The organism is Phocaeicola faecium (assembly GCF_014837055.1).
In the GTDB taxonomy this organism is placed as follows: domain Bacteria; phylum Bacteroidota; class Bacteroidia; order Bacteroidales; family Bacteroidaceae; genus Phocaeicola; species Phocaeicola gallinarum.
The window spans coordinates 1-115,343 of record NZ_JACSPQ010000053.1; the positions used below are offsets into that span (position 1 = coordinate 1).

The 115,343-nt window shown below is 45.5% G+C and carries 94 protein-coding genes, 5 tRNA genes and 2 pseudogenes (1 of these 101 running past the window's edge); 40 read left to right on the forward strand and 61 right to left on the reverse strand.

The window, feature by feature from the left end:
* Window positions 1-553: IS66 family transposase (locus H9626_RS13720; protein WP_191710840.1), on the forward strand; the 553-nt coding region annotated here is incomplete at its 5' end.
* 395 nt (window positions 554-948) lie between these two features.
* On the opposite strand, the gene H9626_RS13725 is transcribed toward H9626_RS13720, so the two are convergent.
* Both H9626_RS13725 and H9626_RS13730 read right to left on the reverse strand, forming a co-directional pair.
* The gene (locus tag H9626_RS13725; RefSeq protein WP_191710841.1) at window positions 949-2,016 is read right to left on the reverse strand and encodes a hypothetical protein; all 1,068 of its coding nucleotides are present in this window, start codon (window positions 2,014-2,016) and stop codon (window positions 949-951) included.
* A 180-nt stretch (window positions 2,017-2,196) separates the two neighbouring features.
* Window positions 2,197-3,687 (reverse strand): butyryl-CoA:acetate CoA transferase, encoded by a 1,491-nt coding sequence (locus tag H9626_RS13730; RefSeq protein WP_178256690.1) that lies wholly within the window; start codon window positions 3,685-3,687, stop codon window positions 2,197-2,199.
* A 148-nt stretch (window positions 3,688-3,835) separates the two neighbouring features.
* Here H9626_RS13730 and miaB point away from each other — a divergent pair, with 148 nt between their 5' ends.
* Window positions 3,836-5,209, forward strand: coding sequence for a tRNA (N6-isopentenyl adenosine(37)-C2)-methylthiotransferase MiaB (gene miaB / locus H9626_RS13735; protein WP_178256691.1), 1,374 nt, complete (start codon window positions 3,836-3,838; stop codon window positions 5,207-5,209).
* A gap of 91 nt (window positions 5,210-5,300) precedes the next feature.
* Here miaB and H9626_RS13740 read toward each other — a convergent pair whose 3' ends face one another.
* Window positions 5,301-5,501, reverse strand: a complete 201-nt coding sequence (locus tag H9626_RS13740) for a PspC domain-containing protein (protein ID WP_178256692.1) — start codon at window positions 5,499-5,501, stop codon at window positions 5,301-5,303.
* Window positions 5,502-5,895: 394 nt separating this feature from the next.
* Between H9626_RS13740 and H9626_RS13745 the strand changes: the two genes are divergently transcribed.
* A tRNA-Phe gene (locus tag H9626_RS13745) sits at window positions 5,896-5,968 on the forward strand.
* A gap of 86 nt (window positions 5,969-6,054) precedes the next feature.
* On the opposite strand, the pseudogene H9626_RS13750 reads toward H9626_RS13745, so the two are convergent.
* Window positions 6,055-6,288: pseudogene (locus H9626_RS13750) on the reverse strand (transposase); the annotation flags it as partial.
* A gap of 208 nt (window positions 6,289-6,496) precedes the next feature.
* Here H9626_RS13750 and H9626_RS13755 point away from each other — a divergent pair.
* From H9626_RS13755 to H9626_RS13780, 6 genes are all read left to right on the forward strand, one after another.
* Window positions 6,497-6,715, forward strand: coding sequence for a helix-turn-helix transcriptional regulator (locus H9626_RS13755; RefSeq protein WP_191710843.1), 219 nt, complete (start codon window positions 6,497-6,499; stop codon window positions 6,713-6,715).
* The gene (locus tag H9626_RS13760) at window positions 6,715-11,640 is read left to right on the forward strand and encodes a DEAD/DEAH box helicase (RefSeq protein ID WP_438616950.1); all 4,926 of its coding nucleotides are present in this window, start codon (window positions 6,715-6,717) and stop codon (window positions 11,638-11,640) included. Before H9626_RS13755 ends, H9626_RS13760 begins: the two co-directional genes overlap by 1 nt.
* 16 nt (window positions 11,641-11,656) lie before the next feature.
* Complete coding sequence (locus tag H9626_RS13765; protein WP_191710845.1) at window positions 11,657-12,664, forward strand: DUF2971 domain-containing protein; 1,008 nt, start codon at window positions 11,657-11,659, stop codon at window positions 12,662-12,664.
* A 21-nt stretch (window positions 12,665-12,685) separates the two neighbouring features.
* Window positions 12,686-14,062, forward strand: coding sequence for an ATP-binding protein (locus H9626_RS13770; RefSeq protein WP_191710846.1), 1,377 nt, complete (start codon window positions 12,686-12,688; stop codon window positions 14,060-14,062).
* A gap of 3 nt (window positions 14,063-14,065) precedes the next feature.
* A complete protein-coding gene (locus tag H9626_RS13775; RefSeq protein ID WP_178257190.1) occupies window positions 14,066-14,233 on the forward strand; it encodes a hypothetical protein in 168 nt (55 codons plus the stop codon).
* A 163-nt stretch (window positions 14,234-14,396) separates the two neighbouring features.
* Window positions 14,397-14,957, forward strand: coding sequence for an NAD(P)H-dependent oxidoreductase (locus H9626_RS13780; RefSeq protein WP_178257192.1), 561 nt, complete (start codon window positions 14,397-14,399; stop codon window positions 14,955-14,957).
* A gap of 71 nt (window positions 14,958-15,028) precedes the next feature.
* On the opposite strand, the gene H9626_RS13785 is transcribed toward H9626_RS13780, so the two are convergent.
* A tRNA-Gln gene (locus H9626_RS13785) sits at window positions 15,029-15,099 on the reverse strand.
* Between the two features lie 135 nt (window positions 15,100-15,234).
* On the opposite strand from H9626_RS13785, the gene H9626_RS13790 reads away from it, so the two are divergent.
* The 3 genes from H9626_RS13790 to H9626_RS13800 all read left to right on the forward strand — a co-directional run bounded on the left by H9626_RS13790 (window position 15,235) and on the right by H9626_RS13800 (window position 21,527).
* Window positions 15,235-18,492 carry a S41 family peptidase gene (locus tag H9626_RS13790; RefSeq protein ID WP_191710847.1) on the forward strand — a complete coding sequence of 1,086 codons (3,258 nt, stop codon included), beginning with the start codon at window positions 15,235-15,237 and terminating at the stop codon, window positions 18,490-18,492.
* Between the two features lie 590 nt (window positions 18,493-19,082).
* The gene (locus H9626_RS13795) at window positions 19,083-20,282 is read left to right on the forward strand and encodes a multidrug effflux MFS transporter (protein ID WP_178257194.1); all 1,200 of its coding nucleotides are present in this window, start codon (window positions 19,083-19,085) and stop codon (window positions 20,280-20,282) included.
* Between the two features lie 72 nt (window positions 20,283-20,354).
* On the forward strand, window positions 20,355-21,527 hold the full coding sequence (locus tag H9626_RS13800) for an iron-containing alcohol dehydrogenase (protein WP_191710848.1): 1,173 nt from the start codon (window positions 20,355-20,357) through the stop codon (window positions 21,525-21,527).
* Window positions 21,528-21,629: 102 nt separating this feature from the next.
* Here H9626_RS13800 and H9626_RS13805 read toward each other — a convergent pair whose 3' ends face one another.
* Window positions 21,630-22,079, reverse strand: a complete 450-nt coding sequence (locus H9626_RS13805) for an acyl-CoA thioesterase (RefSeq protein WP_191710849.1) — start codon at window positions 22,077-22,079, stop codon at window positions 21,630-21,632.
* 127 nt (window positions 22,080-22,206) lie between these two features.
* On the opposite strand from H9626_RS13805, the gene H9626_RS13810 reads away from it, so the two are divergent.
* Window positions 22,207-23,490: an O-acetylhomoserine aminocarboxypropyltransferase/cysteine synthase family protein gene (locus H9626_RS13810; protein ID WP_178257197.1), complete on the forward strand. Its 1,284-nt coding sequence runs from the start codon at window positions 22,207-22,209 to the stop codon at window positions 23,488-23,490.
* 74 nt (window positions 23,491-23,564) lie between these two features.
* On the forward strand, window positions 23,565-25,367 hold the full coding sequence (locus H9626_RS13815) for a MutS family DNA mismatch repair protein (RefSeq protein ID WP_191710850.1): 1,803 nt from the start codon (window positions 23,565-23,567) through the stop codon (window positions 25,365-25,367).
* Between the two features lie 108 nt (window positions 25,368-25,475).
* Here the strand turns inward: H9626_RS13815 and H9626_RS13820 are convergent, their stop codons facing one another.
* The 3 genes from H9626_RS13820 to H9626_RS13830 form a co-directional block, all read right to left on the reverse strand.
* Window positions 25,476-29,648, reverse strand: a complete 4,173-nt coding sequence (locus H9626_RS13820) for a hybrid sensor histidine kinase/response regulator transcription factor (RefSeq protein ID WP_191710851.1) — start codon at window positions 29,646-29,648, stop codon at window positions 25,476-25,478.
* 121 nt (window positions 29,649-29,769) lie between these two features.
* Window positions 29,770-30,927, reverse strand: a complete 1,158-nt coding sequence (gene araJ / locus H9626_RS13825) for an MFS transporter AraJ (protein WP_178257200.1) — start codon at window positions 30,925-30,927, stop codon at window positions 29,770-29,772.
* 156 nt (window positions 30,928-31,083) lie between these two features.
* Window positions 31,084-31,743 (reverse strand): hypothetical protein, encoded by a 660-nt coding sequence (locus tag H9626_RS13830; RefSeq protein ID WP_191710852.1) that lies wholly within the window; start codon window positions 31,741-31,743, stop codon window positions 31,084-31,086.
* A gap of 379 nt (window positions 31,744-32,122) precedes the next feature.
* Between H9626_RS13830 and H9626_RS13835 the strand changes: the two genes are divergently transcribed.
* Both H9626_RS13835 and H9626_RS13840 read left to right on the forward strand, forming a co-directional pair.
* Window positions 32,123-33,352 carry a site-specific integrase gene (locus tag H9626_RS13835; RefSeq protein ID WP_191710853.1) on the forward strand — a complete coding sequence of 410 codons (1,230 nt, stop codon included), beginning with the start codon at window positions 32,123-32,125 and terminating at the stop codon, window positions 33,350-33,352.
* 25 nt (window positions 33,353-33,377) lie between these two features.
* Window positions 33,378-34,499, forward strand: a complete 1,122-nt coding sequence (locus H9626_RS13840; protein ID WP_191710854.1) for a PDDEXK nuclease domain-containing protein — start codon at window positions 33,378-33,380, stop codon at window positions 34,497-34,499.
* A gap of 158 nt (window positions 34,500-34,657) precedes the next feature.
* On the opposite strand, the gene H9626_RS13845 is transcribed toward H9626_RS13840, so the two are convergent.
* The 9 genes from H9626_RS13845 to H9626_RS13885 form a co-directional block, all read right to left on the reverse strand.
* A complete protein-coding gene (locus tag H9626_RS13845) occupies window positions 34,658-36,673 on the reverse strand; it encodes a KUP/HAK/KT family potassium transporter (protein ID WP_191710855.1) in 2,016 nt (671 codons plus the stop codon).
* A gap of 230 nt (window positions 36,674-36,903) precedes the next feature.
* On the reverse strand, window positions 36,904-37,635 hold the full coding sequence (locus tag H9626_RS13850; RefSeq protein ID WP_071148004.1) for a hypothetical protein: 732 nt from the start codon (window positions 37,633-37,635) through the stop codon (window positions 36,904-36,906).
* Window positions 37,636-37,641: 6 nt separating this feature from the next.
* On the reverse strand, window positions 37,642-38,568 hold the full coding sequence (locus tag H9626_RS13855) for a relaxase/mobilization nuclease domain-containing protein (RefSeq protein ID WP_071148005.1): 927 nt from the start codon (window positions 38,566-38,568) through the stop codon (window positions 37,642-37,644).
* Window positions 38,534-38,917 carry a MobC family plasmid mobilization relaxosome protein gene (locus H9626_RS13860; protein WP_022456182.1) on the reverse strand — a complete coding sequence of 128 codons (384 nt, stop codon included), beginning with the start codon at window positions 38,915-38,917 and terminating at the stop codon, window positions 38,534-38,536. The genes H9626_RS13855 and H9626_RS13860 overlap by 35 nt, the downstream gene beginning before the upstream one ends.
* A gap of 156 nt (window positions 38,918-39,073) precedes the next feature.
* On the reverse strand, window positions 39,074-40,003 hold the full coding sequence (locus tag H9626_RS13865) for a toprim domain-containing protein (protein ID WP_191710856.1): 930 nt from the start codon (window positions 40,001-40,003) through the stop codon (window positions 39,074-39,076).
* Between the two features lie 162 nt (window positions 40,004-40,165).
* Complete coding sequence (locus tag H9626_RS13870) at window positions 40,166-41,239, reverse strand: AAA family ATPase (RefSeq protein WP_191710857.1); 1,074 nt, start codon at window positions 41,237-41,239, stop codon at window positions 40,166-40,168.
* 5 nt (window positions 41,240-41,244) lie between these two features.
* The gene (locus H9626_RS13875; RefSeq protein WP_191710858.1) at window positions 41,245-41,532 is read right to left on the reverse strand and encodes a helix-turn-helix domain-containing protein; all 288 of its coding nucleotides are present in this window, start codon (window positions 41,530-41,532) and stop codon (window positions 41,245-41,247) included.
* Window positions 41,533-41,764: 232 nt separating this feature from the next.
* Window positions 41,765-42,673: a hypothetical protein gene (locus H9626_RS13880; protein ID WP_191710859.1), complete on the reverse strand. Its 909-nt coding sequence runs from the start codon at window positions 42,671-42,673 to the stop codon at window positions 41,765-41,767.
* Between the two features lie 240 nt (window positions 42,674-42,913).
* Window positions 42,914-42,997, reverse strand: a tRNA-Leu gene (locus H9626_RS13885).
* Window positions 42,998-43,320: 323 nt separating this feature from the next.
* Here H9626_RS13885 and topA point away from each other — a divergent pair.
* From topA to H9626_RS13915, 6 genes are all read left to right on the forward strand, one after another.
* A complete protein-coding gene (gene topA, locus H9626_RS13890; protein WP_178256243.1) occupies window positions 43,321-45,672 on the forward strand; it encodes a type I DNA topoisomerase in 2,352 nt (783 codons plus the stop codon).
* Window positions 45,669-46,193 (forward strand): shikimate kinase, encoded by a 525-nt coding sequence (locus H9626_RS13895; RefSeq protein ID WP_178256244.1) that lies wholly within the window; start codon window positions 45,669-45,671, stop codon window positions 46,191-46,193. Before topA ends, H9626_RS13895 begins: the two co-directional genes overlap by 4 nt.
* Before the next feature lie 34 nt (window positions 46,194-46,227).
* Window positions 46,228-48,120 carry a biosynthetic arginine decarboxylase gene (gene speA / locus H9626_RS13900; RefSeq protein ID WP_178256245.1) on the forward strand — a complete coding sequence of 631 codons (1,893 nt, stop codon included), beginning with the start codon at window positions 46,228-46,230 and terminating at the stop codon, window positions 48,118-48,120.
* 18 nt (window positions 48,121-48,138) lie between these two features.
* Window positions 48,139-48,909, forward strand: coding sequence for an acetylglutamate kinase (argB, locus tag H9626_RS13905; RefSeq protein ID WP_191710860.1), 771 nt, complete (start codon window positions 48,139-48,141; stop codon window positions 48,907-48,909).
* Window positions 48,910-48,974: 65 nt separating this feature from the next.
* Window positions 48,975-49,484, forward strand: a complete 510-nt coding sequence (locus H9626_RS13910; RefSeq protein WP_178256247.1) for a GFO_1088 family ECF-type sigma factor — start codon at window positions 48,975-48,977, stop codon at window positions 49,482-49,484.
* On the forward strand, window positions 49,474-49,956 hold the full coding sequence (locus H9626_RS13915) for a PG0215 family putative anti-sigma factor (protein ID WP_191710861.1): 483 nt from the start codon (window positions 49,474-49,476) through the stop codon (window positions 49,954-49,956). Before H9626_RS13910 ends, H9626_RS13915 begins: the two co-directional genes overlap by 11 nt.
* 157 nt (window positions 49,957-50,113) lie before the next feature.
* On the opposite strand, the gene H9626_RS13920 is transcribed toward H9626_RS13915, so the two are convergent.
* The 5 genes from H9626_RS13920 to H9626_RS13940 all read right to left on the reverse strand — a co-directional run bounded on the left by H9626_RS13920 (window position 50,114) and on the right by H9626_RS13940 (window position 52,328).
* Complete coding sequence (locus H9626_RS13920; RefSeq protein WP_178256249.1) at window positions 50,114-50,437, reverse strand: DUF4491 family protein; 324 nt, start codon at window positions 50,435-50,437, stop codon at window positions 50,114-50,116.
* Window positions 50,434-50,904, reverse strand: a complete 471-nt coding sequence (locus H9626_RS13925) for an Lrp/AsnC family transcriptional regulator (protein WP_178256250.1) — start codon at window positions 50,902-50,904, stop codon at window positions 50,434-50,436. The genes H9626_RS13920 and H9626_RS13925 overlap by 4 nt, the downstream gene beginning before the upstream one ends.
* Window positions 50,905-51,023: 119 nt before the next feature.
* Window positions 51,024-51,431 carry a hypothetical protein gene (locus H9626_RS13930; RefSeq protein ID WP_191710862.1) on the reverse strand — a complete coding sequence of 136 codons (408 nt, stop codon included), beginning with the start codon at window positions 51,429-51,431 and terminating at the stop codon, window positions 51,024-51,026.
* Window positions 51,432-51,438: 7 nt separating this feature from the next.
* Window positions 51,439-52,023 carry a non-canonical purine NTP diphosphatase gene (locus H9626_RS13935; protein ID WP_191710909.1) on the reverse strand — a complete coding sequence of 195 codons (585 nt, stop codon included), beginning with the start codon at window positions 52,021-52,023 and terminating at the stop codon, window positions 51,439-51,441.
* Between the two features lie 62 nt (window positions 52,024-52,085).
* Window positions 52,086-52,328: a helix-turn-helix domain-containing protein gene (locus H9626_RS13940; RefSeq protein ID WP_178256252.1), complete on the reverse strand. Its 243-nt coding sequence runs from the start codon at window positions 52,326-52,328 to the stop codon at window positions 52,086-52,088.
* Window positions 52,329-52,817: 489 nt separating this feature from the next.
* Here H9626_RS13940 and H9626_RS13945 point away from each other — a divergent pair, with 489 nt between their 5' ends.
* Together H9626_RS13945 and H9626_RS13950 are read left to right on the forward strand one after the other, a co-directional pair.
* Window positions 52,818-54,116 (forward strand): TonB-dependent receptor, encoded by a 1,299-nt coding sequence (locus H9626_RS13945; RefSeq protein ID WP_191710863.1) that lies wholly within the window; start codon window positions 52,818-52,820, stop codon window positions 54,114-54,116.
* On the forward strand, window positions 54,083-55,105 hold the full coding sequence (locus tag H9626_RS13950) for an outer membrane beta-barrel family protein (RefSeq protein WP_191710864.1): 1,023 nt from the start codon (window positions 54,083-54,085) through the stop codon (window positions 55,103-55,105). The genes H9626_RS13945 and H9626_RS13950 overlap by 34 nt, the downstream gene beginning before the upstream one ends.
* A gap of 101 nt (window positions 55,106-55,206) precedes the next feature.
* Here the strand turns inward: H9626_RS13950 and H9626_RS13955 are convergent, their stop codons facing one another.
* The 8 genes from H9626_RS13955 to H9626_RS13990 form a co-directional block, all read right to left on the reverse strand.
* Window positions 55,207-55,656, reverse strand: a complete 450-nt coding sequence (locus H9626_RS13955; RefSeq protein ID WP_191710865.1) for a GatB/YqeY domain-containing protein — start codon at window positions 55,654-55,656, stop codon at window positions 55,207-55,209.
* A gap of 27 nt (window positions 55,657-55,683) precedes the next feature.
* Window positions 55,684-56,985 (reverse strand): cell division protein FtsZ, encoded by a 1,302-nt coding sequence (gene ftsZ / locus H9626_RS13960; RefSeq protein ID WP_178257305.1) that lies wholly within the window; start codon window positions 56,983-56,985, stop codon window positions 55,684-55,686.
* 36 nt (window positions 56,986-57,021) lie between these two features.
* The gene (gene ftsA / locus H9626_RS13965) at window positions 57,022-58,593 is read right to left on the reverse strand and encodes a cell division protein FtsA (protein WP_191710866.1); all 1,572 of its coding nucleotides are present in this window, start codon (window positions 58,591-58,593) and stop codon (window positions 57,022-57,024) included.
* Window positions 58,594-58,602: 9 nt separating this feature from the next.
* Window positions 58,603-59,334 (reverse strand): cell division protein FtsQ/DivIB, encoded by a 732-nt coding sequence (locus tag H9626_RS13970; RefSeq protein WP_191710867.1) that lies wholly within the window; start codon window positions 59,332-59,334, stop codon window positions 58,603-58,605.
* On the reverse strand, window positions 59,331-60,707 hold the full coding sequence (gene murC, locus H9626_RS13975; RefSeq protein ID WP_191710868.1) for a UDP-N-acetylmuramate--L-alanine ligase: 1,377 nt from the start codon (window positions 60,705-60,707) through the stop codon (window positions 59,331-59,333). Before murC ends, H9626_RS13970 begins: the two co-directional genes overlap by 4 nt.
* Window positions 60,697-61,827 carry an undecaprenyldiphospho-muramoylpentapeptide beta-N-acetylglucosaminyltransferase gene (gene murG, locus H9626_RS13980; RefSeq protein ID WP_178257309.1) on the reverse strand — a complete coding sequence of 377 codons (1,131 nt, stop codon included), beginning with the start codon at window positions 61,825-61,827 and terminating at the stop codon, window positions 60,697-60,699. The genes murC and murG overlap by 11 nt, the downstream gene beginning before the upstream one ends.
* Window positions 61,828-62,287: 460 nt before the next feature.
* The gene (gene ybeY, locus H9626_RS13985) at window positions 62,288-62,707 is read right to left on the reverse strand and encodes an rRNA maturation RNase YbeY (protein WP_178257310.1); all 420 of its coding nucleotides are present in this window, start codon (window positions 62,705-62,707) and stop codon (window positions 62,288-62,290) included.
* A gap of 9 nt (window positions 62,708-62,716) precedes the next feature.
* On the reverse strand, window positions 62,717-63,949 hold the full coding sequence (locus H9626_RS13990; protein ID WP_178257311.1) for a nucleoside recognition domain-containing protein: 1,233 nt from the start codon (window positions 63,947-63,949) through the stop codon (window positions 62,717-62,719).
* Window positions 63,950-64,032: 83 nt separating this feature from the next.
* Between H9626_RS13990 and H9626_RS13995 the strand changes: the two genes are divergently transcribed.
* The 6 genes from H9626_RS13995 (at window position 64,033) to H9626_RS14020 (ending at window position 73,231) form a co-directional block, all read left to right on the forward strand.
* Complete coding sequence (locus H9626_RS13995) at window positions 64,033-65,073, forward strand: DUF3810 domain-containing protein (RefSeq protein WP_191710869.1); 1,041 nt, start codon at window positions 64,033-64,035, stop codon at window positions 65,071-65,073.
* 97 nt (window positions 65,074-65,170) lie between these two features.
* Window positions 65,171-66,301, forward strand: a complete 1,131-nt coding sequence (locus H9626_RS14000) for an N-acetyltransferase (RefSeq protein ID WP_178257313.1) — start codon at window positions 65,171-65,173, stop codon at window positions 66,299-66,301.
* 36 nt (window positions 66,302-66,337) lie between these two features.
* Window positions 66,338-68,269: a DNA topoisomerase IV subunit B gene (locus H9626_RS14005; RefSeq protein WP_191710870.1), complete on the forward strand. Its 1,932-nt coding sequence runs from the start codon at window positions 66,338-66,340 to the stop codon at window positions 68,267-68,269.
* Between the two features lie 13 nt (window positions 68,270-68,282).
* A complete protein-coding gene (gene coaD, locus H9626_RS14010; protein WP_178257224.1) occupies window positions 68,283-68,735 on the forward strand; it encodes a pantetheine-phosphate adenylyltransferase in 453 nt (150 codons plus the stop codon).
* A gap of 247 nt (window positions 68,736-68,982) precedes the next feature.
* Window positions 68,983-71,490, forward strand: a complete 2,508-nt coding sequence (locus H9626_RS14015; protein WP_191710871.1) for a glutaminase domain-containing protein — start codon at window positions 68,983-68,985, stop codon at window positions 71,488-71,490.
* Window positions 71,491-71,647: 157 nt separating this feature from the next.
* Window positions 71,648-73,231: a S41 family peptidase gene (locus H9626_RS14020; protein ID WP_191710872.1), complete on the forward strand. Its 1,584-nt coding sequence runs from the start codon at window positions 71,648-71,650 to the stop codon at window positions 73,229-73,231.
* A 58-nt stretch (window positions 73,232-73,289) separates the two neighbouring features.
* Here the strand turns inward: H9626_RS14020 and H9626_RS14025 are convergent, their stop codons facing one another.
* From H9626_RS14025 to rsmH, 10 genes are all read right to left on the reverse strand, one after another.
* Window positions 73,290-74,252 (reverse strand): DUF5106 domain-containing protein, encoded by a 963-nt coding sequence (locus H9626_RS14025; protein WP_225231028.1) that lies wholly within the window; start codon window positions 74,250-74,252, stop codon window positions 73,290-73,292.
* A 17-nt stretch (window positions 74,253-74,269) separates the two neighbouring features.
* Window positions 74,270-75,382 (reverse strand): DNA-processing protein DprA, encoded by a 1,113-nt coding sequence (gene dprA / locus H9626_RS14030; RefSeq protein ID WP_191710873.1) that lies wholly within the window; start codon window positions 75,380-75,382, stop codon window positions 74,270-74,272.
* Window positions 75,379-75,786, reverse strand: coding sequence for an acyl-CoA thioesterase (locus H9626_RS14035; RefSeq protein ID WP_178257220.1), 408 nt, complete (start codon window positions 75,784-75,786; stop codon window positions 75,379-75,381). Before H9626_RS14035 ends, dprA begins: the two co-directional genes overlap by 4 nt.
* A gap of 377 nt (window positions 75,787-76,163) precedes the next feature.
* Window positions 76,164-77,471 (reverse strand): FtsW/RodA/SpoVE family cell cycle protein, encoded by a 1,308-nt coding sequence (locus tag H9626_RS14040; RefSeq protein WP_178257219.1) that lies wholly within the window; start codon window positions 77,469-77,471, stop codon window positions 76,164-76,166.
* 23 nt (window positions 77,472-77,494) lie between these two features.
* Complete coding sequence (gene murD / locus H9626_RS14045; RefSeq protein ID WP_178257218.1) at window positions 77,495-78,829, reverse strand: UDP-N-acetylmuramoyl-L-alanine--D-glutamate ligase; 1,335 nt, start codon at window positions 78,827-78,829, stop codon at window positions 77,495-77,497.
* Between the two features lie 6 nt (window positions 78,830-78,835).
* Window positions 78,836-80,104 carry a phospho-N-acetylmuramoyl-pentapeptide-transferase gene (locus tag H9626_RS14050; RefSeq protein WP_191710874.1) on the reverse strand — a complete coding sequence of 423 codons (1,269 nt, stop codon included), beginning with the start codon at window positions 80,102-80,104 and terminating at the stop codon, window positions 78,836-78,838.
* 5 nt (window positions 80,105-80,109) lie between these two features.
* Window positions 80,110-81,567: a UDP-N-acetylmuramoyl-L-alanyl-D-glutamate--2,6-diaminopimelate ligase gene (locus H9626_RS14055; protein WP_191710875.1), complete on the reverse strand. Its 1,458-nt coding sequence runs from the start codon at window positions 81,565-81,567 to the stop codon at window positions 80,110-80,112.
* A gap of 9 nt (window positions 81,568-81,576) precedes the next feature.
* On the reverse strand, window positions 81,577-83,709 hold the full coding sequence (locus tag H9626_RS14060) for a penicillin-binding protein (RefSeq protein WP_178257215.1): 2,133 nt from the start codon (window positions 83,707-83,709) through the stop codon (window positions 81,577-81,579).
* A gap of 1 nt (window position 83,710) precedes the next feature.
* Window positions 83,711-84,067 (reverse strand): FtsL-like putative cell division protein, encoded by a 357-nt coding sequence (locus H9626_RS14065; protein ID WP_178257214.1) that lies wholly within the window; start codon window positions 84,065-84,067, stop codon window positions 83,711-83,713.
* A 12-nt stretch (window positions 84,068-84,079) separates the two neighbouring features.
* On the reverse strand, window positions 84,080-84,994 hold the full coding sequence (gene rsmH / locus H9626_RS14070) for a 16S rRNA (cytosine(1402)-N(4))-methyltransferase RsmH (RefSeq protein WP_191710876.1): 915 nt from the start codon (window positions 84,992-84,994) through the stop codon (window positions 84,080-84,082).
* 557 nt (window positions 84,995-85,551) lie between these two features.
* On the opposite strand from rsmH, the gene glsA reads away from it, so the two are divergent.
* Both glsA and glsB read left to right on the forward strand, forming a co-directional pair.
* Complete coding sequence (gene glsA, locus H9626_RS14075) at window positions 85,552-86,370, forward strand: lyso-glycine lipid O-acyltransferase GlsA (protein WP_191710877.1); 819 nt, start codon at window positions 85,552-85,554, stop codon at window positions 86,368-86,370.
* A 22-nt stretch (window positions 86,371-86,392) separates the two neighbouring features.
* Entirely contained in the window at window positions 86,393-87,373 is a 981-nt protein-coding gene (gene glsB / locus H9626_RS14080; protein ID WP_178257211.1) for a glycine N(alpha)-acyltransferase GlsB, read from the forward strand.
* A gap of 90 nt (window positions 87,374-87,463) precedes the next feature.
* Here glsB and H9626_RS14085 read toward each other — a convergent pair whose 3' ends face one another.
* From H9626_RS14085 to frr, 5 genes are all read right to left on the reverse strand, one after another.
* Window positions 87,464-88,786, reverse strand: coding sequence for a TolC family protein (locus H9626_RS14085; protein WP_191710878.1), 1,323 nt, complete (start codon window positions 88,784-88,786; stop codon window positions 87,464-87,466).
* A complete protein-coding gene (locus tag H9626_RS14090; protein WP_178257209.1) occupies window positions 88,783-91,818 on the reverse strand; it encodes an efflux RND transporter permease subunit in 3,036 nt (1,011 codons plus the stop codon). The genes H9626_RS14085 and H9626_RS14090 overlap by 4 nt, the downstream gene beginning before the upstream one ends.
* A 12-nt stretch (window positions 91,819-91,830) precedes the next feature.
* Window positions 91,831-92,913, reverse strand: coding sequence for an efflux RND transporter periplasmic adaptor subunit (locus H9626_RS14095; protein WP_191710879.1), 1,083 nt, complete (start codon window positions 92,911-92,913; stop codon window positions 91,831-91,833).
* Between the two features lie 27 nt (window positions 92,914-92,940).
* Window positions 92,941-93,876 carry a ribosome small subunit-dependent GTPase A gene (gene rsgA, locus H9626_RS14100; RefSeq protein ID WP_178257207.1) on the reverse strand — a complete coding sequence of 312 codons (936 nt, stop codon included), beginning with the start codon at window positions 93,874-93,876 and terminating at the stop codon, window positions 92,941-92,943.
* Between the two features lie 98 nt (window positions 93,877-93,974).
* A complete protein-coding gene (frr, locus tag H9626_RS14105) occupies window positions 93,975-94,535 on the reverse strand; it encodes a ribosome recycling factor (protein ID WP_178257206.1) in 561 nt (186 codons plus the stop codon).
* Between the two features lie 530 nt (window positions 94,536-95,065).
* Between frr and H9626_RS14110 the strand changes: the two genes are divergently transcribed.
* Complete coding sequence (locus tag H9626_RS14110) at window positions 95,066-95,584, forward strand: histidine phosphatase family protein (RefSeq protein ID WP_191710880.1); 519 nt, start codon at window positions 95,066-95,068, stop codon at window positions 95,582-95,584.
* Window positions 95,585-95,606: 22 nt separating this feature from the next.
* Here H9626_RS14110 and rnc read toward each other — a convergent pair whose 3' ends face one another.
* From rnc to H9626_RS14125, 3 genes are read right to left on the reverse strand one after another with little or no spacing between them, the layout of a single operon-like run.
* Window positions 95,607-96,572 (reverse strand): ribonuclease III, encoded by a 966-nt coding sequence (gene rnc, locus H9626_RS14115; protein ID WP_191710881.1) that lies wholly within the window; start codon window positions 96,570-96,572, stop codon window positions 95,607-95,609.
* Between the two features lie 2 nt (window positions 96,573-96,574).
* Complete coding sequence (fabF, locus tag H9626_RS14120) at window positions 96,575-97,840, reverse strand: beta-ketoacyl-ACP synthase II (protein WP_191710882.1); 1,266 nt, start codon at window positions 97,838-97,840, stop codon at window positions 96,575-96,577.
* Between the two features lie 13 nt (window positions 97,841-97,853).
* On the reverse strand, window positions 97,854-98,090 hold the full coding sequence (locus tag H9626_RS14125) for an acyl carrier protein (RefSeq protein ID WP_022353800.1): 237 nt from the start codon (window positions 98,088-98,090) through the stop codon (window positions 97,854-97,856).
* A 611-nt stretch (window positions 98,091-98,701) separates the two neighbouring features.
* Here H9626_RS14125 and H9626_RS14130 point away from each other — a divergent pair.
* Window positions 98,702-98,785, forward strand: a tRNA-Leu gene (locus H9626_RS14130).
* Between the two features lie 257 nt (window positions 98,786-99,042).
* On the opposite strand, the gene H9626_RS14135 is transcribed toward H9626_RS14130, so the two are convergent.
* A complete protein-coding gene (locus tag H9626_RS14135; RefSeq protein ID WP_178256872.1) occupies window positions 99,043-100,758 on the reverse strand; it encodes a SulP family inorganic anion transporter in 1,716 nt (571 codons plus the stop codon).
* A 219-nt stretch (window positions 100,759-100,977) separates the two neighbouring features.
* Between H9626_RS14135 and rbr the strand changes: the two genes are divergently transcribed.
* The 3 genes from rbr to H9626_RS14150 all read left to right on the forward strand — a co-directional run bounded on the left by rbr (window position 100,978) and on the right by H9626_RS14150 (window position 103,491).
* The gene (rbr, locus tag H9626_RS14140) at window positions 100,978-101,556 is read left to right on the forward strand and encodes a rubrerythrin (RefSeq protein ID WP_191710883.1); all 579 of its coding nucleotides are present in this window, start codon (window positions 100,978-100,980) and stop codon (window positions 101,554-101,556) included.
* A 374-nt stretch (window positions 101,557-101,930) separates the two neighbouring features.
* The gene (eno, locus tag H9626_RS14145; protein ID WP_191710884.1) at window positions 101,931-103,211 is read left to right on the forward strand and encodes a phosphopyruvate hydratase; all 1,281 of its coding nucleotides are present in this window, start codon (window positions 101,931-101,933) and stop codon (window positions 103,209-103,211) included.
* Window positions 103,212-103,417: 206 nt separating this feature from the next.
* A tRNA-Asp gene (locus H9626_RS14150) sits at window positions 103,418-103,491 on the forward strand.
* Window positions 103,492-103,566: 75 nt separating this feature from the next.
* On the opposite strand, the gene H9626_RS14155 is transcribed toward H9626_RS14150, so the two are convergent.
* From H9626_RS14155 to H9626_RS14175, 5 genes and pseudogenes are all read right to left on the reverse strand, one after another.
* Window positions 103,567-104,085: a GNAT family N-acetyltransferase gene (locus tag H9626_RS14155; RefSeq protein WP_191710885.1), complete on the reverse strand. Its 519-nt coding sequence runs from the start codon at window positions 104,083-104,085 to the stop codon at window positions 103,567-103,569.
* Window positions 104,086-104,216: 131 nt separating this feature from the next.
* Complete coding sequence (locus H9626_RS14160) at window positions 104,217-104,906, reverse strand: DUF4304 domain-containing protein (protein ID WP_191710886.1); 690 nt, start codon at window positions 104,904-104,906, stop codon at window positions 104,217-104,219.
* A gap of 138 nt (window positions 104,907-105,044) precedes the next feature.
* Window positions 105,045-105,434 (reverse strand): annotated as a pseudogene (locus H9626_RS14165) (mobilization protein); the annotation flags it as partial.
* A 209-nt stretch (window positions 105,435-105,643) separates the two neighbouring features.
* Window positions 105,644-106,093 (reverse strand): GNAT family N-acetyltransferase, encoded by a 450-nt coding sequence (locus H9626_RS14170; RefSeq protein WP_191710887.1) that lies wholly within the window; start codon window positions 106,091-106,093, stop codon window positions 105,644-105,646.
* 68 nt (window positions 106,094-106,161) lie between these two features.
* Window positions 106,162-106,971: a helix-turn-helix domain-containing protein gene (locus tag H9626_RS14175; protein ID WP_191710888.1), complete on the reverse strand. Its 810-nt coding sequence runs from the start codon at window positions 106,969-106,971 to the stop codon at window positions 106,162-106,164.
* 112 nt (window positions 106,972-107,083) lie between these two features.
* On the opposite strand from H9626_RS14175, the gene H9626_RS14180 reads away from it, so the two are divergent.
* The gene (locus H9626_RS14180; protein WP_178256044.1) at window positions 107,084-107,221 is read left to right on the forward strand and encodes a hypothetical protein; all 138 of its coding nucleotides are present in this window, start codon (window positions 107,084-107,086) and stop codon (window positions 107,219-107,221) included.
* A gap of 109 nt (window positions 107,222-107,330) precedes the next feature.
* On the opposite strand, the gene H9626_RS14185 is transcribed toward H9626_RS14180, so the two are convergent.
* The 4 genes from H9626_RS14185 to H9626_RS14200 are packed head-to-tail and all read right to left on the reverse strand — an operon-like array spanning window position 107,331 to window position 111,590.
* Window positions 107,331-108,416 (reverse strand): glycosyltransferase family 4 protein, encoded by a 1,086-nt coding sequence (locus H9626_RS14185; protein ID WP_191710889.1) that lies wholly within the window; start codon window positions 108,414-108,416, stop codon window positions 107,331-107,333.
* Entirely contained in the window at window positions 108,389-109,405 is a 1,017-nt protein-coding gene (locus H9626_RS14190) for a hemolysin activation protein (RefSeq protein ID WP_191710890.1), read from the reverse strand. Before H9626_RS14190 ends, H9626_RS14185 begins: the two co-directional genes overlap by 28 nt.
* Window positions 109,406-109,410: 5 nt before the next feature.
* Window positions 109,411-110,226 carry a LicD family protein gene (locus H9626_RS14195; protein ID WP_191710891.1) on the reverse strand — a complete coding sequence of 272 codons (816 nt, stop codon included), beginning with the start codon at window positions 110,224-110,226 and terminating at the stop codon, window positions 109,411-109,413.
* Window positions 110,223-111,590 carry a bifunctional cytidylyltransferase/SDR family oxidoreductase gene (locus H9626_RS14200; protein WP_178256058.1) on the reverse strand — a complete coding sequence of 456 codons (1,368 nt, stop codon included), beginning with the start codon at window positions 111,588-111,590 and terminating at the stop codon, window positions 110,223-110,225. The genes H9626_RS14195 and H9626_RS14200 overlap by 4 nt, the downstream gene beginning before the upstream one ends.
* A gap of 273 nt (window positions 111,591-111,863) precedes the next feature.
* Between H9626_RS14200 and H9626_RS14205 the strand changes: the two genes are divergently transcribed.
* Entirely contained in the window at window positions 111,864-112,463 is a 600-nt protein-coding gene (locus tag H9626_RS14205) for a hypothetical protein (protein WP_178256048.1), read from the forward strand.
* Between the two features lie 4 nt (window positions 112,464-112,467).
* Window positions 112,468-112,755: a winged helix-turn-helix domain-containing protein gene (locus tag H9626_RS14210; RefSeq protein ID WP_178256049.1), complete on the forward strand. Its 288-nt coding sequence runs from the start codon at window positions 112,468-112,470 to the stop codon at window positions 112,753-112,755.
* A gap of 369 nt (window positions 112,756-113,124) precedes the next feature.
* Here the strand turns inward: H9626_RS14210 and H9626_RS14215 are convergent, their stop codons facing one another.
* Entirely contained in the window at window positions 113,125-114,357 is a 1,233-nt protein-coding gene (locus H9626_RS14215; protein WP_191710892.1) for a BT3233 family polysaccharide utilization protein, read from the reverse strand.
* A gap of 46 nt (window positions 114,358-114,403) precedes the next feature.
* A protein-coding gene (gene dacB, locus H9626_RS14220; protein ID WP_191710893.1) for a D-alanyl-D-alanine carboxypeptidase/D-alanyl-D-alanine endopeptidase crosses the window boundary here: on the reverse strand, window positions 114,404-115,343 show its 3' portion. 473 nt of this gene lie beyond the right edge of the window; only the last 940 of its 1,413 coding nucleotides appear in the window; its start codon lies beyond the right edge, outside the window; the stop codon is at window positions 114,404-114,406.

Below are 115,343 nucleotides of genomic sequence, written 5' to 3' on the forward strand. Positions count from 1 at the left end.
GAAGTACGTGGATGCCCTGGAAGAGAACAGGACGCTGGCCACACAGGCAATACACTACATCGGCAAGTTGTACAAGATAGAATCTCAAGCCAATGAAGCCGGACTCACAGCTGAAGAGCGTAAGGAAAAACGTATCAGTGAGGCCTATCCGCTGATACTTGAATTTGAAAAGTGGCTGCAGGATGCTTATCTCAGAGTGCTTCCTAAAAGCCGTATGGGTAAAGCCATCGAATATACGTACACGCTCCTTCCAAGACTTTCCAGGTACGTAAACGACGGAAGAATCGAAATTGATGACAACCGCATAGAAAATGCCATAAGACCTTTGGCTTTGGGAAGAAAAAACTATCTGTTCTGCGGTAACGACGCATCCGCATACAGGGCTGCCATCGTGTACTCACTGATAGCCACCTGCAAGTCTGCAGAAGTAGACCCTAGAATTTGGATGGAAGATGTCCTGAGCAAAATTCCATATTATGAGAGGGATGATAAAAATATGGAAGAACTTCTACCACGTAATTGGGCTAAATCCCATCAAACTTGTTCCGAATAAACACTATTAGTTCCGAATCGACTACAAATAACACCGATTCGGAACTAATTCACAAAATTTGCAACGTGGTTTACCGAATGCTTACAAATCATTCGTATTAAAACAATTTACGTCCTATTTATTGGAAGATTTGGGAGGAATTAGTATGATGTAGAAAACGTATCGTTTTGGGGTATCCTTTAGAAGTAAAAGAAAATGTACTTGTTGGAAAAGAATAATCTATTTCATCTGTTTTCTAAACCTTTCTTAAAGTAATAAGAATATATTCTGTATGCCATTCTACAAAAGTGTATTATTTGAGAAAACAGAAGGCTGTATAGATTGATGTCTTTTATAAAAGGTAAGTGTTATTACATAGTACCCAAATTTAGAAAATACTGTTGTAAGAATAATTATTATTCTATGGATATGGCTTTTTTGTTTGCCTCTATATGGCAACTATGACAAAGCGTAATTAGATCCTCGTCTTTAACATCCCAAGGTAGATGTGAACGTGAATATTTTTTATGATGAACTTCTAATGTTTCAGAACTATTTAGTTTGTACAATGGAAATATAATTGCAAAATCATTTTTGGTTAACATAACAAGTCGTTTATTGTAATCAATGCCAGTGATGTAATTATAGCAAAAGGTAAGATAAATATTATCATTTGTGGTATTACCTTTTGTATATTGTACGAAAATAGTATCACAATCATAATATTTCTTGGTCTCAAAAGGTTCACATTTGATGCTTTTAAACTGGACTGTACTTACATCATTGTTAGATAATTCTTTACTCGAAATAATAAGAATATTACCTGCCAAAGCTATTGTTTTCCAGTCTGACCAACAAAAACTAAACATACCCAAGTGATACTTGTTTAGGTAAATATTATATTTTGGAATATAATTAGCTTCATTTAAATTATAGAGTTTGTAAGTATCATAGGAAGATTGATTCTTTAAATTTTCAGAATTATATTGAAGTGATGCGCTCTCTTTATTAAACACTGATATTATTATATCCGCAACTTTGGGGAAATCTACATATTTAAGTAATTCATTAATGTCATTTAATTTGATTGTATTATAGCAATTCTGGCAAATGTAATTATCCATCCTTTTTCTTCTTTCTCGTTTTTGTATCCATCTATCATCTTGAAGTAGTCCTTTATAATATTCATTCTCTCCTGTTGTTATTATAGATGATTGGAGAGGGAATAGGGTGGTGGAAGATTCTGTTTTTATTTTTTCAATATCTATTTCAACTTCTTTCGGAATGGTAATATTGCTGGAATGTTCTGCAATCTCTTTAGGAGGTATTGAAGAACTTGTTTCCGTATTAATTTCCAAAGTATTTGTAGTAGTTATACTATTATTCTTTCTTTTCTTTAAAAGTGAAAAGGTAGTATATGTAAACAGGACTGTCAGTAATGAGATAGATAGTAAGATAAGTAAAATGGTTATTGTCATATCCATATCAATATAAAATTAAGATATTGTTTTATACATGAGCAAATTTAGAAAAATATTTCTATTTATACGAGTATAATAAAAATTAGGTTTGGCGGAGAGAGCGGATGGGATAAAAAACACCCGCACTTGAACAGCAATGCGGAGTTCAAACGCGGGTGGAGTATAACAGATAAGGATATTCGGTTAGAATGCGCCCCAATCAGTCAGACGCATGTCGCCTTTCTGCATGAATACTTGGTGCATACCCAGCGCGGCGGCAAGGCTGTGGCTGGTCTGCCCTTTGGTGGCTATCTTCAGATAATCCCATAACAGTTGCTTGTAGTCGGGGTGAGCGCAGTTCTCTATGACGGCTTTCGCACGTTCTGCCGGACTCTTACCACGCAGGTCGGCAACGCCCTGTTCGGTAATAATCACGTTGACGGAATGTTCGCTATGGTCTTGGTGCGACACCATCGGTACGATGGAACTGATGCATCCGCCCTTTGCCGTAGACGGGCAGGTGAAGATAGAAATGTATGCGCTGCGGGTAAAGTCGCCCGAACCGCCAATGCCGTTCATCATCTTCGTGCCGCAGATGTGTGTAGAGTTGACATTACCGTAAATGTCGGCTTCGATGGCAGTGTTCATTGATATAACACCGATACGGCGCACCACTTCCGGACAGTTGGATATCTCCGACGGACGCAACACTAACTTGTGGCGGAAAAAGTCCATGTTATCATAAATATCTTGCAGGCAGTCGTTTGTAACACTGAGCGAACAGGTGCTGCCAAACTTGATACGCCCTTCCTTTATCAATTTAATCACAGAGTTCTGAATGACCTCGGTGTACATCTCGAACGGCGGAATGCTTTGGTCTTTACCCAATGCGCTAAGCACTGCGTTGGCAATGTTTCCCACGCCCGACTGCAAGGGCAGGAAGGTAGAAGGGATGATGCCTTTCCGGAGGTCGGCAGCAAGAAATTCGGCAACGTTCTGCCCGATTTTGTCTGTAACGGGGTCGGGGTCATGGAAACCACGTGCCTCATCGGGGATATTCGTCTCTACTATTCCGACAATCTTTTCCGGATCTACTTGGATGTACGGCAACCCGATGCGGTCGCTCGGTTTCACGATGGGAATCGGGCGGCGGAAAGGAGGACGCTCCATTTCATACAAGTCGTGCATACCGATGATGGACTTGCTGTGGGCAGCATTCAGTTCAACGATTATTTTGTCTGCGAGCCGGGCAATGGTAGGCGTAATGCCCACTCCGGCAGTAAGGTAAATACGCCCGTCGCCGGTAATTTCACACGCCTCGATGATAGCCGTGCTCACATGTCCCAAAAAGCCGGAGCGCAGACGCTGAGCCACTTGCGAAAGGTGAATGTCTGTATAGTTAATCTCTCCGTTGTTCACTGCCTTGCGGAAATCTGTGTTCGTGGTATAAGGAGCACGAAACTTAATCGCCTTCGCGCGGGTTAAAGCCCCGTCACATGAGTCGCCCGTAGAAGCTCCCGTAATAATGCCTATCTGGAAAGATTCTCCCTTAGCATGTTTCTCCTCGGCTATCTTTGCCAGTTCTAAGGTTACAGCCTTCGGGCTTCCAGCCGGCGTAAACCCGCTCAGCCCGATGATATCGCCGTCTTTAATCAAGTTAGCAGCTTCGGTTGCCGAAATAAATCTAAAGTTCATGGTATCAGTGTTTTTATATTCAGTATTATAGTTTCAACCAATGGTTGTCCCAAATATACAAATAAATCTGATATATTCAGCTTAATTTATGGAAGTTAACCAAGAAACCGATATCTTTGCATCCTCATTTCTAAAAATAACAAGCATTATGACAAAAGAAACTACAGGAGCAGACTTTAAATCTGCAACTGAACAAGGAAACAAAAAACTGTTTATTGAGACCTACGGCTGTCAGATGAACGTGGCAGACAGCGAGGTGGTGGCATCAATCATGCAAATGGCGGGCTACTCACCCTGCGAGAGCTTAGACGAAGCCGACGCGGTGTTTATGAACACCTGCTCCATCCGCGACAATGCCGAACAAAAGATTCTGAACAGGCTGGAGTTCTTCCATTCATTACGTAAAAAGCGCAAACACCTGATTGTAGGTGTGCTGGGCTGTATGGCAGAGCGCGTGAAAAGTGATTTGATAGAACATCATCACGTAGACTTGGTGGCTGGTCCGGATGCTTATCTGACACTACCCGACCTGATAGCCTCGGTAGAAGCGGGCGAAAAAGCCATTAACGTAGACCTCTCGGTAACGGAGACATACCGCGACGTAATTCCCTCTCGCATCTGCGGCAACCGCATTTCAGGCTTTGTCTCTATCATGCGCGGCTGTAACAACTTCTGCCATTACTGCATCGTGCCCTATACCCGCGGACGCGAACGGAGCCGCGATGTAGAAAGCATACTGAACGAGGTGCGCGACCTGCAACAGAAGGGTTACAAGGAAGTAACGCTGTTAGGGCAGAACGTAAACTCATACCGGTTTGAACGCGGCGACGAAGTGGTGACCTTCCCCATGCTGTTACGCCTTGTGGCAGAAACCGTTCCCACGATGCGGGTGCGTTTCACTACCTCCCATCCGAAAGACATGAGCGATGAAACGCTCCGGGTAATCGCCGAAGTGCCTAACGTATGCAAACACATCCATCTGCCCGTACAGAGCGGAAGCTCACGCATCTTGAAACTGATGAACCGGAAATACACGCGCGAATGGTATTTGGAACGTGTGGAAGCCATCCGCCGTATTATCCCCGACTGCGGACTAAGTACCGATATCTTTTCGGGATTCCATTCGGAAACGGAAGAAGACCACCAGTTGTCTCTCTCACTGATGCGCGAATGTGCCTACGACTCGGCTTTCATGTTTAAATACTCTGAACGCCCCGGAACATACGCATCGAAACATCTTCCGGACGATGTTCCTGAAGAAGTGAAAATCCGCCGCCTGAACGAACTGATAGAATTGCAGAACCAGCTTTCGGCAGAAAGCAATGCTAAAGACGTTGGCAAGGTGTTCGAAGTATTGGTGGAAGGTGTATCCAAACGCTCGAAAGAACAGCTCTTCGGACGCACGGAACAGAACAAGGTGGTAGTGTTCGACCGCGGAACTCACCGCATCGGCGATTTCGTAAAAGTACGCATCACTGAATCAAGTTCAGCAACGCTGAAAGGCATCGAAGTAGTTGAATAAATAAAAGACACGGAACTGCAAAAAGATTTCAATTCCGTGTCTTCAGAGCCTGTTGCACAATAGTGCGACAGGCTTTTATATTTGAAAAAAGTCAATCTTCATTTCGTTTCACTTCAGGCATGATAAGCCACAAAATCAAATATACGATACCGCCGGAGAACACAGTAAAAAACGTAGCCAATACATATACGATACGTACCAACGTAATATCCCATCCAAAATAATCCGCAATTCCCGAACACACCCCGGCAATCATTCGGTTATTCGACCGAGTTAATCTTCTTTTTTCCATAATCGAGTTTTATTTATGGCGACTAAGATACAAATAAAAGCGTTTACTCCCCCTCAGAACAGCCGAATTTTTCCGACAAAATAAAAATTTGCCCCCTCTCTTTTGCAAGCCTAAAATTTCTACCCGTTAAACTGATTAATACTATGGGTAGAACAAAGCAATTCTACCGCTTGAAATAGGTAACGCTAACGGTAGTTTTTTCCGGGATATCAGCGTAGCGAGCCGTACGGAAATATACTCCTGATTAACAATATATTACATCAACCACAGAATAAAGAGCAATTACCATGATTAAAATATTTTCAAAATTTTTACTCAAAACTTTTGCAGATTCAGAAAACTTTCATACCTTTGCACCGCAATCGAGAAACAAAGCAACGAAACGATTAAAAACGGTGCCATAGCTCAGTTGGTAGAGCAAAGGACTGAAAATCCTTGTGTCCCCGGTTCGATTCCTGGTGGCACCACTGAAAGTCAGAGAGTTACAGCAATGTAGCTCTCTTTTTTTATGCTCAATAGGCTCAACGGATTTTCCCAGTTGGCAAGCTTTCTTTTAAGCGTATAGCATAGCCAGCCTGAACAGGAAAAATTTTACATCAGCCACCCCTCTTAACTGGTTTCGAAAAGCTTTTATTTTTGCATTGAACGACTCCGCTGAAGCATTGGTCAATCGCTCTTCAAAATAATTTATGATGGTCGTACTATGGCTTGAAAACGTATCAAGCACCTTGTTGAACTCCATATAGTCAAACCTTTCCACTTCATTGTACCATCTTGCGAGATTTAGGGGTCAGCGGATATTGAAAATGGAACAAATTAAAAAATAAGATATGGCACATATAAAACGCCCGATACGACCTCCATAAAAAGAGTGGGTAATACACAAATTTCAATTATAAGGCAGTTTGTTGTCAAAGCTTGAGTTCTTTTGGTAGGTAATCATTATCTTTGCAGATACCATCAATTATTAATGCACGTATGCAATACGTTTCAATATGGGAACAGAAAAAATAAACAGACTAAAAATAGTATTGGTAGAACAAGGGAAAACTGGGAAATGGTTGGCTGAACAGTTGGGAAAGAACGAGGCGACCGTTTCGCGCTGGTGTTCCAATGCTACCCAGCCTTCATTGGAAATGCTGATGAAGATAGCCTCCATATTGAATGTAGATGCGAGAAGATTGATTAACGATGGAATTAATAAAGAAATATGATGACAACATTTACAAAGGTAATAGATAAGTTCCGCTGTGAAGCATGGTCTGAACGTGACAAAGGTTTCCGTTTTGAACGTCTGATGCAGGCTTACCTTAAAACAACCTCCTTGTATGCAGGACGCTTTGAAGAAGTCTGGCTATGGTCAGAGTTCCCTTGCCATGACCAGTTTGGTGGAAAGGACATAGGCATTGATTTGGTGGCAAAAACCTTCGCAGGTGAGTATTGGGCGGTACAATGCAAGTGTTATGCCGATGACAAATACATTACGAAGCCAGATGTAGATACCTTTCTTTCCACTTCGGGTAAGACCTTTGAAGTAGATGGTATGGAACACGCTTTTGCCCAGCGGTTGTGGATTTCCACGACCAATAAGTGGAACAGCGCAGCCGAACTGACAATCAAAAATCAGACACCGCAGGTGACACGCCTCAACTTGATTGACCTTGAAGCGGATGATGTAGATTGGGAAAAATTGGAACAGGGGTTGTATGGCAAGGCATCCCGTCCTAAGCCTTTTGCTATTATGGAACACCAACAGAAAGCTATCAACCGTGTACACGAATACTTCAAGACCCGTGACCGGGGCAAACTGATTATGGCGTGTGGCACGGGCAAGACATTTACTTCACTTAAAATAGCCGAAAACGAAACCCAAAGCAATGGTTTCGTTCTTTTCCTCGTCCCTTCCATTGCTTTGTTGGGGCAGACTTTGCGGGCATGGTCTGCACAGGCTGACATTCCTATTCATGCCGTGTGCATCTGTTCGGACGGGCAAGTATCGCAACAGAAAATCAAGAATGACGAAGAGGGTGTGAGCGTTATTGACTTGGCTTTGCCTGCCTCTACAAATACTGATTATATCCTTTATCAGCTTGAAGTCATCCGACATGAAGGACGCAATGGTATGACTGTCGTGTTCTCCACTTATCAATCTATCGAAGTCATATCACGTGCGCAGCAAGAATTGTTGAAACGCACGAAAGGTGAATACGGCATTTTCGACCTGATTATCTGTGATGAGGCTCATCGCACTACAGGCATATCGCTTAAAGGAACAGAAGAAAGTGCGTTTATCAAAGTACACGACAATGATTTCATTCAGGCGAAACGCCGGCTTTATATGACTGCTACCCCACGTCTTTATACGGATGAGGCACGCAAAAAAGCCGAAGAAAGCGATGTTGTATTGTGCTCGATGGATGATGTTTCCTTGTATGGTGACGAGATTTATCGCATCGGTTTTGGTGAAGCCGTAGAGAAACAATTGCTTACAGATTATAAAGTATTGATTCTTGCCGTAGGCGACAAGGATATTACACCCGCCTTACGCGATGTGATTACCAACGAAGACGGCACGATAACCGTAGATGATGCTTCAAAATTTGTGGGGTGCATCAATGCTTTGTCTAAAAGGGTATTAGGAGATGAGGGGCTTATTAAGGCGGCAGATCCGTTGCCTATGCGCCGCGCGGTAGCTTTCTGTTCAACCATCAAAGCCTCAAAAGCAACAGCACGTGTCTTTACCGATTGCAAGTCGGCTTATATGGAAGATGTCAGTGCGGAAGACAAGGCTCAGATGGTAGACGTTGTAGCTGAACACGTGGATGGTACGATGTCGGCTACAGAACGTGACCAAAAACTGATGTGGCTCAAAGAACAACCTGAAAACGAGATGGAATGCCGTATGCTGACCAACGCTCGATGTCTGAGCGAAGGCGTGGATGTGCCTTCATTGGATGCCGTTGTTTTCGTTTCACCCAAAAACTCGCAAGTGGATGTAGTGCAGTCTGTCGGACGTGTAATGCGCCGCAGTCCCGGAAAGAAATACGGTTATATCATTATTCCAGTAGTGATACCAGAAAATGTGGAAGGTGACGAAGTGCTAAGCAAGCATCCTAATTTCAAAGTAGTGTGGACAGTACTCAATGCTTTGCGTGCCCATGACGACCGTTTTAATGCAGAGGTAAACAAGATAGAACTTTCCAAGCAAAAACCTAAGCATATCCTTTTTGGAGGCGTGGGCAGTACACACGATGACGATAGTGTGGACAGCAGCCTTGCAGATGCTACGAGGCAAGACACCACCAGCGCAGCCATGCAAATGGCACAACAGCTTTCGCTGCAATTCGAAGATTTACAGAATGTTTTCTATGCCAAAATGGTAACCAAAGTAGGTAGTAAACGTTACTGGGAACTTTGGGCAAAAGACATCGCTAAAATAGCAGAGGAACACATCGAACGCATCAAAACACTGATTGCAGACGAAGGCAAGCACAAGAAAGCATTTGAGCAACTGATGCGCGGACTGCGCAAGAATATCAATCCCAACCTTACTGAACAGGAAGTCATTGAAATGCTTTCGCAGCATCTGATTGCCATGCCTGTATTCGAAGCTCTTTTCGGTAATTACGAGTTTGCTGTTAGCAATCCGGTATCGAAAGCCATGCAAAAGATGCTTGCCTTGCTGGATGATGAAGCCAAGACGGAAGAAGAAAATGAACGCCTGCAAAAATTCTATGATTACGTGCGGACTACGGTCGGTGACATTACCGATGCCGAAGGTCGCCAACGCTTAATTGTAGAGCTTTATGATAAATTCTTCAAGGTGGCTTCGCCTAAGACGGTGGAAAAATTGGGCATTGTCTATACGCCTGTGGAAGTAGTAGATTTCATTATCCGTTCCGTAGGTTATATCATTCAAAAGGAGTTTGGACGTTCGCTTTCAGATGAGAATGTTCATATCCTTGACCCGTTCACGGGTACAGGCACGTTCATTACCCGCTTGCTTCAAAGTGGACTGATAAGCCGCGAAGCATTGGTGCAGAAGTACCGCAAAGAAATCCATGCCAATGAAATCGTATTGATGGCTTATTACATAGCCTCTATTAATATCGAGAGCGTATTTCATTCGCTCGTTCCCGAAGAAGAATACCGGGCTTTTGACGGTATTTGTTTGACAGATACGTTCCAATTAGGCGAAAAAGATTCTGACGAGAACCTTTATTCCGAACAGTTCCCTACTAACTCCAAACGTGTCATTGCGCAAAAGAAATGCCCGATTACTGTTATTGTGGGTAATCCTCCTTATTCCATTGGACAAAAGTCTGCCAATGACAATGCACAGAACCAATCTTATCCAAGATTGGAAAAACATATTGAAACGACTTACGTAGCGCAATCGGAAGCCAATCTGAACAAATCGGCATACGATAGTTATGTGAAGGCTTTTCGTTGGGCTTCTGACCGTTTGAATGAAAAAGAAGGTGGAGTTATCGGTTTTGTGACTAATGGAGCTTGGCTGGATGCCAATGGGCTGGACGGTATGCGCAAATGCTTTGAGCGTGAATTTTCTTCGATTTATGTGTTCAATTTAAGGGGAAATTGTCGTACAAGTGGGGAGCTTAGGCGCAAAGAAGGAGACGGAGTATTTGGATTAGGTTCTCGCACTCCAATAGCTATCACTATTTTGGTGAAAAAACGTAAAGCTAATAATTTAGAGAAAGCACAAATCTTTTATCACGATATTGGAGATTATTTAAGCAGGGAAGACAAACTGAAAATTATCAGGCAAATGGGTGACATCAGCAATCCTGCTATGATGTGGAAATCGGTTGAGCCGAATGAACATGGGGATTGGATTAACCACCGCAACGAGATGTTCAAGCTGTTTATTCCTATTGAGCCTGAGAAGAAGTTTGCAAAGGGGCAGAAAAGTTTCTTTGAAACGTATTCTGCGGGAATCTTAACCAGTAAGGATGCATGGTTGTATAATTCCTCTAAGATATTGTTGGAAAAGAATGTACTTCACATGGTTGATTTTTATAATGAAGAACTTAAAAGATTTAATGAAGCAAGGAAGGTTGATAATAAGATAACTGCAAAAAGTTTTGTCAATTATGACTCTTCAAATATTATATGGAGTGATTTATTTTTGAATGATATAGAAAAAGGCATTATATATAGGCTTGAGAAATCTACTATTTGTGAAAGTTTGTATCGACCTTTTTATAAACAGCACTTGTGTTATGAAAAGCAGTTTATTCAACGTACATATCAACAGCTACGGCTATTTCCTACTCCAAGTCACAAAAATATTGTAATATGTGTTTCTGGAATTGGTGCAGGAAAAGATTTTTCTCCATTAATAACTAATATAGTACCCAATTATCATACATTAGATACAGATCAATGCTTTCCCCTTTACTGGTATGATAGCAGCAACGCTGATGTTACCGACCTATTCAATCAAGGAGCGGAAAAGCCGATGGACAGATATGTGCGTAAAGACGGAGTAACCGATTGGATATTAAATACAGCCCGCAAGCAATACGGCTATAAAGTGACGAAAGAAGACATCTTCTATTACGTCTACGGACTGCTCCATTCACCCGACTATCGTGCAGCCTTTGCCACAGACTTGAAAAAGTCTTTGCCTCGTCTGCCATTGGTGGAAAAGGCGGATGACTTTTGGGCATTCAGTAAAGCCGGACGTGAACTTGTCGACCTGCATCTGAATTATGAAACGATAGAACCTTATCGAAAATGTATTGTTTCGTTTGCACCATTGACAAACAAAGGAGACAAGATAAACTATCACGTAGAGAAAATGCGTTTCGGCAAAATTGATAGTAAGGCATCCGACAAGAGCGTCATCTATTACAACAATTCCATTACCATTACCAGCATTCCTACTGAAGCCTACGAGTATGTGGTCAATGGCAAATCTGCTATCGAGTGGATAATGGAACGCTATGCCATCACCACTGACAAGAAAAGCGGCATCACCAACGACCCGAACGACTGGGCACGTGAACATAACGATGAGAAATACATTCTCAACCTCCTGCTCCGGGTCATCAATATATCGGTGCAGACAGTAGAGATTGTGAAAGGGTTGCCGAAGTTGACGTTTGAAGAATAATGATAAGGAAATTATTATGGATAGGATAGATTTTGCAAACATTTTAAACTCAACAATAGCTCGGGAAAATTGCACACAAAAAGAACTTATAGATAAGACTTTACCTATACATAACGCTATTGCAGAAATGATGCCTGATAGATTGTTCAGATATCGTCAATGTAATAAAAATAATATCAATGCCTTTGAGCAAGATTCAATTTATGCAGTAACAGCTGATAGATTTAATGATCCGTACGATACTTTATTACGTTATGATGTGAAGAGTTTTGAGCAAAACTTTAAATTTTTATCTATCGAGCATGTTTTATTGTTGAAAAATCATATATTAAGCAATGGTTTTCCCCCTTTTATAAAGGCTACATTCCCTGAAAAATCCCTGCAAATGATTCGTGATAAACTCATCTCTACAGAAAACATAGCAACTTTGATGGAAGAATTAGAAACTAACAGAGAATATACTCTTACATGGATTGCTTTTTTATCCCCTGTTGTTGAAATGATGGTAAAAAGGAATGTAACCTTAGCTTGTTTTTGCGAATCAGTACAAAGTGTAATAATGTGGAGCCATTACGCACAAGAGCATCAAGGTTTTGCATTAGAATACAAACCTCGATTATTATTAAACTCACCTATAAAAAAAGTTGCAATGTTTCCTGTGATTTATGATGAAAAACGCTTTGATGCTTCATCTTATTATTATTATTTATTACTACAATTGTTTGGTATACCTATTGAGAATCCTGACATATTCGCTGAATTTAAATGCGTATTACATAAATCTCCTGAATGGGAATATGAAAAAGAGTGGCGTTTGATTGATTCCTCTTCTCGTAATATATTACAGATAGACTATTCTTGCATACCCTTAAAACCAAATGCTATTTACTATGGTAAGAATATATCTAAAGAAAATAAAGACGAATTGCATGTAATAGCACAGGCAAAAGGAATACAAGAATATGATATGTATATAGATAACGCTTCTTCTAAATATGAAATGTTATATCGTCCATTAAACTGAATTTATAATAGATGTAGCAATATGCCAACCGAATCCCAAAACATAGAGTTCAAAGAATCTTGGCGTGACGAATACCAGAAATGGATTTGTGGCTTTGCCAATGCACAAGGCGGAATCCTTTATGTGGGCGTAAAGGATAATGGCGAGGTGTGCGGTGTACAGGATGTCAAGAAGTTAATGGAGGACATCCCGAACAAGGTGCGTGACATGATGGGTATCTTGGTGGATGTCAATCTGAAAGAGAAAGATGGAAAGTCTTATCTGGAAATTGTGACAGAAGCTTATCCTTATCCCATCAGTTTCCGTGGAAAGTATTACCAGCGAAGCGGTGCAACCAATCAGGAACTAAAAGGGGCTGCACTCGACCGTTTCATGCTTCGCAAGCAGGGAAAAACATGGGATGGTGTGCCAGTACCTTATCTGAAAGCGGAAGACTTGGATAACGCCACATTCGATTTATTCCGCAAGTATGCCAAACGGAGCGGACGCATGGAGGAAGCGGACTTAATGGACGACAATCACGGATTATTGGAGAAACTCCGGCTTTATGAGGGTAGTTACTTGAAACGTGCTGCCGCCTTGTTGTTTCATCCTGACCCGGAACAATATGTGACAGGAGCGTTTGTAAAGGTCGGCTTCTTCCGCGAAGGCATGGATTTGGTGTATCAAGACGAAGTACATGGTAATCTGTTCCAGCAAATTGTGAAGCTGATGGACTTACTGTGTACCAAATATATGAAAGCAATCATTACCTACGAGGGCATCCAACGGATAGAGACATTGCCGATACCTCGTGAGGCTTTGCGTGAGGCGTTATTAAATGCCTGCATCAACAAAGACTACGCAGAACATTCTCCCATTCAAATCCGTGTGTATGAAAACAAATTGGAGATAATAAATGGTGGAGTATTGCCTGAAGGATGGACGGTGGAAACCTTATTGTCCTCACATCAAAGTATGCCTTATAACCCAGATATTGCCAACACATTCTTCCGTGCAGGTGAGATTGAGGCATGGGGACGTGGCATTGAGCGCATCATCACGGCTTGTAAGAATGACGGATTCTCCACACCGGAGTTCCGCTATGACGCTTCAGGTATATGGACAACTTTTAAGTTTGAGTACCCGGAAAGGGCAACTATACAGAGCGGCCAGAAAACTACCCAAAAAACTACCCAAAAGACTACCCAAAAGGCCATACAAAACCTAACGGAGCAACAGCAAGCTATACTGTCATTCTTAAAAGAACATCCGGAAGCGACCCGAAAAGAAATCAGCGAGAGTCTTTCCGGCATTACAGAGGATGGTGTAAAGTACAATCTTTCTCGCCTTCAAGAGCTTGGCTTACTGAAACGTATAGGAGGTAGGAAGCAAGGATATTGGCAAATTATAGAATAAAGGATGATGGACGATTGGGAAGAATTTGAAAGTTGGCACGAGGATTTGATGGCATGGGAACGCTTTCAAGACGAGCTTGAAAGAATCAAGGGAGAAAATACCAACGATAACTCGCATAAAGAAAAAATTAACAATATATCAGACAATCAAACTTTTCCAAATAAACAATAAGAACAGAAATCTTGTTAATTTTGTAACGTTAGGCTCAAAGCACCACAAGTATATAAAGATTAGCTTTGAAAACTATCTGCACTTCTCCAGCACATTCCAAGGACAATCCGGTATGTCGCACGGAAAGGCAGCTATTAAAGTTTAACATAAAACAGGAAAGGGTATGAAAAAGATTTTAATTGTATCGGGACATCCCGACTTAAACGACTCATTTGCCAATAAGACGATATTAGAAGAAACAAAGAAATTATTACCGGAGGCTGAATTCGTATATTTGGATAAATTATATCCGGATTTTCAAATTGATGTGAAAACAGAACAAGAACGATTACTCCGTGCGGATATCATCGTTCTGCAATATCCTATATTTTGGTATAGTGCGCCTTCGCTGATGCACCGCTGGATTGAACAGACTTTTACGCATGGGTTTTCTCATGGTACGACAGGCGATAAACTGAGAGGCAAACAACTTGTATTATCTTTTACCTCTGGTGCACCTGAAGAAATGTATCGACAGGGTGGTCTGCAATGCTATCCTATTGATGATTTTCTTCCTGCTTACAAGCAAATGGCGAAGTTATGTGGCCTGCAATGGTGCGATTATATATACAGCGGAGGGCTGTCGTATGCCAGCCGGCATGATGAAACAGAACTGGCACGCATGAAAGACAAAGCGATTCAACATGCACATTTGCTGGTAGAAAAACTAAAAGGCATGGCATAAAGGGATTTCAAAATCATAAATGAATACACAAAAAAATAGGCTGTCTCTTTACGAGCAGCCTATTTTTTTTGTTGGACTACCTGGATTCGAACCAAGACAAACAGAACCAAAACCTGTTGTGCTGCCATTACACCATAGTCCAAACTTTTGTTGTTTTCCTTAGAAAACGGTGCAAAGATAATCTTTTTCAGTAATATCTTCCAAATAAAATTTCACTTTTTTTCATGTTAACTGCATAATACGTACCTTTGCCCCTAAACAAACAATCAGATTTAGTATGAAAAAGAGCTTATTAACCCTTATATTGGGGACAATTACAGTGGGCGGCTCGGCTGTCACACCGATGTGGTTACGCGATGTCCGTATTTCGCCCGATGGTACGGAAATCGCTTTTTGTTATAAAGGGGACATTTATAAAGTGGCTGCTTCGGGTGGAGAAGCGGTACAACTTACTACGCAGGCTTCGTACGAGATGATGCCTGTATGGTCACCCGACGGAAAACAGATTGCTTTTGCAAGCGACCGTTACGGAAGTTTTGACGTGTTCGTGATGCCGGCAAACGGGGGTGCGGCACGCAGGTTGACTACCAACTCGGCGGCAGAAACGCCTTCAGCTTTTACCCCCGATGGGCAGGCGGTGGTATTTTCTGCCAGCATTCAAGACCCGGCTACAAGTGCTTTGTTTCCTACGGGGGCTATGACCGAATTATATAAAGTATCTGTGGGAGGCGGCAGAACCGAACAGGTGTTGGGTACTCCGGCTGAAATGGTTTGCTTCAATCCTTCCGGTGACGCTTTCTTATACCAAGACCGGAAAGGCTTTGAGGATGAATGGAGAAAACATCACACTTCTTCTATTACGCGAGACGTATGGATGTATGACACCAAAACGAAAACGCATACCAATCTGACTAACCGCGCAGGCGAAGACCGTAATCCCGTATGGGCGGCAAACGGAAAGGATGTTTATTTCTTGAGCGAGCGGGATAATGGTTCGATGAACGTCTATGCATTTGCTGTTGATAATCCGAAAAGTGTCCGTGCGGTAACAGCTTTCAGCACTCATCCCGTACGGTTCTTATCTGCCGGAAGCAACGGCACACTCTGTTATACGTACGACGGGGAGATTTACACACAACGCCCCGACGGAAATCCTCAAAAGGTGGCTGTTACGCTGACACGCGACGATGAGTCTATCCCTGCTTCGCTGACGTTTACCCGTGGGGCAAGCGAGGCTACCGTATCGCCCGACGGCAAACAGGTGGCTTTCATCGTGCGCGGTGACGTATTCGTTACTTCCGTAGAGTATGGAACAACGAAACAAATTACACATACTCCCGAAACTGAAGAGGGTATTTCGTTCGGCGCAGATAACCGTACATTGGTGTATGCAAGCGAGCGAAACGGTAACTGGGGCTTATATACCGCCAAAATAGCGCGTAAAGACGACCTGAATTTCCCGAATGCTACGCTGATTGAAGAAAATGTGCTGTTGGCAGACAAAGAAACGGAGCGTCAGATGCCGAAGTTCTCGCCGGACGGCAAAGAGGTGGCTTTTGTTGAAGACCGTATGCGGCTAAAGGTGATGAACGTAGAGACGAAGCAAGTCCGCCAAGTAACCGACGGTTCGGAATGGTATGAAACCACGGGCAGCTTTGATTACTCATGGTCGCCGGACGGCAAATGGTTTACACTGACGCTTATCAGCAACCGGCATGACCCGTATACCGATGTGGCTTTGGTACGTGCCGACGGGAAAAGCAAACCGGTTAATCTGACCAGCAGCGGCTATACGAGCGGTTCGCCACGCTGGGTAATGGGTGGAAATGCCATCTTGTTTACCACCGAGCGTTACGGAATGCGTAACCATGCTTCATGGGGTTCGCAAGACGATGTGATGATTGCGTTCTTAAACCAAGACGCATACGATAAATTCCGCCTGAGCAAAGAGGATTACGAACTACAGAAAGAGCTGGAAAAAGAACAGGAGAAAGCCTCAGCCGACAAGACAGGCAAGAAAAAGAACGACAAGAAAAAAGACGAGGTTGCTGATAAGAAAAAAGAGGAGGTGAAAGAGATTGTGGTAGAGACCGAGGGTATCGAAGACCGCATCGTGCGACTTACTCCCAACTCGTCAAGCATCGCTTCTGCCATCATCTCGGAAGACGGGGAAAGCCTCTATTATCTGGCAGCATTCGAGGGCGGATTTGATATGTGGAAAATGGATTTGCGCAAGCACGAAACTAAGCTGTTACACAAGATGGATACCGGATGGGCAAACATGGAAACAGACAAGGAGGGAAAAGCTATTTTCATCCTCGGCGGAAACAATATGCAAAAAATGGATGCTGCCTCAGAATCGTTGAAACCGATTACGTTCCGTGCTGAAATGAAGATGGATTTAGCTGCCGAACGTGAGTATATGTTCAATCACGTTTATAAGCAGGAAAAGAAATGCTTCTATACCGAGACCATGCACGGAGTGGATTGGGAGGCTATGACGGAGGCTTACCGTAAGTTCCTGCCCCACATCAATAACAATTACGATTTTGCCGAACTGTTGAGCGAATGGCTGGGCGAACTGAACGTATCGCATACGGGAGGACGCTATTATCCGAGTGGAAAGGTGGAGGCTACTGCCAGTTTGGGCGTGTTCTTCGACTGGGATTACACCGGGAACGGTATGCGTATTGCCGAAGTGGTAGAGAAAGGACCTTTCGACCGCAAAAGTACGAAGGTTACGGCGGGAACGGTTATCGAGAAAATAGACGGCGAATCCATCACACCGGCTACCGACTGTTTTGCGCTGCTCAACGGCAAGGCGGGCAAGAAAGTCCTTGTGTCGCTCTTCAATCCGCAAACCAACGAACGTTGGGACGAGGTAGTGAAACCCATCAGCGGTGGAGCTTTCAGCGATTTGCTCTACAAACGCTGGGTAAAACAGCGCGCTGCCGATGTTGAGAAATGGTCGGACGGACGTTTGGGATATGTACACATCGAGTCGATGGACGACGGCAGTTTCCGTACCGTATATTCCGATATTCTCGGCAAGTATAACCATTGCGAGGGTATCGTTATCGACACGCGCTTCAACGGGGGCGGACGTTTGCATGAAGACATCGAGGTGTTGTTCAGCGGCGAGAAATACCTAACACAGGTTATTCGCGGACGTGAAGTGTGCGACATGCCGAGCCGCCGCTGGAACAAACCGTCTATCATGGTGCAATGCGAGGCTAACTACTCGAACGCACACGGCACGCCGTGGGTGTACAAGCACCGTGGCATCGGCAAGTTAGTAGGTGCACCTGTTCCGGGAACCATGACTTCCGTCAACTGGGAAACGCTGCAAGACCGCAGCCTCGTATTCGGTATTCCGGTGATAGGCTATCGCCTGCCGGACGGCAGCTATTTAGAAAACAAGCAGCTCGACCCGGACATCTACGTGCTTAACACTCCGGAAACCGTGGTGAAGGGTGAAGATACCCAACTGAAAGCCGCGGTAGACGAACTGCTTAAAGAGATAGACCGTAAATAAGAAATATTATATCGGATAAGTTTTTAGGGCTTCTGATAATTCAGAAGCCCTCATTATATATAACTACTCGAAAATATCTTTCAAAATATAGCCAATATCATATTTTCGTAACTCATCCGTATACGTATCAAATGTATAGAGCGTACCATTCGCCACATCTATATCAAATGGGAAAACAGACCGGAAACAAACTCAAAAAGGGGCGGATAAAATACTTAATCGGAAAATTTAAAACAGGCTCTCAACAATGTATGAAAAATTTATTTCTTTATCTGCTTCCCCAAGCCTTCAGAACACGAATCGGCACATTTATACAAAGATACAAAAAGCGTTCTACCTCCCATAAGACATAAAGATAAATCGCTGATTATAAGGCACCAAATTCAGATAGAAACATAAGCGGAAGAACGGATAAACATTACCCGATAAATTAGCCGATCCTACCGCTTGCGTTATGCATTTTTACCGCTTGCGTTTTCGGCCTCATCCCTACCCCGATTTGGAACTATTAAACAATAATTTTCAAAACAAAACATTTTGTCAAAAAAATGTAACGTACTTTCGCGCCGAAAAGAACCAAACAATTCATTATGAGACAAAACAAGAACTCTAAAACTTTTATACTCGTCTTTTTAGGTATGCTGACGGCGTTCGGCCCTTTTGTAACAGACATGTATCTCCCTACGCTCCCGGCAATGTCGGACTTCTTTAACACCACTTCGTCGATGGTCCAGTTAGGACTTACTACAAGCATGGTAGGCCTCGCCGTGGGGCAACTGTTTTTCGGACCGCTTAGCGACAAATACGGGCGTCGTTCGCCGCTTATCATCGCCATGATGCTCTTTCTTGTTTCTTCCGTTGGGTGTATCTACTCGCAGACTATCATGCAGTTCGTGGGTTTCCGCCTGATACAAGGCATCGCGGGAGCGGGTGGCATCGTGATTTCGCGCTCCATCGCCGCCGATAAATTTTCAGGACGCGAATTGGGGAAAATGTTGGCAATCATCGGAGCTATCAACGGGGTTGCTCCCATTGCCGCACCGATGGGCGGAGGTATGCTTGCCGACAGCGTGGGCTGGCAAGGCATCTTCTGGTGTTTGTTCGGATTAGGAGTCATTTTATTGGCCGGCAGTTTTCACCTCAGCGAATCGTTGCCGCAAGAAAACCGGAAAGCTGCAAAATGGAAAGATGTGTATCGCTCGTTCGGCACGGTGTTGCGCAACCGGCAGTATGTATGCTACATCCTTCAGTTCGGTTTCGCACAAGGCGTGTTGTTCGCCAACATTGCTTCCGCTCCCTTTATCATGCAGCAACATTACGGCTTCTCGCCCATGCTGTTCAGCGTATGTTTCGGGGTCAACGCTGTTGCCATCGTGATTTCTGCCGCAGCCTCGGTGAAATTCCGCCGTCCGGAACAAGCCTTGTCTACGGGAAGCACGGGCATGGTCTTTGCCTCTCTCTTGCTGTGTGTCGCCCTGATTATGAAATGCGACTTTTGGATTTATGAAACGCTACTGCTCTGCCTGCTGTCGATGTTGGGACTGACGTTTACGGCTTCGAACACGTTGGCAATGGACTGCGAGCGGGAAAACGCCGGAACAGCTTCTGCATTGCTCGGCGCATTGGGGTTTGCCTTCGGAGGTATCGTTTCGCCGCTGGTAGGACTGGGCGACCTCATGACTTCTACGGGAATCATCTTTCTGGCAGGTTCGCTCTGTTCGTTCGGCTGTACGCGCTTCGCATTGCGAACCAATCTGTTACAACATGCGCCGGAAATGATTCGGAAATAAACAGGCGTAACATTGTTTTTTCATTAAAAAAACACTATATTTGGGACATACGAACTTTAAACAGGAAGTATTATGAACTCAAATCCAATTTTCAGTGTACACATCCCTACCAAGATTTTGTTCGGATGTGGCGAATTAAAGAAGTTGGCAACAGAAAAGCTGCCGGGAAAGAAAGCCCTGATTGTTATATCGGGAGGAACCGCAATGAAAAAATACGGCTATCTGGATAAAGTTATCGGGCTGCTGAAAGAGAACAACGTAACATCAATCGTATTCGATAAAATTCTTCCGAACCCTATCAAAAGTCATGTGATGGAAGCTGCGACCGTATGCCGCGAAAATCAGTGCGACTTTGTAGTAGGTCTGGGCGGCGGGAGCAGCATCGACTCGGCAAAATCAATCGCTGTAATGGCTTGTAACGAGGGCGATTATTGGGACTACATCAACGGCGGAACCGGAAAGGGACGCCCGGTAACGAAGGCTTTGCCCGTGATTGCCATTCCTACCACTGCGGGAACGGGAACAGAAGCAGACCCGTGGACGGTTATCACCAACGAGGAACGTCAGGAGAAAATAGGCTTCGGAAACGAGTTGACTTTCCCCGTGCTTTCCATCGTCGACCCGGAACTGATGGTGTCTATTCCGCCACATCTCACAGCATATCAGGGCTTTGATGCTTTCTTCCATGCAGCCGAAGGGTTTATCGCCAACTGTGCCACTCCCATCAGCGACCTTTATGCGCTGGAAGCAATCCGTTTGTTATACAAATACTTGCCCGTAGCGGTAAAAGACGGTAAGGACTTAAAGGCAAGGGCAAAGGTAGCATGGGCAAGTACGCTTGCCGGACTGGTGGAAGCTACATCGAGCTGTACGTCGGAACACTCACTTGAGCACGCCATGAGTGCTTACTATCCCGAACTGCCTCACGGAGCGGGGCTTATCGCCATCAGTGAGAATTACTTCGAAACGTTCCGCAATGACAGCATGAAACGTTACATGAAGATGGCGGAAATCATGACGCAGCAGAAGAGCAACCGTCCGAGTGATTTCATCGACGCACTGGTAAGAATGCAGAAAGAATGTGATGTATACGGACTGAAACTGAGCATTTGGGGACTGAAAGAAGAGGATTTCCCGAAGATGGTACAAAACGCCCGCGAAACGATGGGTGGGCTATTCCTTTTCGACCCTCGCCCGATGACGGATGAAGAGGTACTGAACATTTATAAAAAATCATACCGGTAAAGCCGGTGGTTTCCCATTCCAACCCATAAACGAAAGAGGAAGAACCTGAGTGCTTCTGCTTACAGGTTCTTCCTCTTTTCGTTTATCTGAATAAAAGTATTGTTAATCTACCGGTTCCGATAACTCTTCCAATGTTTTTCCTTCGTACAAACAGATTGCTTCCTTATAATCTTTCGGAAGCGCCACGGGCTCTTTCGTAGCTATGTCATACCCTACCAGCACCGTACGACACTGGCATTTCAACACGCCGCTTGCCTTGTTGGTGGCACGTTGCAACAGCGTAAGGCTCTTATTGCCGATATGAATTACCGCCGTTTCAATAATCAGTTCGTCGGAAAAGAACACCGGAGCCAGAAAGTCGGCATTGATATTTGCCACCACCACAGCAAATTTATTCCATTCCTCCATCCCGAACACATCGCGAAAATACGAAGTTTTCGCAAGGTCGTATAACGAAAAATAAGCATTGTTGTTCATGTGCCCGTACAAATCGACATCGCTAAACCGTATTTGTATAGGCATTACGTGTTTAAACTTGATTTCATCTGCCATAATATAGTAGTACTTAAGATTAGTTTTCTCAAATATACATCTTTTTTATTAAAACCGCTATCAAGTGGCAGATTATTTCTTACTTTTGCTCGCACTTACTAAGATTTATCCTTAATAATCATATAAAATGGAAAAGAAATTCAGCAAAGAGACACTCTGCGTACAAGGAGGGTGGACTCCGAAAAACGGAGAGCCTCGGGTTCTTCCGATTTATCAAAGCACAACGTTCAAATACGATACCAGCGAACAGATGGCACGTTTATTCGACCTGAAGGATAGTGGATATTTTTATACACGCCTCCAGAACCCCACGAACGATGCTGTGGCTGCCAAAATTGCCGCATTAGAGGGTGGTGTAGCAGCTATGCTTACTTCATCGGGACAGGCTGCCAACTTTTACGCTGTGTTTAATATCTGCGAAGCGGGCGACCATTTTGTCTGCTCATCTACCATTTACGGAGGAACGTTTAACCTGTTCGGCGTAACGATGAAGAAGTTGGGCATCGAATGTACATTCGTGGATGCCGATGCTCCGGACGAGGAAATCGAAAAGGCGTTCCGCCCGAACACGAAATGCCTGTTCGGAGAAACCATCTCCAATCCGAGTATCAACGTGCTCGACATCGAGAAATTTGCACGCATCGCTCACAAACACGGAGTTCCTTTAATCGTTGACAATACGTTTGCCACTCCCATCAACTGCCGTCCCTTTGAGTGGGGAGCCGACATCGTTACCCATTCTACCACGAAATACATGGACGGACATGCCACCTGCGTAGGCGGAGCCATCGTAGACAGTGGCAACTTCGACTGGGATGCACATGCCGACAAGTTCCCCGGTCTGACTCGCCCGGACGAATCGTACCACGGACTGACGTATACGAAATCATTCGGCAAAATGGCTTACATTACCAAAGCCACTGCCCAACTGATGCGCGACTTGGGTTCCATCCAGTCGCCAGAAAATGCTTTCCTGTTGAATCTCGGCTTGGAAACCCTGCATCTGCGTGTGCCCCGTCACTGCGAAAATGCCCAGCGCGTAGCCGAATGGCTGGAAGCTAACCCGAAAGTGAAATGGGTTAATTACTGCGGACTGAAGAGCAGCAAGTATTACGAACTGGCAAAGAAATACATGCCGAACGGATCGTGTGGGGTCATCGCTTTCGGACTGAAAGGTTCACGCGAAGAGGCTATCCGGTTTATGGACGCCCTGAAGTTGGCTTGCATCGTGACCCACGTAGCCGATGCGCGTACCTGCGTACTGCATCCGGCAAGCCATACGCACCGTCAGCTTACCGACGAACAGTTGATTGAAGCGGGCGTTGCTCCCGATTTGATTCGCTTATCGGTGGGTATCGAAAATGTAACCGACATCATCGCCGATTTGGAGCAAGCGCTTGCCACCATCTGATACACCTGAATACGGAGAGGTACAGGAAGCGTTCACGTACCTCTCTATTTGTTTCTATACATCCCTTTTACCCCATGAAGCCGCACGACTATTACGCCCAGCGTCTGACGACTACCGAAACCGAATTACATCAAGTTAAACAACGCATTACCCGCATCAGTTTATTACGTGTGATCTTGTTTATCGCCGGAGTAGCGGGACTTATCACATTTTTCCACAGCGAGAGTTGGAAAATCATTCTGACCGTATGCTGCACTTTCCTTCCGTTTTTCTTCCTGTTAAAAATACACGACCGTTTGTTCCGGCGTCGCGACTGGCTGGAGACGCAGGCACGCATCAACCGGGAAGAGTTGCAAGCCCTGACGGGAGATAACAGTTGTTTCGACGAGGGAAAGGAGTTTGTTAATCCGGAACATCCGTATTCGTTCGACCTTGATGTGTTCGGAAACCGCTCGCTGTACCAGATGATAAACCGCACTTGTACCACTTTCGGAAAAGACCGCTTGGCTACATGGATGCAACATCACCTGAAAGATAAACAAAACATTGAGGAACGGCAGCAAGCTGTAAGGGATTTAGGGTGCCGTCCCGACTTCCGCGAACAATTCCGCGTAACGGGACTAATCTTTCACGGTCAGGCTTCAGACGGTGAGGAAATCCGTACGTGGACTGAAACTCCGTGCCAATACCTCCATGCTCTTTGGGTGAAATCGTTCATCTGGGGCGTTCCTGCCATCAACGTTGTCTTGCTGGCAGCGGGATTGGCTGACTTTATTTCGATGACTTGGTTCGGACTGTCGTTCATGCTCTTTGTCATCATCAGTTTCGGCATCATCAAGCGTGCCACGATGGTACAGGAAACTTACGGAAAGCGGCTGAAAACCTTAAACAGCTATGCCCGACTGATTGCTTTGGCTAAAAAGGAACAATGGGAATCGGCACTGATTCAAAAGTTGATGGAGCGCCTCAACCTCGATGGAAAATCGCCGGTAGATGCGCTTATGCAACTATCGAAAGAGCTTGACCGTCTTGATTTGCGCAATAACCAACTGCTTTATGTGATTTTGGAAGGAAGTATTTTCTTCCAACTCCGTCAGATAGTACGCATCGAACGATGGAAAGAACGTTACGGGCGGTTCGTCATGGACTGGCTGTCGGTAGTGGGAGAACTTGATGCGCTTTGCTCATTGGGTACTTTCGCTTATAATCACCCCGATTATGCTTGGGCTTCCATCGCCGACACTCCGTTCTGCTTTCAGGCTACGGCAATGGGACATCCGCTTATGCCCGCCCGCCAATGTGTAAAAAACGATGCCTCCATCCCTTCACGCCCTTACTTTCTGATTATCACGGGAGCAAATATGGCAGGGAAAAGCACGTACTTACGCACCATCGGGGCTAACTATCTGCTTGCCTGCATCGGCGCACCCGTGTGCTGCGAGCGGCTTACGCTTTATCCGGCACAACTCGTTACCAGCCTGCGCACATCGGATTCGCTTTCAGACAACGAGTCTTATTTCTTTGCCGAACTCAAACGACTGAAACGTATCATTGACTTACTGAACGAAGGACAAGAGCTGTTCATCATCCTCGACGAGATATTAAAAGGGACGAACTCATCGGATAAACAGAAAGGTTCGTTCGACCTGATCCGACAGTTTATGAAGCTGAAAGCAAACGGCATCATCGCTACCCACGACTTACTGTTGGGAAAACTTGCCACACAGTTTCCCGGACAAATAAGGAACTATTGCTTCGAGGCAGATATTACGAACGACGAGCTTACGTTCTCGTACAAGCTGCGCGAAGGAATCGCACAAAACATGAATGCGTGCTTCCTGATGAAGAAGATGGGAATCACGATTCAAGACGATTAAACCCCGTCTGATAACTCCCGAAAACGCTACCGTTAGCGTTGCTTCACGCAAGCCGAAGCGTTACCCCATTCTACCCATAGGATTCACTTACGCTATGGGTAGAATTTTTTATGCCTCAGAATCGGGAATATTTTCACTGTTCGCCCCCTCGGGTTTTATGTCACGCAATGCGCTGGGAAGCATCCCGAACTGCCGTTTGAAACACTTTGTGAAATACTTCGGGTCATTAAATCCTACCGCATACGCTATCTCAGAAATATTCATGTCCAGCCCCTCTCCTACCAGTAACTGACGGGAAACGTTCAGACGGTAAGTCTTCATAAACTGTCCGATTGACTGCCCTGTCAGGTCTTGCAGTTTCTGATTAACCAACGTCTTACTATACCCCATATCGTGAACAAACCGCTCAAGGTCGTATTCTGCATCGGCATAATTCTGCTTCATAAAGTCGATTGCCCGCTGCATAAACATTTTATCACGCGAGTCTTCTTGCAAGCCTAATTCACCCATATCGGCCGACACAGCAAAACGTTCCTTATACCGACGGCGCAAATTCAGGATATTCCGCACACGCACCTTTAAGACTTCAGCATCAAACGGCTTACAAAGATACTCATCGACTCCTATCGAATAGCTAATCTTTTCTTTTTCCAGTGAATTTACTGCGGTAAGCATCAAGAAAGGAATATGGCTGGTGGAAAGATTTTCTTTTACCTGACGGGATAATTCTATCCCATCCATGCCCGGCATCAACAAATCGCTTATAATCAGGTCGACCTTTCGGCTACGGATAAGTTGCAATGCCTCAACTCCGTTTGCTGCCTCCAGTATTAAATAATCCTTCTCTAAAAGCGAACGAATGTAAGTACGCATGTCTTTATTATCATCCACTAACAACAGTGTTTCGTCGGACAACGGTTCACAAGCAGCTTCCTCCTGCCTGATACATTCTTCTTTGACACAGGGAGGCACGATGTGCGACAAACCAATGGGTAACAACAAACGGAACGAAGCCCCACCTGTCCGGTTATTTTTCGCATAAATAGTTCCGCCCTGCATTTCAACAATACGTTTACACACGTAAAGTCCGATGCCCGTACTGCCTTGTCCGGCTGCCGCATATTTCACCGTACCGGGCGACTGATAGAAACGGGAAAATATACGTTCCAAATCTTCGGGAGGAATACCGTTTCCTGTATCACTGACCGCAAAATACAATTTATACCCAGCTTTGCCGGAATTCAAGAGCGCCACCCAGACCGTAATCCGTCCGCCCGCAGGAGTATATTTCACGGCATTCGACATTAAATTCGATACAATCCGATTCAAATATCCTGCATCTGCCTCAATAACCGGCGAAGTAAGGCGAGTATACACATTGAAAGAAATATTACGTTCGGCTGCAAATGCTTGGAACGGAGACAGACTATCTTCCAAAAAAGCCGACAACCGGAGCGGCTTCGGATTAAAGCGTGTCTGTTCTTCATCCAGCTTTCTGAAATCCATCAATTCATTTACCAAAGCAAGAAGTTGCCGCGAACTTCTCCCCGCAATTTCCAGTTGTTTCCTTGTCTGCTCGTCTTTCGTTCGCTCCAATGCCTGCTCCAACGGCCCTTGTATCAAGGTAACCGGCGTACGGAATTCATGTGCCATATTGGTGAAGAAAGCAATTTTCTCGGCAGTCACTTCTTCCATTCGGCGCGCCATGACCTCCAACTGTCGGTTCTGCACTTCCAGTTCGTGCGTACGTTCCGAGACCAATTCCTCCAACCGTACCTGCCTGCGCCGCAAAAGACGCACCTTGTAACGGTAATATCCGTAACTTCCCCCGCACAGAAGCAGGAAGATAATTCCCCAAAACCAAACCGATTTATAAAAATAAGGTACTACCCGAACAGTAACAGCCATTTCTTTATCCGTCCAATGCCCGTCGCGGTCAGTAGCTTTCAGATGTAACACATAATGTCCCGGAGGCAGAGATACATAAGTCAGTGACGACTCACCGGCAAGTGTCTCCCGCCAATCTTCATCGTATCCTTCCAGATAATAACCAAAACGAATACAATCGCTGTATCCGTAATCTTGTGTGGTCAGATTTAGAGCCAATGTCCCATTGCTTTCATGATAACGGATGGCTTCGTCTTCATCGGTAAACGACCAACTCTTTGACTTGGCAAGACGATAAGCAGCTATTTTGATAGGCATATTTGCGGTCACAGTGTCTGATGTGTCTGAATGAATTGCCAGTAACTTATGTTCCTTTCCCCCATAAATCAACGGTTTAACCGCAGAATGACAAAACGCATTGGCTGCAAACCCTTTTCCTGATAATCCGTCTGCCTGTGAGTAATTCATGAACGTATACGTTCCAACATCCATGTGCGCTATTCCGTTGTCGGTAGAAATCCATAGATGACCTTCGTTATCTTCCGCCAATCCTAAGACAACATTGTCGGGCAAGCCGTTGCGAACGGTCAGATTCTCAAACTCAAAATGCCCGTCTGCATCCGAAACCAAGCGATACAGTCCCGTACCGTTTCCTCCTAACCAAATAATACCCCGGCTATCTTGATACAAGGCGTTTATCTTCTCTAACTGAGTGGTATGTTTGTCGGTAAGACGATACTTCAGATAAGTATAACTGAAGCGCTGGCGCGACTGCGCAAACGAAGCTAAATCGACAACAAACACACCTTCGGTTGTACCCACCCACAAACGACTTTTCCGGTCAATCAGCAACGCATTTATCGCATCAAACTCGTTATCGCTCAAGTCGAAAGTAATCCGCTGAAACGACTTCTTACGCTTATCATAAAATATAAGTCCTCTTACAGAACCAAACCAAATTCCCTGATTCATTCTGTCTTCTACCGCACTGAGGATGAAATCGCTCTCCAACCCGATATTGTCTTCCCAAAAATACTGTCGGAAAACCCGGTTACCCGGACGATTCAGGTCAAGTTCCGTGATACCCACACCCCATGTATATGCCCAAAGATGATTATCGCTGTCTATCAGCAATCCCTTTATGCTATTGCTGCTTATCGACGTCCTGCTGCCGGGAATGTACGTATAATGGGTAGCGTCTTCACTTTCCAATTCTTTTCGATACAAGCCGTCTTCTACCGTCCCTATCCACAAGTTGCCTTCATGGTCTTCGGCTATGGCACTAATCTCCACTTTCCTTTGTGCGGCAGACGTGGCAGGAATATAATCCCAAACATCAATGCGAAGCCGTTTCCTGTACAACAGGTCGACACCCTCATCGCGCGTTCCCGCCCAAATATTCTCGCCTTCGGCATAAAGACAGTTTATCGCATTGCTGTTGATGGTCGAATTATCCCGCTCGGTAGTGCGGCGGATAAAATGGAAAGTATCGGTAGAACGGTCATAAACATTGAGTCCGTTCAGCGTAGCTACAATTACACTTCCTTCGTCGGTCAGATGAATATCTGTGATATACGCCTGACTCAACATGCCGGAACGGTGAGTGGAATAGCGATAACGCTTTACTTCACCCGAACGATGATCATACCGAAACAGTCCCCGGTTACTCCCCATCCACAAAAAATCACCGTCGGACTGTAAACAAGAGATACGCCAATCTTCACTGAAAGGCTCTACCTGAGGTATCAGCACCTTATTTATCTGATGATTGTCTGCCTTTACAAAACGATATAGCCGGTTCCCGATGCCGGCACATACACCCGCTTCCGTATCGGTCATTTCCGAAATGCCCTCGTTCTCGGGATTCATCAACCGGAAATAATTGCTTACCTCACCTTTAGCATCCAACTCGATACACCATAAGGCACGGTCGGAAACCACCCACACATCACCATTGCGTGAGCAATACAGCGTACGGATATAAGACCGGCACAAGGATTTCAATTCGGGAAAAGCCGAGATATCAAGACTAACCAACCGACACGTAGCCACATCCATCCAGTCCAACCCTCCTTCCGAACCAATCCAAAGCCTGCCGCAACCATCTTCACAGAGCGAGTAAACATAATTACTCTTTAAAGCATCTGTTTCTCCACGCGCCGTATATGTCAGGAACCGATATCCATCATAGCGTCCTACTCCACCCTGCGTAGCCATCCATACATAACCTTTCGAATCTTTTAAAATGGCAGTAACGCAGTTATTCGGAAGTCCCTCGGCTTCGGTAATAAAGCGAAAATTATAACGTGAAAAAAACGTATCGGCAGACAAAGCGTATGCCGTCAAGCATCCGGTAAAAAGAATATATATAAGAAACAAGATATGTCGTTTCATAGGGAAAAGCATCAGATTTGTTACGCAAATGTACATAAATATTAAACGCTCCCCTACGAGAACATAAAGTTTTTTACAGTTCATAGAGCCTTCAAGAGCCAGTTTAAATTTAGCTCTAAGTCTATATCCGCTTCATCATGCGCTCGCGTTTTAAATAAATGGAAACCGAAAGCAAACCCAGCAATACGACAAAAACGCCCACCAATGCCGGATAACGATAACCTAAACCTGCCTCAACAGGCAATCCGCCCAAATACGCTCCTACGGCATTGCCAAGATTAAAGGCTATCTGCACACACGCAGCACCCATCATCTCGCTGCCCCGCGAGTTTTGAAGCAACAATAACTGTTGAGGAGAAGATACGGCAAACAAACATGCTGTACCGATAAACATGAGCAATACAGACAGCCACGGAACAGATGCAAAGAAAAACGTACCGAGCAAAGAAACAAGCATCAACACCTGCGTAAAACGAATAACAGGAGCCAGTCCGTACAAGTCGCCACACTTACCGCCCACCAGATTACCAATCGTCATCCCCAACCCTGCAAGCACCATAATCAACGTAATATGTGAAGCAGCAAATCCCGCCTCGTGTATCATTTGGGGAGTAACATAACTGAACCAACAGAAGATTCCGCCGTTGCCAAACATCGTAGTCAGAATGATAAGCCACGGAGCCAATTTTTTCAAGAAGCGGAACTGACCTTTCAGTCCCACGTCGGGCAAGGCAGGAAGCGAAGGAACCCATTTATAAATCAAGTAGAATATCAGCAGTCCCCATCCCGCATTGAACAGGAACGGAAAACGCCACGAAACCAGATTGCTGAGCATCGTTCCGAAAGGTACTCCGAACAGATTGGCAACCGTCATGCCGGCAATCATCATTGATACCGCCAACGACTCTTTTCCCTTATCCGCCACTCTTTCTGCAACGATAGACCCCACGCCAAAAAATGCACCATGAGGCAGACCAGAAACAAACCGCATGAGCAACAAACTCCAATAACCTTGCGAAAACGCCGCACACAGGTTTCCTACAAAATAAACAGCGACCAAGCCCAGCAGAATTTGTTTCAGCGGGCGCGTACGTGCCACAACCACCATCAACGGCGCTCCCACACACACACCAATAGCATACGCCGAAATAAAATGTCCGGCCGTAGGGATACTCACCCCTAAATCATGCGCCACATTAGGAAGGATTCCCATCATAACAAACTCCGCAATACCCAGTCCCAACGTACCGGAAGCAAGTGCCAACAAACTTTTTTTCATGACTCCATTCTCTATTTTCGCGCAAAGTTAACACGAATAAGTGTACCAAGAACACTATGTTTAATTTCTTGATTTATGTCATTTTTATTCGCGTTCTGTGCGCCTCTCCATCATGTTTCCGCACACTTGCTAATCTAAGAAATATCCTGACGGCCTCTACTCCCGAACGCCGTCGGCATCCTTCTTAGCTATTTTTACATAGACAGGCATCTTATCATCCGGAGGAGTATCTTCCTCTAATCTGATGGTATAAAATACATAACCGTCTATACCATACTTTTCAAACCATTTTCTTGGCTCAACTCCCGAATCACGCAAGCCGCAAAACCAAATTCCGTTCTGAATCGGAATACCAGCGGTATAAGCCATGACAGGGATATCGTTACTATCTCCGGGAGTAAATGTTTCCATTAAGATTTTCATGTTATCCATGCGCACCGTATCATTAAAAATGGGCTGATTATTGCTTGCCGGATAGAAACAACAGATATGTAAGCTGTCCTTTCCATAAGGAACGGCCATAAAGTCAAGAGATTCGATGCTATCAACAAGCAGAAAGTGAACAAACTCAGGAAGCAATTCTTGTTCGCTAAATGCGCCGTTACTGCAAGTCACTTTCTTCAGCTTCGCACGCTTTCCGTTAAAATCACCTTTCAAGGTTACACGCAAATGTTGAACATTCTGCATCTGAAAATATTGCTGCATGAGTTCAGGTAAAGTCTTTGTCCGATATTCATACTCCACCTTTATGGGTTGTGCCTGCGTTAACATTACAGTCAGAGCAAGCAGCATGGTAATGATGATTTTCTTGTGCATATTCCTATACTGTTTTTCAATCTCAAAGATATTGCATTTATTTGGGTCAGCCCAAGAAAATTCTGACTTATTATAAAGAAAAATCGGCTAAACATGAAAACATGCTTAGCCGATTTCTTCGTACCCAGACCCGGTACAAGGCATAGAAATCATAGGAAAATAAAAGAATTTATCTTCCTTATTATCAATTATTTGCATCTTTCTTATTTTCTCTATTTTTGCCATATTTTGCCCATTTTTCGTCATTAAGTACACTTTTAGTACACTTTGAAATTCCATTTTCTTTTGTACCTTTGCAATATCGGAAAACAAAAGAAAATCAATTATTTAGCGTAATCACCCGGTTATGGTACCTAAATCGGGATAAAACCTCTAAACAATGGCAAAGTTAGAAAATAAAACGAAAGAAAACCCTAAATTGGAGCAAAACAGGCTGTCGGACGGCAGAATTAGTTTGTATCTGGAGTATTATTTGGGTAGAGAGGAAAAGCCTGTATTGGATGAAAACGGTAATCAGGTGTATTATGAAAGCGGTAAGATGCGGGGAAAGCCGAAGTTCGCTATCAAGCATCACAGGCGAAAAGAGAACCTCAGCCTGTATCTGATAGAGAAGCCACGTACCCCTGCGGAACGCCAGCAGAACAAGGAAACACTGGAGCTTGCTGTAAAAATACGTGCCGAACGTGAACAGGAGTTTAAGGAAAGTATGTTGGGCTATCGCCTGAAAAAAGACCGGAACGTGAATTTCTTGGATTATTTTCAAGCCTATATCAATGACTATACCAAGAAAGACATTCGGATGGTGCAAATCGCCCTAAGCCGTTTCAAGGACTTTTTGAAGGAGCATTACCCGATGCACGAGTTCGGCATCAAGCCGGAACTTATCACGAAGGACATGATGGAACAGTTCGTAGCTTATCTGCAATCCCGGAGCGTGGGCGAAGGGGCTAAAAGCATCTTCCAGCGTTTCAAGAAGGTTATCCACTATGCGATTGACCACGATGTGATGCTGAAAGACCCCTGCAAAGGCGTTACCTGCAAGGCGGATAGCCAGATACTACGCAAGGACGTGCTTTCGCCGGAAGAAATCCAGCGGTTGATTGCGTGTCATTATGACAACGAGAACCCCAACGTAAGGCGTGCGTTTATCTTTTGCCTGTATTGTGGCTTGCGCTTCTGTGATGTGAAAGACCTTACCTATAAGAATATCGACTACGCTAATAAGCTGCTAAAATTTGAGCAGAACAAGACCAAAGGTCATTCCGCCAGTAGCGGTGTGGTCATTCCGCTCAATGACGGTCTTCTTTCGCTTGTGGGAGAACCGCCGGCAGACGGTAACAAAGACGCTCTCATCTTCAACCTGCCTTCGTATGAAAGTTGCTGCAAATCCGTCAAGCGTTGGGTGAAAAGAGCCGGGATAGATAAGCACATAAGCTGGCATTGCGCCCGTCACTCATTCGCCGTGAATATCCTCAACAATGGGGCGAACATCAAGACGGTTGCCAGCCTGCTCGGGCATAGCGGACTGAAACATACGGAGAAATACACCCGTGCGGTGGATAAATTGAAAGAGGAGGCGATAAACAGCCTGCCGGAATTAAAGTTTTAACCATAAAAGACTTACCTTTGCAATTATGGACTTTGAAGCATTAGTAAAACATATCAGCACGATACAAAGCACGTTGCAGGCGCAAGCCGCACACGCTGTAAACCTCGCCCTGACTGCCCGCAATTGGCTCATGGGCTGCTATATCGTGGAGTTTGAGCAAAACGGTGAAGACCGTGCCGCATACGGCGAACAACTGTTGAAGAAACTGGAACAGCGGTTGAATGTCAAAGGACTGAACGAGCGCAGGTTTCGTGAGTTCCGGCGGTTGTACCTCGTTTATCCGCAACTGAAAGAGCCTATCGCACAATACATATTGGCAGGAAGCGAAATTCGGCACACACTGTCCGCCGAATTTGCAGACCCAATTCGGCGGTCGCCAACCGCCGAATCTTCTCAATACATTCAATCGGCTCAAAACAAATGGATTACCCCACCCGAAAAGTTATTTAGCCGCCTATCCTCTACCCATTTGAATGTAATTTCACCCATTGATAACCCTGTAAAACGTGCTTTCTACGAAATGGAAGCCATTCGGGGCTGCTGGTCAGTAAAGGAATTGGAGCGGCAAATCAATTCCCTCTATTACGAACGCAGCGGATTATCCCAAAATAAGGAAACCTTGTCTGCCTTGGTGCAGCGGCAAGCCATGCCGCTGCAGCCCAAAGACATTATTAACACGCCCGTTACGTTGGAGTTCTTGGGATTGAACGACCGTGCTTTGGTAACGGAAAACGACTTGGAGCAATCCATTCTGGACAACCTGCAACGCTTCCTGTTGGAAATGGGGCATGGCTTCTGCTTCGAAGCACGCCAAAAGAGAATCCTGATAGACGGGGATTATTTCTTTGCCGACCTCGTGTTTTACCACCGCATTTTGAAATGCCATGTCATCGTGGAATTGAAGATAGACAAGTTCCGCCATGAGTACGCTTCGCAACTGAACCTATATCTTAACTACTTCAAGGCGGAAGTGATGCAACCCGACGACAATCCGCCTGTCGGCATCCTGCTTTGCACCGAGAAGGGCGACACGTTGGTAAAATACGCCACTGCCGGATTAGACCCGAACATCTTCGTGCAAAAGTATATGATAGAACTTCCCACTGAAGAGGAAATTAAGAAGTTCATTTCAACTGCAAACTATTAGCAATAAAAAACACTACTGGCGAAAAGAAGGAAAGCCATTCTTTCTCTTTTCGCCAGCACGTTTATTACTGCCAACAAGAATAGGTTTAGGTTAGTTTGGATGTATATACAAAAGACAGAACTAAACCGTAAATGCAGACGATAATTATAGCAAGTCACTTATGATACATTCTGTTCTTCCAAGACTATATTAGCATCATTATCGCATTTTTCAGGCTTAATCCGCTCTATACGACGAATATGTTTTGCCCTATTAGCTATAATTAACGGTACACGCTCGACAACAACAACCGATGTGTCAAGCCCCAACGCACTCGGTTCTCCAATGCCTATCTTTCTAATTAAGGCATAAAGGCTCATCAGCAAATTTTGTCGGCGGTTACGGGAATCTTCAGGATAATATATCCGGTGGATAATAATAAAGCGAAAATCACCCGGTATGCCATTCTTATGCAATGAAGGATAAGAGCTTGTTAGTTCTACTTCACCATCCGCAACAAGGTCATCAACTACTTGTCGTAAATAAAGGCTCACGCGCGGTTCTATACGAAAACCTATACGCATGGTTATACTAAACAATGTCCCTTTTATTAATGTGGAACAATTATATTCAAGTGTGTCTGGTGTATCCACAAATTCAAGGTTAATAAGCCAATAATGATCTGCCCGTTTAGGCTGCTTATTAATTATGGAATACAACAATTTATCGTCCACACAACCTTCTTTGTGTGCATGATTCACATAGACAAGATTAGAAGCATATTTGGATATGCTTTCGTCCGCCTTAATATCAGAAATAATGTTGTAGTATTCACTTAACCGTTTGGAAGACATATGTTTTCGACGAATTTTGTTGGCACTTACCCATACAAACATGATAAAACATAATAATCCACCTATTAACAGCGTAAACCAACCTCCGACCATAAATTTGGACAGGTTTGCAGCAAGGAAAATACCTTCAATAACACAATATCCGCCGACAAACAGTATTGATAGAATGCGTGGAATGTTATGCATATGCAAATAGAATCCCAACAACAATGTTGTCATCAACATTGTAATAGTTATGGCAAGTCCATAAGCGGCTTCCATGTGGGTGGAATCTCGAAACAACAATATAGTAAATATTACTCCAATATACATTACAAGGTTTACCATTGGAATAAATGACTGACCTTTTACGTTGGTAGGGTGCTTAATACGCATACGAGGCCAGAAATTCAAGTTCATAGCTTCACTCAATATGGAAAATGAACCGCTTATTAGAGCTTGGCTCGCAACAATAGCTGCCCCGGTAGCCATTGCTATGGAAAACAACAGTATTTCTTGTGGCATGATTGAATAAAATGGGTTCACTGTACCTTCTGCACTTTCCGGATGATGCAATACCCACGCTCCTTGCCCCAAATAATTTAGAATAAGCATCACCTTTACAAATATCCAACTGACCGTAATATTTCGTCTGCCACAGTGCCCTAAATCAGAGTATAAGGCTTCTGCACCAGTGGTACACAAGAAAACGGCACCCAATATCAGAAACCAGTGGGGGGATTCCACTAATAACCGTATGGCATAGTAAGGATTGAATGCCTTGAATACTTGAGGATAGGAAGTCAGACTGATAGCTCCGGCGATTCCAAGAAGCAGGAACCAAAGTAGCATAAATATGCCAAATGACCGTCCTATATTTTCTGTACCAAAACGCTGAACGAAAAATATAATGGTAATAATGGTCAGTGTAATAGGAATCACAGGCAGATGCGGACTGATACTTTCAAGTCCTTCTATGGCAGTTGTGACCGTAATGGCTGGAGTGATAATACCATCAGCAAGCAAAGTGCTCGCACCGATAATGGCAATGATGTAAATCCACCTTCTTCTGTGGCGGCGTAAAAGGGCATAAAGCGCAAGTATGCCACCCTCCCCGTTATTGTCGGCACGGAGAGCCACCAGCACATATTTCACCGTAGTCTGAAGAGTAAGCGTCCATATGATACAAGACAATGCGCCTAAAACATAATTTTCATCAAGAGCTTCTCCAGTATGAATGATGGCTTTCATAACATAGAGTGGCGATGTTCCAATGTCACCAAAAACAATACCCAATGTGATGAGTAACCCGGCAAATCCAAGTTTATGTTGAATATTGCCTTCTTTTGATAGGTTTGCCATAAAAAGTAGTTTTTTGTTCTACATATATTTGTTTTCCTTTCAAGCGGCGCAAATATAAAATAAAATCTTAACAATAAGATTTCACTTTTCTTTTTTCGTGAAAAATATCATATAAACCTTGACGATGGTCAAGGCTTGTCTAAAAAAAATAGTCTGTTTGAATTACGTATAACTATTAAACTCAAAAGCCGAAGTTATGGGACTTATCCTTCACCTCGGCTTTTTGCTATTTACTGATTTCCTAACCTATCAGCTTCCTTTTTCAACTGCTCAGCCTGCTCATTAAGCAGCTTTGCCCGTTCCAAGGCTTCCGCCTGCCTGCGGCAACGTTCCTCAAAATCTAGTACCGAATCCGTCAGGTTGCGGATAAAACGCTCGTCCCGCTGCCACTTGAACTTATTCTCCAGTCTTTCAAGGGTATTGCCGTCCGCTTGTCCCTGCATCAGCAGATAACGGTATTTCATGTCGTTGTCCTGCAACTGCCCCATCCGTTCAGCCAGACGGACATTCAGGAACAGGGACGTGGCACAGACAATCAGACCTGCCGAAAAGAGGAATAGCTTCGGGCGTACCAAAGAAGTTACTTTGTTGTAAATCCGCCGATGAAACGGTACGGGTTTGGCTTCTTCTTTTTCTGCCATGCGCTCATCATGGTACCGCTTCATTGTTTCCAGCATTTCCTTGAGACAGCCGAAAGTGGCTACTACATAATTCTTGACCTCCCCGAAAGATTGCCGTTGTTCCTGTCCTGATTTCCGCAGTTCGGCAAGCCGGGTCAGGATGTCTTGCAACTCTTTTTCGGGAACCGCCGGGTTCCTGCGTAACTCAGACAATGCCCGTTCTATAGCCTCCAGTCGGGAAAGGGTTTCCTCGCGTCCGGCTGGCGTCACCTGCGCTTCCTGCTTCTCCTTCAGTTCCGTGACCATGGAGAGAAGCCCCTCTAAAATCAAATTTTCTTCCATATCCGTTTACAGTTTAAGTTGTCTTTTCTTTTTCTTCTTCTTTTTTCTCAGACTCCAGTCAATTTCTTCGTCCGATGGAGCAGACGGCGAAACATCGAACAAGCTGAACAAGCCGCCCATTGAAGGGCTGTCGTTCCTTTGCGGTGTTTGCTCAGGCTCCAAAATAGGTGCGGAAACTATCTGCTGGCTATTTTCTACGGTATCCATTCCTGCGTTCCCGAAATGCTTATCCAGTTTGGAGAAGCTGAAATTGCGGTCTATTTCCGAACCTTTGAACGTATAGGCACCTTTGGTGAAGGAGATGCCCTGCACCTCGTCTGTACGCCCTTTATACTTGAAGCGGATGCCGATGCCCTTTTCTGCCAGCCGCTCCTGTAACTGCCGCCAACTTTTGGACTTGCCGATTTCATTCCTCACAGCCGTGTAAATCTCGTATTTCGACTTGTCCGGCTCTTTCAGGCGATGCCGCTTAACCAGTTCCTTGCCTTTGGCGAAGTATAGCCCGTGCTTGGCTTTCAGCTTCTTGCACACCTGCTCGTTGCGGTACATGTCGTTCCTGTCCGAGATGGTCTTGCCGTTGTTGTCTATGCGATTGAACACGATATGCACATGCGGATGCTCCCTGTCTTGGTGGCGCACGATGATGTACTGCGTATCGGTGATTTTCATCTCGCGCATATACTCTTGCGCAAGTTGTATCATCTTCTCGTCCGTCAGCTTGGGCGCATCGTTTACCGAATAGCTCAGCGCGATATGTCCGACTGGCTTGCCCAGACGGGGATTCATGGAGGCTTGTGCGCAGAAGCAGCGGATGATGTCCTGCCTGCTTTCCGCCAGTACTCCGTCTGCATGGAGCAAGACCGCCTGCTGCTTGCCCAGCACGTAGTCCACACAGCCCTTAAACCCGCTTCCTTTCCTTATTTTTCCAATCATCCGACAAATGGCTTATGATTTCCACTATCCTGTTCTTAAGTTTCACCAGTTCGACCGCCACTTTCGCAAAGCCTCCGGCATTTGCCCGGTGCGCCAGCTGGTTGATGTTGTTCGCTTCGCCTGCCAGTTTGCGGAGGATGTCCGTATCCTGCCTGTTCAGCCGGGGCGTTATCTCTGCCGACACGACAGCCTGCCGCACATACTCGCTGACACGCAGCCCGGCTTCTGATGCCCGCTTCCTAACGGCGTAATACTGCAACTCGGTCAGCTTCGTGCTGACCACACGTCTTTGCTTGTCTATCCGGTTCTTTGCCGGACGACCGCCTGATTTGTTCCTTGTATCTGTCATACATTTTTGTCTTTGGAAGTTGTCTTGAAAATTGCGACCGACGGGAGCGGTTTCCTTTGCGGGGAGCAAAGCAAGGCGGTTTCGGTCTACCGAAACATAACCTTGCTTCCCCTAAGAAACGTCTGCCCGTTGCTCACAGTGTCTATCTCCGCCGGGTTAGATTCCCCTGCCTTTCTTCTGCCTTAGCAGCAGTTTCTGTCCGTTTTTCTGTTCCTGCTTCCTGCCGCACAGGTAATCGTTCAGGTCGGAATATTCCCGGTAATTGTGCGAGAAATCCCGTACCCGATAGGAGTATTCCGCTGTGATGGCTTGCGTTGCCCGGATGCCTGCCCCGTCATTGTCGAGCAGGCAGTGGATGCGTTCATACTGCCCCAATGCGTCAATGGCTTTCTGTACATTGGCGGTGGAGTTGAGTATGACGTAATCCTGCCTGTCAAGGTTGGGCATGACAGGGCAGTTCTTTGTCCTTAGCGTGAGGAATGAAAGATAATCCATGAAGCCTTCGAACACCAGGCACTTCTCCCTCGGTTCGCCCTGTTGCTGGATATGGGTGATGTCTTTCGGGGCGATGCAGCCTTTGAAAAAGGAGTTGCGCACCTCGTAGCCGCCAGCCACATTCGGGAAACCGATGGCGAAGTAGGGCTTGCCGTCATGAGTGAAACGCAGTTCCCTGCATTCTCTTTTTGCCAGTGTAAGGTCAATGCCACGCCCCTGCAAGTAACGGAGCAATGCCGGATGGGTGAGGTCACGGACTTCCAAATGTTGAAAACTCGGTGCCGACCTTTGCTGCCGAAAAGAAAAACTGACCGGGCGGACATGCTGTGCCTGTTCTGCTATCCGGTTTAAGAGGTACGGCAGATGGTCGGAACAGTAAAGTTCCTGTGCCAGTGCGATGATGTTGCCGCCTTTGCCAGCCCCGAAGTCATACCATTGTTCCCGTTCTGTGTTTACTTTAAAGGATGCTTCATGTTCCTCCCTCAGTGGCGATTTGTACCATAGATTCGCTCCCTGCTGCTTGACGGGTGAATATCCCAGACTGTGCAGGTAATCGGTGATGGGTATTTTCTTTGCTTCTTCAATGTTCATAATGCAAACTTTTTAGTGGATGATGAATAATTGGGAAGTGTACCAGTCCGGTTTAGACCTTCATATATACGCCCGTACTGTACCGGACTTGATTGCCGGGAGTGACGGGAAACAGGAAGTCTGTTCCCCTTATATATATGTCCGAACTAAACCAAACCTGTTTTAGTAGTGAAAATCGGGATTGTAACGGTATCCCTTTCCTTCCTTTACAATCATACGCTTGTTCACGAGGAACGTGTTCAATGCCACGAGGACATTGCGTCCCCGCTCGTAGCCGATGCTTGCATAGCCCTGCTTCAACGCCTGTATGACGTTGGAATAGCCCTGCACGGTGCGCTTGCCGAAACCGTTTTCCAACGCCGTGCGGTGCTGCTGTTCAGTCAGTTCCGTAAGCGGGAAACTTTTTTCCTGCTTGGGCTGCTGGAATACATAGCCGTCCACGACTTCGGGCAATGCGCTGTCGTTGATGCGGAAGGCGAAAGGCTCGAAGTCCCGGTCGCGTATATGTGCCGCCTTTACCTCGCTGATGTTCCCGTCCTGCGTGCTCTTGGTTATTTGCAGGACGGTTTCCGCCTTGTTGTTCAGTTCCGTGCCGATATGTCCCCTCGTATTGTCATCCCCCTTGTTCAGATGCAGCACGGTATGAATGTGCAGGTTGTATCCGCTTGACCAGCGCATGAGCAGGTTAATCAGGTCGGTCGATTCGCTGGGGCTGTTGATGTCATACATCAGGTCACGGATGCCGTCAATGATGAGCAGCCCCACTTCGGGCATGTTCTCCAGCATATACTCGATAATCCGCTTCCGCATGTCAGGGGTCTGTTCCCTGAGCACGATGAAAACAAAGTCGTCCCTGTCCTGGTCGGTCGGCAGTCCGGCAAGCCGCAGGATGCGTTCCATCACCTTGTGGCAATGGTACCTGCTCTGTTCGGTGTCCACATAAAGGATTTTCCGTTTGTCCGGAGGCAGGCACGCCGAATAGTGCAGCACCTCGTCATTGGTCAGTGCCGCTGCAACGATGGCGGAGATGTTGAACGTCTTCTTGCTTTTCGCCTTGCCTGTGGAGGCGCTGAAGTTGCCCAGCGTCCCGATGGTGGAGCCGTTTACCCAAAGGATTTCAGGCGGCACATCGTAAGTGTCCGTCACTTTCAGGCGGATGCTTTTCCAAAGGGCAGCAAATTCTTCCTTATTCATGATGGTGTCCCCTTTAGCCTCCGTGCTTTTCTTGTTTTCCATGGGCTTTACTTCTTTAAGGAACGGTTGAGAACATACTTCTGCGCTTCCTGCTCTATCTGCGTTTTGGTCTTTACCGGATTCTGGCGGAGCCATGCTTCCAGTTCGGACTTCTCAAAATAAAGCATCTTCCCCTGCGGCTTGTAATGGGGAATCAGATTGCCCGAAGTCAGCTTGTAAAGGTAACTTTTGGACAGGTTGAGGAATGTGCTCGCTTCATCAAAGCTAAGCACGTTCTTGGTTAGGAACAACATTCTTTCGAGTTCTTCCACTCGCATTTCCAAAGTTTTTTCCATATTGCTTGAAACTTTTTGGTGAAACAATATGAAGGTGCGCACCCTCGTTTTATTTTTGATGGAGCAAAAATCGGCATCCTCCAAAACATCAACACATAAGTTACGGGTAACTCACGTGAAATATTTCTGTTTTGACCTATGCCGACATGCCGCATCGTTTTGTTAACGGGGGCAAAGTTAAAGGCTTGGAAATGAAGTCTAATTGAGCTTTGTTTGACCGCTCAGACTATGCTCAACCTTTTTGCAGTTGCTTGATGTATTTGTCTATGATTTCGTATCCTTTCGGGTAGATGCACTTCACGTTGTCTGTCGCGCTCGACAAGTCGCTGCGTGTGAGGTATTTGTCTTTTATCTTGGCAAGTACCAGCTTGTTGTTGGCTATGACGGACTGCCACTCATAAGCGATATAGTTGTAGTAGCTAAGCTGCATCATCAGATAAGCCAGCAAGCGGTTGTTGTTGGACTTCAATACCCCGTTCAGTTTGCAGGCGAAGAAGTCCGAAAGGATTTTCGGGGTGATTGTCGTGGTGAATATGTGCGCTTCGTTGATACATTCGACCAACAGTTTGATTTGTTGCGTTGTAAGGACTGATTTGAATGGATTGGATTTCCCGACTATCTTGGTCGGCTCAGGCTGTGCCTTCTCTTCTTCTTTTGGCTGTTCTTCTGATTTCTCATCCAAAGGAACAGAGGCATGACTGGCGTCCTCCGATTGTTGGAGGTATTCCAGATATTGGGTCTGCATGACAAGGCGCACAATGGAAGAAAAGAACGGAAGCTGCTCATCATAGCAAGTGGAAGATTGCAGGTATTTGTCCATATCAAAAGAAGAACATTGGAACGAAATATATTTTTTCCGCTCGTCAAAAGAGAGATTCTCGAAGAAACCGCTTTCCCAAAGGAAGTCCGGCATCAGTATGTCAAAACGTATATTGTGCAGGGCACGGTTCTTTTGGCATAGGGATACAAGGTTCTCGGTCACGTTGAAAATTTCTTGCCGGATGTAGTCATTCATTTGCGCTTCCGTCAGGTATTCACGCTTTAAGGCAAGCGCATTAGTTTTCATCCCGTATTCATGGGCAACACATTTATCAAGTAACTGCTGTATCTTTTTGAAGTTGGTTTCTCTGAAATCTTCCATATACGTTGTGCATTAAAATCGGTTTGGGTTACAAAGATAAGTGATGGATACCGTTTTCAAAGCAAACAAAAGCAGGAGAAAGGAAGAAATATGCAGCATCTTTGTTAATAAAGCATAAATATAAGGTTGCTAAAACGGCGAAAGTACTCTTTCTTTTTCTTTTCGTCAGGAAGTACACTTTTAGTACGCCCGATAAAAAGAAAAACCCTTGATAATCATTTGATTATCAAGGGTTTGAAGTACCCAGACCCGGGGTCGAACCGGGATGGATGTTACTCCACTGGTGTTTGAGACCAGCGCGTCTACCGATTCCGCCATCTGGGCAACTGTTTCGCTTAATTGCGGTGCAAAGGTAAGTCATTTTTCCGATACTCACAAATTTTGGAAAACTTTTTCTCTTTTAAAGCCTGAGAAAATTCTATTCGAAAAGAGGTTGAGTTCTCCGAATAGAACAGGTGAGTTTATCCGCATGAAATAAAAAAACAAAACGTTGTGTTTTTTCAAGGTTGTTCGAGGTCAGATTGACCGGTATATTATGACTGTTTGGCGGTAAAATTCAAACAAATTTTAAGAAAGAGCAGAAATATAAGGTATGTTTCTGCTTTTTTTATACATTTGCCACAAATTAAAGGGAATACATTAATATTATGCAAAATAATCTTGTAATAGTCGAATCTCCGGCAAAGGCAAAAACTATTGAAAAGTTTTTAGGCGAAGGCTATAAAGTGCTTTCGAGCTACGGGCATATACGCGACTTGAAAAAATCTGATCTCAGCGTAGATATTAAAAACCATTTTGAACCGCTTTACGAAATACCGGCGGACAAAGAAGCGATTGTGAAAAAACTGAAGGCTGAAGCAGATAAAGCGGATATGGTTTGGTTGGCTTCCGATGAAGACCGCGAGGGAGAAGCTATATCATGGCATTTGTATGAAGTTCTCGGACTGACTCCGGAGAAAACCAAACGTATTGTATTCCACGAAATTACTCCGAATGCGATCAAATATGCAATCAAGCATCCGCGCGAAATAAACATTGATTTGGTTAATGCGCAGCAGGCGCGGCGCGTGCTCGACCGTATCGTGGGGTTTGAATTGTCGCCCGTGTTGTGGAGAAAAATCAAACCGGCTTTATCTGCCGGACGTGTGCAGTCGGTTGCCGTACGTTTAATCGTAGAACGAGAGCGAGAGGTACATGCTTTCGTCAGCGAACCGTCATACCGCGTAACGGCTGTATTTACCAATGCAGAAGGGGCTGAAATAAAAACGGAATTAAATCAGCGTTTTAAGACTAAAGAAGAAGCGCAACAGTTTCTTGACAGTTGTAAAAATGCTCAATTTACGATAGAAGATATTGTTACCCGACCGATAAAGAAATCTCCGGCACCGCCGTTTACCACCTCTACCCTCCAGCAAGAGGCTGCGCGTAAATTGGGATTTACGGTGGCACAAACCATGTCTATTGCCCAGCGTTTGTACGAAAACGGATTGATTACGTACATGCGTACCGACTCTGTAAATCTTTCAGAGCTGGCGTTAGACTCCAGCCGCACGACCATACTGGAGCTGATGGGAGAGAAATATGTACACACCCGGCAGTTTGCTACGAAGACCAAAGGGGCACAGGAAGCTCACGAGGCAATCCGACCCACTTATATGTCGAACGAAACCATCGAAGGCACATGGCAGGAAGTGTATCTATATAATTTGATATGGAAGCGTACGTTGGCTTCACAAATGTCGGATGCCGAGTTGGAAAAAACAACGGCTACGATTTCTATCAGCGGACAGACAAACAAATTTACGGCTACGGGTGAAATCGTTATCTTCGACGGTTTCTTGCGTGTATATAAAGAATCGTACGATGAAGACAGTGAACAGGAGGACGAAAGCCGTCTGCTTCCTCATATAGAAATAGGAGAAATGCTGACACGGAAAGACATTACGGCTACTCAGCGTTTTTCTCAGCCCCCCTCACGCTATACCGAGGCCAGCTTGGTTCGCAAGTTAGAGGAATTAGGCATCGGGCGTCCGTCTACTTACGCGCCCACCATCTCTACGATACAAAACCGCGATTATGTAGTAAAAGGAAGCCGCGAAGGAGTGCAGCGTTCTTACGAGGTACTGCAACTCACCGGCGACAATATAACGGAAACAACACGCACCGAGGTTACCGGAAGCGAAAAGAACAAACTGATGCCTACCGATGTGGGTATCGTAGTCAACGACTTTCTGATGGAATACTTCCCGATGATTATGGATTATAATTTCACGGCGAAAGTAGAGAAAGAGTTCGATGAAGTTGCCGAAGGTGAATGTACTTGGACCAACATGATGGAACATTTCTATGATGATTTCCATCCGCTGGTTACTGATACGAAAGAAGCAAATACCAGTAAGGCGAAAGGCGAACGCATTTTAGGGACAGACCCTGTAAGCGGGCGACAAGTGTCGGTTAAGATAGGACGTTTCGGGCCCGTGGTTCAGGTAGGAGCTGTGGGAGAAGATGAAAAACCGCGTTTTGCTCCGCTGAGAAAGGAATTTTCGATGGAGACCATTACGCTGGAAGAGGCGCTCGACTTGTTTAAACTTCCGCGTACATTGGGCGAATGGGAAGGAAAACCCATCAGCGTAGGTATCGGCAAGTTTGGACCGTACATCCGTTACGACAATAAATTTGCTTCCATCCCGAAAGATGTTGACCCGATGAGCGTTACATTGGAAGAGGCTCAAGAACTGATTCAGAAGAAAATCGAGATGGATGCTAAAAAGGTAATCCATGAATTTGCAGATTATCCTGACCTGAAGGTATTGAACGGACGTTTCGGCCCTTATATCAGTTATCAAAAAGCTAATTACAAGATACCGGCCGAATTCGATGCCAACAACTTGGATGCGGAGGCTTGCCTGAAGTTAATCGAACTGCAAAAAAGCAAAGAAGAAATCCGTAAACCCAAAGCTGTGGCAAAAGCGACGAAGGCAACAAAGAAGAAAAAATGAAACGTATCTTTTTAATCGGTTATATGGGTTCGGGCAAAACTACGTTGGGAAAAGCATACGCCCGCGAGAACGAATTGGCTTTCATCGATTTGGATTGGTACATTGAAGAACGTATGCATCAATCTATCAGTGATTTGTTCGCCAAACAAGGTGAAGCCGGTTTCCGGGAACTGGAACGGAAAATGCTTCACGAAGCAGGTGAATTTGAGGATACGGTGATAGCTTGCGGAGGAGGAACTCCCTGTTTTTTCGATAACATGGAGTATATGAATGCTGCCGGCGACACGGTGTTCTTGGATGTGCATCCCGATGTCTTGTTCCGCCGACTGAAAGTCGCAAAAGCCAAACGCCCGCTGTTGGCAAACAAAACCGACGAAGAACTGATGGATACAATTATTTCTACTTTGAAAAGACGTTTGCCTTTTTATGAACAGGCGCACTTTCGCTTTAACGGCGAGAAATTGGAAAATCGGGAGCAGATAAGCGAATCTGTCCGCCGACTGAAAGAGTTGTTATCGTAAATCCAAATATTAATTTGAATTTTTATGTTGTGAAATGAGAAAATGGCGTATTGAAGATTCTGAAGAACTCTACAACATTACGGGGTGGGGTGTTTCGTACTTTGGTATTAATGACAAAGGTCATGTAGTAGTAACTCCGCGTAAAGACGGCGTAGCTGTCGACCTGAAAGAACTGGTCGATGAACTGCAATTAAGAGACGTGACAGCTCCTATGCTGGTACGTTTCCCGGACATTTTGGACAATCGAATCGAAAAAATATCGAACTGTTTTGATTTGGCTGCCAAAGAATATGGCTATGGAGGCGAAAACTTTATCATTTATCCGATTAAGGTGAACCAAATGCAGCCCGTAGTAGAAGAGATAATCAGCCACGGAAAAAAATTTAATCTGGGACTGGAAGCAGGGTCGAAACCGGAACTTCATGCAGTCATAGCGATTAATACCGACTCTGATTCGCTGATTATCTGCAACGGATATAAGGATGAAAGTTACATTGAGCTTGCTTTACTGGCTCAGAAGATGGGAAAGCGTATTTTCCTTGTGGTAGAAAAGCTGAACGAACTCCGTCTGATTGCCAAGATGGCAAAACAGTTGAATGTCCGCCCCAATATCGGTATCCGTATCAAGCTGGCTTCATCGGGCAGCGGAAAATGGGAAGAGAGCGGTGGAGACGCAAGCAAGTTCGGACTGACATCGAGTGAACTGCTCGAAGCGCTTGATTTCTTGGAAAAGAAAGAAATGCGGGATTGCTTGAAGTTGATTCATTTCCATATCGGCAGTCAGGTAACCAAAATACGTCGCATCAAAACGGCTTTGCGCGAGGCATCTCAATTTTACGTGCAACTTTATCAGTTGGGCTTCCCTGTTGAGTTTGTCGACATTGGCGGAGGTTTGGGTGTGGATTATGACGGTACACGCTCGTCGTACAGCGAAAGCAGCGTAAACTATTCCATCCAAGAATATGTCAACGACTCCATCTCTATCATGGTAGACGCAAGCAACAAGAATAACATTCCGCATCCGAATATTATTACTGAAAGCGGACGTTCGCTTACGGCACACCACTCGGTACTGATATTCGAGGTGCTTGAAACGGCTTCCCTGCCTGAGATGGACGAGGACTTTGAAGTGAGTCCGGATGCCCACGAATTGGTACAGGAGCTTTATCAAATCTGGGACAACCTGAACCAAAGCCGTATGCTGGAAGCATGGCATGACGCACAGCAGATTCGCGAAGAGTCGTTGGATTTGTTCAGCCACGGAATTGTAGACCTCAAGACACGTGCTCAAATCGAACGGATGTATTGGTCGGTTACGCGGGAAATCAATCAGATTGCATCCGGATTAAAACATGCACCCGATGAGTTCCGTAATTTAGACAAGCTGTTAGCTGACAAATATTTCTGTAATTTCTCGCTCTTCCAGTCGCTGCCGGATTCATGGGCTATTGACCAAATATTCCCCATTATGCCGATACAGCGTTTAGACGAGCGTCCCGACCGTACAGCCACCTTGCAGGATATAACTTGCGACTCGGACGGAAAGATTGCAAACTTCGTTTCTACCCGAAACGTATCTCACGACCTTCCGGTACATACCATCAAGGCAAAAGAGTCTTACTATATCGGTGTATTCCTTGTTGGGGCTTATCAGGAAATATTGGGAGATATGCACAACCTGTTTGGCGATACCAATGCCGTTCACGTCAGCGTAAACGAAAAAGGCTATACCATCGATCAAGTCATCGACGGAGAAACAGTTGCCGAGGTATTGGATTACGTACAATATAATCCCAAGAAGTTAGTGCGCACACTGGAAACATGGGTTACGAAGTCGGTGAAAGAAGGCAAAATCTCTTTGGAAGAAGGAAAAGAGTTCTTGGCCAATTACCGTTCGGGACTTTACGGATATACTTATTTGGAATAATCTGCTAATGTAAAGCACATGGAGAAACTGACTATAATAAAAGTAGGCGGAAAAATAGTGGAAGAAGCAGATACGCTTAACCAACTGTTAGACAACTTTTCCGCTCTGCCGGGTTACAAGCTGCTTGTACACGGCGGAGGACGTTCGGCTACCAAGCTGGCTGCCCAATTAGGCATAGAGAGCCAAATGGTAAACGGTCGCCGTATCACCGATGCCGAAACCTTAAAGGTAGTAACGATGGTTTATGGCGGACTGGTCAATAAAAACATCGTTGCCGGATTGCAGGCTAAGGGAGTAAATGCCATCGGACTGACGGGTGCCGACTTAAATGTTATCCGTTCGGTAAAACGCCCGGTAAAGGATGTGGATTATGGTTTTGTGGGAGATGTGGAAGCAGTAAACGGCGAAATGCTTGCTTCGCTGATTCATCAGAACATTGTTCCGGTGATGGCGCCGCTCACTCACGACGGTAAAGGCAATATGCTTAACACCAACGCAGATACCATTGCAGGCGAAACAGCCAAAGCCCTTGCCAAGCTGTTCGATGTTACATTGGTTTATTGCTTCGAAAAGAAAGGCGTATTGCGCGATGCCGATGATGACGACAGCGTAATCCCAGTCATTACCCCCGAACTGTTCCGGCAATACGTAGTAGAGGGTGTGATACAAGGCGGAATGATTCCGAAATTAGAAAACTCTTTTTCTGCCGTCGAAGCAGGCGTCAGCCGGGTTATAATCACCTTAGCTTCAGCCATTAATCAGGATGCAGGTACGGTAATCAAAAAATAATTCAAAAAAAATCGACGGGTGAGTGTAACATTTCTGCTACTCACCCGTCATTATTATAGAAAGCGATGGAAGAAATCAGTTTCCGAAACGATATACTCCCCCTGAAAGATAAACTCTTCAGGCTGGCGCTTCGCATTACGTTAAATCGTGCCGAGGCGGAAGATATTGTACAGGATACGCTGATTAGGGTGTGGAACAAGCGCGACGAATGGCAGACATTGGAATCGGTAGAAGCCTACTGTCTGACCGTAACACGTAATCTCGCCATCGACCGCAGCCAGAGAAAGGAAGCGCAGAATATGGAACTTACTCCCGAAACGCAGGAGTTGACCGACGGCGTTACCCCTGACAGGCAAATGGAGCGGGACGAGCAACTGCACTTGATTCATCGTTTGGTTAACGAACTCCCTGAAAAGCAGCGCACGATATTCCAACTGCGCGATATTGAAGGGAAAAGTTACAAAGAGATTGCCGAAATAATGGGCTTGACGGAAGAGCAAGTGAAAGTAAATCTTTTCCGGGCAAGACAGCGAATTAGATTAAAATATAACGAAATTGATGCGTATGGACTATAAATATATCGAACAACTGATAGAACGGTACTGGGACTGTGAAACCTCGGCAGAGGAGGAACAGATTCTGCGCATGTTCTTCAGCCAGACGGAAATACCGGCCCATCTGCTGCGTTACAAATCTTTGTTTGCCTACCAGAAGAGTGAACAGGAGATAGGATTAGGCAGCGACTTTGACAAGCGCATCTTGGAAGAAATAGAACGGCCCACGGTAAAGGCTCGCCGCCTGACGTTGCAAACACGTTTCATGCCGCTGTTCAAGGCTGCCGCTGTAATCGCATTGATATTCAGTGTAGGCGGAGTGATGAAACATTCGCTCTCAGACGGCAATGGCGCGGGAGTCATTTACGTTCACGACCAGTTTGAACGCCGTTCTACCGATCCGCAGGTAGCATACGAAGGCGATTCGGTAAAGTCGCCGTTGGAAAAGGTTACCGAACAACCTCCCGTAGTGGGAAGAAACCATAAACAATGAACATTTTCATTTGCTTTTATATATAGTTAGTACTTTCTTAAAACAAACACACGAAGCTGCGAAGTTTCAATTCTCTCAAATTAAAATTACTAACTCAATACAAGAAAGGGTTACCGCGTGATGCGGCAACCCTTTTTGTTTATTGCAATACAGGACTTTACTCTTTATCATATTCGCTCTTCCGTTTCGGATTCATCGGGAACCATCCTTTTTTTACCCGTTCGCGTTGTTCGAACAGCTCTTTGATGGTCCAGAATGAGGAAAACGAGAATACACCCAGCAGTGAGGAAAACACAAGGTTATGAACCATTACCGAACCAATGATGCCTGCCACCCCCAGTAACAAGAACAGCCACCAGCATCGTGTGCCCCAGTAATATTCCGCTTTCACCACCACCGGATGAAACAGCCCGATAATGAGGAACGTACAAATTCCCACTACGATGCCGCCTATGTGATAATCAGCCATCCACTCCGTCATTCGTCTTCTCCTTTACGGATAGGGATTTCCTTCTTGATGCTCTGCTCTAAAGAAATCAAGGTTTCGGTAGCCGTTACGCCGGGAATTTCCTGAATTTTCGAGTTCAGCAAATCCATCAGATGTTCGTTGTCGGTAGAATATAGTTTGGTCAGCATGGTGTACGGACCCGTTGTGAAGTGACATTCCACGATTTCAGGGATTTTCTTCAGTTCGGCTACCACGCTTTTATACATCGAGCCTCTTTCCAATTTGATACCTACATAAGTACACGTGCTGTATCCCAAGCTCTTAGGATTCACATGATAGCCTGAGCCGATGATGACTCCCAAATCAATCAGGCGCTGAACACGCTGGTGGATGGCTGCACGCGAAACTCCGCATTCGGCAGCCACATCCTTAAACGGAATACGGGCGTTCTGCGAAATGATTTCCAGAATCTGCCTGTCAAGTTTGTCAATTTTTTCCATAAACTAAAATTGTCTTGTTACATATCATTTTGTAAGCAAATGTAGAAAAACTTTTTTATTATTCTGATATTTTGCCGTAAAAAACGTATTTTTTCATGGAAAAAGAATAAACATTTCGCTTATTGGTCTGTCTGCTTCCGTATATCCGATATTTTTCTTCGTCTTTCAAAAGAAAAAGTATCGCTGTGGGCATCTAAATATTCTAACAAGGCGAGTGACTTTCGGAAAAACATTTTCCGCTCCGTTTCTTCCGTTTTTATAGTTCCGTGATAATATATCAGGTCGGCAAGCATCTCCACACGGGAGAGAAATTCTTGCGGATTATAGGTTTCACGCAGGAAATTCAGAATCTCGTCTGCGCTCCGTCCGTAGAAAAACGTGTCCGGTTTGCCGAAGTAAGCGGTGTACATCTGTCCGAACTCTGCCTGAATCGTTGCGGGTTCTTTTTCGTTGCGCGACTCGATGAGCTTTTCCAATGCTTCGAAAAACTGGCGTATGAGGCGCATGATATAATCTCTCTCTAACATACTGTGTTTACTGATTATTCAGATACTTGCACAGTTGCTCCACGGCACGTGCGCGGTGGCTGATTTTGTTTTTTTCTTCATTGCCCATTTCGGCAAACGTTTCGGTATATCCTTCGGGAACGAATATAGGGTCATAGCCGAAGCCTGAATCTCCGCGTTTTTCTTCGATGATGCTGCCCTTTACGATGCCTTCAAACAAATGTTTTTCTCCGCCTTCAATCAGGCAGATGGCGGTGCGGAAACGGGCGTTTCGGTTGGCAATGCCCTTCAGTTCGGCAAGCAGTTTCTTCATGTTGGCTTCCGAATCGTGTCCCTCGCCTCCGGCGTAACGGGCGGAATACACACCCGGCGCTCCGTTAAGCGCCTCTACTTCCAGTCCGGTGTCGTCGGCAAAACAGTCCAGTCCGTAATGCCGATAAATATATTCGGCTTTCAGTGCGGCATTCCCCTCCAACGTATCTGCCGTTTCGGGAATGTCGGCATCACACCGGATGTCTTTCAGGCTCAGAACCTCTACTTTGCTGCCCAAAATGGCACGGATTTCGTCCAACTTGTGGGCATTGTTTGTTGCAAAAACCAATTTCTTCATGATGTATATCCTTTGTTTTTGCAAAGGTAAAGAAAACAAAGGATAATCGAAAGCCGATGTTTCGGTTATGCGTGGCAAAGCGTGGTCTGCAATACCGAAAAGAAATCTTCGCCATCATAATAATACGTCTGCCGGTAACGGTCGTATGCCACGTCTACTTTCAGGTCGTAGCGGAAGTAGCTCAGATATTTTCCCAACTGCGACCGCGAGAGTCCTACTTTTTCGGCAAACTCTTCCGGTGTTCCCGTACCCTGCCGGTAAATCAGGTTATGGATAAGACAAAGTTTATCAAAAGATATACATCGCATAATGGTAGTTTTTCGTTGTTTCTAAAATGTAATGTAAATTGTGTTCTTAAGGTTAAAATCGGTTTATTTATCCCCGTTTTACCATTTAATTGTTGCAAAAGTAGAAATAGAATTGATAATATACAAAAGACCGACATAGATAATAGAAAAATTTAAACGACAGGCTCTTAATTCTTTTATTCCATACATTTTTCATATCCGGCCGACAAATTTATCAAAATGTCCCGAATAAGTTTATAACCCGGCAGAGCGAGTTATACGACTCGGCAGGGTGGGTTATATAACCCCGCATGGTGAGTTATACAACCCCGCAAGATGGGTTATAGAAATCATGCAGTGAAACAGTTAAACCAATCCTTATCCGTTCTAATCTTTATCCATACGGGCGTAAATTATTAAACCAATATCCTACGAACGGATTGGAAGGGTTTACATTTGTTCCTGAAAAAACAAACGAGATATGAAAATCACAGACTGATTCTGATAGCAATGTTGTTTATAACCTCTTATCCGCTTTATTCGCAAACGGTAAGAGGAAAGATAGTAGATGCGGATAACCAGCCGCTTCCGTATGCCAACGTAGTATTACTGTCATTACCGGATTCTGCATTTGTTACCGGAACGGTGAGCGATGAGCAGGGAGTGTTCTCTTTGCCAGCCCATAAAGGCGACCAACTTCTTCGTTTTTCTTCCATCGGCTACGCCACGGCGTATAAGCCGTGTGAGGTTCCGGATTTGGGCATCATCCGATTAGAGTCTGATGCGCAACTGTTGGGCGAAGTGGTGGTAAAAGCCGAACTTCCCGTTACGCGAGTAAAAGACAACGCACTCATAACCCGCGTAACGGGAAGTCTGCTAAGCCGTGTGGGTACGGGCAGCGATGTCATCCGCCGGATTCCGGGACTGAGCATGGACGGAAATAAAAACATTGAGGTGTTCGGTAAAGGCACTCCGCTGATATACATCAACGGACGCAAGGTACGCGACAATGCGGAACTCGAACAACTCAGTTCGGGAGAGATAGAAAGCGTAGAGCTAATCACCAACCCCGGTGCAGAATACGATGCGGAAGTAAAAGCCGTATTGAAGATAAAAACCGTGAAACCCGTGGGCGAAGGTTTGGGCGGATACGTATACGCAGACGGCGGATATGCCGAAGCTTGGAATCTGTCGGAACAGGTAAAACTGAATTACCGGAAAGGCGGATTTGATGTTTTCGGTTCGGTGATGCACACCGACGAGGCAAACAAGCAGCACGAAAGTTTGACCCAAACCATGCACGGCGACCATCTGTGGTACCTTTCGGACGAGGCGGACATCGAAGGACGATACAAAGGGCTTTCAGCCCAAGCGGGCATGAATTTGCAGTTTGGCGAACATCATTCTGCCGGCGTGATGTATGAGCTGAAGCGTATGCCGTACCTCACTTCCGGAACAATGGACCAAACCTACGACGTAACGCGCGACGGGGAGAACTACGACCGGATGAACTCGCAAATGGATGCTTATAAACACGCTACGACCCACAAACTGAATGCTTATTATACGGGAAAACTTTTCGACAAGCTCTCGCTGGATTTTAATTTTGATTACCTGTACGGAAAGAATTACAGCAAACAGGTGTCTGACGAGAATAGCACGACGGAAGCCGACCGCACCGTTACGAGCATAGGCACGGCAGACTATCACCTGTATGCTGCCAAGCTGGTGCTTGCTTATCCGTTGGGGAAAGGAAATCTCCGTTTCGGCGCAGAGTGGAACCGCACCAACCATACGATACGTATGTAAACCCGGAGAACATCGTAGCCGACTCGGATACACGGTCGGAGGAAAACAAAGCGGCGGTATTCGCAGAATATGGTATCGCGTGGGGCAAGACATCGCTGAACGCGGGAGTGCGTTACGAACATACGGCGTACGATTATTTCATCGGCGGAGTACGTGCCGACGATGAGTGCCGTACGTACGACAATGTGTTCCCTACTCTCTCGCTTTCGTTTCCTATCAAACACGTATCTTCATCATTGAGCTATACCATGAAGACCCTGCGCCCCACCTATACACAATTAGACGGAAGCGTGCAGTACAGCAACCGCTACATGTACAGGAAAGGCAATCCGCTACTAAGCCCTCAACAGATGCACGATGTTACATGGATGTTGGGATACCGCTTCTTGAACGTATCACTGGCATACCAATACATCAAAGACTATATCGATTCGGAACGCTCGCTTTACAACCAAGAGGGTTCCACCTCGCTGCAAACCTACGTGAACTTCAAAAAGAACCAGCAGTTAAGCTTGTTGGTTTCCCTCTCGCCCGTAGTCGGATGCTGGCATCCCGTAGCCTCTGCATACGTCTGTCAACCATTCTTTGAAACGCAAGTATTCGGAAAGACTCAAAAACACAATAACCCGATGGCAACATTCACCCTGAACAATGATTTCGTCTTACCGAAAGACTTCGTACTGACGCTGAACATGGACTTCACCACGGCGGGTAACATAGGTATCATACAACGCTGTAACTACGGAACACTGAATGCCGGCATCCGCAAAGACCTTCTCAACAAACGCCTGACCCTTAATCTGCAAGGCATGGACCTGTTAGACACATTCCATCAGAAAGGTGTACAATACAGCCCGCTGATAGTAAACACGTATGAGGATACCTACAATTTCCGCCAAGTAAAACTTACGGTAACCTATCGCTTTAACATGACAAAGAGCAAGTATAAGGGAACGGGAGCGGCAAACGAAGAAATACGTCGGTTGTAAAACATATATCGTTTGGGATGAAATCTTACGAAAAGGGCTGCATCCACGAGTGATGCAGCCCTCTCTTCCTCTTTTTATGAAGACAAAAAATTAGATAAATATCAAGCAAGCAGCTCTTTTACTTTGGCTGAGATGGCGCGACCTTCCGCCAGTCCGGCAAGTTCCTTAGAAGCCACACCCATTACTTTGCCCATGTCTTTTCCGCTGGTAGCTCCTACGCGGGCAATGATTTCTTTCAGTTTCACTTCAAGTTCTTCGGCAGACAACTGTTTCGGCAGGTAAGTCTCGATGACACGCACCTGAGCCATTTCCTCTTCGGCAAGGTCGGCACGTCCCTGACCTTCGTACACGGCAGCCGAATCTTTACCTTGTTTTACCAATTTCTGCATGATTTTCAGTGCAGCCTCATCGGTCAGCGTATCGTTTGCACCCGGAGCTGTTTTAGCTTCGAGGAAAAACTTCTTTACGTTACGCAAGGTTTCAAGACGAACCTTGTCTTTGGCTTTCATAGCCTCTTTGATATCGTTGCTGATTTGTTCAAATAAATCCATAGTCTTTTTGTATTTAGCTGTTATTCGTTAAAATGTAATCGTCATTGAGTCGGCGCTTCCGTTCTCACCCTTGTGGATAGAAATTTCTTCCGCCGTAGCTTTGGTCTGAATGGCTTCCAGTTCCGATTTGGTCCGCTTATAGGTAGGAGTGGTTTCCACCATGCTGATGATATCGTCGTTATTCAGGTCGTCCGGACTGAAGATGTACGAGTGACGGCGGCGCGGTTTCCGGTTGTTCCGATGGATACTGTCACCGTAATACTGCGAGCGGCGTTCGTCGTTCTTCTGTTCTTTCTCCTCCTGTTCTTCCAAACGTTTCTGTTCTTCGGCAGTAATGCGTACTTCCATTCCCGGAACAGCCTTGATGCCGAATCCGGTAGCCAAGATGGTGAATTTCACCTTCCGCTCCAGCGAATCGTCGATATACAATCCCCACTTGGTTTCTACGTCGGAACTGAAACGAGTCATAAACTCATGTACTTCGTTCATTTCCTCCATCATCAACTCGTTGTTGCTTGCGCTGTATGAGATATTGAAAAGAATCTTCTTCGAGTTGAAGATATCGTTATTATTCAGCAGCGGAGAGTGAAGCGCATCGTTGATAGCCTGCGTTACTCGTCCTTCGCCTTCACCGTAACCGGTACTCATGATAGCCACACCACCGTCTTTCAGTACCGTCTTCACATCGTTGAAGTCGAGGTTGATATTACCACGTACGGTAATGATTTCGGCAATGCTCTTGGCGGCAACCGACAAGGTATCGTCTGCCTTACCGAAGGCGTTCAGCACACTGATGTCTGAATACACATCGCGCAAGCGTTCGTTATTGATAACCAGCAGGGCATCGACGTGCTTGCTCATCTCTTCCACGCCGTCCAGTGCTTGGTCGATTTTCTTGTTTCCTTCGAATAAGAACGGAATGGTAACGATACCCACGGTAAGAATGCCCATTTCCTTTGCGGTTTTGGCGATGATAGGTGCGGCTCCGGTACCGGTTCCTCCACCCATTCCTGCCGTGATGAACACCATTTTACATCCGTCGTTCAGCATATCTTTAATGCTTTCGATACTCTCTTGAGCCGCTGCACGTGCACGTTCCGGACGGTTACCCGCTCCCAATCCTTCATGTCCCAACTGGAGCTTGATGGGGACGGGCGATTCGTCGAGCGCTTGGTTATCGGTATTACAAATCACAAACGTTACGTCGTGTATACCTTCACGGTACATGTGGTTGACGGCATTTCCACCGCCTCCGCCTACACCGATTACTTTGATGATATGGGGTGCGTCTTTCGGAAAATTGAAAGGCATGTTAATTTCGTCAGACATAATGTATTATTTATTTTTATGCGGTGAATACTTGTTTTATTTCTTGGTTGAATCGTCATCCCAAATCTCTCTCAACATTTTCTCTCTAAAGCGACTGAACCATTTGTTCTCCTTTTTATCGGCTTTGATGCTTTCTTCCATTTGGTCGATTTCCGCCATCTTTTCCGAAATTCTCATTGCACGAGCCAAGTCCACTTGTTCGAGCGCCTCTTTATATGATTTTTCTTTTTTTAGGCGTGCAGCTTCCGACAAGTATTTGTTACACTCATCCAAGCGTTTCTGCGCACGTTCTTTCTCTTGCTGCTCTTTCTGTTGCAAAAGTAGCTTCTGACGTGCTTCATCCGCGCGTCTTTTGTTTTCTTCTTCCGCCTTTCGTATCTGTTCTTGCAACAGTTCTTCTTTTTTCTTATCCTCCTCCTGCTGGTCGAACATGTTAATCTGCTTATGCGGATCTACCTTACAGCAGTTGTCTTTTCCCGCTGCCAGCAATCCTACAAGCGTATTCTGCGTACCGTCTTCGCGCAAAGCGATTCCTCCGCTTACGGCAATTTGTCCGCTCCGTGCGATGCGGATTTTGTCAATCTTGGTAGTGCGTCTGAAAGCCTTCTCGATGTCTGGCAGGTTCGAGCCGCCTCCGGTGAGGATGATTCCCGCCATCAGCTTGTCGTTGTAGGTAGAAAGTTTTATCTGATTCCACACATTGTCGATAATTTCTGTCACACGGGCTTCGATGATATCGTCTAACACACTGGCACGGATGCTGTATTTGCCTTCTACCGTATATTCTTGGTCAACGTCTTCCTCTTCGCTATCGGCAGCCTCGATACAGGCTTTTCCGTAGTGCAACTTCAGTTGCTCGGCATCTTCTTCTTCGATTTGCTGACTGCAAATATCCTTTGTTATGTTGCTGCTGCCCAAAGGTATTACGGCAAGATGGCGCAATATTTTATTCTTGTATACAGAAACCGTGGTGGTGTCTGCCCCTAAGTCGACCAGCGCACAGCCCGAACGGATTTCGTTTTCATTCAGTACCGCATTGGCAGTAACCAATGGCGAGAGCAGGTAATCGGCTATTTCATAACCTGCCAAGTGGAAGCACTGTTTGATGTTACTTTTCAGCGTATGTCTGCCAATGATATTCAGGTAACGTCCTTCGATGAAGTTGGTAGAAACTCCTACCGGTTCAGTCAGCAGGCTGTTGCCCACTTTATATTCTTGTACCTCTACCGCGAGGATTTCCTGATCAATCAGCGGCACTTCTTTATTGCTTTGCATCAGGCTGTCTACCAATGCTTGCGAAATTTTGGTTTCTTCGCCTAATTGCTTTGATACCGTGTTCCGAATGCTTCTGACGGATTGTCCGCCTACCCCTACATACACTTTCTTGATTGAAGCCTGAAGCTGTTTCTCCAGTTCTTTGATAACCGAAGTAAGGCTCTGCGTCGTTTTATCCAGATTATAGATTGCTCCTTTTTTGATACAGTCTGAAGAATGTTCGGCGGCATACGCAAGAACCTGTATGCTCCCGTCGGCATTCTTCTTTCCTGCAATGCCGGTAATCTCAGTAGATCCCAGTTCGATTGCTGCTATAAACTCCGTTGCTGCCATATCTTGCTTCTATTTTTTTGTACAAATAATCTGATTGTTAAACTCTACGCTGATGCGACTGTACTTGTTCCAGCCCACCCGATTCAGCGCCTCTTTATAAAAGGTTTGCAATTTACTGAATTTTTCTTGATAATCACCGCCTTTTCCAAGAAAAAGAATATGATCGCCTACACGGGGAACAATTTCGAGTTCTTGTTTGGGCGTTACGTTGATTTGTTCCACTTGTGCGTTCCAGAAAGGATCGGTCTGCAGAAATTTACCCAAGCTATATAATTCGGTTTGGGCGTATTTGCGGTCGATGAAGCCGGTGGCTATCGGCACATGGATGGATTGTCCGGGCGATGCCATGATTTTCCCTTCATCGTCTACATAATAATTATCTCCATTACTGCTGAAAACATGCAACAGGGGAATGCGTTGGTAGATTTCAATGCCTACTTTTCCGCCCGAAGTAAGATAACACTCTGCTTCGCGGACGAACGGATGGTGTGAAAGCACATCTTCCAACGTACGTACGTTAATGGTTCCTGTGGCTTTTCCTTCCGGATAAACCTGTTTTTTCTTCAAAAGTTGTATGATGCCTTTCTCGGTAATGAATCCGTAGTTTACCTTGTCTTTCACTACAAGCTCCACCCCTTTGCAAATCCGGTCATCGGGTTTGCGGTTAAACGCCGTTACTGCCACCACCAAGTATGCCGACAATACAAATACGATACAGACTGTTAAAATCCGCTTTATCATCTGTTATTCAACAATTCATATATTTGTGGAACATAATTATCAATATCTCCCGCTCCCAGCGTAATCAATACTTCGAGCGGAAGGCTTTTCAGCATGTCGAGCAAGTCTTCTTTCCGGCACATATACTTTTTCATGTCCGGACGAAGGTTATCATAAATCAGTTGCGAAGTTACACCCGGAATAGGCTGTTCGCGTGCCGGATAGATATCCAGCAGAATCACCTCATCCAACAACGAAAGGCTATCGGCAAAGTCTTGATAGAAATCTCGCGTGCGGGTGTACAGGTGGGGCTGAAAAACAGCCGTAATCTTTTTATCCGGATAAAGCATACGGATAGAAAGAATGCTTTGGCGGATTTCTGCCGGATGATGGGCATAATCGCTCAAAAAAACAATATGTTCATTCTTTATCTTGAAGTCGAAGCGGCGGTCTACGCCTTTGAAGGTTGCCATTGCCTGACGGATTTCTTCGGGAGTCGCTCCGCCAATCTGAGCCAGTGCCATTGCCGCAATACCGTTTTCGATGTTGATGTAAACAGGAACACCCAACCGGATATCTGAAATGTTACCCAGCGGAGAAACGTAGTCGAAATAAATCTCACCGTTCGATATGCGGATGTTTTCGGCATGAAAGTCACCCTCTTTCTCCGAATAGGTATAAACCGTTACACCCGGCTGAACGTCGGGCTGCAGCTCCAGCCCTTGCTTGATAATCAGATAGCCGCCCGGCTGAATCAGTGAGGTATATTTGCGGAAACTTTCCAAGTAAGCCTCCCGCGTGCCGTAAATGTCCAGATGGTCGGAGTCAACAGCCGTAATAACGGTGGCATACGGTGTGAGCCAGTGGAAAGAACGGTCGAACTCATCGGCTTCGATAACCACGTAATCGCTTTCGGAGGAAAGCAGCAGATTGGTTCCGTAGTTCTTTGAGATGCCTCCCAAGAAGGCGTTACACCCTACATGCGACTGATGAAGCAGGTGAGCAGCCATCGTCGAGGTGGTAGTCTTACCGTGCGTGCCAGCCACACACATTCCTTTTTCCGTATGGGTCAACATGCCCAATACCTGCGCCCGCTTCTTGATTTCGAAGTGATGCTCGTTGAAATAAGCCAACTCCTGATGGGTGGCAGGGATAGCCGGTGTATAAACCACCAGCGTCTTCGCCGGATTAAGGAAATCGGCGGGTATAAGCGAAACGTTTTCTTCGTAATGGATGGCAGCACCTTCGGCTATCAGCTTTTCAGTCAGCTCGGTAGGGGTGCGGTCATACCCGCCCACTTTCTTTCCTTTCGAGAGAAAATAGCGGACTAAGGCACTCATCCCGATGCCTCCGGCTCCGATGAAATAAACTGCCTCAATGGTATTAACGTTCATGTTTGTCTTTATAGTTTAATGCCAACTTATAGACTTCGGCGGCAATGACGTCTGCCGAATCTCTGAAAGCCAGCTTAGCAATGTTCGTACTCAAATTTTTTAATGTTTCGGGCTGGTTGACCGCTTTTACGGCTTCGTCGAGCAACTTGTCGGCAGCCTCACTGTCTTTTACGTAAAGGGCGGCATCCTTGTTTACCAGCGCCAGCGCGTTTTTTGTCTGATGGTCTTCTGCCACATTGGGCGAAGGAACCAAGATTACCGGTTTTTCCAACAGGCAGAGTTCCGAAATCGAACCGGCTCCTGCGCGGCTGATTACCAAATCGGCGGCACGGTAAGCCGTAGCCATGTCTGCAATAAAGTCTGTTACGTAAAGCATGGGCAGTTCGCCGGCCTGTCTCACTGCTGCTTTAGCCTCATCAATATAAAATTTACCCGTTTGCCAGATAAACTGTACACCGGATGCTTTTATTTTCTCCAGTCCTTGCATTACACAGCGGTTGATGGTACGTGCCCCCAAACTCCCCCCGATAATCAATACGGTTTTCTTTGTGGTATCAAGCCCAAACGAACGGACAGCTTCTTCACGGCTTAGTTTTGTGTCGAGCAGATTCTGCCGGACGGGATTACCTGTCAAGATGATTTTATTTTTATCGAAAAAACGCTCCATGCCTTCGTAAGCCACACAAATCTTGGCGGCTTGCTTAGCCAGTAGTTTATTTGTAACACCTGCATACGAGTTTTGTTCTTGCAGCAAGGTAGGGATTCCCATGCTTCCTGCCACTTTCAGCGTAGGACCGCTGGCATATCCTCCCACGCCCACGGCTGCATGTGGCTTGAAATCTTTGATTATCTTACGAGCTTTCAGTTGGCTGCGCACCAATTTAACCAACACACCGATATTCTTCAACAAATGTTTCCGGTCGAATCCGGCTACCGGAAGTCCGATAATCCGATATCCGGCGGCTGGAACGCGCTGCATCTCCATGCGCCCCTCGGCACCCACAAACAGTATTTCCGTATCAGGGTGTTGCTTCTTCAAGGCGTTGGCAATGGATACAGCCGGGAATATATGTCCTCCCGTTCCTCCTCCGCTGATAATTATGCGCACATTTTTTTCCATCTTTTACTTTTTTTGCAAAGGTAAAAATAAACTTCTAAATTGGTTAATTAAGAGGCAGTTTTAATTTTCCAATAAAGCGTCTTGTCATACTTTTTCCAGCTCTCCGACACACGGCAGGTATTATCTTGGTATACGGACCGGATTTTTTACGTTCGTACCGGCATGTCCGACTGTGAACCGTTGTATTTCCCTCATACACAGTGCGGCCCTATTTTGCCGGAAGCATAAAAAAACGCTACCCGTAAAACCAGTCTGTTCTATGGGTAGCGTCGGGCAATTCTACCGCAAGGAATGAGCAACGCTAACGTTAGTTTTTCCCGACGCATGAATTGGAAGATTTTCTGTCTGTTCTTTCACCGGACGGAAAGATGCTAACGGGTTTGATAAGTTAAAATATTTTTACCGGAAAGGTCGCGGTACAGGTTGCAAAGTCATCCCTCGGAAAGGCGGACGGGAACGGTCATGAAACACGCATCCCAAGCGCCTTGTTCTCGGCAGCCTCCATGATTTCACGCTCGCCCGGCCCCTTGTCATTGATGCCGCAAAGGTGAAGGATGCCGTGGATGATAACGCGATGCAACTCCGTATCGTACTCCGCGCCAAACTGCTCGGCATTGGTACGAACGGTGTCAAGACTGATGAAAAGGTCGCCCGCAATGCGGTTTCCCTCGCAGTAATCAAACGTAATGATATCCGTGTAGTAATCGTGTTGCAGGTACTGGCGGTTCACTTCCAATATCTTTTCGTCGGAACAGAAAATGTAAGCGATTTCGCCCACACGTTTTCCGTACGTTGCAGCCACGGCTTTAATCCATGCCGTAGTTTCACTTTGATTGATGGCAGGCATTTCCACGCCCTCGGTCTGATAAGTAATCATCATATATTCAGATTAATGAAAAAACATGTAACAGATGAAAATAGCCGCAATAACCCCGGCAAGGTCGGCAAGTAACCCGCACGAAACGGCATGGCGCGTACGCACGACGCCTACACTGCCGAAATAAACGGCAAGAATGTAAAAAGTAGTATCGGTGGCTCCCTGAAAGATACATGCCAGTCGCCCCACAAACGAATCTGCACCATACGTACTCATGGCATCTACCATCAGCCCGCGCGCCCCGCTTCCGCTCAGCGGTTTCATCAGTGCAGTAGGCAGCGCACCCACAAAATCACTATCCATCCCGCACCACTCAACCAGCCGGGCTATACCTTGTGTCAGATAATCCATGCACCCCGACGCGCGAAACACTCCGATAGCCACAAGGATTGCCACCAGATAGGGAATGATGCGGACGGCAGTAGAAAAGCCCTCCTTCGCCCCTTCGATAAACGCATCGTAAACGTTGATTTTTTTTCTGACTCCTGCCAGAATAAATCCAATGATAATCGTGAAAAGCAACACGTTGGCGGTTGTGGTAGAATAAACATCTATTTGCTCGCGCGGCAGCGTGCTGAAAAAATAAATCAAAAGAGCGATAAACAGACTCGCCCCGCCTAAAAACAGAAGGACGGTACGGTTAAACAAGTTGATGCGCTGGTACAGACTGACTGCAACAATGCCTGCCAGCGTGGAAAAGAATGTGGCAAGCAGGATAGGAACAAATACATCCGTGGGTTGAGCCGCCCCCAACTGTGCACGGTAAACCATGATGCTGATAGGAATCAGCGTGAGCCCTGAAGTATTCAGCACCAAAAACATTATCATCGGATTACTTGCCGTATCTTTGCGCGGATTAAGAGCTTGCAGCCCTTCCATCGCTTTCAGCCCCAACGGTGTGGCAGCATTGTCCAGCCCCAACATGTTGGCAGCAAGATTCATAAAGATACTTCCCGTAACGGGATGCCCTTTCGGGATGTCGGGGAAAAGTTTGGAGAATAACGGGCTCAGCATACGCGACAGCCAGTTCACCACTCCTCCCAGTTCGCCTATCTTCATAATACCCATCCAGAGCGACAGTACCCCCGTCAGTCCCAATGAGATTTCAAACGCCGTTTTCGACGATTCGAACGTAGAGTTGATAATAGTCGGAAATACTTCCGTATCACCCAAACATACCAATCGCACCAGCGCCACTATAAAGGCAAGGGCGAAAAAAGCTATCCAAATGTAATTCAATACCATGTGTTATGTTACTTTGTCCGCAAAAGTAAAGATTTTATCGGTTAGTTTTATAGTGATAACCGAAAAACCTATAACTTTGTTTCATGAAACCATTCCGTTTGCGTCATCTCCGCCTTGCGGTGGGAGCGATATTATTTGCCGGCATCCTGCTGTTCCGCTTCATTCCCGGAGCCGGAGAGGTATATGCCCGGACGTTTTATCCCGTCATCTCGTCCGTGCTTTCAGCCGTAGCCTCAACAGTGCCGGTATTGCTTGAAGAAGTGCTGGTTATCGGGGCAGGCGCAGGATTACTGATTTACCCTTTTGCGGCACGTCGGCACGGATGGAAACACATTGTTTTCCGCGAAGCCGAAATAATTGCATGGATTTACATCTGGTTTTACTGGGGATGGGGAATGAATTATTTCCGTAACGATTTCTATCAGCGGGCAAACGTAACCCCTGTTGCTTATCACGAAGAAGACTTCCGCCGCTTCTTGCATACCTATACCGAAAAGCTGAACAAGGCTTACGTCGCCTTACCCTCGTCGTTCGAAGTCCGGACGGCAGAAGAAGAAATCAAAGAAATTTATCGCACGTTGCCCGCACATTTCGGCTTGGCTGAGCCCCGCTCCTTCCAACATCCCAAACGTTCGCTGATGGACGGGCTTTATTCCTCGGTGGGCGTGCTGGGCTACATGGGTCCCTTTTTTGCCGAATCCTATATTAATAAATGTATGAAAGCAGATGCATTTACATACGCCCACGAACTGTCACACTGGTTAGGAGTGAGCAGCGAAGCCGAAGCGAATTTCTGGGCATATCAGGTATGCTTGCGCTCATCTGATGCCGCCATTCGCTATCAAGGCTACTTCGGTCTGCTGCCTTACGTGTTGACCAACGCAAACAGCCTGTTATCCCAGCATGAATTTGAGGCATGGGTACAAACTCTCCTCCCAGAAATAACAGCCGATTACCGGAAACTCCGCCAACTCCGTGCCCGATTATACAGTCCGCTCGTAGGTTCGATTCAAGACACCGTTTACGACTGGTATCTGAAAAGTAACCGAATATCATCCGGACAGAAAAACTATGCCGAAGTTATCGGCATGATTTTGTCTGTGCAAGAAGAGTGGAGGTACTGAAATTCCATAAAAATAACATCAATCTTTACAAAGAGCCTGATTCTTCGAATAAAAAGTATTATCTTTACAGCCTGAATTTTCATGTAGTAACGAACTGATGGGCATTATTATCAAGAAAGTAAGTTCAAAACAAGAACTAAAAACGTTTATTCGTTTTAATTACGAATTATATAAAAATAACCCCTATTCCGTACCCGATTTGTACGACGACATGCTGAATACTTTCAGCCAGAAAAAGAATGCTGCATTCGAGTTTTGCGAAGCCGATTACTTTTTAGCCTACAAAGACGGTAAAGTGGCGGGCCGTGTAGCTGCTATCATTAACCATCGTGCTAATGAAACATGGAATAAAAAAGAAGTAAGGTTCGGATGGATTGACTTTATAGATGATATGGAAGTGTCATCCGCTTTGCTGAAACAGGTAGAAGAGTGGGGAAAAGAACGCGGCATGGAGGCAATGGTCGGTCCGTTGGGCTTTACCGATTTAGACGCAGAAGGTATGCTGATCGAAGGTTACGACCAATTGAGCACCATGTCTACCATTTATAATTACCCGTATTATCCTGTACACATGGAGAAGTTGGGCTTTGAGAAAGAAGCCGACTGGGTGGAGTTTAAATTGATGGTGCCTGATAAGTTGCCCGATAAGTTCGTACGTATCTCCGAAATAATCCTCCAAAAATACAATCTGAAGATTAAAAAGCTGAAACGTAAAGAAATCAAGGAGAAGAATTACGGACAGAAAATATTCGACTTGATAAACGAAGCATACGCTCCTCTTTACGGCTTTTCAAAGATGACGCAAGGGCAGATTAACCAATATATAAAGATGTATCTTCCGCTGATCGACTTACGGATGGTATCGCTTGTAGAAAATGAACAGGGCGAACTGGTAGCTGTGGGTATATCGATGCCCTCGCTTTCAAAGGCTTTGCAGAAAGCTAAAGGACGGATGTTACCCTTCGGATGGTATCATCTGCTGAAAGCCTTATTCATAAAAAAGCCCAAGATACTCGATTTGCTGCTGGTAGGCGTTAAGCCGGAATATCAGAGCAAAGGAGTCAACGCCCTTCTGTTCTACGATTTGGTTCCCATCTATCAGCAAATGGGATTTGAATACGGCGAAAGTAATCCGGAGTTGGAAGTAAACAAAAAAGTACAGGCCCAATGGAGTGCATTCGAATCGGTACAGCATAAGCGCCGCAGAGCATTCCGCAAGAGTTTTTAAGCAGAGTCCGTCAATCCTATATAAAGTATAAGAAGAATGGAAGAGACTAACGAACAAATAACCAATCCGGTTTCATATACTGAGGAGAACATCCGCCACCTGAGCGATATGGAGCATGTGCGTACCCGTCCGGGTATGTACATCGGGCGTTTGGGCGATGGCTCGCAGGCGGAAGACGGCATTTATGTACTGCTGAAAGAAGTGATAGACAACTCGATTGATGAGTTCAAAATGGGAGCCGGAAAGCGTATCGACATCCAGATGGAAGATAATCTGCGTGTCTCCGTACGCGATTACGGACGCGGTATTCCGTTGGGAAGTCTGGTGGATGCCGTATCAATGCTGAACACAGGAGGTAAGTACGATACCAAAGCCTTCAAGAAGAGCGTCGGGCTGAACGGAGTGGGTGCAAAGGCTGTCAATGCACTAAGTTCACGCTTTGTGGCACGGAGCATACGCGACGGACAGATGCGCGAAGCCATTTTCGAACGTGGCAATTTGTTGAGCGATACCATGCAGGAAACCAACGAAGAAAACGGAACTTACATTTTCTTCGAACCGGACAATACCCTGTTTGTTAACTACCATTTCCGCCCGGAATTTATTGAAACCATGCTCCGGAATTATACGTATCTCAATACGGGGCTGGCTATTTACTACAATAATCACCGCATCATCAGCCGCAACGGACTGGAGGATTTGCTGAACGATAACATGACTTCGCAGGGATTATACCCCATTATCCACTTAAAAGGCGAAGACATCGAGATTGCTTTCACCCACAGCCCACAGTACGGCGAAGAATATTACTCGTTCGTAAACGGACAGCATACCACACAGGGAGGTACGCACCAAAGTGCCTTTAAAGAACATATCGCACGCACGATAAAAGAGTTCTATGGAAAAAACTTGGAATATCAGGATATCCGTAACGGACTGGTAGCTGCCATTGCCATTAATGTCATCGAACCCACGTTTGAGAGTCAGACCAAAATCAAGTTGGGTTCATTGACCATGGCTCCCGAAAAAGACTCAGAGGGAAATCCTTATCCGCTGTCGGGCGTAAGTGTCAACAAATTTGTAGGTGACTTCGTTAAAGAACAAGTAGACAATTATCTGCATAAACACGTAGACGTGGCGGAAGTCATGCTTCAGAAGATACAGGAATCGGAAAAAGAGCGCAAGGCTATTGCCGGTGTAACAAAGATTGCCCGCGAGCGTGCAAAAAAAGCCAATCTGCATAACCGCAAGCTGCGTGATTGCCGCATCCACTTGAACGATACGAAAGTCAGCAAGAAAGACGAGGAAGACGACCCCCGTCTGGAAAGTTCCATCTTCATTACCGAGGGAGATTCTGCAAGCGGTTCTATCACGAAAAGTCGCGATGTAAATACCCAAGCCGTGTTCAGCCTGCGGGGAAAACCGCTTAACTCGTTCGGACTGACCAAAAAGGTGGTTTACGAGAATGAAGAATTCAATCTCCTGCAAGCCGCTCTGAACATAGAAGACGGCTTAGACGGATTGCGCTATAATAAAGTTATCGTAGCTACCGATGCCGATGTAGACGGTATGCACATCCGCCTGTTGATGATAACGTTCTTCCTTCAGTTCTTCCCCGACTTGATAAAAAAAGGACACGTATACATTTTGCAAACCCCGCTTTTCCGCGTACGCAACCGCCGGAAAGGTGTGTATGAAACCCTTTACTGTTATTCGGAAGAAGAACGACTTGCTGCCATTGAGAAACTGTCGCCCAATCCGGAGATAACCCGTTTTAAAGGTCTGGGTGAGATTTCGCCCGAAGAATTCCGTAACTTCATCGGGAAAGACATGCGGTTAGAACAAGTAACGCTTCGGAAAACCGATGCCGTAAAAGAACTGTTGGAGTTTTACATGGGTAAAAATACAATGGAAAGACAGAATTTTATTATCGACAACCTTGTAGTTGAAGAAGACATAGTAAGCTAAACGAAACAAAACAATGAAAAGAGCAATATTCCCCGGAACATTCGACCCGTTTACCGTGGGACACTATTCCGTAGTCAAACGTGCGTTGACATTTATGGACGAAGTTATCATCAGTATCGGAATCAACGAAAGCAAACGCACATGGTTTCCTACGGAAAAGCGGTTAGACATGATTCGTAAACTATATGCTGATGATCCGCGGGTTAAAGTCATGGCTTACGACGGACTGACCATTGACTTTGCCATAGAACAAAATGCACAGGTCATTATTCGCGGTATCCGTACCGTACGCGATTTTGAATACGAAGAAACAATAGCCGATGTCAACCGCAAATTGTCCGGCATCGAAACCATCCTTCTGTTCACCGAACCCGAACTGACATCCGTCAGCTCCACCATCGTCCGCGAACTGCTTCAGTTCGGCAAAGACGTTACTCCATTCCTTCCTCAAGGAATGAAAATCTGACTCCTCTCCGGCTCCTTCAGAAATCAGCCATAAGACATAACAAAGGCATCGGCATGTTTTACCCAAGACAAGCCGATGCCTTTATTTATCATAACTTAGCGGATTACGTAGGGTTTTGAATAACAACTTTTGTTTTTTGGAACAATTATTTCCGCTATTCTCAATGCAGGGGCTTACTTTTGCATCAAACCCAATAGGCTTTTTGAATATCAATTGTAGTAACTAATACCAAAAACAAACGAAAACAATGAAAAAACTTACAACTGCAACTTTGCTTGCTATGGGGCTGTGTAGCCAACTTCAGGCTACAGATTTGTTTAAGCCGGTTCAAGAAACAGACTTGAGACTTCCATCTGTTCCGCTGGTAACTTCTGACCCTTATTTTTCTATCTGGTCGCCTTATGACAAACTGAACGAAGGAAGTACCAAACACTGGACAAACGATGAGAAATCATTAATAGGAGCCGTTCGTGTAGACGGAAAAGTATATCGGTTCATGGGAAAACAGGCACTCGAAGCATTGGTGTCAATGGCTGGTAGTGAGGCTTGGGAAGGCCATTATACTTTTGATGCGCCTCAAGGAGAATGGACAGCGCTGGATTATGCGGCAAATGGCTGGCAGAAAGGACAAGGGGCGTTCGGCACAAACGATATGCCTGCGGTACGCACCGGGTGGAACACGAAAGACATCTGGGTACGCCGCGAATTTAATCTGAATGAAATCCCGGCAAATGCCCCTATTTATTTGAAGTATTCACACGATGATGTGTTCGAACTTTACCTGAACGGCGAAAAACTGGTGGCTACGGATTACTGCTGGAGAAACAATGTGGTGTTGGAGTTGTCTGACAAAGTACGTGCCAAGATGCGCAAAGGGAAAAATGTTATCGCTGCGCATTGTCATAACACGACCGGAGGTGCTTACGTAGACTTCGGATTGTATACGACTAACCAGAAGACGGTGGAATTTGAGAATGCAGCCATCCAGAAATCGGTAGATGTATTGCCCACCCAAACTTACTATACGTTTACTTGCGGTCCGGTGGAACTCGACGTGGTTTTTACTGCCCCCATGCTGATTGACGATCTCGACCTGATTTCAACTCCCATAAACTATATTTCTTATCAGGCTACCTCTACCGATAAAAAAGCACACGATGTGCAGGTGTATATCGAAACGACTCCTCAACTCGCCGTAAACGAAATGACCCAGCCCACTAAAGCACAGGTTATCCGGAAAAACGGTATCAATTACGTTGAGGCAGGAAGTATCGATCAACCGATTACCGACCGAAAGGGAGACTTGATAAGCATCGATTGGGGATATGTGTATCTGGCTGGAAAAAACGGAGCAAATACTTCGGTCAGTTTAGGAAATTATGCCGACATGAAAGCGGCGTTCTCTACGCAAGGAGAACTGATGGCAGGACGGCGTGAAGTTATCACACGCAAAGCCGACGAAATGCCTGCAATGGCTTATATGGAAGATTTGGGTACTGTTTCTTCCACAGGGAAAAGCGGTTTCATGATGATTGGATACGATGATATCTACTCTGTCGAATACATGTACGAACGACGGATGGCTTACTGGAAACACGACGGAAAGGTCAGCATTTTCGATGCTTTCGAACGCGCGAAGGCAAACTATCAGAGCATCATGGAGCGTTGCCGCGATTTCGATGCCATGATTATGAAGGATGCCGAAAAAGCCGGAGGCAAGAAATACGCCGAAATCTGTGCGGCTTCTTATCGACACGTGATGGCTGCCCACAAATTGTTTACCGACAAAGAAGGCAACTTACTGTTCTTCTCAAAAGAAAATAACAGTAACGGATGCATCAATACGGTAGACCTTACTTATCCTTCTGCTCCTTTGTTCCTTGTTTACAATCCCGACTTGATGAAAGGCATGATGACAAGTATCTTTGAATACAGCGCAAGCGGAAGATGGAACAAGCCTTTCCCGGCACACGATTTGGGTACTTACCCGATAGCCAACGGGCAAGTATATGGTGGCGACATGCCGATTGAAGAAGGCGGAAACATGGTGATTCTGGCTGCTGCCGTAGCCAAAGCCGAAGGAAATGCCGATTATGCAAAAAGATATTGGGACTTGCTTACCATCTGGACCAACTATCTGGCAGAGTATGGTCAAGATCCCGAAAATCAGTTGTGTACCGATGACTTTGCCGGACACTGGGCGCATAACGCTAACCTTTCGGTTAAGGCAATCATGGGAGTGGCAGCTTACAGCGAAATGGCTAAAATGTTAGGCATGGACGAAGTTGCCGAAACCTATATGACGAAAGCGCGAAACATGGCAAAGAAATGGATGGAAATGGCAGGCGAAGGAGACCATTACCGTCTGGCATTCGACCGCCCCAATACATGGAGCCAGAAATATAACATGGTATGGGATAAGATGTGGGGATTGAATCTGTTTCCGGGCGTAATGGAAAAAGAATTGAAATATTATCTGACCAAACAAAATCCTTTCGGTCTACCGCTGGACAGCCGGAAAGAATATACCAAATCTGATTGGATTATGTGGACAGCTTCCATGTCGGAAGATATGGAAACATTCCAACAGTTCATTAACCCATTATACAAATATGTCAACGAGACGACAACCCGCGTGCCTATCAGCGACTGGCATCATACCGACAGTGGCGAATGGGTAGGCTTCCGCGCCCGTTCGGTTATCGGTGGATATTGGATGAAGGTATTGATGGATAAAATGCAAGAAAAACAGTAACATATAGGCACATAAAACGCTACCGCTTGCGTTGGCCTGCACATGCGGATGTTTTCATTAACACTACCGCATACACGGACCAACGCAAGCGGTAATGTTTTTAATTAGTTTATTCCGCAGAAAATCCGTAAGTTTGCATTCAGAAAAACATTCTGAAATGAAAAGATATATATTGATGTTAGTGGCGTGTGCAGGCATAGTTGCGGCAGTCGCCCAAAACAAACTGTTGAACTCGCCTTTCCGCAAACTCCAACTGGCGGAATTTGCGATTGCCAACCTGTATGTAGATAAAGTAGACGAAGGAAAGTTGGTGGAAACGGCGATTATCAGTATGCTGGAAGAACTTGACCCACATTCCACTTACTCCGACCCGGAAGAAGTAAAACGCCTGAACGAACCTTTATTGGGAAACTTTGAAGGAATCGGGATTCAGTTTAATATGGCAACCGATACGCTGTTTGTCATCCAGCCCGTATCGGGAGGTCCTTCAGAAAAGGTAGGCATTCTGGCAGGCGACCGCATCATAGAGGTGAACGACACCGTAATAGCCGGAGTAAAAATGACTACGGATGAAGTAATGCGCCGTTTGCGCGGGCCTAAGGGGTCGAAAGTCGATGTAAAAGTATTGCGCAACGGAGTGAAAGAGTTATTGCCTTTTACCATCAAACGCGATAAGATACCGGTTTACAGTCTTGATGCTTCATACATGGTAAACAAACACGTGGGGTACATCCGCATCAATCGTTTTGCGGCAACTACCGGACAAGAGTTTCGTGACGCACTTGGCAAGTTGCAAAAGCAGGGCATGAAGGATTTAATACTCGACCTGCAAGGCAACGGGGGAGGTTACCTGAATGCGGCAATCGAACTGTGCGACCAACTGCTGGGTAAAAAAGAACTTATTGTGTATACAGAAGGACGCCGTAACCCTCGCTCGGAATTTACAGCAAAAGGTGACGGTGATTTCCAAACGGGCCGGCTGGTGGTACTGGTCGACGAGTATTCGGCATCTGCCAGCGAAATCGTTACGGGAGCCATTCAGGATTGGGACAGAGGCATCGTGGTAGGACGACGCACGTTTGGGAAAGGATTGGTTCAACGTCCGATTGATTTGCCCGACGGCTCCATGATCCGGCTCACCGTGGCGCGTTACTACACGCCTTCGGGACGCTGCATCCAAAAGCCTTATGAGAGTATCGAACAATATAATCAGGATTTGATAGACCGCTATAACCGTGGCGAAATGGTAAGTGCCGACAGTATTCATTTCCCCGATTCACTGAAAACCCGTACCCTGAAATTGGGACGAACGGTATACGGCGGGGGAGGCATCATGCCCGATTATTTCGTCCCGATTGATACCACCATGTACACCGACTATTATCTTGCTCTGCGCGATAAAGGAGCTATCGTTCAGGAGAATCTGAAGCTAATAGACCGCCATCGTGCCGAGTGGATGAAGAAGTATAAAACATTCGACCGCTTTAACCGCGATTTTGAAGTGACCGACGAGATGTTGAACGAACTGATAGCTACCGGAAAGGCAACCGGAGCCACATACGATGAGGAACAATATCAAACGGCACTGCCTTTAATCAAGACCCAACTGAAAGCATTGATAGCCCGCGATTTGTGGGACATGAACGAATATTTTCAGGTGATCAACGAACTGAGCAACAGTATGCAAAAAGCTGTTCAACTGCTGGAGCAGCCCGGCCTGAACTTTCCGAAGCGGGAATAATAACCATACGGGTCAGCGCAAATGCCAATGGATAGGGTTGCGCTGACCTGTATTCATCTCACAAGCCTAATGTTTCCTTAATACGCCCATAAGGTACATCTTTCAGAAGCACCTGCTTGCGGGCATCTAAAAGATAGAGGCTCGGCATGGCTTTCAAGTCATAAAGCGCATGGTCTTTTACCGTCATGCGGTCGTTTCCTATTATCCAGTTTTCCGGCATTTGAGGCAAGGCTTTTTTCCAAGCATCCTCATTTCCTTCGGTATAAATGGCAGTTACGGTTACATTGCCTTTATCTACCGCATTTGCCAATGCCGTATCGTCCATCATTTGTTGAAGAGTTTCATGGCAGCTCGGACATTCCGGATCATAAAACACCAATATCATCCGGTTGCCGCGAACGGATGTCTGCTTTAAGGAACGTTTACTCCCGTCGGGCAGGTAGTATACAAAGTCGGTGGCTTCTGTACCTACCCGGTTGCGGCTCGCCAACTCTGCCTTGAAAGCCAGTGTACTTTTCTGTGCTTCATCCAACGCCTTGCTTTGCATCATACGCTTCAGATAAACCAGATACAAGTCTTCGTTATAGAAAGGCGAGTTGGGATCGTACAGGTAATCTTCTGCCATCTGCATGAAAACCTTGCGCGCATGAGTATCTTGCTCCATTCCCGAACAGAAATTATCCATGCTCTGCCGGATGAGTTCCGGTCCGGTTATTCCGTCTGCCAACAATGCGATTTGATTTACAAAGCCTTGCTCGGAAACGTCCCGGTTATTGACTAATGCAGAGTCGGAGAAATCAAAGTTGTCCCAATAGTGTTGCAACAGGTATTCCTTTCGTTCTTCAGGCTCGGTCAGTGTAGAGGGAATGGACGGAAACGGGAACTGGGGTTCTACCGCTTGTTCCTGACGGGGGGACTGTGCGGAATCATCTGCCGTTTTCCTGCCGGCATTACCCTGACAGGCAAAGAGTACGACAAACATCAACAGTATCCCTACTTTGTTATATGACTTTTTTTTCATGGTTATATAAGATTAATTCAGATTAGTCTGTACATACCGCCTGCCAACGTGCGGATTATCCCTTTCATCTCTAACTCAAAAAGGATTCCGGTGAGGCGGTTGATGGCAATGTTGCTTTCTACTACCAACAAATTGATTTGCAGTCCTTCTTCGTGTTTCTGCAGCAGGTCGACTACCAGTTGTTCGTCGGCAGAGAGGTCGGGAAAAAGCTGACGCTGTACGGCTGCTGCCGGAGTTTTCTGAGGGGCATCCCAGTTCATCGCCTTAACCAATTCTTCCGCACTTTGAAGCAACGAAGCGCGATTATTACGTATCAGGTTGTTACACCCTTCGGAAAAGACATCACCCACTCTGCCGGGCACGGCAAAACAGTCGCGGTGGTAGCTTTCGGCTATTTCGGCTGTTATCAGCGAACCTCCTTTGGCTGCCGACTCAATGACCACTGTGGCATCACTGATACCCGCAACAATGCGATTACGCTTCACAAAGTTCTGGCGGTCGGGGCTGGTTCCGCTCGGATACTCGGTCAGCAGTCCGCCGTGTTCCGTCATTTCGGCTGCCGTTTTCCGGTGAACGTTCGGATAGATTCTATCCAGCCCGTGGGCCAGTACGCCTACCGTGTCCAGCCCGTTTTGTAAGGCTGCGCGATGGGCATGGATATCTACTCCATACGCCAAACCGCTTACTATGATGACATCGGGCAACAATTCTTTCAGTTCGCCCACAAACCTCAAACACATATCCTTTCCGTACTCTGTAACATTGCGCGTGCCTACGATGCTGACTACGTGCATGGCGTTCAGATCGGCATTTCCACGATAAAACAACACCAGCGGAGAATCTTCACACTCGCGTAAGCGCGAAGGGTAATCGGCATCTTTAGCAGTAAGTACACGGATGCGGTTTTTCTCGGCAAACTGTAATTCGGCTTCACACAGACGCAACGTATCAGGGCAGTCGAACGATTTTACCAGCCGTTTCGGGAAGCCCGGAATACTACGCGACAGCTCCTGCGTATGAAGGAACAAATCGCTCGCATTATCCACCGCACGCAACAAATTATGCGCTCCTATCAGTCCCACACCCGGAATGCGCGTAAGGGCAAACGTATAAAGCGTTTCTTCGTTCATTCGCTGAGGTAAGGAGAAAAGGTTTCGTAAAGTAATGCGCTTTCACTCAAACGTCCGCCTACGAGACAAACTGTTTCAACAGTCGACTTGATGACCGGCTTCATGTCGGGCAGGCGGAAAATATCTTGATAAAATACGTACTTAATGCCCTCTTTCTTCAGGTATAATTTTGACACGAACTCATCGCCGCTGCGCAGCGGAGTCTTGAATGCCATGTTCAGACGCGCCACCACGGGGTCGATGCCCTGCTCATGCAGCCGGGCAAAACTGATGCCTGCCGAAAGCAGAAATTCATGACGTGTATGCTCGATGTAATGTTGGTAATTGGCATTATTCACAATTCCCTGTAAGTCGCATTCGTAATCGCGCACTTTCATCGTAAGTTCAAAGATATACTTTTCCATATCAGTGTTTAGTGTTATTCTGACAAAGATATAGTTTATCTGTGAAAAAATAATCCGCTTTCTGCAGTAAGTTCTGAGAAATATCCTGTTCTGCCAACTATTGCTACAGATGCCTTCTCCGGTAAAATCCTGTATTTTAGGTACTATCCGGTTCTGTCGGGAAGTTGGAAAATCCTACCCATAGGACGGGGGAATTCTATGGGTAGAACCGAGTAACTCTACCGCATGGAATGACTGACGCTAACGGTAGCGTTTTCCGGAACAAATCAATGGGTTTTTCACCTACGCTTTCAGCTATAAAAAACAAAAGGCTACCTCAAAAAAAATTGAGATAACCTTTTGTTTCGCGTATAATTTACGTCAGTAGAAACCAATATTTACTGGTTGGGCTGCGCATCTTTATCGGTCTTCGTCTGCTCAGCCAAGTTCATTGCCGCCGTTTGAAGTGCAGCGATGGCAGCTTCCTGCACCTGCTGTTTTTGCCTTTCTTCTTCCTCCTTGCGTCGGGCTTCCATTTCGTTTACGTAACGGCTCACGCTCAGTATCATCCCGATATAAGCACAGTTGATGAGTGTAGACGTTCCTCCCTTGCTGATAAGCGGAAGAGGTTGTCCGGTAACAGGAAACAGTCCTACGGCTACCATCATGTTAAGCAACGCCTGCGATACCAACAGCAGTGCGATACCCATTACCAGAAACGCAGGGAAACTCCTGTCACACTTTCGGGCGATTTTCCCCGTTCGCATCAGCAACCAAATATAAAGAATGGCAACAAACGCCCCTCCCACCAGTCCGAGTTCTTCGATGATAATGGCGAAAATGAAGTCGGAAAATGCTTGCGAAAGGAAGTCACGCTGGATACTGTTTCCGGGCATCTTACCTACGATGTGACTGGAAGCAATGGCTATATTGGCATGAGCTACTTGTGCATTCTTGTCGATATCGTATTTAGCGGCAGGAACGGCTTCGCTGTCGGCAAAAAATCCCTTGATACGGTTCTGCCACGTCTCTACACGGTGCATCATCGGCACTTCTCTCAGTTTCTCGGCAGGGATAGCCATTACCACCCCGATGAAAAGACCAAGCATCAGCACCACTGCCGCCGCCAGCTTGGTCAGTTGCTGCCACGGAACTCTGCCGATAATCATCATCAAGAATACCACTCCGAACAGCAACACCGCCGTAGAGCCGTTTTCGGGGGCAATCAATATGAAAACAACGCCCGTTATCCACATTATCCACCGGAAAGCCTTCCGGTTTGTTCCGTTTTCTTCTTGAAACTTAGACAAGATGAATGCCGTAACGATTATTACCGCCATTTTCGCCAACTCGGAAGGCTGAAACTGAATGCCGAAAAACGTCATCCACCGTGCCGCACCGTTGATACGGTCGCCCGTTACAAGTCCGGTTATCGTAACAAAAGCCAATAAGACAGCCGAAATAGGGAGAAGGAAGAACGGAAATACCCGGAAAAACTTATAGGGAATGTTGTGAACCAACACTACGATACAGGCTCCCACCATCAGGATGAGGCTATGCTGGGTAATAGGTTCCCAATGGTCGCCGCTCTTGTAAGTCAGCGTACTGGCGGCGCTGAATACCTCGATAACGGATACCAGACAAAGAAACAGGAAGATAATCCAGATAGCCTTGTCGCCTTTAAACAAATTTTTTAGCAAATCCATCGCTCTAAGTATCTAACGGTTTATTACAGGTTTCTTACACACTCTTTAAACTGGTCGCCGCGGTCTTCGTAACTCTTAAAGAGGTCGAAGCTGGCGCAGCAGGGACTCAGCAATACGGTTTCGCCCTGTTTTGCCATCCGGTAAGCAGCATCAACGGCATCTTTCATGCTTTGGACATCGGCTATCGGCAGTCCGAACCCATCGAAAAATCCGTGCAACTTCTCGTTGTGCAAGCCCAAAAAGATAAGCCCAGAACATTTTTCCCTTACCAAATCGGCAATTTCGTTGTAATCATTTCCTTTGTCTTTGCCACCCAAAATAAGTACCGTCTTGGTTTTCATGCTCTGAAGGGCATACCAGCAAGAGTTTACATTCGTGGCTTTCGAGTCGTTAACGTACTCTACACCACGCACACGAGCCACCTTCTCTAAACGGTGTTCCACCCCCTTGAAATCGCTCAACGCCTCCCGGATATCTTCTTTCCGGATACCGGCAATGTTGGCAGAGATACCTGCCGCCATCGAGTTGAACAGATTGTGCGTGCCTGTCAAAGCCAGCTCCTCCTGTTCCATGTTAAAGGCGATGGGCTGTGTGAAATAAATCTTGTTCTGCTCAACAAATGCAGCCAGCCCGTCTTCACGCTTTTCAGCAAAGGGATAATAATGTCCGTGAATGCCATACTTATGAAGTTCGTGTTGGATAATGGGGTCATCGTTCCAGAAAATAAATGCATCTTCAGGCGTCTGGTTCTGGATAATGCGGAACTTGGCATCCACATAGTTCTGCATCTTGTAATCATAACGGTCGAGATGGTCGGGCGTGATGTTCATCAGCACGGCAATGTTGGCATGAAACTTATACATGTTATCCAACTGGAAGCTGCTCAACTCGATAACATAATAATCGTAGTTACATTCCGCCACCTGATAAGCAAGGCTCTGACCGATATTTCCGGCAAGCCCCACGTTGAGTCCGGCTTTCTTGAAGATATGATAAATCAGCGAGGTAGTGGTTGTTTTTCCGTTACTGCCCGTGATACAAATCATTTTGGCATTCGTATAACGTCCGGCAAATTCGATTTCGGAAATAACCGGAATGCCTTTTTCTTTCAGTTTCAGAATCATAGGAACATCGTTGGGGATGCCCGGACTCTTGATTACTTCGTCGGCATTCAGTATCAACTCCTCCGTATGCTTTCCCTCTTCCCACCGGATGCCTCTTTCGTTTAACATGTCTTTGTATTTGTCTTTAATGGCAGACATGTCTGATACAAACGTGTCGAAACCTTTCTTTTGTGCCAGTATCGCTGCACCTGTGCCGCTTTCACCGGCTCCTAATATGACAATTCTCTTTGTCATGACTCTTTATCTAATCTTTAAAGTTATAATCGTTATTGCTGCGAGTACGATGGTTACAATCCAGAAGCGGACGGTAATTTTCGACTCGTGAAATACACTCGCCGGACGTGTAAAAACATACGTACACTCAGGGTCGAGCTGCGATAGGGTCGTGCGGAAATGATCGTGAATCGGCGTACGTTTGAAAACACGTCGCTTGATTCCTTTTTTCTTTCCGCTCCGGAAGTATCTTACTTGTAAAATTACAGACAAATTCTCTATAAGGAACACACCGCACAGTATCGGTATGAGCAATTCTTTATGGATAATGATGGCGAAAACAGCGATGATACCGCCAATGGTAAGGCTACCCGTATCGCCCATAAATACTTGAGCGGGGAACGCATTATACCACAAGAAACCGATAAGCGCACCAATAAAGGCGCAAATATAGATTACCAGTTCCTCACTTCCCGGTATATACATAATATTCAGGTAACCGGCGTATTCGATGTGACTGGAAACGTAAGCCAGAATCCCTAACGTGACTCCGATTATCGCAGAGTTTCCGGCTGCCATACCATCCATCCCGTCATTCAGGTTGGCTCCGTTGGATACGGCTGTCACCACAAATATCGTAACCAGTACGAATACAATCCAACCCGCTGTTTGTGCATGTTCGCCGAAGAATCCTACAAAATCAGCATAATCAAGGTTATTGTTCTTAAAGAAAGGGATGGTTGTTTTAGTAGACTTCTCATCTTGCGTCTTATGCACCACCTCTACAATCTCTCCGTTACGCTGTACTTCCACATTCTCGCGTATAACTACATCGGGACTAAGGTAAAGCGTCAGTCCTACAATCAATCCCAAGCCTACTTGCCCGATAATTTTAAACTTTCCATGCAAGCCCTCCTTGTCTTTGCGGAATACTTTGATATAATCATCCAAAAAGCCCAAAGTTCCTAACCAAACAGTGGTTATCAGCATCAGCAACATATAGATATTATGCAGCTTACCCAACAATAGGCAAGGTATCAGGGTAGCCACAATAATGATAATGCCTCCCATTGTAGGAACGCCAACTTTATTGACATTAAAGGGGTCAATCGAAGCGTCGCGCTGGGTTTCGGTTATTTGTTTCCGTTTCAGCAAATTGATAAAGTATTCCCCAAAAATAGAAGAAATCAACAATGCAATGATAACCGCCATCAGCGAACGAAACGATACGTAACCAAACATTCGCGCACCGGGAAAATCAATTTGCTCTAAATAATGAAATAGATAATATAACATGCCTATCAGTTTTCGTTTGCAAATATATCTTTTACCACTTCTTTATCATCGAAATGATGTTTCACTCCCTTAACTTCTTGGTAATTCTCATGTCCCTTTCCGGCTATCAACACCACATCGCCCGGTTGTGCCAGCATACATGCCGTACGGATGGCTTCACGGCGGTCGGCAATAGAGATAACCTTACGCATATCCTCTTTTGTCAATCCTGCCAACATATCGTTAATGATATCTTGCGGTTCTTCGAAGCGGGGATTATCCGACGTTATCACTACCTTATCGCTTTGTTTTACCGATTCTTGCGCCATGAGCGGACGTTTGCCTTTATCGCGATTACCGCCTGCCCCCACTACCGTGATTACTTGTCCGCGTCCTTTGAGCACTTCATGAATGGCATTCAATACATTCTCTAAGGCATCGGGGGTATGAGCGTAATCTACAATCGCTGTATAACCTTTCGGCGAACGAATGGCATCGAAACGTCCGGATACAGGACGCAAGATGCTTAATGCAATTAAGACTTCTTCCGGCTGTTTTCCCAATAAGCAGGCTGCTCCATATACGGCCAACAAATTAGAAGCGTTAAACCGTCCGATGAATTGTACGTTCACCTCTCTGTTGTTAATATCCAACAACATTCCTTCAAAGCCGTCTTCCAATACCTTCCCTTTGAAATCGCATAACGTACGAAGCGAATAAGTCGCAACTTTGGCTTTCGTATTTTGTACCATGACCAAACCATTTTTATCATCGGCGTTCGTCAGTGCGAAAGCCGATTTAGGAAGTCCATCGAAAAAAGCCTTCTTCGCTTTCAGATAATTCTCAAAGGTTTTATGGTAGTCCAAATGGTCGCGGGTGAGATTCGTAAAGATACCTCCTGCAAATTTCAGTCCGCCGATACGTTTTTGAGCCACCGAATGAGAACTTACTTCCATAAACGCATATTTACAGCCTTCGTCTGCCATTTTGCCTAATAATCTGTTAAGCGTAATGGGGTCGGGTGTAGTATGGTCGGTCGGAATGGCTTCTCCGTCAATATAATTGCATACCGTAGATATTAAACCTACCTTATATCCAAAGCGGCGAAACATTTCATAAAGCAAAGTAGCGATGGTGGTTTTCCCGTTCGTTCCGGTAACGCCCACCAAATCTAATTTTTCTGTCGGATTGCCATAAAATGTTGTAGCCAACTTGCCTACCGCATCTTCCGAATCGCTCACTTGAACATAAGTTACCTTGTCATCGGTTTGCTCAGGCAGGGTTTCACATACGATAGCGGCAGCTCCACCGGCAATAGCTTTTCCGATGTACGCATGTCCGTCTGTTTGAGTTCCTTTCACAGCTACAAACAAACAGCCGGGCTTCACCAAGCGCGAGTCCATTTGTATGTCTGTTACCTCTATATTTAAATCGCCTGCCCAACGGCAAACGTTCACAGATTTCAAAATTTCTTCCAGTTTCATTTCTTTATCTTATTTAAGAATCAATGTTATAGTTTGCCCCCTGCGGACATGAGACCCGGCCGCAAGGCTTTGAGAAGTAACCTTCCCTACGCCCGACAAACGGACTTTCAGCCCATAACTTTCCAACAGGTAAACGGCATCTTTCGCACCCATGCCCTTTACGTTAGGAAGCAACTTGCTGTTTATTTTAGTTTCTTTCAGCTCTGCCTGAGTGGGAGTGGTTGTCACTTTTCCCCATACAGGTATGTCTTCCGAGGCTGTAGAGATAGAAGCACTGTTGCTGTTCACATTCAGTGCGCGCAATACATAAGCAGCCTCTTGGATATCTCCGCTCTTTACGTTAGGTATCAGTATCGAGGTAGAATCTTTGGCATGTTCCAAATCCTGATTCAAATGTTTCGCATAAATACGTTCGGCGATGCGGCTGAACACGCTTCCTGCCTGCAAGCCTCCGGATGCCGGACCGTGAGGTATCTGAATAGAAACAATGCAACTGTATTTAGGGTTCTCGGAGGGGAAGTAACCGCAGAAGCTAACCAAATAGCTTACTCCTCCAGCTTTATATCCGGCTTTACCTTGCGAGATTTGCGCTGTTCCTGTTTTGCCCGATACGCTGAACTGTTTGCTTCCTGCCGGTTTTGCAAGTCCTTGCGAAACCACTTTACGCAGAATAGTACGTATCTGCATCAACGTCGTATCCGAACAAATTTTCGGATTGACTATTTCCGTCGGAAATTCTTTCAATATCTCGCCGTCTTTGGCTATTGCTTTCACAAACTTGGGTTTCACCATCACGCCGTTATTGGCAATGGCATTATAAAAATTCAACAGATAAATGGGAGGAATCATCGTTTCGTAACCGATACTCATCCACGGCAAAGTGGTTCCTGCGAAATAACGTTCGTTCGGTCCTTGTATGCGCGGACTTGCTTCACCCACGAAGCCCAAGTTCAGCGGTTTGTCGATGCTCATGCGTTTCAAGCCGTCGACAAACTTTTGGGGATTCTTTCCGTAAAAATGATCGATAATCGTCGATACGCCCACATTGGATGATACTTCAAGGATGCGTGTCACATCTATCTTTCCATAACCGCCCTTATACCAGTTCCAGTCTTTCATGAAACTGCCGTGCATATTTACCACCCCGTTTCCTGTATCTACCACATAATCGGGCGTAATATATTTATCTTCGAGCGCTACCATGATAGAAGCCGTTTTAAAGGTAGACCCCGGCTCCATCAGGTTACTTACCGAAGCATTGCGCATTTCGTAATAATTCCCGTCGCCTGCTTTGGTCATGTTTACATTAGCTTTCACATCGCCCGTAGCAACTTCCATTACTACCGCCACTCCGGATACGGCATTCAGATTTTTGAGCTGGTCTACAAGGGCTTTCTCGGCAATATCCTGCATGTCGACATCGATGGTTGTAATCACATCGCAGCCATCTACCGCCGGCTTATCCACGATATTCAAGTATTTGTTCATCACCTTTTGGCGGTGGGTGATGCCATTTTGCCCGCGCAAAATTGAATCGTAAGTAAGCTCAATGCCATTTTTCGCACCCAACGTTATATCGGGGTACATATCGCCCAACGTACGGGCAGCCAACGAGCCGAAAGGTTTTTTCCGCTGATTGAAAGCCAATTCGTGGAATCCGCCCCGGTATTTATTCAAATTAAACACCGGAAGTTTTTTGACCTCCTTATACTCAATATATGAGATGCGCTTGGGGTAAAGCAAATAGTTTCTGCTCTTCGCACGCCTTCCGTTCAAGATATGCCGACGAAAGCTCTGCGCACTTTTATCCGGGAATATCTGATGCATCCCTTCACAGATTTCCGTCAGATGGTTCATCAGTACAGAGTCGTTACCGGCTTCTTTCAGCGCTACGAAATCCATATAAATTTTATATTCCGGCAAGCTGCTCGCCATTAATTTCCCGTCGGCTGAAATAATATTTCCGCGCGTAGGAGCAACCGTGACATTTTCTTTAACGAAACGGTCGGCAACGTCTTTCCAGTACTGGCGTTCTGCAAACATGATAAATGCGGCCTTGATAATAACCGCCACCGCTATCAACGCCATGACAAACACTATGAACGTATAGCGGAGCATGATATTTTTCTGTCCAAACATCATCTTATTTCTTCTCTTTAATTAAAAATGGAGGAGTAGTAGCTGTTTGAAGCGGCATTTTCCCTTCTTCTGTTGCAACATATTCTTCGATGCGCGACTGGCGGCTCCGTTCGGTCAGTTCCGAAGAAATGGTCAGCGCATCATATTTTGTATCTACCAGCTCTTTTTTCAACCGGTCTATTTCAATGATTTCACGCTGGCTTTCATAACGGTTGTTTATATAGAAAATGGTCAAGATTACTATTAAAATAAGCAAGTTGGCCTGCTTTCTCAGGAAGTTATGAGCCAAAATATCCCCTCCCAAGATGCTTTTCAGCGTGATATGGAAAGTTTCCTGCTGCTTGTCTTCTTGTTGTTCCATAACTTTTACTTGTTATTTCTTTTCTGCAATTCTTAATTTAGCGCTTCGCGAGCGAGGATTACGCAGTATCTCCTCGTTGGCGGGCACGATTACTTTATTGTTTATCAGGCGGAACGGTGTTTTTACGTTTCCATAAAAATCCTGATCGGCCTTTCCTTCGATATTTCCTGTTTTCATCAGGTTCTTTACCATGCGGTCTTCCAGCGAATGATAGGTGATAACCACCAATCTCCCTCCGGGCTTCAACGCCTCGGTAGCTGCATACAGCATTTCTTTCAGCGCCTGCATTTCTTCGTTCACTTCGATGCGCAGCGCCTGAAACACTTTCGCCAATTCTTTTTTTTCTCTTTCCCTGCCGTACAGCGGCTTTACCACTTCAAGAAAATCGCCTATGGTATCAAATGGCTTCCGGGCGCGCGCCTTTACCAATACGTTCGCCAGCTTCCGGCTGTTCTTCAGTTCACCGTACAGGTAAAACACATCAGCCAGCCGCTCTTCATCATACGTATTGACTACATCGGCAGCCGTCATTCCCGCCCGGCGGTTCATGCGCATGTCCAACTTTCCGTCGAAACGAAAAGAAAAGCCGCGCTCACTGTCGTCGAAATGATGAGACGACACTCCCAAATCGGCAAGAATACCGTCAACCTCTTCCACTCCGTAGTAACGAAGAAAGTTACGCAGATACCTGAAATTACTCCGCACGAAGGTAAAACGGCTGTCATCCACAATGTTGCGCTCCGCATCTTCGTCTTGATCGAAACTGAACAAACGGCTTTCCTTTCCCATACGACGCAAAATCTCCCGTGAATGTCCACCTCCTCCGAAAGTTACGTCCACATAAATTCCGCCATCCTGCAAGTTCAGTCCGCAGATGCTTTCCTGCAAAAGTACAGGCACATGATAAGTCTGTTCCGTTTCGTTCATGAGTCAATATCTTTGCTGTTTTTAGCTATTATATAATTAAGGTGTAAAATTAGGCATTTCCTTATAATTAGGCACTATATTGGTTGGGGAATTTTTCAGAAAGTTATCAACAGCCCGCCTCAGCGCGGTGTATTTTGCTTTCTCAAACACAAGCCGTTATCTTGGAAACCTGTCGGCTTACACCGAGCCTTCCCAAACTTTTTCCGGCTTGCCGGAAGCCCGAAAAACGCTACCCATAGCGTAAACAAGTTCTATGGGTAGAACCGGGCAACGCTACCGCATGAGTTGACCAACACTAACGGTAGCGTTTTCCGGGATTTTACTGCGGGAATTTCCGCCAGCGTTTTACCCGGCAGAATAGTTAAACAAAAGCTGGGCAACAAACCGCCAGCTTTCCCTAAATCACGGGCAAAAAAAGGCCCGGTTTGTCATATCAACGTATACAAAACATGCCCTACAGTATATTTTTTGTGTTAAATAGTAGATTTTTTTACCACTATTGCCCTATTTATCAAAAGATACATTACTTTTGTAACACAAATACAATAAAGTAAAGAATGGCTGACGACTCAATCTTTTTAATTGACATAGACAAGATTCTGAAAGAAAAGGCAGGACCAAAAGCCAAAAGGGTTCCCCGATTCGTGGTTTCGTACCTGAAACACATCGTACATCAGGATGAACTGAATGTCTTTTTAAAAGAAGTCTCCGGTAAAGAAGGAGTCCACTTTCTGGAAGCGTGCATGGAGTTTCTTGATGTAAAACTTGATATCAGGGGACTTGAAAATCTCCCTAAGGAAGGTTTGTGTACGTTTGTGTCCAATCACCCTTTAGGGGGACAAGACGGTATCTCACTGGGATATATACTTGGAAAGCACTACGACGGGCGAATCAAATATCTGGTAAACGACTTACTGATGAACCTCCGCGGACTGGCGCCCCTTTGTATCCCAATCAACAAAACCGGTTCGCAATCGCGCGATTTCCCTAAAATGGTAGAAGCCGGCTTCCGCTCAGACAGTCATATCATCATGTTCCCTGCCGGACTTTGTTCGCGCAGGCAGAACGGAACAATCAAAGATTTGCCGTGGAAAAAAACATTCATTACCAAAAGTATAGAAACTCACCGCACCATTGTACCCATTCATTTTGAAGGACGAAACTCGAACTTCTTTTACACGCTGGCAAATGTCTGTAAGTTCTTAGGAATCAAGTTTAACATAGCCATGCTTTATCTTGCCGACGAAATGTTGAAAAACCGCCATAAAACGTTCCGGGTAACCATCGGGAAACCCATCCCGTGGGAAACATTCGGTAAACAGAAAACTCCGGCCGAATGGGCGGACTACGTGCGTGAACTGGTTTACAAATTATAAAAAGATGTTATAATTGATAGATATGGAAGATATTATTGCTCCGATTGACAAGGAACTACTGAAATCGGAACTCACACCCGACAAACGTATGCGCTCCACAAACAAAAGTAACAACGAAATATACGTTGTAACATGGCAAAACGCGCCTAACGTATTGAAAGAAATCGGTCGCTTACGTGAAATCGCATTCCGCGCAGCCGGAGGTGGCACAGGCATGTCGATGGACTTGGATGAATACGACTTAATGGAAAATCCTTACCAGCAACTGATTGTTTGGAATCCGGAAGCTGAAGAAATATTGGGAGGATACCGTTACATACTGGGCGATGAAGTAGAATTCGACGAGCATGGGAAACCTAAATTGGCTACGGCTCACATGTTTGATTTCTCCGAGAAGTTTTTAAAAGATTACCTTCCTACCACCATCGAATTAGGGCGTTCGTTCGTAACCCTCGAATATCAGTCTACACGCTCCGGCTCAAAAGGTTTATTTGCACTCGACAATCTGTGGGACGGATTGGGAGCATTGACAGTAATCAAGCCCAATGTGAAATATTTCTTTGGTAAGATGACGATGTATCCCAGCTACAACCGCTTCGGACGCGACATGATTCTTTATTTCCTCAACAAGCATTTCTACGACAAAGACAAGCTGATAACCCCGATGACCCCGCTGCAGATAGAAACAGACCCGGCGGTTCTCGAAAAGTTGTTCTGCCACAATACGTTTAAGGAAGACTATAAGGTTTTAAACGCCGAGGTGCGTAAGTTGGGATATAACATTCCGCCTTTGGTTAACGCTTACATGGGACTTTCGCCCACCATGCGTATGTTCGGGACTGCCATTAACGACGGTTTCGGAAATGTAGAAGAAACGGGTATTCTGATTGCCGTAGATGAGATTCTGGAAGAAAAGCGTGTACGCCATATCGAATCTTACATAAAAGAACATCCCGAAGCCTTGCATTTCACTTCAGGAGCTAATCCGGTGATTTCAAAATAAAAGAATTGTTTATAGGAACATTGAGCAGATGTTCCTTTTTACCCAATACTTCGCAAAAGCGTAAATCTACGCTTTTGCGACATTACTCTTTCAATCTTCCAAGTATTGCATAATCTTCCCGCTAATCTGCAAAAGGGAAATCTCACACATTTTTGTATCATACTCTGCCGAAAGGATACGTTCTTCCGCATCGAGCAGACTCTTTTGTGCCTCGCGCATCTCGATACCCGACAAGTCTCCCAGCAAGTAACGGTCTTTCGCTATGTCGTGATTTTCTTTTGCTGCTATCAGGTTCTGACGTTCAAGGCTCAACAGACGAAGGTTGTTCCGGTATGCCTGCCAAAGGTTGCTGAGGTCGGCACGCAATCCCTGTTCCAGTTCCTCACGCTCTAACTGGGCGTTGCGGATGGCAAGGCTTGCGTTACGCTTTTCGCGCTTACGGTTTCCGTCGAAGATGTTAAACCCTACCGTCACCCCGCCGCTGAATCCCCAATTACTGCGGCTGCGCGTGGCGTTTACATCGTATTTATTTAATGTATAACCGTATCCGGCATTCAGCCGCACGTAAGGATAGTTACGCGACAATACTTTCTTATAATCCAACTGTGCGATAACCGAATTCTGGTCGGCACGCAACAAGCTGGCGTTGGCGGTAAGCGTAGAATTCCAAAGGTCGTTGAAATCCAAGAAGTCGCTGATGTCAATCACCGAATCCCGTACTTGTATCGGGCGGTCGACATCTTTTGCCGCCATCAGCTCGTTCAGATTGATGCGCGAAGTATGTACCAGTTCCTGCTGTTTCATATACTGCGCACTGTCGGCATTAAAGTCTACTGTAGCCTGCTGATAATCCAAACGCGAGAAGTTTCCGATGTGGTATCGCTCTTCCACAATGCGCAACCGCTCCTTCGAGAGCGAAACAGCATAACGGAAGTTCTTCAAACGGATTTCCTGCTGAATATAATTGTAATACTCGGCGGTAAGCGTTGCAATAAAATCCTCAATGGCAATGCGGGTATTGGTTTCACCCTGCCGCTTTAATTCCTGTAACTGTTTATACGTGGTACTGATGCTGAAACCGTCGAACACTGTCCAGTTAACATCAAGCCCGGCATCCAATGTTTGGTCGAATACACCGCGCTGCTTGGTTGTGATACCCGTCTCCCGCTCTTCGGTATTCGTATTGTCTGCCGTACCGGTATAACTGGCAATCAAATCTACCGTAGGCAAGAACCCTGCGTTCCCCAGCGTAGCGTTGTTCTTGCTAATCAATTCCTCATTGCGCGTAATGCGTAGCGAATAATTGTTCATCAACCCTTCTTCAAGACATTGCTTCAGGGTATATTCATATTGTGCCCTCAACGGGAAGGCTATGAAGACATATAGTATTAAAAAGGGAATGATTCGTTTCATGCTTTTTTCTCCTTTTTTTGCCGGTTAGTAGATATATAAGAATAAATGGCAGGAACGATATACATCGTAAGGAAGGTAGAAACCAACATACCTCCCACTACCGCCGTACCCATCGCGATGCGTTGATTGGCTCCTTCGCCCGTGGCAAAAGCTAACGGAATCAAACCTAAAATGGTTGCCGCACTGGTCATCAGGATGGGGCGCAGACGTTGAAGGGCTGCATCGCGGATAGCTTGCATTTTTTCTTCGCCATGCTCCTGTTTCTGATTCGCAAACTCCACAATCAGAATACCGTTCTTTGCCACCAGACCGATAAGCATGATGATACCAATCTGGCTGAATATATTCATGGTTATATTACCGAAATACATAAAAATCAATGCTCCGGCAATGGCAAGCGGAACGGTAAGCATGATGATAAAGGGGTCTTTGAAGCTTTCAAACTGGGCAGCAAGAATCAGATAAATCAATATCAGTGCAAGAATGAAAGCAAACATCAGACTGGAAGAACTTTCGCGATAGTCTTTCGAGTCGCCCGAAAGGGCAGTACGGAAAGTGTCATCCAATACATTCGCCGCTATCTTATCCATTTCGTCCAGTCCCTGCCCGATGGTCTTTCCTTCTGCCAGTCCTGCCGAAATAGTAGCCGAAATAAAACGGTTGTAATGATACAGCTTGGGAGGAGCTACTGCTTCTACAAACTCTACCAAGTTATCCAACTGTATCATCTCTCCTTTGTCGCTCCGGATATAAATGGACTTGATGTTTGCCGGTTGGTTACGCTGTTGGCGGCTTATCTGCCCGAGAATTTCGTACTGCTTTCCGTTCATGTAGAAATAACCCATACGCTGACCGCTCAAGCCGTATTGCAGGGTTTCGCCGATGTCGCGCACGCTTACACCCATCGTTCCCGCTTTATCGCGGTTGATATGAACGCGCATTTCGGGACTGGTGAACTTCAGATTGACATCTGCCATCTGGAATACCGGGTTATCATAGACCTGTCGTAGAAATTCCGGCAATACCTTTTCCAACTTCTCGATACTTACCGATTGGAGTACATACTGGACGGGCATACTGCTCCGCCGTCCGCCAAACGATGACTGCTGACGTACAAATGCACGCGCTTTGGTATGCTTGCGTATCGCCTGCGATATCTGTTCGGCAACCTCCATCTGGGTATAATCGCGTTCTTTGATGTCTTTCAGTGTTATTTGGATATTTCCGCTTCCGCTTGAGACACGTGCCGTAACAAAAGCAGCATCGGGAATTATCGAATCAACCAACTGATTGATTTCTTCGGTATAATCGCGGATATATTCATAGCTGGCTCCTTCGGCCGCACGGGTATCGATATTGATTTGCGAACGGTCTTCAAGCGGAGCCATCTCCGAAGGTATCTTGTTCCAAAGGAAAGCGATGATAATCAGCATGACTATCGTAAACGGAATGGCAGCGAACCGATGACGCAACACGTATGCCAACGACTGCGAGTAATAACGGTTCATTCCCTCAAAGAAAGGCTCGGTTTTACGATAGAACCAGTTTTGCTTTTCGCGGTAGCGCAACATCTTGGTGGCAAGCATCGGAGTGAAAGTCAGGGCGGCAAATGCTGAGATAATCACCGAGCCGGCAACCACGAAACTGAACTCGCGGAACAGGCGTCCGCTCGTGCCCTCCATAAACACAATCGGCAAGAATACCGCTGCCAACGTAATGGTTGTGGAAATGACGGCAAAAAAGATTTCTTTTGCACCTTCTATACCGGCTTCAAAGGGTTTCATACCACGTTCGATGCGGATATAGATGTTTTCGGTCATAACGATGGCATCGTCCACCACCAGTCCCACGGAAAGCACCACGGCAAGCATCGTCAACACGTTGATAGAAAAGCCTGCTACGTACATCACAAAGAATGCTCCAATCAACGATACGGGGATAACGATACAGGGAATCAGCGTTACACGCCAGTCGCGCAAGAAAAGGAAGATGATAAGGATAACCAAGACGAAAGCCTCGTAAACCGTACTTTCCACTTCGGCTATGGATGCGCGGATAAAACGGGTATTGTCAAATCCATACGTATAATCCACATCATCGGGCAAATCTTTCTGTATCTGAGTCATGCGTTCGTATACGGCATCGGCGATTTCAATATGGTTTGCTCCGGGCTGAGGAATAACCACCACACCCACCATCGGCACACCGTTCATTTTCATGTAGCTTTTCAGGTCAGCCGGACCAAGTTCGGCATATCCGATATCGCTGAAACGGATAATTCTTCCGTTGCTCTCTTTAATGATAACATTATTAAACTCTTTCGCCGTGTGCATTTGTCCCATCGTTCGTAACGTCAGTTCCACGGTGTTTCCTTCGATGCTTCCCGACGGAAGCTCCAAGTTTTCCTCATCAATGGCATTCTTTACATCTACGGGAGTGATTCCGTATCCTGCCATCTTTACCGGGTCAAGCCAAAGGCGCATAGAATAACGCTTTTCACCCCAAATAGATACACTACTTACATCGGATATGGTTTGCAACTGCTCTTTTACGGTCAGGTCGGCTATTTCGCTCAGCTCCAGCAGCGAGCGGGTATTGCTTTGGATGGCTACCATCAGAATGGGACTGGCATCGGCATCGGCTTTCGACACAGTGGGAGGGTCGCAATCGCGCGGCAAATAACGCTGCGCACGCGATACTTTATCGCGCACGTCATTGGCAGCCGTTTCCAAGTCGACAGACAATTCAAATTCCACCGTAATGCGGCTCTGTCCCTGCTGGCTCACGCTGGACAGTGAGCGGATACCCGGGATACCGTTGATATTCTGTTCAAGTGGCTCGGTTATCTGATTTTCAATTACTTCAGCGTTAGCTCCCGGATAACTGCAACTAACCGAGATAATGGGATTATCGACCGACGGATATTCACGTACACCGAGAGTGGTATAACCGATGAGTCCGAAAAGCAGGATAATAATCGTAAGTACGGTGGCCAACACCGGTCTTCGGATACTAAGTTCGGAGATATTCATAAGCCACGCATATTAATCGATTTTATCTATGATAACCGGCATACCCTGACGCAACTGCAAAGTACCGGAGGTGAGAATCGTATCGCCCGCTGCCAGCCCACGTAAAATCTGTACTTCCGCATCGGTACGAATACCTATTTCTACATCTACCGGCTGAGCTACCCCCGAACGATAAATGAAAACTTTATTCTTGCCCATTTCCGGCACTATGGCTTCGGAAGGAATGGCAATGGCATCAGCTATTTCCTGTTGTTTTAATTGGATATTTGCATAATGCCCCGGAAGCAGGCTGCCGCCCTCGTTAGGGTAAAGCGCCCGCACGGTCAATGTATGGGTTTCATCGTCAATGCGCGATTCGGTTGCATAGACCGTTGAGTTGAAAGAATCCAGATGTCCTTCGATTTCAAAAGAAAGATTGGTTCCTTTCTTTATCTGATGGGCATACCGTTCGGGGACATCAAACTCCACTTTCAGCGGGGTGATTTTCGTCAATTTTGCGATTACCGTAGTAGGTGAAGCGTATGCTCCGACACTCACTTGGCGCAAACCGATAATGCCGTCGAACGGCGCACGAAGTTCCGTCATATCAATGCTGGCACGCACATTCTCTATATCGGCATGAAGTGTGGCAAGTTCGGTTTTTACCTGCTCATAAGCCTCCTTACTTACGGCGTCACGCTGAAGCAGTGCGTTCTGACGAAACACACGGTCTTCGGCAAGGGGCATTTGAGCTTCAAGCCGTTTCAGTTGGGCTTGTAGCTGACTGTCGTTCACCTTTGCCAACAACTGTCCTTCGGTAACGAAGGTTCCTTCCTGAAAATTAATATCTATTATTTTCCCCGATGTTTCAAACGATAAATTCACTTCCTCGTCGGGCACGAGTCTACCGGTTACGAAAAGTTCTTCGGTCAGCAAGTGCGGCTTTATGATTTTCGCGTTTACATTCAATGCTTTCGATGAAGTTGATTCTCTCGGCAGCGAACGTTCCGCCTCCGATAAATCTTCATTCTCTCTGGGTGTGAAAGTACGGATTCCCAATACGGCCAAACCAATTCCTATCACACCGATAATTCCCCATTTGATGCGTTTGTCCATGTGTTTTTCAGTGATTAATGTTTTGTGCTAATACGGAGCGCGGTATTTCCCTTCTTCTTTATCTTCCAGCATATTCAGGTAAGAGGCATAGCGCGACTCGCTAATGTAATGTTTTTCCACCGCTTCGCGCACGGCGCAACCCGGCTCATGACGATGCGTGCAGTTATTGTATTTGCAGTTTGCCGAAAATTCAAATATTTCCCGGAAATAATGCCCCACCTCTTCTTCGTCCATATCAAACGTTCCAAATCCTTTGATTCCCGGCGTGTCGATAAGATAGCCTTCCTTATCTACCGGATACATCTCCGAAAAAGTAGTAGTATGCGTTCCCTTGTTATGGGCTGCCGAGATTTCTCCCGTTTTGAGCTGTTGTTCCGGAAGTATGGCATTAATAAGTGTCGACTTTCCAACGCCCGAATTGCCTGAGAATAACGTAACCTTTCCTGCCAATGCTGCCTTGACAGCATCAATGCCCGTGTTATTTAAAGCCGAAACCTTGTAACAGGCATACCCAAGATGGGTATAAAGGTTAATTAATCCATCCAAGTAACGAGACTCGTCTTCGGTATATAAGTCTACTTTGTTGAAAACCAAACAAACAGGTATGCGATATGCCTCGGCTGTAGCAAGAAAACGGTCGATGAAGATGGTGGAAGTTTCAGGATAATTGATTGTAACAACCAGCATACACTGGTCTAAGTTGGCAGCAATGATGTGCGACTGCTTGGAGAGGTTGGAAGCCCGGCGTATAATGTAATTCTTGCGGTCTTCTATGGAAGTAATAAAAGCCGTACCCTCGGCATTGACCGAAATCGAAACCCGGTCGCCCACGGCAATAGGATTTGTACTGCGAATTTCCTTCAAACGGAAATTTCCCTTAATTTTACATTCTACCGTCCGTCCATCGTCGGTCTTTACTACATACCAACTTCCTGTATTTTTTATAACTAAACCTTTATCCATAAACTCTCTTTAAATTGAAAATAGAGAAACAAAAAACCCCCGCCTTGTTATACGGTTTCATATTTCCGCTTCTCCATTTCCAATTTCCAATCTTTACATCATACAGTCATGATTTCCTTGTCTTTAGCTGCAAGCAAATCGTCTATTTGCTTGATATACTTGTCGTGAATTTTCTGCAATTTGGCTTCCGAGTTCTTCTGTTCGTCTTCCGGCATACCGTCTTTTACGGCTTTCTTCAGTGCGTCGATTGCATCACGGCGCGCATTACGAACACTCACTTTGGCTGTTTCACCTTCTGCCTTACACTGTTTTGCCAGTTGCTTGCGTCGTTCTTCGGTCAAAGGAGGAATCCCCAAGCGGATGATTTCACCGTTATTTTCCGGCATGATTCCCAGTTCAGAATCAATAATCGCCTTTTCAATGACACGGAACATATTCTTATCCCACGGTTTAATGGCGATACTACGAGCGTCGGGCGTAGTAACTGCTGCCACATTATTGATAGGAACCATGCTTCCGTAAGAGTCTACACGAATTCCGTCCAGCAGGCGAACGTCGGCTTTTCCGGCACGAATGTGAGCCAATGATTCGTCTAAATACATGACTGCCATGTCCATTTTCTCTTCAGCTCCGCTGATAATCGTTTTTGAGTCTGCCATAATCAATATACTTGTTTGTTTTAAGTTTGTGCAAAATAAGGCTTTAATGTGAACAAAAGTAAGCAATCTTTTCCTCTCTTCCAAATATAATTCAAACCTATTAAGAAACTGTTTTGAATTTCTACAAAAAGTTTTTCTTAGCTTGATGTATCCGTTTTCGTGTGCGCTTTGGGCGATTTTTCGGTCTTTTCCACTTCTGTTCTTTGTCAGATAGCCCGCTATCTTCCTTATCACACAAGCGGAAATGCCTCAAAAAATCATCCCAAATCATCGCACGATAAATTCAAAACAGTTTCTAAAATTTTCCGCTTGCGGAAGCATAAGCCGAAATTATCCGCCGTTATACCCCGAAAAACGCTACCGTTAGCGTTGGCCAACTCATGCGGTAGCGTTGACCGATTCTACCCATAGCGTTGACCGGTTCTATGGGTAGCGTTTTTCAGGCTTCTGACCAAGTCGGATAAAGTTTGAACAAGCTCTTTGTACACATCCCCTAAATGGTTATCTTTGTGAGAATAAATGTCAGACGAATGATTACACTTTATTTAGCCCGTCACGGGCAGACGGAAGAAAATCTGAACCACATTTTTCAGGGACATTTACCCGGAACGTTAACAGAGACAGGGAAATGTCAGGCAAAGGAAATGGGACGGAAATTGAAAGATATAAGTTTGGATGCAATTATCAGCAGCGATCTGAAGCGGGTAACAGATACCGTTTCGCTTGCCGTGGGATATCGGGGGCTGCCGTGGGAACAAACACCGTTGCTGCGTGAGATTGATTGGGGAAGCTGGACCGGCTTGTCGCTGAACTCTGTGGAGCTGAACAATCCGCCTGCCGATGCCGAAACGCGCGAGATGTTGTATGCCCGTGCCGGACGCTTTTTGGATTACTTAAAACAACATTACGAGGGGAAACGGGTGCTTGTAGTAGCTCACGGACAAATAAACCGTTCTATCGAAGCACATATTCTCGGCATAAAAGCAGACGCATTACGCAGTATCGGTCACATGCAGAATGCCGAAGTACGCCGTTTTGAAATTATGTAATAGTCAGAACGCTTACTGACTATTACACTTTTTCTTTTTTATTCTCTTTCGATGCTTTGACCGATTCTTCAAGAAAAGCTGCTTCTTCTGCTTCGCTGATAATACGCTCTACGTCATCATACTTTTCTGCAGTTTTTTTGCTTTCCAACAGTTCTTCCCGAACGGTTTCTTCCTGCTGGGGCATTCCATCGGCTTCAGTCTTTGCTTCCTGCGCCTGTTCGCGTTCAGCCTTTGCCGCAAAAATGGCATCGATGAATTGCGGGTCGCTTTTAATTTTCGATAACGTTTCACGGGCAGCCTCCTGCTGCGATTCTTTCTTGGAATAACCTTTTCCGGAACCTGCGGGGATGTTTTCTACCGTTATTTGAGTCTCGAACGTGGGGTTTTGGTCTGCATCTACTGACTGGTCCAGCAAATTAAATTCTATCTCAAATTTATTTTTCTGACTCCATTCTATCAGCTTCGACTTAAAATTAACCTCTTTACGTGAAATTTTTTCCAGATTCAAATAGCGGTCGATAATACGTTCTTCCATGAACTTTTTACACACCCGATAGCCTCTGTCTAAATAAATTGCTCCAATAAGGGCTTCGAAAGCATTGCCACACATATAACTGTTATGCGAAGACTGCTTCGTGGCATACTTAATCAGTTTATTCAACCCTATTTCTACGGCTACACGATTGAGCGTTTCGCGCTGAACGATTTTAGAACGGGTATTCGTCAGAAAGCCCTCGCGTTTACCTTCGAAATGCTTATAAACGATATCGGCTACAATGGCATCGAGGATGGCGTCGCCTAGAAATTCCAGCCGCTCGTTGTTCAGCAGCCGGCCTTTTTCTTTAATCGATGAAGACCTGTGCAGCAAAGCCTGCTGGTAAATCTCGATATTTCTGGGATAAAATCCCAACATCCTATAAAAACAAAGATAAGACTCCTTATCTTTTCGGAAAAGGAGTCTTATCTTATCTATTATATTACAAACCACGGTTATTCGGCGTATTTTTTCATGATTACACATGCGTTGTGTCCGCCAAAACCAAAGGTATTGCTCAATGCGGCACGAACGGTACGTTTTTGAGCCTCGTTGAAAGTGAAGTTCAGGTTATAATCAATATTTTCATCGTTATCCCCTTCTTCGTGATTGATAGTCGGAGGCACAATATCGTTCTTTACAGACAATACGCAAGCAATAGCTTCTACCGCTCCGGCAGCTCCCAACAGGTGTCCAGTCATTGACTTCGTAGAACTGATGTTCAGTTTATAAGCATAGTCTCCGAACAATGCTTGGATGGCTTTCACCTCAGATATATCACCTACCGGTGTAGAAGTTCCGTGTACATTAATATAGTCGATGTCTTCCGGTTTCATTCCGGCATCTTCCAATGCATTCGACATAACCAACTTAGCTCCCAAACCTTCTGGATGAGAAGCCGTGATATGATAAGCATCGGCAGAAGCTCCCGTACCGGCCAATTCGGCATATATTTTTGCACCGCGCGCTTTGGCATGTTCTAATTCTTCCAGAATCAGGCATCCGGCTCCTTCTCCCATCACAAAACCGTCGCGGCTTGCGCTAAACGGACGTGAAGCATGAGTGGGGTCGTCATTGCGGGTAGACAAAGCATTCATGGAGTTAAATCCTCCCACACCTGCCGGGAAAATAGTAGCTTCAGCTCCTCCTGCCAAGATAATGTTAGCTTTGCCCAAACGAATCAAATCGAATGCTGCGCCAATGGCATTAGATGATGAAGCACAAGCCGAGGTTGTGGTGAAGTTAGGTCCATGAAAACCGTATATCATTGAGATATGTCCGGCTGCAATGTCGGCAATCATTTTCGGGATAAAGAAAGGATTGAATCGCGGCCCGATGGTATCTTTCGTCTGCGCATAATTCAGCACTTCTTCTTCAAACGTATGAAGACCTCCGATGCCGACACCATAGATAACTCCGACTCTGTTTAAATCTTCTTTTTCAACGTCAATGCCGGAATCCGCTACGGCTTCTTTGGCAGCCACAATTGCGTACTGCGTATAAAGGTCCATCTTGCGAGCCTCTTTTCGGTCAATAAAATCATTGGCATTGAATCCTTTTACCTCGCAAGCGAATTGCGTTTTAAATTTTGACGCATCAAAATGAGTAATAGGTCCTGCCCCGCTCACTCCGTTTACAAGGTTGTTCCAAAATTCCGGAACCGTATTACCAACCGGAGTCAACGCGCCAAGACCCGTTACTACTACTCTTTTTAATTCCATAAGAGAAATTAAATTATTTTGCGTTAGCTTCAATGTAGGAAATAGCGTCGCCTACAGTTTGGATTTTTTCTGCCTGATCGTCAGGAATAGAGATACCGAATTCTTTTTCAAATTCCATAATCAATTCTACGGTATCCAAAGAGTCTGCACCCAAATCGTTAGTGAAACTTGCGGTAGGTACTACTTCTGATTCTTCTACGCCCAATTTATCAACGATAATTTTCTGTACTTTTGATGCGATTTCAGACATAATTCTAATTTTTTAAGTTTATAAATAAATAAATTATTGATTTTTTCGGTGCAAAGGAATAAATATTTCTCGTCTTAACCAAATATTCAAGCAAATAAATGTATTTTCTTTGCACATTTTTATAGATAGTGTGCAGAAAAATAAGACTTGATTGCCTTAAAACGCACCGGGAACAGTCGGGGTATTTCCTTCAGGCTGTCAACTCTCTCCCCACACAGGCAATCCGAAAAATACCTATCCGTAGCATCGAAGGAAACAACGAGATAAACCTCAAGACGTTAACAGTAGTGCAAACCAACGCTATCCATAGAAATTCCGCCCTCGCTTTCGTAAGGTTTTAATCAGTAAATATACATGAAAACTCTTAATCTATGTTATAAAACACAATTTTTAGGAGGAAACACTTGTCAGTTTACAAAAAGTCCGTATCTTTGCATCGTGTTTTTCATAGTATTAGATTTTAAGGTTAACAAAGGTTGGAGTACAGCGGTACTCCTTTTTTTATGCCTTCAATTCAGATTGTCAAGAAAAAAGTTAGAGAAAAAGTTTTCCAAAATTTGTGAGTATCGGAAAAATGACTTACCTTTGCACCGCAATTAAGCGAAACAGTTGCCCAGATGGCGGAATCGGTAGACGCGCTGGTCTCAAACACCAGTGGAGTAACATCCATCCCGGTTCGACCCCGGGTCTGGGTACGAAGAAATCGGCTGAGTATTTTATAACCAATACTCAGCCGATTTCATTTTATTATTTTATCCTACATATCCTGATACAGACAAATAGAAAAGTCAGGGCATAAAAAAAGGAGTACCGCTGTACTCCAACCTTTGTTAACCTTAAATCTAATACTATGAAAAACACGATGCAAAGATACGGACTTTTGGCGATGACGCAAATATTCCGACCTTTAAAAGGTGTTTTATAACATGTTTTAAGAAGAACCTGCTACAGCTTAATCGCTGTTAACAGATTTTTCAAGGTTATTAAGTTCTGCCATCTCCTTCGTTGCCACTTCGATGGCTTCGTTTATATTGCTGCAAATGTTTTCTTTGCCTAACAGCTCATAGAATCCGGACTTTTCAAGTACGCTATGCACTTGTGGGTTTACCCCCGACAAAATAATATGAATATTTTCTTTTTGCGACATCCGGCACAGTGTATCGAGGTTATGAATACCCGTAGAGTCGATAAACGGAACTTTGCGCATACGGATGATGCGAATCTTCGGACGGTCGCCCAGCCGTGCCATGATTTCTTCAAACTTGGTGGCAATGCCAAAGAAATAAGGACCGTTGATTTCATACACTTCTACCCCCTGCGGAATAATCAGATGTTCTTCGTGTACTTCGAGGTCGGACTCGTTATTCGGGTCTATTTCGTCGGTAATTACAGATATTTCGGTGGTTTCCATTACACGCTTCATAAAGAGCACGCAGGCTATAACCAAGCCTACTTCGATGGCTACGGTCAAATCGAAAATAACGGTGAGGAAAAACGTGATCAACAACACTACCACATCTGCTTTCGGATTTCTCAGCAAGCCCTTGAATACGCGCCAACCGCTCATATTATAAGATACAACCACCAATACCCCGGCAAGACATGCCATCGGGATATACTGCGCGAGCGGCATCAGAAACAGCAAGATGAGCAACAGCACGACGGCATGTACGATACCTGCCACCGGAGATTTTCCACCATTATTAATATTGGTCATCGTACGCGCTATCGCACCGGTAGCAGGAATCCCTCCGAAAATCGGCGAAACAATATTCGCCACCCCCTGTGCTACAAGTTCGGTATTCGAATCATGACGGTCGCCAATGACACCGTCTGCCACCGTAGCCGAAAGCAGCGATTCGATAGCCCCCAATACGGCAATGGTAATAGCTACCGGAAACAGATTTTTCACAGCTTCCCAGTTAAGTGAAGGAACAGCCGCTTCGGGAAGCTGCGACTTAATACTGAAACGGTCGCCAATGGTATCGACGGCAGTAATGCCTCCGTACACCTTCATCAAGTAAACCGCCAGCGTAACCACCACGATGGCTACCAGCGAACCGGGTATCTTTTTCGAAAACTTGGGCGTAAGGGCAATAATAAGGATACTGACTACACTCACCACAACATTCCACCAGTTTACCGTATCAAAATGGCGGACATACAGCATCCACTTCCCCACAAAGTCGCCGGGCACTTTCTCTCCCCCGAAATTCAGCCCGAATACATCGGCTATCTGCGTAGTAAAAATCGTAACGGCAATACCACTCGTAAACCCGATGATTATCGGATAGGGAATGAATTTGATAATCGTACCCAGCTTGAACACTCCCAATAATATAAGAAGCACTCCCGCCATCATGGTGGCCACCATCAGCCCCTCGATACCGTATTCTTGGATAATGCTGTAAATAATAACGATAAAAGCGCCGGTGGGACCGCCAATCTGTACTTTGCTTCCTCCCAACAACGAAACCACAAACCCTGCAACAATGGCAGTAATAATACCCTTCTCAGGACTCACCCCTGAAGCAATGCCGAAAGCAATAGCCAAAGGCAGAGCTACAATACCCACAATGATACCCGCCATAACGTCGGTCGTCAGGTCTGTTTTCGTATAACCCCGCATCGTTGCAAAGAGTTTCGGCTGAAAATTAAATCCTTTCATAGAAATTCCTAATATGTTATTGTATGTAAAAAGAGGTGCAAAAGTATATATTTTAAGAAACATTCCCCGCTTGAAATGTGTTTTTCTTTTAGCAAAGAGGCAAAAAGTATTAATAGATTATAAATATAAGCTGTAATGATTACAAATTTGAATAAAATTACTATCTTTGTAATCAGAAAAAAGAACACGAATTATCAACCAACTAAATAACTAATAATTATGGGAAAAAGTATCAAAGGAACAAGAACTGAGAAGAATCTGGGTATTTCATTTGCAGGAGAATCTCAAGCAAGAATGCGTTACACTTACTTTGCAAGTGCAGCGAAAAAAGAAGGATATGAGCAAATAGCTGCCATCTTTACCGAAACTGCTGACCAAGAAAAAGAACACGCTAAACGCATGTTCAAATGGCTGGAAGGCGGAATGGTGGAAATCACAGCCAGCTATCCCTCAGGAGTAATCGGCAACACACTTGAAAACCTGAAAGCTGCCGCTGCAGGAGAAAACGAAGAATGGTCACTCGATTACCCGAAATTTGCCGACATCGCCGATGAAGAAGGTTTCCCGGCAATCGCCAAAATGTATCGCGAAATCGCAGTAGCCGAGAAAGGACACGAAGAAAGATATCTCGCTCTGGCTAAAAACGTAGAAGAAGGCAAGGTATTTAAGAAAGATACAGAAGTAGTATGGCAATGCCGCAACTGCGGTTACCTGTATGTAGGTACAGAAGCTCCGGAAATCTGTCCGGCTTGCTTGCACCCTCAGGCATACTTCGAACTGAAGAAAACCAACTATTAATGTAATACGCCGCAAGGCGCTGGCAATCCACTTTTTTTAATCCGTCACGCTCCCATCACGGTTAACTACTTACTTTTCAGCAGACCTAAACCGGCCGTGATGGGGTGACGGTACCTCTCTCCCACCTCTGATATAAGACCAAAGATAAACAACTGAAAATCAGAGTCCGAAAACATGCGGTTAAACCGACCAACCTAAGCGGATAAACTCCGGTACGCAAGCGGATGAATTACTCAACGCTACGGGTAGCGTTTGAAGACACACTGCATTCAGAAAAAACACAGGCGAAAATACCTATTTTCAGGTATTGCGCATCTATCCGAATCTTCCCATCTTTGTGTATATCAATCAACAACTACTAAAACAATAAAAACATGAAAATCAAAGCAATTATAGGACGTGAAATCCTTGATTCACGCGGAAACCCTACCGTAGAGGTAGAAGTAAAATTGGAATCGGGCGTTGTAGGACGCGCGTCAGTACCTTCGGGAGCCTCAACCGGTGAACATGAGGCACTGGAACTACGAGACAAAGACCCGAAACGCTACGGCGGAAAAGGCGTATTAAAGGCTGTTGAAAACGTAAACAACGTAATCGCTCCGGCGCTAATCGGATGGTCGGCATTCGACCAGCGTGCCATCGATAAAAAAATGTTGGAACTCGACGGTACAAAAACCAAGTCCAACCTCGGTGCCAACGCCATTCTCGGTGTATCGCTCGCCGTTGCGAAAGCCGCAGCCAACTACCTGAACATCCCGCTGTACCGCTACATCGGCGGAACCAACACTTACGTAATGCCCGTACCGATGATGAACATCATCAACGGAGGTTCGCACAGCGATGCGCCGATCGCATTCCAAGAATTCATGATTCGCCCGGTAGGAGCACCGTCGTTCCGTGAAGGACTTCGGATGGGAGCGGAAGTGTTCCACGCGCTGAAAAAGGTGTTACACGACCGCGGACTCAGCACGGCAGTAGGCGATGAAGGCGGCTTTGCCCCGGCACTGAACGGAACAGAAGATGCCCTTGAGTCAATTCTGGCAGCCATCCGCGCAGCCGGATATGAACCGGGAAAAGACGTAATGATAGGCATGGACTGTGCTTCTTCAGAATTCTACAAAGACGGCGTATACGATTATACCATCTTTGAAGGTGAAAAAGGCAAGAAACGCACTTCTGACGAACAAATCGCATATCTGGAAGAACTGATCAGCAAATACCCCATCGACTCTATCGAAGACGGCATGAGCGAAAACGACTGGGAAGGATGGCAAAAACTGACGGCACGCATCGGCAACCGCTGCCAGCTGGTAGGCGACGACTTGTTTGTAACCAACGTAGAATTCCTCTCAAAAGGTATCGCTACGGGATGTGCCAACTCTATCCTTATCAAGGTAAACCAAATCGGTTCGCTGAGCGAAACGCTCGATGCCATTGAAATGGCACACCGTCACGGTTACACCACAGTAACCTCTCACCGTTCAGGCGAAACGGAAGATGCAACCATTGCCGACATCGCCGTAGCCACCAACAGCGGACAAATCAAGACCGGTTCATTGAGCCGTTCCGACCGCATGGCTAAGTACAACCAGTTGCTTCGCATCGAAGAAGAACTGGGCGATTTAGCTGTTTACGGCTACAAACGCATCAAGTAAGACACATTCTTTTCGGTTTTATAAAGAATATACGGATGAGCGAACCTCAATCCGTATATTTTTTTTGCATTTAAACCCTACTGAAAATCAGGCACAAAGAAAATTTTTTGAAAAAAGTTTGCCAAAACATTTGCAGATTCCAAAATTAGTCGTACCTTTGCAACGCAATCGAGAGAGATAGCAACGATAAAAACAAAAAACTTAATGGTGCGTTAGTTCAGTTGGTTAGAATACATGCCTGTCACGCATGGGGTCACGGGTTCGAGTCCCGTACGCACCGCAATAAACATTGAAAATCAATGTTTTACAAAATAAGCACCCGATTTTACACCCAAGAATGTAAAGCCGGGTGCTTTTAGTTTATCTTCTTCAGATTCACTAATTCACAACAATGGCAATCGACAAACTGTCTGTTCTTGAAGCAGGCTTTCCTGAAGATGCCGCACTTTTGGAAGCCGGCTTTTTCGAGAACCTTCATCGAAGCCGGGTTATTCTCGTAAACATGGGCATGGATCCGTATCGTGTCTGAATGGCTTAAATAATCTTCTACGGCCTGTTTGACGGCTTCGGACATGATGCCCCGGTTCCAATACGGTTCGGCAAGCCAGTAGCCCAGTTCGGCGTTGTACCGCTCTACGTCCGTGCCCCGGATGAAGCTTATATTGCCTGCTGCTTCGTGATTTATCTCGATGCAGTAATTGTTCTGTTCGCTTTGCCCTTCAACGAAACCGATGAATTGCTCTGCATCCTTTTCCGTATAGGGATAAGGAAGGGTGTCACGACAGTTGTTCCAAATCTTTTTGTTGTTCAGGTATTTTGCCAATGCCGGTATGTCCGCTCTAGTCCATGCTCTCAGTTTGAATGATTCTTCCATATTAATGTGAGTTCGATATAAGGATTAAAATTATTCGCTTGAAAATTAAGAATATAGAGATAAAAAAGTTAAATTTATAGCGACGAATTATAACATATAAACAATTACCACTATGTCCTCAGAGACTAAAGTTACAGAAATCGGTCAGTTTCAGGGCTTCTTTTTCCGTATGTTTCAACTATTTTGTCTAATAGTGAGTCATTTACTTTTCGTCGCTCCATTTTTCTTCTCAACAGTTTTGCCTTTTTCGTTTTTCCTGTCGCAAGACACAACACATACAAGTCAATTGGAGTAACACTAAAGACTTTTTGTTTGGACTTGACATGAAACAGCTTAATCAGGAAAGTGTGCCATGGACGATTATCCTCTATAAAATTCCATAAATCATTCAAGCATTTGATGTCGTTTAATAATGGCAGAACTTTCTCCTTTATTGTGGAGCAAATCAAATCTTTTACTGGTGAACAATCCTGATGAGGGCGCAATTTGAACCAATAATCACCTTTACCCATAATAGTCCCTATACGAGCTCTTATCGGACAATAACCTTCCAAAGGGAAATCACTGACTTTGTTAAACAAGCAGATTGCATAATCGCTCCAAGTTACACCAATATTGATTGTAAAACCCCATTGATTGAAATAACGATCAAATCCCCACCCGTCTTTTTGTATATTGATACACCAATCTAATTCTCTTACATGAGCATGAAAATTATTGCCTTTCTTCCTAAACCCTGCGGATTTCAAAATAGGAGCTATGCCGTCTTTGACAATGTAATTGAATTGTTCCTTAATATTTATCTTTTCTTCTTCTGTCATACTAACCGTAGATTTTCTTCATCTGGAAAAAGCCTGTTTACGATTCTTAATCTACTTAGGCGGCATAAAGATACGAAAAAAGGAGTAACCAACATTTTTTTGATTACTCCTATCTATTCGATACGAGCGAATTAATGTTTATAATCTAAATCCTCCTCCTTTTCTCGGTTCATCAGGTGCTTTCCGAAAGCCATGCCCCAACTTGCCAAACTGTTCCTTGAACCAGTCTCCAATTGGCTGTTTGTTTATGGTTAGCACGAGTTTACTGCTATCGGTTGGACTTTGCTCTACCTTGAAAATATCATTCTTGATGTCAAACTTCCGTCTGTGTTCTTCAGAATAAATCCTGCCGTTGCATCTGATAGCTTCTTTCTTTGTCAGAAGGCTCTCTATCATTTCTTTGGTGAAGCCGATGGCAGCGCACAACTTTTCCATTCTCAACATCTCCCTGAGCATCGGAAACCACTTGAAAGCCTTTTCAAGCAAAGTATTCAAACGTGATATTTCCTTGTCTTTGGCTTCAAATTCCGTACGCACCGCAACAGAAATTAAAATCCCTTGAAGGTCAATCACTTTCAAGGGATTTTTCTTTATGGGTCTCAATCGGGAGCCCATTACTCTGAATTTTTCCATATTCAAAGCCACTTCCATCCAGAACCTTCGCTCCTGAATTACCTTATTGAAATAATCAAACGCATAAGGGACTCTTTTTGCAATTAGATAGACGTCTTGTTCCTTTAAATATTTCTACTTAAATAAACCATATCCTTTAGTTGTACACCATCCTCATAAATGGGATGATCATAGTTTTCTATAAAAAAGTTTTTCACCCGATGCGAATAAGTAAAACCACAATGCTTGTAAAAGCCTACCGTAACATCAACATCTCCTGTCCCAACAAATAGCATACGGTATTTTTCAAAATAGAACTTACATACATACTCAATCATGCGCTTACCATACCCTTTCCCTTGTTCCTCTTTCAGCACAGCAAGATTTTTTAATTCCACAACATTATCGCCCTCAACCGTTACCACAGCTACAGCAATTGCTTTTTTATGCTCATCTTGCAAAACAAACATATCGCCACGCTCCAAATAACGGTCAATCATCTCCTCCTGCTCATCGGCAAGAAGTAAGAGGTCAAGATACTGCTTTTTCTTTTCTGTTATTTGAACTATATACATAACATCACTTTTAGTTATTTATAAATTGAGATTTACCAATCGCTCGTTTTTATCTGATGAAACCAAAGCTATTCACGGTCAGTAAACATTCGTCTATATTCGGTAGGAGTCTTACCTGTTTGCCGTTTGAAAAATTTAGTCAGCGTAGCCTGATCGGGGAAACAAAGGTCATACGCTGTTTTTTGAGAACAGTCTTTTACTACACGGTTCAAATATTGTGGCGTTACACAGAGTTTTGAAGCGTACCAACTGACGGAATGTCCTTCGCGGACATCTGTAAACAATAATTTTATGAATTGCTTGAACAGCGTATTCCTGCGTCCTTTTTCTGTATGTCCTTTGCTTTCATCTTCTTGCCGAATGTATTCGTTTGCCATATCCATCATAAACATCCAGAGTGCACATTTTACCATTTCCGCCTGAAAACGATGGGTATGATCTGCAAAAATCCCCTGTATAGCCTCTATCCTTTGCAAAAAGAGTTTGATGCCTGTAGGCGACTGAAAACTCATGGGACACATTTTTATCTTCTGCACGTATGAGGGCGGAAATGGAGGTGTCTTTTTTAGCAGGGATGACATGAACGGTTCTTTTAAAAACAACATATATGCTTGGGCATCGCAGGATATCTCCAGAATATCCAGAAAACGGCTGTCGAGGAAATTGGCAAGACAGTCTTCAGTCAGCAAATATGGTTTGCCGTCTGAGTTTAACTTTATCTCTCCTTTCCGCACCAGAATATGTATAATCATATTAGAACCGTTGCCCTCCAAACGGAATCTTTTTTCAATCCTGTCGCCGTTTATTTTCCACAACAGAAAACCCTCTTTTATCAAATAGCAATTATCTTGCTTTCCTCCGAAATCCATGAAATCCATAGTTGTAACTGAATAATGCTGACGAGGCAAATAATACAAAATCAGTTGGGATTACCAGTCCAAAGACAATGTGATAAGATTCATCTACGGTCAGAATAACATGTGGTATCGTATGAACAACAAAAAAAACGAGTACATTCTTGAAGCAAACGACGGGATGGCAATACGTGTGGTATCCTATCGGTCAAGCTATGACTCATTGCATGTAACAATCAACCGGTTTTGCATAGAAGAATACGAAGAAAACTAACCCAGATTTAACCTCAAAATACTATGGGTAGCGTTACTTAACTCAAGCGGATGCGTTTACCCATTCTACCCGTAGAGTTTACGCTCTCTATGGGTAGAATTTTGCACGCCTATTCCGAGCGGAATTTTAGCAACGTGTTGGCTATCTCTCCGCTGAATATCTCCAAGTTAAAGCGTTCCTCTGCCAAGCGGCGGGCGTTGCGCCCCATGCGTTCGGCTTCTTCGGGATGGGCGGTGAGGTAACGGATGGCATTTACCCATCCTTCGGTGTCGCCGTAGGGAACGGTGATGCCTATTTCTTCCTTGTCGATATCCATTTCGAAATACGGGTTACGGGTGCAGATAACGGGCATTCCCAATGCAAAAGCCTCAACCAGCGTGGTCAGTCCCACCGTATATGGATAATCGAGACAACAAATAACAATGAAACGTGCTTCTGCCACTTTGCGTGCAAGTACGTAAGGTATCACTCCTTCGGTGTAATGGATGCGGATGTTCTGAGGCAGACAGAGGCTGTCGGCTATCCGGCGGTAAGAGATGCCGTTACTTTCTTCGGCGATATATACTTCTAACTCTTCGTTTGTACGGGCAAAGGCTTCAAGCATGGTTTTCACGTCGCGGCGTTCTTTACCCGTGGATATAAAGCCGTGACGCGGAAGGGAAACAGGAAGTTCGCCCAACAGATGGTCGTAGAAAGCGAGATCGGGTCCCCAATGTATCAGTTGCAGCTTGCTTTCGGCCACTTTACGTGAAGCGATAGAGTCTTGTATCAGTTTGCGGCTGAAAAGAAACATCTGGTCGAATCCGCGATAGAAGAAACGGGAGACTGCTTCCCTGAAACGGTTTGACGCGCGGCTTACTGCCGAATGATGCCAAATCACCACGGGCTTGCGGTACAAGCCGAGGGCGCGGAGAAAAACAATCAACTCCAACCCGCGGAAAGAAGTGCCGTAAAGCACATCGTACTTCTCGCGGCAGCACAGAATCTTCCGGGTGGTATAAAGCATGAGTTTCCAGCGCGAGGCAAATGCTTTGTAAGGGTGCATCACCGAGCGGATGCCGTATTTCTCCAGCAAGGGAAGCCCGTAAAGGATATGTCCCGGAAAGCGGAATTGTTTCCACTCTTCGTAACTTTCGCGCGTAAGGCGGGTATGATAGAAATAAATAGTCAAAGGTGTCGGTCTCTTTTCAGCCATTTGTTGATTCGGTTTATGATTGCTTTGCGGATGATGGTAAAGTTGCCGTAACGCAGGTTAAGGAACAGCTCTTCAAACGAACGTCCGATTTTTATCCACGGATGCCGCCAGCCCATGATGCGGTAAACGCTTTCTTTATAAGCGGTATGCTCAATGATGTAACGCGGATGTTTCAACGGGAAATCGACCTCATAGCGTTTCATTGTGAAGATTCTCCGGTAACCGCGCGGCAGGGTATGGATGGAATTCCCGAAATGTACCGAGTCGGCAGTGGCTCCGAGGTTATTTATCATGTTGCGCGTGGGTACGATGCTCAGCCCCGAACCAAACAGTATGGAAGCGTGGAAGATGGTTTCGTAATAAGGTTTCCCGTGCTCGCGGTGGCGCTGACACATGTAGACGAAGTCTTTCCGGTAACGCCGCGTGTCAATCAGGTTCTTCAACTGCTTCATGCTGAAAGCATCGTCAAGAAAAGAGTAATGCTCATCCCACTGGTCGATGACACGACGCCAGCTTGCCCATCCCCAAATTGAGAACGTAGTGGCAAAAAAGTAATCGTAAGGCACATCGGGCGTTGTTTCTTCGTTGTTGAACCCGGCTATCATGCTGATGCGCGTATCGTTTTCGTACTTATCGAGCAGTTCTTTACAGAAACGGAAAAAGCTGACCGAGGGTACGTCATCGTCTTCCAGCACGATGCACTTGTCTGCCATTGAGAATGCCCATTTCTGTGAGATGTACTCCGAAGGGTCGCATCCGTAGTTGCGCGTCTGATAGAGTCGGTGTACTTCACATTCCCAATCAATATCCGCCACTACTTTACGACATGCCTCTATGCCAGGCAAGTCTTTCTCATTGCGCGGCCCGTCTTGGTAAAGAAACAAGCGCGAGGGGCGGGCTTTCTTTACTTGTTCGAACACTTGACTCAACTGATTCGGACGATTGAAAAAGAGAATCAGTACGGCTACGTCTACAAGAGCATTTTTCATATCGCTTATCGGTTATCTAATAATTCGGGATGCAGGTAAATGGCATGTATCTTTCGCTTATCTTCCGGCGGAATATCCATGTAGTTGCGATACAAGTCTTTCAGGTAGGCATCGGGATTACAGGGTGCGCTGAAGCGTTTTCCTTCAAACTCGATTTCGCCCAGCGGGAAAATAGAATCGCGGCGGTGCATGATGCCGTAGCCGTTATTGATAAGTACGTTTGATATATAGGTGTCTTTCGGGTAGAGCATACAAAGTATGTTCCACACCGTCCGGTAAATGCCGTATTTCGCACCGAACCAGAAAAATTCTGCCAGCGAACGCAACGAATAATAGTGGGGGGCGTGCAGGATGGAATATGCCGTTGAGATGCCTTTCGTAAACTTCTTTACCCACGGCTTCGGCACACTGGGATAGTCGATAAACGGAAAGATGTCGACAAACAGTCCCTTTTGATAGTCTCCCCGCATATTGTCTCCGCTTTCAAGGTACAGCGAATTGAGGTCGCGTATCTTGATTATCGGTTCTTTGCTCGATGGGTCGGTTTCAGGAGTTTGGAGAAACAGGCCGTCGCGCAGTTCCGACGGGGCGATGCGGATGAAGCGTTGCAAGTCTTCGAGGCGCATGGCAAGGTCGATGTCATCATCCCACGGGATGAAGCCGCCGTGACGCACAGCCCCCAGCAGACTGCCGCCATCTAACCAATACGGTATCTGATGTTTGCGGCAAATCCGATCTATCTCCTCCAAGATGCCAAGCTGTTTCAGCTGACATGCCCGCAGGTTCCGTTTCACATACTCAGTCAAGAAAGGATTCTTCATACCATTTCTCGTTTTACGTCGATTACTTGTCCGGTATAGTCGGACGCAAGGGTTTGGAGAGTCGCCTCTGCTACCTTGTCGGCAGAAAGCAAAGTATCTTCCGGCTCAATGCCGAAATTATGCACCCGCATGGGAGTCTTTGTCCGTTCAGGGTTGACACAGTTGATGCAGATTCCGAAGCCTTCCCACTCTTGCGCGATGGCTTGTACGAAGTTGACTATCGCCGCTTTCGTCGACGAGTAGATACTGTAAAAGGCACGTCCGCGTGTATAAGAGCTGGAGGTGAAGAACACCAGTTTTCCTTTCGTTTCCTTCAAATAAGGAAAGGCTTCAAGGGCTACGTTCACCGTTCCCATGTAGTTAGTCTGTACCGCCGAGACAATCGTTTCGTAATCCGTAGCTATCAGCGGCTCTTTGTTCAACACTCCGGCTGTGTTCACCACAAAGTCTATCCTGCCCTCTTTTGCAAATACTTCTTTCAGCGCATGGCTCACCTGATTGCGATCGCCTACGTCAGTATGGTTCAAGCTACGCGAAAAGCGATATACTTTTCCGCCGTGCTGTTCCAACATGCGTGCCACTTCAGCACCGATGCCGTAACTTCCGCCGAACACCACGGTTACTTTGTCGCGCAACAGGGTTATATCTATCGCTTCGTGGTTCAGCTCGCTCTTACGGAGTTGGAAAAACTTATCAAGCAGATAAGTATCCTCTTTGTATGTCAGCTTCATGTTGCTTTCCTCGCCCGCTACAACATAGATGGGCACATCGGGCAGGTATTTCTTTACCACGCCACAGTCGTCTGTCACCTTAAAGGCAGCATCTTTAAGCGCAATCTCATACGCCCGGCGGATGGTGTCTATCGAAAACGCCTGCGGGGTCTGTCCGCGTTTCAGTCGTGAGCGGTCGGGTATCTGACTGATAAAATCGCCTTCCACCTCGATAATCGTATCGGCAGAAGGAAGTGCCACATCAATGGCATCGTATGTTTCGAGCGCTTTCACCACATCATTGATGATGCGCTGGCTTACCAACGGACGCACGGCATCATGGAATATCAAATTAACATCCGCTCCCGCGTATGCTTCGATGGCAGAAAGGCTGGAATGATAACGCTCCTTCCCTCCTTTCAATATCTTCTTTACTTTCTTCCATCCGTTTTTGATTATCAGGTTCTCAAACTCCGAGATATAGAAAGGATTAGACACGATGGCTATTTCGTCGATATGCGGATTCGTCTCAAACACTTCCACCGTATGCTCTACCACCATCTTGCCTGCCACTTTGAAGAACTGCTTCGGAGTAGAAAGCCCCAAACGGCTCCCCACCCCTCCTGCCAATACCACAGCTATGTTTTTTCTCATCATCTGTTACGCATTAAAGATTATTGCAAACTTAGCGAAAATCTGTGATATAAACGAAATATGACGGGAGTAATGTCATTTCATTTCGCATACGGCTGCCGAACCCGCAGCCGGAGCATGAAATCTTTTTCGCTTCCCGATAAAAAAAGTCTGAATATTATTTGGTTTATAAAATAAACTACTTTATATTTGCAACAACAAGAGCAAGCAATAGCGCGCATTGCTCTTACTCTTGATTAACCTATATAATCAACTACTAAAAAATTAAGAAGTATGGAAGACAGAAAAATCAATGAAATGGAAAGTCTTGAGCTTATCTCCGAGATGATAAGAAAGACAAAGAATGAAGGTTCTATGAAAGAAGACTACAACACGTTTCTTTACTATGGATATGCGGCAGTAATCATTTCGATTATAGTATGGGCAGGGATTCACTTTACCGGGGAATTGGAATTTTCGTTCATTTGGTTTGCCATGTTCGTGCCATACCTATGGACTACGTTTGCCGGAAAACAAAAAAAGCCTGAAGTAGTTACTTACCTCGACAGTATGCTTGGAAACATTTGGAAAATCATAGGGAACATGTTTGCACTCACAACCCTTGCCATCGTAGCGACAGGGGCATACGTGGGGATAATCAATTTTTCACTAATGATGCCTTTATCCATTATCTATGCAGGCATCGGCACTGCCATGACGGGACTTGTCATTAAAGAAAAAGCATTCGTATGGCTTCCGCTGGTAGGGCTTCTCGCTTCGGTATATATGCTCCTGTCCGACGGGTACGACAATTCATGGAATATTCTTTTTGGTCTGTCGTTTCTTGCTTTCATGGTGATACCTGCACACATTGTCAGAAGTAAAGCTAAGTAAGTGTATGAAAGAACTTGATCCTCTATTACATTCGCAGCTCCGGTTGGCAATCGTATCTCTACTGCTATCGGTTGAAGAAGCTGATTTCAATTATCTCAAGGAGTACACTCAGGCTACTTCTGGTAACTTGAGTGTACAAATTGACAAATTGTCCGAAGCCGAATATATAAAAGTAAGAAAGGAAATCGTGGGCAAAAAGACGAGAACCTCTTGCTGCCTTACAGACAAGGGACGGGAAGCGTTGGCTGAATATGTAGCTGCCTTAAAAGAGTATCTCGGCAAACTGATGTAACAGCATACCACACTGTTACTGTGCCTTTAGCATTTCTCGAATTTATGTTTCTTTACATATTTCATTCAACAGACTCTATCTGAAAATGAAACAGTTAGAACCGTTCCGCTCGACTAAAACAAAACATAAAATCTCCTGACAAAACACTCCCAAAACACTACCGTTAGCGTTAGTCATCTCATGCGGTAGCGTTGCCCAACGCTTCCCATAGCGTTGTCCGGTTGTATGGGTAGAATTTTTCAAGCTCCCGACAAAGCGGAAAACGTTTAAACAAGTGCATAAAAAAACGAAAGTTGCCCGACAAACTCCGCCCTGCAAGCGGGGTTTTCAGGCAACTTTCGTCTTTCTGTTTCTATGAAGCAGCGTACGTTATTCTATCGTAACCTGCAACGGGTTGCGTACTTTAGCTGCAAAGTTTTCCAAGTAATTCGTCCAATCTTCCGGTGCGGCAAAACCGTATTTGCTCCATCCCGAACCCCAATAATATACGTAATCGTCATCGGGGGCGTACGGACTGATTGCCAACACATGACCTAAGGCGTCTCCTACGGGGGCGTCAAACAGCTCTGCTTTGGCTTCCGTTACCGGATAAGGGAATACGGCTCCTACGTAAACAGTACCGTTATCGGCATTGGGTTCGGTGGTAGGGTCGGCATAGGCGATATAACCTTTTTCGGCATTGCAAACATATTCTTTCGGATGGGCGGCGTGAATCACCAAGCCGGTTGCAAGGGGAGTTTCAGCCGTCAGATAGGCATAATTGACCGTTGTTTTGTTTAGCTGAGAGCCTTTGTCGAGCTGGATGATACGTGTTTCCACCACGTTTGAGTCGTTTTTTATCACTAAGGGGTTATAAACTAACTTGACGGTGAAGCGAAGCGGCCCGTTATCCAGCACCTCGCATTCGTTGTAACAATACGGGTATATCAGCTTGCCGTCGGGCATCAATGCCGATGTACCTCCGCCCAGTGTAGGTCCTACGGCGTAACAGTCCATGCCGTTTCCGTGGTCTACGTGGTATGAAATGGTCTGACGCAGGCTGTCGGCTTCCGCCTTCTTGCCGGCTTGCTGCAAAGCGTGTATTGCTGCCCACGATGCCGAATCGAGTTCCATCCGGTAACGGTCTTCCACCACAAGTTCTTCGGTGTTTTTGGTAAACACATCGTAGCCGTATGCCTTTTCGCCGGAGCGCTGAAGCGCAGGACCGTAAGCGCGATAGGCAGCACGGTCGTTCTCCCACGCCACATCGTCGGCACGCTCAGGATACTGTCGCCCGTATACCACCGTATTGACAAGTATCGGTTCTCCCTCTTGAATCGTATATCCTACCGTAGCCTGTGCTGCCACTGAAGCCGGAAAAATCAGCTTGTCATCGTACGTAAGCTGGTAGGGAACTTCTTGGGCTTTGTCATCGTAAACCACTAATTGCGCCGTATCGGGCAAGTTGAGTTTTCTGAACACTTCTTCCGCCGATACCTCAACCATTTCGCCGGAGCGCTCCATGTTCAGAGGGTTGGTTATTGTTACCGTAACCGCCTGTTGCTCGTCAGTACAACTATATGATGCAGCCACACAAGCGAATGCTAATAAGAATTTTTTCATAAACATAGTCTGATTAAATAAACATATTCAAGGTATGCGCACCGGTTTACCCGGCTACCAGAATCTCGCATACCTTATCCTGAAAGTCGCGTGCCTGTCTTGCCTTCAGCACGTTCTGATTGATAATCACAAAAGCATATACATGACCGCCATGACCGAAAGCATACCCCGCCAGCGAACAAACGCCCGTAACGGTTCCCGTCTTAGCCCGCACCCTGCGGAAAGCCTGCGTCCGCCCCATGCGGTACTTCAAAGTCCCGTCAATCCCCGCTATCGGGAGCCCTTCGTACAACGGATGATATACCTCCGGACGATGGTAAGCGTATTTCAGGTAAGCCAGCAGCAGGTCGGGCGACACGTAATTATATAACGACACGCCACTGCCGTCTACTATCTTGTAATTCTTAGGAGAACACCCGATACTGTCTTGCATGAACCGGCTGATGGCTTTCTGCGCCTCCCGGCTACCTATCCCCTTCGACTTGCGTGAGCCATGCAGCCCCAAATGGTAGAACATGGATTCGGCAGCCAGATTGTCACTTTCTTTCAGCGCACGCTTTAAGACGGCTTCCAACGGACGCTTCCGCACTCCCAGCATACATGCTTCCGCCGGAGCCTCAGCAAAGCCAATGCTGTCGGCACTGACCGCTATGCCTTTCTGCCGAAGCCGATATCCCAACGTCTGCACAAAAAAGCGTTGCGGATTATAAACGTTCAGCGTGGCAGCCTGACGAGAAGAAACATTGCCTGAAACAAGGATGCGGTTTTCATTTGCCAGCCAGTTTCGGGTAATCTGCAAGCCTCCCGCCGAAGGCACTCTGGTAAGAGAGCGGTTGTCTACCTCATAGCAATCCGACTCCGGAGCTATTTCTATCCGTCCCGCCTGCCCCGGATTACCCGGCTCTATCGTTACATCGACACAGCCTCTGTTCAGCATCAGCGGAGAAAGATAGGGTTGAAAGGCTTCCGGCGTATCGTCCCACGAC

Bases quoted from the DNA above. Each gene is read 5' to 3' on its own strand.
- H9626_RS14095 (WP_191710879.1), bottom strand. From the start codon at position 92,913: ATGGACAAACGCATCAAATGGGGAATTATCGGTGTGATAGGAATTGGT.
- murD (WP_178257218.1), bottom strand. From the start codon at position 78,829: ATGACAAAGAGAATTGTCATATTAGGAGCCGGTGAAAGCGGCACAGGT.
- H9626_RS13795 (WP_178257194.1), top strand. From the start codon at position 19,083: ATGAGACAAAACAAGAACTCTAAAACTTTTATACTCGTCTTTTTAGGT.
- H9626_RS13840 (WP_191710854.1), top strand. From the start codon at position 33,378: ATGGACTTTGAAGCATTAGTAAAACATATCAGCACGATACAAAGCACG.
- H9626_RS13845 (WP_191710855.1), bottom strand. From the start codon at position 36,673: ATGGCAAACCTATCAAAAGAAGGCAATATTCAACATAAACTTGGATTT.
- H9626_RS13775 (WP_178257190.1), top strand. From the start codon at position 14,066: ATGATGGACGATTGGGAAGAATTTGAAAGTTGGCACGAGGATTTGATG.
- speA (WP_178256245.1), top strand. From the start codon at position 46,228: ATGAGAAAATGGCGTATTGAAGATTCTGAAGAACTCTACAACATTACG.
- H9626_RS14180 (WP_178256044.1), top strand. From the start codon at position 107,084: ATGAACAACAAAAAAAACGAGTACATTCTTGAAGCAAACGACGGGATG.
- H9626_RS14050 (WP_191710874.1), bottom strand. From the start codon at position 80,104: ATGTTATATTATCTATTTCATTATTTAGAGCAAATTGATTTTCCCGGT.
- H9626_RS14110 (WP_191710880.1), top strand. From the start codon at position 95,066: ATGATTACACTTTATTTAGCCCGTCACGGGCAGACGGAAGAAAATCTG.
- H9626_RS14025 (WP_225231028.1), bottom strand. From the start codon at position 74,252: ATGAAAAAAAAGTCATATAACAAAGTAGGGATACTGTTGATGTTTGTC.
- H9626_RS14210 (WP_178256049.1), top strand. From the start codon at position 112,468: ATGAAAGAACTTGATCCTCTATTACATTCGCAGCTCCGGTTGGCAATC.
- H9626_RS13765 (WP_191710845.1), top strand. From the start codon at position 11,657: ATGGATAGGATAGATTTTGCAAACATTTTAAACTCAACAATAGCTCGG.
- eno (WP_191710884.1), top strand. From the start codon at position 101,931: ATGAAAATCAAAGCAATTATAGGACGTGAAATCCTTGATTCACGCGGA.
- H9626_RS14060 (WP_178257215.1), bottom strand. From the start codon at position 83,709: ATGATGTTTGGACAGAAAAATATCATGCTCCGCTATACGTTCATAGTG.
- H9626_RS13755 (WP_191710843.1), top strand. From the start codon at position 6,497: ATGGGAACAGAAAAAATAAACAGACTAAAAATAGTATTGGTAGAACAA.
- H9626_RS13815 (WP_191710850.1), top strand. From the start codon at position 23,565: ATGAAGCCGCACGACTATTACGCCCAGCGTCTGACGACTACCGAAACC.
- H9626_RS13940 (WP_178256252.1), bottom strand. From the start codon at position 52,328: ATGCGATGTATATCTTTTGATAAACTTTGTCTTATCCATAACCTGATT.
- H9626_RS14090 (WP_178257209.1), bottom strand. From the start codon at position 91,818: ATGAATATCTCCGAACTTAGTATCCGAAGACCGGTGTTGGCCACCGTA.
- H9626_RS13780 (WP_178257192.1), top strand. From the start codon at position 14,397: ATGAAAAAGATTTTAATTGTATCGGGACATCCCGACTTAAACGACTCA.
- H9626_RS13790 (WP_191710847.1), top strand. From the start codon at position 15,235: ATGAAAAAGAGCTTATTAACCCTTATATTGGGGACAATTACAGTGGGC.
- H9626_RS14125 (WP_022353800.1), bottom strand. From the start codon at position 98,090: ATGTCTGAAATCGCATCAAAAGTACAGAAAATTATCGTTGATAAATTG.
- H9626_RS13760 (WP_438616950.1), top strand. From the start codon at position 6,715: ATGACAACATTTACAAAGGTAATAGATAAGTTCCGCTGTGAAGCATGG.
- ftsZ (WP_178257305.1), bottom strand. From the start codon at position 56,985: ATGTCTGACGAAATTAACATGCCTTTCAATTTTCCGAAAGACGCACCC.
- H9626_RS14155 (WP_191710885.1), bottom strand. From the start codon at position 104,085: ATGGAAGAATCATTCAAACTGAGAGCATGGACTAGAGCGGACATACCG.
- H9626_RS14065 (WP_178257214.1), bottom strand. From the start codon at position 84,067: ATGGAACAACAAGAAGACAAGCAGCAGGAAACTTTCCATATCACGCTG.
- rbr (WP_191710883.1), top strand. From the start codon at position 100,978: ATGGGAAAAAGTATCAAAGGAACAAGAACTGAGAAGAATCTGGGTATT.
- H9626_RS13730 (WP_178256690.1), bottom strand. From the start codon at position 3,687: ATGAACTTTAGATTTATTTCGGCAACCGAAGCTGCTAACTTGATTAAA.
- H9626_RS13995 (WP_191710869.1), top strand. From the start codon at position 64,033: ATGAAACCATTCCGTTTGCGTCATCTCCGCCTTGCGGTGGGAGCGATA.
- H9626_RS13920 (WP_178256249.1), bottom strand. From the start codon at position 50,437: ATGACGGAGTGGATGGCTGATTATCACATAGGCGGCATCGTAGTGGGA.
- rsgA (WP_178257207.1), bottom strand. From the start codon at position 93,876: ATGGATAAAGGTTTAGTTATAAAAAATACAGGAAGTTGGTATGTAGTA.
- H9626_RS13930 (WP_191710862.1), bottom strand. From the start codon at position 51,431: ATGTTAGAGAGAGATTATATCATGCGCCTCATACGCCAGTTTTTCGAA.
- H9626_RS13860 (WP_022456182.1), bottom strand. From the start codon at position 38,917: ATGACAGATACAAGGAACAAATCAGGCGGTCGTCCGGCAAAGAACCGG.
- H9626_RS13865 (WP_191710856.1), bottom strand. From the start codon at position 40,003: ATGAACATTGAAGAAGCAAAGAAAATACCCATCACCGATTACCTGCAC.
- H9626_RS14005 (WP_191710870.1), top strand. From the start codon at position 66,338: ATGGAAGAGACTAACGAACAAATAACCAATCCGGTTTCATATACTGAG.
- H9626_RS14040 (WP_178257219.1), bottom strand. From the start codon at position 77,471: ATGGATTTGCTAAAAAATTTGTTTAAAGGCGACAAGGCTATCTGGATT.
- H9626_RS13910 (WP_178256247.1), top strand. From the start codon at position 48,975: ATGGAAGAAATCAGTTTCCGAAACGATATACTCCCCCTGAAAGATAAA.
- H9626_RS13925 (WP_178256250.1), bottom strand. From the start codon at position 50,904: ATGGAAAAAATTGACAAACTTGACAGGCAGATTCTGGAAATCATTTCG.
- H9626_RS13800 (WP_191710848.1), top strand. From the start codon at position 20,355: ATGAACTCAAATCCAATTTTCAGTGTACACATCCCTACCAAGATTTTG.
- H9626_RS14000 (WP_178257313.1), top strand. From the start codon at position 65,171: ATGGGCATTATTATCAAGAAAGTAAGTTCAAAACAAGAACTAAAAACG.
- H9626_RS14200 (WP_178256058.1), bottom strand. From the start codon at position 111,590: ATGAGAAAAAACATAGCTGTGGTATTGGCAGGAGGGGTGGGGAGCCGT.
- murC (WP_191710868.1), bottom strand. From the start codon at position 60,707: ATGAACGTTAATACCATTGAGGCAGTTTATTTCATCGGAGCCGGAGGC.
- H9626_RS14015 (WP_191710871.1), top strand. From the start codon at position 68,983: ATGAAAAAACTTACAACTGCAACTTTGCTTGCTATGGGGCTGTGTAGC.
- H9626_RS13970 (WP_191710867.1), bottom strand. From the start codon at position 59,334: ATGATAAAGCGGATTTTAACAGTCTGTATCGTATTTGTATTGTCGGCA.
- rsmH (WP_191710876.1), bottom strand. From the start codon at position 84,994: ATGAACGAAACGGAACAGACTTATCATGTGCCTGTACTTTTGCAGGAA.
- H9626_RS14085 (WP_191710878.1), bottom strand. From the start codon at position 88,786: ATGAAACGAATCATTCCCTTTTTAATACTATATGTCTTCATAGCCTTC.
- miaB (WP_178256691.1), top strand. From the start codon at position 3,836: ATGACAAAAGAAACTACAGGAGCAGACTTTAAATCTGCAACTGAACAA.
- H9626_RS13725 (WP_191710841.1), bottom strand. From the start codon at position 2,016: ATGGATATGACAATAACCATTTTACTTATCTTACTATCTATCTCATTA.
- H9626_RS13850 (WP_071148004.1), bottom strand. From the start codon at position 37,635: ATGGAAGAAAATTTGATTTTAGAGGGGCTTCTCTCCATGGTCACGGAA.
- H9626_RS13810 (WP_178257197.1), top strand. From the start codon at position 22,207: ATGGAAAAGAAATTCAGCAAAGAGACACTCTGCGTACAAGGAGGGTGG.
- H9626_RS13835 (WP_191710853.1), top strand. From the start codon at position 32,123: ATGGCAAAGTTAGAAAATAAAACGAAAGAAAACCCTAAATTGGAGCAA.
- H9626_RS14135 (WP_178256872.1), bottom strand. From the start codon at position 100,758: ATGAAAGGATTTAATTTTCAGCCGAAACTCTTTGCAACGATGCGGGGT.
- dprA (WP_191710873.1), bottom strand. From the start codon at position 75,382: ATGAACGAAGAAACGCTTTATACGTTTGCCCTTACGCGCATTCCGGGT.
- H9626_RS14215 (WP_191710892.1), bottom strand. From the start codon at position 114,357: ATGAAAAAATTCTTATTAGCATTCGCTTGTGTGGCTGCATCATATAGT.
- H9626_RS14175 (WP_191710888.1), bottom strand. From the start codon at position 106,971: ATGGATTTCATGGATTTCGGAGGAAAGCAAGATAATTGCTATTTGATA.
- ftsA (WP_191710866.1), bottom strand. From the start codon at position 58,593: ATGGCAGCAACGGAGTTTATAGCAGCAATCGAACTGGGATCTACTGAG.
- H9626_RS14195 (WP_191710891.1), bottom strand. From the start codon at position 110,226: ATGAAGAATCCTTTCTTGACTGAGTATGTGAAACGGAACCTGCGGGCA.
- H9626_RS13880 (WP_191710859.1), bottom strand. From the start codon at position 42,673: ATGGAAGATTTCAGAGAAACCAACTTCAAAAAGATACAGCAGTTACTT.
- coaD (WP_178257224.1), top strand. From the start codon at position 68,283: ATGAAAAGAGCAATATTCCCCGGAACATTCGACCCGTTTACCGTGGGA.
- H9626_RS13875 (WP_191710858.1), bottom strand. From the start codon at position 41,532: ATGGAAAAAACTTTGGAAATGCGAGTGGAAGAACTCGAAAGAATGTTG.
- H9626_RS14205 (WP_178256048.1), top strand. From the start codon at position 111,864: ATGGAAGACAGAAAAATCAATGAAATGGAAAGTCTTGAGCTTATCTCC.
- glsB (WP_178257211.1), top strand. From the start codon at position 86,393: ATGGAAGATATTATTGCTCCGATTGACAAGGAACTACTGAAATCGGAA.
- frr (WP_178257206.1), bottom strand. From the start codon at position 94,535: ATGGCAGACTCAAAAACGATTATCAGCGGAGCTGAAGAGAAAATGGAC.
- H9626_RS14185 (WP_191710889.1), bottom strand. From the start codon at position 108,416: ATGGCTGAAAAGAGACCGACACCTTTGACTATTTATTTCTATCATACC.
- H9626_RS14190 (WP_191710890.1), bottom strand. From the start codon at position 109,405: ATGAAAAATGCTCTTGTAGACGTAGCCGTACTGATTCTCTTTTTCAAT.
- H9626_RS14035 (WP_178257220.1), bottom strand. From the start codon at position 75,786: ATGGAAAAGTATATCTTTGAACTTACGATGAAAGTGCGCGATTACGAA.
- H9626_RS13830 (WP_191710852.1), bottom strand. From the start codon at position 31,743: ATGCACAAGAAAATCATCATTACCATGCTGCTTGCTCTGACTGTAATG.
- H9626_RS13855 (WP_071148005.1), bottom strand. From the start codon at position 38,568: ATGATTGGAAAAATAAGGAAAGGAAGCGGGTTTAAGGGCTGTGTGGAC.
- H9626_RS13895 (WP_178256244.1), top strand. From the start codon at position 45,669: ATGAAACGTATCTTTTTAATCGGTTATATGGGTTCGGGCAAAACTACG.
- ybeY (WP_178257310.1), bottom strand. From the start codon at position 62,707: ATGATGATTACTTATCAGACCGAGGGCGTGGAAATGCCTGCCATCAAT.
- topA (WP_178256243.1), top strand. From the start codon at position 43,321: ATGCAAAATAATCTTGTAATAGTCGAATCTCCGGCAAAGGCAAAAACT.
- fabF (WP_191710882.1), bottom strand. From the start codon at position 97,840: ATGGAATTAAAAAGAGTAGTAGTAACGGGTCTTGGCGCGTTGACTCCG.
- H9626_RS13820 (WP_191710851.1), bottom strand. From the start codon at position 29,648: ATGAAACGACATATCTTGTTTCTTATATATATTCTTTTTACCGGATGC.
- H9626_RS13955 (WP_191710865.1), bottom strand. From the start codon at position 55,656: ATGGATTTATTTGAACAAATCAGCAACGATATCAAAGAGGCTATGAAA.
- H9626_RS13805 (WP_191710849.1), bottom strand. From the start codon at position 22,079: ATGGCAGATGAAATCAAGTTTAAACACGTAATGCCTATACAAATACGG.
- H9626_RS13915 (WP_191710861.1), top strand. From the start codon at position 49,474: ATGGACTATAAATATATCGAACAACTGATAGAACGGTACTGGGACTGT.
- argB (WP_191710860.1), top strand. From the start codon at position 48,139: ATGGAGAAACTGACTATAATAAAAGTAGGCGGAAAAATAGTGGAAGAA.
- H9626_RS13870 (WP_191710857.1), bottom strand. From the start codon at position 41,239: ATGGAAAACAAGAAAAGCACGGAGGCTAAAGGGGACACCATCATGAAT.
- H9626_RS14055 (WP_191710875.1), bottom strand. From the start codon at position 81,567: ATGAAACTGGAAGAAATTTTGAAATCTGTGAACGTTTGCCGTTGGGCA.
- H9626_RS14020 (WP_191710872.1), top strand. From the start codon at position 71,648: ATGAAAAGATATATATTGATGTTAGTGGCGTGTGCAGGCATAGTTGCG.
- H9626_RS14170 (WP_191710887.1), bottom strand. From the start codon at position 106,093: ATGTATATAGTTCAAATAACAGAAAAGAAAAAGCAGTATCTTGACCTC.
- murG (WP_178257309.1), bottom strand. From the start codon at position 61,827: ATGGAAAAAAATGTGCGCATAATTATCAGCGGAGGAGGAACGGGAGGA.
- H9626_RS13945 (WP_191710863.1), top strand. From the start codon at position 52,818: ATGTTGTTTATAACCTCTTATCCGCTTTATTCGCAAACGGTAAGAGGA.
- araJ (WP_178257200.1), bottom strand. From the start codon at position 30,927: ATGAAAAAAAGTTTGTTGGCACTTGCTTCCGGTACGTTGGGACTGGGT.
- H9626_RS13740 (WP_178256692.1), bottom strand. From the start codon at position 5,501: ATGGAAAAAAGAAGATTAACTCGGTCGAATAACCGAATGATTGCCGGG.
- glsA (WP_191710877.1), top strand. From the start codon at position 85,552: ATGGCTGACGACTCAATCTTTTTAATTGACATAGACAAGATTCTGAAA.
- H9626_RS13990 (WP_178257311.1), bottom strand. From the start codon at position 63,949: ATGGTATTGAATTACATTTGGATAGCTTTTTTCGCCCTTGCCTTTATA.
- H9626_RS13770 (WP_191710846.1), top strand. From the start codon at position 12,686: ATGCCAACCGAATCCCAAAACATAGAGTTCAAAGAATCTTGGCGTGAC.
- H9626_RS14160 (WP_191710886.1), bottom strand. From the start codon at position 104,906: ATGACAGAAGAAGAAAAGATAAATATTAAGGAACAATTCAATTACATT.